General features: G+C 62.3%; 109 protein-coding genes and 1 tRNA gene (2 of these 110 cut by a window edge). 43 read left to right on the top strand and 67 right to left on the bottom strand.

The genetic code is table 11. From position 1 onward, the window contains the following. Positions 1–628: the 3' portion of a calcium/sodium antiporter gene (locus J3B00_RS07285; RefSeq protein ID WP_209874668.1), read on the top strand. Its footprint begins 416 nt before the window's first position; the window shows 628 of its 1,044 coding nt (coding positions 417–1,044); its start codon lies beyond the left edge, outside the window; it ends in the stop codon at positions 626–628. A gap of 160 nt (positions 629–788) precedes the next feature. Here J3B00_RS07285 and J3B00_RS07280 read toward each other — a convergent pair whose 3' ends face one another. From J3B00_RS07280 to J3B00_RS07245, 8 genes are all read right to left on the bottom strand, one after another. Next, entirely contained in the window at positions 789–2,150 is a 1,362-nt protein-coding gene (locus J3B00_RS07280; RefSeq protein ID WP_209866108.1) for an amino acid permease, read from the bottom strand. Between the two features lie 51 nt (positions 2,151–2,201). Continuing rightward, positions 2,202–3,143: an AEC family transporter gene (locus J3B00_RS07275; protein ID WP_209866105.1), complete on the bottom strand. Its 942-nt coding sequence runs from the start codon at positions 3,141–3,143 to the stop codon at positions 2,202–2,204. A 264-nt stretch (positions 3,144–3,407) separates the two neighbouring features. After that, the gene (locus tag J3B00_RS07270) at positions 3,408–3,986 is read right to left on the bottom strand and encodes a DJ-1/PfpI family protein (RefSeq protein ID WP_209866102.1); all 579 of its coding nucleotides are present in this window, start codon (positions 3,984–3,986) and stop codon (positions 3,408–3,410) included. Positions 3,987–4,066: 80 nt separating this feature from the next. Continuing rightward, positions 4,067–5,224 carry a phosphatidylserine/phosphatidylglycerophosphate/cardiolipin synthase family protein gene (locus tag J3B00_RS07265; protein ID WP_209866099.1) on the bottom strand — a complete coding sequence of 386 codons (1,158 nt, stop codon included), beginning with the start codon at positions 5,222–5,224 and terminating at the stop codon, positions 4,067–4,069. Position 5,225: 1 nt separating this feature from the next. After that, complete coding sequence (locus tag J3B00_RS07260; protein ID WP_209866096.1) at positions 5,226–5,807, bottom strand: YceI family protein; 582 nt, start codon at positions 5,805–5,807, stop codon at positions 5,226–5,228. Between the two features lie 44 nt (positions 5,808–5,851). Then, complete coding sequence (locus tag J3B00_RS07255) at positions 5,852–6,148, bottom strand: amidase (RefSeq protein WP_209866093.1); 297 nt, start codon at positions 6,146–6,148, stop codon at positions 5,852–5,854. Further along, on the bottom strand, positions 6,145–7,230 hold the full coding sequence (locus J3B00_RS07250; RefSeq protein WP_209866091.1) for a serine hydrolase: 1,086 nt from the start codon (positions 7,228–7,230) through the stop codon (positions 6,145–6,147). The genes J3B00_RS07255 and J3B00_RS07250 overlap by 4 nt, the downstream gene beginning before the upstream one ends. A 42-nt stretch (positions 7,231–7,272) precedes the next feature. Continuing rightward, positions 7,273–8,160 carry an acyl-CoA dehydrogenase gene (locus J3B00_RS07245; RefSeq protein ID WP_209866089.1) on the bottom strand — a complete coding sequence of 296 codons (888 nt, stop codon included), beginning with the start codon at positions 8,158–8,160 and terminating at the stop codon, positions 7,273–7,275. 135 nt (positions 8,161–8,295) lie between these two features. Between J3B00_RS07245 and olsB the strand changes: the two genes are divergently transcribed. Both olsB and J3B00_RS07235 read left to right on the top strand, forming a co-directional pair. After that, the gene (olsB, locus tag J3B00_RS07240) at positions 8,296–9,051 is read left to right on the top strand and encodes an L-ornithine N(alpha)-acyltransferase (RefSeq protein WP_209866087.1); all 756 of its coding nucleotides are present in this window, start codon (positions 8,296–8,298) and stop codon (positions 9,049–9,051) included. After that, on the top strand, positions 9,051–9,839 hold the full coding sequence (locus tag J3B00_RS07235) for a lysophospholipid acyltransferase family protein (protein WP_209866085.1): 789 nt from the start codon (positions 9,051–9,053) through the stop codon (positions 9,837–9,839). The genes olsB and J3B00_RS07235 overlap by 1 nt, the downstream gene beginning before the upstream one ends. 131 nt (positions 9,840–9,970) lie before the next feature. Here the strand turns inward: J3B00_RS07235 and J3B00_RS07230 are convergent, their stop codons facing one another. Then, positions 9,971–10,540, bottom strand: a complete 570-nt coding sequence (locus J3B00_RS07230) for an ACP phosphodiesterase (RefSeq protein WP_209866083.1) — start codon at positions 10,538–10,540, stop codon at positions 9,971–9,973. Between the two features lie 152 nt (positions 10,541–10,692). Here J3B00_RS07230 and J3B00_RS07225 point away from each other — a divergent pair, with 152 nt between their 5' ends. Together J3B00_RS07225 and J3B00_RS07220 are read left to right on the top strand one after the other, a co-directional pair. After that, positions 10,693–10,995 (top strand): helix-turn-helix transcriptional regulator, encoded by a 303-nt coding sequence (locus J3B00_RS07225; protein ID WP_209866080.1) that lies wholly within the window; start codon positions 10,693–10,695, stop codon positions 10,993–10,995. Positions 10,996–11,044: 49 nt separating this feature from the next. Continuing rightward, positions 11,045–12,094: an alkene reductase gene (locus tag J3B00_RS07220; protein WP_209866077.1), complete on the top strand. Its 1,050-nt coding sequence runs from the start codon at positions 11,045–11,047 to the stop codon at positions 12,092–12,094. Positions 12,095–12,128: 34 nt separating this feature from the next. Here J3B00_RS07220 and J3B00_RS07215 read toward each other — a convergent pair whose 3' ends face one another. The 3 genes from J3B00_RS07215 to J3B00_RS07205 all read right to left on the bottom strand — a co-directional run bounded on the left by J3B00_RS07215 (position 12,129) and on the right by J3B00_RS07205 (position 14,979). Further along, entirely contained in the window at positions 12,129–12,956 is an 828-nt protein-coding gene (locus J3B00_RS07215; RefSeq protein ID WP_209866074.1) for an ATPase, read from the bottom strand. 87 nt (positions 12,957–13,043) lie between these two features. Next, positions 13,044–14,039 (bottom strand): NAD-dependent epimerase/dehydratase family protein, encoded by a 996-nt coding sequence (locus tag J3B00_RS07210; RefSeq protein ID WP_209866071.1) that lies wholly within the window; start codon positions 14,037–14,039, stop codon positions 13,044–13,046. 49 nt (positions 14,040–14,088) lie between these two features. Continuing rightward, entirely contained in the window at positions 14,089–14,979 is an 891-nt protein-coding gene (locus tag J3B00_RS07205) for a LysR family transcriptional regulator ArgP (RefSeq protein WP_209866068.1), read from the bottom strand. Between the two features lie 126 nt (positions 14,980–15,105). Between J3B00_RS07205 and J3B00_RS07200 the strand changes: the two genes are divergently transcribed. The 9 genes from J3B00_RS07200 to J3B00_RS07160 all read left to right on the top strand — a co-directional run bounded on the left by J3B00_RS07200 (position 15,106) and on the right by J3B00_RS07160 (position 29,857). Next, positions 15,106–15,705, top strand: coding sequence for a LysE/ArgO family amino acid transporter (locus tag J3B00_RS07200; RefSeq protein WP_209866065.1), 600 nt, complete (start codon positions 15,106–15,108; stop codon positions 15,703–15,705). A gap of 192 nt (positions 15,706–15,897) precedes the next feature. Then, positions 15,898–16,494 carry a Fe-Mn family superoxide dismutase gene (locus J3B00_RS07195; RefSeq protein ID WP_209866062.1) on the top strand — a complete coding sequence of 199 codons (597 nt, stop codon included), beginning with the start codon at positions 15,898–15,900 and terminating at the stop codon, positions 16,492–16,494. A 1,349-nt stretch (positions 16,495–17,843) separates the two neighbouring features. Beyond that, positions 17,844–19,895: a bifunctional diguanylate cyclase/phosphodiesterase gene (locus tag J3B00_RS07190; RefSeq protein WP_209866059.1), complete on the top strand. Its 2,052-nt coding sequence runs from the start codon at positions 17,844–17,846 to the stop codon at positions 19,893–19,895. A 162-nt stretch (positions 19,896–20,057) separates the two neighbouring features. Continuing rightward, on the top strand, positions 20,058–21,395 hold the full coding sequence (locus tag J3B00_RS07185) for an imelysin family protein (RefSeq protein WP_209866056.1): 1,338 nt from the start codon (positions 20,058–20,060) through the stop codon (positions 21,393–21,395). A 363-nt stretch (positions 21,396–21,758) separates the two neighbouring features. Next, positions 21,759–23,186, top strand: coding sequence for a di-heme oxidoredictase family protein (locus tag J3B00_RS07180; protein WP_209866054.1), 1,428 nt, complete (start codon positions 21,759–21,761; stop codon positions 23,184–23,186). 18 nt (positions 23,187–23,204) lie between these two features. Then, positions 23,205–24,269, top strand: coding sequence for an imelysin family protein (locus tag J3B00_RS07175; protein WP_209866052.1), 1,065 nt, complete (start codon positions 23,205–23,207; stop codon positions 24,267–24,269). A 2-nt stretch (positions 24,270–24,271) separates the two neighbouring features. Beyond that, positions 24,272–25,369 carry a DUF1513 domain-containing protein gene (locus tag J3B00_RS07170; protein ID WP_209866050.1) on the top strand — a complete coding sequence of 366 codons (1,098 nt, stop codon included), beginning with the start codon at positions 24,272–24,274 and terminating at the stop codon, positions 25,367–25,369. A 269-nt stretch (positions 25,370–25,638) separates the two neighbouring features. Next, on the top strand, positions 25,639–26,793 hold the full coding sequence (locus tag J3B00_RS07165) for an efflux RND transporter periplasmic adaptor subunit (protein ID WP_209866048.1): 1,155 nt from the start codon (positions 25,639–25,641) through the stop codon (positions 26,791–26,793). Positions 26,794–26,806: 13 nt separating this feature from the next. Continuing rightward, positions 26,807–29,857 carry a multidrug efflux RND transporter permease subunit gene (locus J3B00_RS07160; RefSeq protein ID WP_209866046.1) on the top strand — a complete coding sequence of 1,017 codons (3,051 nt, stop codon included), beginning with the start codon at positions 26,807–26,809 and terminating at the stop codon, positions 29,855–29,857. Positions 29,858–29,955: 98 nt separating this feature from the next. Here the strand turns inward: J3B00_RS07160 and J3B00_RS07155 are convergent, their stop codons facing one another. Both J3B00_RS07155 and J3B00_RS07150 read right to left on the bottom strand, forming a co-directional pair. After that, entirely contained in the window at positions 29,956–30,516 is a 561-nt protein-coding gene (locus J3B00_RS07155) for a response regulator transcription factor (RefSeq protein WP_119145556.1), read from the bottom strand. After that, positions 30,513–31,772 carry an ATP-binding protein gene (locus J3B00_RS07150; protein WP_209866044.1) on the bottom strand — a complete coding sequence of 420 codons (1,260 nt, stop codon included), beginning with the start codon at positions 31,770–31,772 and terminating at the stop codon, positions 30,513–30,515. The genes J3B00_RS07155 and J3B00_RS07150 overlap by 4 nt, the downstream gene beginning before the upstream one ends. 203 nt (positions 31,773–31,975) lie before the next feature. On the opposite strand from J3B00_RS07150, the gene J3B00_RS07145 reads away from it, so the two are divergent. The 8 genes from J3B00_RS07145 (at position 31,976) to J3B00_RS07110 (ending at position 42,080) form a co-directional block, all read left to right on the top strand. Continuing rightward, the gene (locus tag J3B00_RS07145) at positions 31,976–32,692 is read left to right on the top strand and encodes an SIMPL domain-containing protein (protein ID WP_209866040.1); all 717 of its coding nucleotides are present in this window, start codon (positions 31,976–31,978) and stop codon (positions 32,690–32,692) included. 315 nt (positions 32,693–33,007) lie between these two features. Further along, the gene (locus J3B00_RS07140; RefSeq protein WP_209866037.1) at positions 33,008–34,633 is read left to right on the top strand and encodes an ABC transporter substrate-binding protein; all 1,626 of its coding nucleotides are present in this window, start codon (positions 33,008–33,010) and stop codon (positions 34,631–34,633) included. 406 nt (positions 34,634–35,039) lie between these two features. Then, positions 35,040–36,419, top strand: a complete 1,380-nt coding sequence (locus tag J3B00_RS07135) for an OprD family porin (protein WP_209866034.1) — start codon at positions 35,040–35,042, stop codon at positions 36,417–36,419. A gap of 71 nt (positions 36,420–36,490) precedes the next feature. Then, complete coding sequence (locus tag J3B00_RS07130) at positions 36,491–38,086, top strand: ABC transporter substrate-binding protein (protein WP_209866031.1); 1,596 nt, start codon at positions 36,491–36,493, stop codon at positions 38,084–38,086. Positions 38,087–38,186: 100 nt separating this feature from the next. Continuing rightward, a complete protein-coding gene (locus J3B00_RS07125; RefSeq protein ID WP_209866028.1) occupies positions 38,187–39,197 on the top strand; it encodes an ABC transporter permease subunit in 1,011 nt (336 codons plus the stop codon). Positions 39,198–39,206: 9 nt separating this feature from the next. Beyond that, positions 39,207–40,133, top strand: coding sequence for an ABC transporter permease subunit (locus J3B00_RS07120; RefSeq protein WP_209866025.1), 927 nt, complete (start codon positions 39,207–39,209; stop codon positions 40,131–40,133). Between the two features lie 10 nt (positions 40,134–40,143). After that, positions 40,144–41,112: an ABC transporter ATP-binding protein gene (locus J3B00_RS07115; protein WP_209866022.1), complete on the top strand. Its 969-nt coding sequence runs from the start codon at positions 40,144–40,146 to the stop codon at positions 41,110–41,112. Further along, positions 41,112–42,080, top strand: a complete 969-nt coding sequence (locus J3B00_RS07110) for a peptide ABC transporter ATP-binding protein (protein WP_209866019.1) — start codon at positions 41,112–41,114, stop codon at positions 42,078–42,080. The genes J3B00_RS07115 and J3B00_RS07110 overlap by 1 nt, the downstream gene beginning before the upstream one ends. Before the next feature lie 142 nt (positions 42,081–42,222). On the opposite strand, the gene J3B00_RS07105 is transcribed toward J3B00_RS07110, so the two are convergent. Next, positions 42,223–43,179 carry a hypothetical protein gene (locus J3B00_RS07105; RefSeq protein WP_209866016.1) on the bottom strand — a complete coding sequence of 319 codons (957 nt, stop codon included), beginning with the start codon at positions 43,177–43,179 and terminating at the stop codon, positions 42,223–42,225. Positions 43,180–43,456: 277 nt separating this feature from the next. On the opposite strand from J3B00_RS07105, the gene J3B00_RS07100 reads away from it, so the two are divergent. The 4 genes from J3B00_RS07100 to J3B00_RS07085 all read left to right on the top strand — a co-directional run bounded on the left by J3B00_RS07100 (position 43,457) and on the right by J3B00_RS07085 (position 47,251). Then, complete coding sequence (locus J3B00_RS07100) at positions 43,457–44,266, top strand: nuclear transport factor 2 family protein (RefSeq protein ID WP_209866014.1); 810 nt, start codon at positions 43,457–43,459, stop codon at positions 44,264–44,266. Positions 44,267–44,330: 64 nt separating this feature from the next. Then, positions 44,331–45,737, top strand: coding sequence for an FAD-dependent oxidoreductase (locus tag J3B00_RS07095; RefSeq protein ID WP_209866011.1), 1,407 nt, complete (start codon positions 44,331–44,333; stop codon positions 45,735–45,737). 33 nt (positions 45,738–45,770) lie between these two features. Next, positions 45,771–46,112 carry a cupin domain-containing protein gene (locus tag J3B00_RS07090; protein ID WP_209866009.1) on the top strand — a complete coding sequence of 114 codons (342 nt, stop codon included), beginning with the start codon at positions 45,771–45,773 and terminating at the stop codon, positions 46,110–46,112. Between the two features lie 59 nt (positions 46,113–46,171). Then, positions 46,172–47,251 carry a polyamine ABC transporter substrate-binding protein gene (locus tag J3B00_RS07085; RefSeq protein ID WP_209866006.1) on the top strand — a complete coding sequence of 360 codons (1,080 nt, stop codon included), beginning with the start codon at positions 46,172–46,174 and terminating at the stop codon, positions 47,249–47,251. Between the two features lie 115 nt (positions 47,252–47,366). Here J3B00_RS07085 and J3B00_RS07080 read toward each other — a convergent pair whose 3' ends face one another. From J3B00_RS07080 to J3B00_RS07070, 3 genes are all read right to left on the bottom strand, one after another. Next, the gene (locus J3B00_RS07080) at positions 47,367–48,950 is read right to left on the bottom strand and encodes a peptide chain release factor 3 (protein ID WP_209866003.1); all 1,584 of its coding nucleotides are present in this window, start codon (positions 48,948–48,950) and stop codon (positions 47,367–47,369) included. 113 nt (positions 48,951–49,063) lie between these two features. Then, positions 49,064–49,378: an XRE family transcriptional regulator gene (locus J3B00_RS07075; protein WP_209866000.1), complete on the bottom strand. Its 315-nt coding sequence runs from the start codon at positions 49,376–49,378 to the stop codon at positions 49,064–49,066. After that, on the bottom strand, positions 49,362–49,760 hold the full coding sequence (locus J3B00_RS07070) for a type II toxin-antitoxin system RelE/ParE family toxin (protein ID WP_245362506.1): 399 nt from the start codon (positions 49,758–49,760) through the stop codon (positions 49,362–49,364). Before J3B00_RS07070 ends, J3B00_RS07075 begins: the two co-directional genes overlap by 17 nt. 370 nt (positions 49,761–50,130) lie before the next feature. Between J3B00_RS07070 and J3B00_RS07065 the strand changes: the two genes are divergently transcribed. From J3B00_RS07065 to J3B00_RS07045, 5 genes are all read left to right on the top strand, one after another. After that, a complete protein-coding gene (locus J3B00_RS07065; RefSeq protein ID WP_209865997.1) occupies positions 50,131–50,844 on the top strand; it encodes an ABC transporter permease in 714 nt (237 codons plus the stop codon). Between the two features lie 13 nt (positions 50,845–50,857). Continuing rightward, the gene (locus J3B00_RS07060) at positions 50,858–51,769 is read left to right on the top strand and encodes a glycine betaine ABC transporter substrate-binding protein (RefSeq protein ID WP_209865994.1); all 912 of its coding nucleotides are present in this window, start codon (positions 50,858–50,860) and stop codon (positions 51,767–51,769) included. After that, on the top strand, positions 51,766–52,419 hold the full coding sequence (locus J3B00_RS07055) for an ABC transporter permease (protein WP_209865990.1): 654 nt from the start codon (positions 51,766–51,768) through the stop codon (positions 52,417–52,419). The genes J3B00_RS07060 and J3B00_RS07055 overlap by 4 nt, the downstream gene beginning before the upstream one ends. Next, entirely contained in the window at positions 52,416–53,573 is a 1,158-nt protein-coding gene (locus J3B00_RS07050; RefSeq protein ID WP_209865987.1) for an ABC transporter ATP-binding protein, read from the top strand. The genes J3B00_RS07055 and J3B00_RS07050 overlap by 4 nt, the downstream gene beginning before the upstream one ends. Positions 53,574–54,182: 609 nt before the next feature. Further along, positions 54,183–55,346, top strand: a complete 1,164-nt coding sequence (locus J3B00_RS07045) for a type III PLP-dependent enzyme (RefSeq protein ID WP_119145605.1) — start codon at positions 54,183–54,185, stop codon at positions 55,344–55,346. Positions 55,347–55,389: 43 nt separating this feature from the next. Here the strand turns inward: J3B00_RS07045 and J3B00_RS07040 are convergent, their stop codons facing one another. The 3 genes from J3B00_RS07040 to J3B00_RS07030 all read right to left on the bottom strand — a co-directional run bounded on the left by J3B00_RS07040 (position 55,390) and on the right by J3B00_RS07030 (position 57,441). Further along, positions 55,390–55,917 (bottom strand): hypothetical protein, encoded by a 528-nt coding sequence (locus J3B00_RS07040; RefSeq protein ID WP_209865984.1) that lies wholly within the window; start codon positions 55,915–55,917, stop codon positions 55,390–55,392. Positions 55,918–56,011: 94 nt separating this feature from the next. After that, entirely contained in the window at positions 56,012–56,758 is a 747-nt protein-coding gene (locus J3B00_RS07035; protein WP_209865981.1) for a tetratricopeptide repeat protein, read from the bottom strand. Positions 56,759–56,760: 2 nt separating this feature from the next. Beyond that, the gene (locus J3B00_RS07030; RefSeq protein ID WP_209865978.1) at positions 56,761–57,441 is read right to left on the bottom strand and encodes a Fe2+-dependent dioxygenase; all 681 of its coding nucleotides are present in this window, start codon (positions 57,439–57,441) and stop codon (positions 56,761–56,763) included. Positions 57,442–57,659: 218 nt separating this feature from the next. Here J3B00_RS07030 and J3B00_RS07025 point away from each other — a divergent pair, with 218 nt between their 5' ends. Together J3B00_RS07025 and J3B00_RS07020 are read left to right on the top strand one after the other, a co-directional pair. After that, positions 57,660–59,933: a TonB-dependent siderophore receptor gene (locus tag J3B00_RS07025; RefSeq protein WP_209874659.1), complete on the top strand. Its 2,274-nt coding sequence runs from the start codon at positions 57,660–57,662 to the stop codon at positions 59,931–59,933. Between the two features lie 101 nt (positions 59,934–60,034). Continuing rightward, positions 60,035–62,590: a sulfite reductase flavoprotein subunit alpha gene (locus J3B00_RS07020; protein ID WP_209874656.1), complete on the top strand. Its 2,556-nt coding sequence runs from the start codon at positions 60,035–60,037 to the stop codon at positions 62,588–62,590. A gap of 110 nt (positions 62,591–62,700) precedes the next feature. On the opposite strand, the gene J3B00_RS07015 is transcribed toward J3B00_RS07020, so the two are convergent. The 21 genes from J3B00_RS07015 to trmJ all read right to left on the bottom strand — a co-directional run bounded on the left by J3B00_RS07015 (position 62,701) and on the right by trmJ (position 81,403). Continuing rightward, positions 62,701–63,492 (bottom strand): amidohydrolase, encoded by a 792-nt coding sequence (locus J3B00_RS07015; RefSeq protein WP_209865975.1) that lies wholly within the window; start codon positions 63,490–63,492, stop codon positions 62,701–62,703. Beyond that, a complete protein-coding gene (locus tag J3B00_RS07010; RefSeq protein ID WP_209865972.1) occupies positions 63,480–64,628 on the bottom strand; it encodes a pyridoxal phosphate-dependent aminotransferase in 1,149 nt (382 codons plus the stop codon). The genes J3B00_RS07015 and J3B00_RS07010 overlap by 13 nt, the downstream gene beginning before the upstream one ends. A 219-nt stretch (positions 64,629–64,847) precedes the next feature. Further along, a complete protein-coding gene (der, locus tag J3B00_RS07005) occupies positions 64,848–66,311 on the bottom strand; it encodes a ribosome biogenesis GTPase Der (protein WP_209865970.1) in 1,464 nt (487 codons plus the stop codon). 115 nt (positions 66,312–66,426) lie between these two features. Beyond that, a complete protein-coding gene (gene bamB, locus J3B00_RS07000; RefSeq protein ID WP_209874653.1) occupies positions 66,427–67,569 on the bottom strand; it encodes an outer membrane protein assembly factor BamB in 1,143 nt (380 codons plus the stop codon). 1 nt (position 67,570) lies between these two features. Next, a complete protein-coding gene (locus J3B00_RS06995; protein ID WP_209865968.1) occupies positions 67,571–68,212 on the bottom strand; it encodes a tetratricopeptide repeat protein in 642 nt (213 codons plus the stop codon). 39 nt (positions 68,213–68,251) lie between these two features. Beyond that, a complete protein-coding gene (gene hisS, locus J3B00_RS06990; RefSeq protein WP_209865966.1) occupies positions 68,252–69,541 on the bottom strand; it encodes a histidine--tRNA ligase in 1,290 nt (429 codons plus the stop codon). Between the two features lie 24 nt (positions 69,542–69,565). Next, positions 69,566–70,675, bottom strand: coding sequence for a flavodoxin-dependent (E)-4-hydroxy-3-methylbut-2-enyl-diphosphate synthase (gene ispG / locus J3B00_RS06985; protein WP_209865964.1), 1,110 nt, complete (start codon positions 70,673–70,675; stop codon positions 69,566–69,568). Between the two features lie 3 nt (positions 70,676–70,678). After that, complete coding sequence (locus J3B00_RS06980) at positions 70,679–71,710, bottom strand: RodZ family helix-turn-helix domain-containing protein (protein WP_209865962.1); 1,032 nt, start codon at positions 71,708–71,710, stop codon at positions 70,679–70,681. After that, positions 71,710–72,468: a type IV pilus biogenesis/stability protein PilW gene (gene pilW, locus J3B00_RS06975; protein ID WP_209865960.1), complete on the bottom strand. Its 759-nt coding sequence runs from the start codon at positions 72,466–72,468 to the stop codon at positions 71,710–71,712. Before pilW ends, J3B00_RS06980 begins: the two co-directional genes overlap by 1 nt. A 13-nt stretch (positions 72,469–72,481) precedes the next feature. Next, positions 72,482–73,627, bottom strand: a complete 1,146-nt coding sequence (gene rlmN / locus J3B00_RS06970) for a 23S rRNA (adenine(2503)-C(2))-methyltransferase RlmN (RefSeq protein ID WP_209865957.1) — start codon at positions 73,625–73,627, stop codon at positions 72,482–72,484. Between the two features lie 28 nt (positions 73,628–73,655). Then, complete coding sequence (ndk, locus tag J3B00_RS06965) at positions 73,656–74,081, bottom strand: nucleoside-diphosphate kinase (protein ID WP_012316140.1); 426 nt, start codon at positions 74,079–74,081, stop codon at positions 73,656–73,658. 87 nt (positions 74,082–74,168) lie between these two features. Continuing rightward, positions 74,169–74,369: a Fe-S cluster assembly protein IscX gene (gene iscX / locus J3B00_RS06960; protein WP_209865954.1), complete on the bottom strand. Its 201-nt coding sequence runs from the start codon at positions 74,367–74,369 to the stop codon at positions 74,169–74,171. 14 nt (positions 74,370–74,383) lie between these two features. Further along, positions 74,384–74,725 (bottom strand): ISC system 2Fe-2S type ferredoxin, encoded by a 342-nt coding sequence (gene fdx, locus J3B00_RS06955; protein ID WP_209865951.1) that lies wholly within the window; start codon positions 74,723–74,725, stop codon positions 74,384–74,386. A 3-nt stretch (positions 74,726–74,728) separates the two neighbouring features. Then, positions 74,729–76,591, bottom strand: coding sequence for a Fe-S protein assembly chaperone HscA (gene hscA, locus J3B00_RS06950; RefSeq protein ID WP_209865949.1), 1,863 nt, complete (start codon positions 76,589–76,591; stop codon positions 74,729–74,731). Positions 76,592–76,633: 42 nt separating this feature from the next. Then, on the bottom strand, positions 76,634–77,146 hold the full coding sequence (hscB, locus tag J3B00_RS06945) for a co-chaperone HscB (RefSeq protein ID WP_209865947.1): 513 nt from the start codon (positions 77,144–77,146) through the stop codon (positions 76,634–76,636). 8 nt (positions 77,147–77,154) lie between these two features. Further along, positions 77,155–77,478, bottom strand: a complete 324-nt coding sequence (iscA, locus tag J3B00_RS06940) for an iron-sulfur cluster assembly protein IscA (RefSeq protein ID WP_119145642.1) — start codon at positions 77,476–77,478, stop codon at positions 77,155–77,157. A 29-nt stretch (positions 77,479–77,507) separates the two neighbouring features. Next, positions 77,508–77,894, bottom strand: a complete 387-nt coding sequence (gene iscU, locus J3B00_RS06935) for a Fe-S cluster assembly scaffold IscU (protein WP_023630637.1) — start codon at positions 77,892–77,894, stop codon at positions 77,508–77,510. Positions 77,895–77,940: 46 nt separating this feature from the next. Further along, positions 77,941–79,155 carry an IscS subfamily cysteine desulfurase gene (locus tag J3B00_RS06930; RefSeq protein WP_119145644.1) on the bottom strand — a complete coding sequence of 405 codons (1,215 nt, stop codon included), beginning with the start codon at positions 79,153–79,155 and terminating at the stop codon, positions 77,941–77,943. A 43-nt stretch (positions 79,156–79,198) separates the two neighbouring features. After that, a complete protein-coding gene (gene iscR, locus J3B00_RS06925) occupies positions 79,199–79,690 on the bottom strand; it encodes a Fe-S cluster assembly transcriptional regulator IscR (protein ID WP_119145646.1) in 492 nt (163 codons plus the stop codon). Positions 79,691–79,855: 165 nt separating this feature from the next. Beyond that, positions 79,856–80,641, bottom strand: a complete 786-nt coding sequence (gene cysE, locus J3B00_RS06920) for a serine O-acetyltransferase (protein WP_209865944.1) — start codon at positions 80,639–80,641, stop codon at positions 79,856–79,858. A gap of 3 nt (positions 80,642–80,644) precedes the next feature. Beyond that, entirely contained in the window at positions 80,645–81,403 is a 759-nt protein-coding gene (gene trmJ, locus J3B00_RS06915) for a tRNA (cytosine(32)/uridine(32)-2'-O)-methyltransferase TrmJ (protein ID WP_209865941.1), read from the bottom strand. A 151-nt stretch (positions 81,404–81,554) separates the two neighbouring features. Here trmJ and suhB point away from each other — a divergent pair, with 151 nt between their 5' ends. Next, a complete protein-coding gene (gene suhB, locus J3B00_RS06910; RefSeq protein WP_209865938.1) occupies positions 81,555–82,373 on the top strand; it encodes an inositol-phosphate phosphatase in 819 nt (272 codons plus the stop codon). An 816-nt stretch (positions 82,374–83,189) separates the two neighbouring features. Here suhB and J3B00_RS06905 read toward each other — a convergent pair. The 6 genes from J3B00_RS06905 to queA all read right to left on the bottom strand — a co-directional run bounded on the left by J3B00_RS06905 (position 83,190) and on the right by queA (position 89,267). Further along, positions 83,190–83,729, bottom strand: coding sequence for a glycine zipper 2TM domain-containing protein (locus tag J3B00_RS06905; protein WP_209865935.1), 540 nt, complete (start codon positions 83,727–83,729; stop codon positions 83,190–83,192). 121 nt (positions 83,730–83,850) lie between these two features. Further along, complete coding sequence (gene secF, locus J3B00_RS06900; RefSeq protein ID WP_209865932.1) at positions 83,851–84,759, bottom strand: protein translocase subunit SecF; 909 nt, start codon at positions 84,757–84,759, stop codon at positions 83,851–83,853. Between the two features lie 10 nt (positions 84,760–84,769). Next, positions 84,770–86,632, bottom strand: a complete 1,863-nt coding sequence (gene secD, locus J3B00_RS06895; protein WP_209865929.1) for a protein translocase subunit SecD — start codon at positions 86,630–86,632, stop codon at positions 84,770–84,772. Positions 86,633–86,695: 63 nt separating this feature from the next. Then, a complete protein-coding gene (gene yajC, locus J3B00_RS06890) occupies positions 86,696–87,031 on the bottom strand; it encodes a preprotein translocase subunit YajC (protein ID WP_209865926.1) in 336 nt (111 codons plus the stop codon). Between the two features lie 56 nt (positions 87,032–87,087). Further along, positions 87,088–88,203, bottom strand: coding sequence for a tRNA guanosine(34) transglycosylase Tgt (gene tgt / locus J3B00_RS06885; RefSeq protein WP_209874642.1), 1,116 nt, complete (start codon positions 88,201–88,203; stop codon positions 87,088–87,090). Between the two features lie 14 nt (positions 88,204–88,217). Continuing rightward, entirely contained in the window at positions 88,218–89,267 is a 1,050-nt protein-coding gene (queA, locus tag J3B00_RS06880) for a tRNA preQ1(34) S-adenosylmethionine ribosyltransferase-isomerase QueA (RefSeq protein ID WP_209865924.1), read from the bottom strand. Positions 89,268–89,374: 107 nt separating this feature from the next. On the opposite strand from queA, the gene J3B00_RS06875 reads away from it, so the two are divergent. The 3 genes from J3B00_RS06875 to J3B00_RS06865 all read left to right on the top strand — a co-directional run bounded on the left by J3B00_RS06875 (position 89,375) and on the right by J3B00_RS06865 (position 91,054). Then, positions 89,375–89,459 (top strand) — tRNA-Leu (locus tag J3B00_RS06875). A 300-nt stretch (positions 89,460–89,759) separates the two neighbouring features. Further along, positions 89,760–89,978 carry a hypothetical protein gene (locus J3B00_RS06870; protein WP_209865922.1) on the top strand — a complete coding sequence of 73 codons (219 nt, stop codon included), beginning with the start codon at positions 89,760–89,762 and terminating at the stop codon, positions 89,976–89,978. 425 nt (positions 89,979–90,403) lie between these two features. Beyond that, a complete protein-coding gene (locus J3B00_RS06865; protein WP_209874639.1) occupies positions 90,404–91,054 on the top strand; it encodes a trypsin-like peptidase domain-containing protein in 651 nt (216 codons plus the stop codon). Positions 91,055–91,197: 143 nt separating this feature from the next. Here J3B00_RS06865 and J3B00_RS06860 read toward each other — a convergent pair whose 3' ends face one another. Both J3B00_RS06860 and J3B00_RS06855 read right to left on the bottom strand, forming a co-directional pair. Further along, positions 91,198–91,503, bottom strand: a complete 306-nt coding sequence (locus J3B00_RS06860; RefSeq protein ID WP_209865920.1) for an addiction module antidote protein — start codon at positions 91,501–91,503, stop codon at positions 91,198–91,200. Further along, positions 91,500–91,799: a type II toxin-antitoxin system RelE/ParE family toxin gene (locus J3B00_RS06855; protein ID WP_209865918.1), complete on the bottom strand. Its 300-nt coding sequence runs from the start codon at positions 91,797–91,799 to the stop codon at positions 91,500–91,502. Before J3B00_RS06855 ends, J3B00_RS06860 begins: the two co-directional genes overlap by 4 nt. A gap of 254 nt (positions 91,800–92,053) precedes the next feature. Between J3B00_RS06855 and J3B00_RS06850 the strand changes: the two genes are divergently transcribed. Continuing rightward, positions 92,054–92,944 carry a bestrophin family ion channel gene (locus J3B00_RS06850; protein ID WP_209865915.1) on the top strand — a complete coding sequence of 297 codons (891 nt, stop codon included), beginning with the start codon at positions 92,054–92,056 and terminating at the stop codon, positions 92,942–92,944. Positions 92,945–92,958: 14 nt separating this feature from the next. Here J3B00_RS06850 and phnE read toward each other — a convergent pair whose 3' ends face one another. Genes phnE through J3B00_RS06830 form a run of 4 tightly spaced genes read right to left on the bottom strand, consistent with a single transcriptional unit; the run spans position 92,959 to position 96,189 of the window. Then, positions 92,959–93,726 (bottom strand): phosphonate ABC transporter, permease protein PhnE, encoded by a 768-nt coding sequence (gene phnE / locus J3B00_RS06845; RefSeq protein ID WP_209865912.1) that lies wholly within the window; start codon positions 93,724–93,726, stop codon positions 92,959–92,961. Further along, positions 93,723–94,550, bottom strand: coding sequence for an ABC transporter permease subunit (locus tag J3B00_RS06840; RefSeq protein ID WP_209865908.1), 828 nt, complete (start codon positions 94,548–94,550; stop codon positions 93,723–93,725). Before J3B00_RS06840 ends, phnE begins: the two co-directional genes overlap by 4 nt. Continuing rightward, on the bottom strand, positions 94,544–95,338 hold the full coding sequence (locus J3B00_RS06835) for an ATP-binding cassette domain-containing protein (RefSeq protein WP_209865905.1): 795 nt from the start codon (positions 95,336–95,338) through the stop codon (positions 94,544–94,546). Before J3B00_RS06835 ends, J3B00_RS06840 begins: the two co-directional genes overlap by 7 nt. Then, positions 95,335–96,189, bottom strand: coding sequence for a putative selenate ABC transporter substrate-binding protein (locus J3B00_RS06830; protein WP_209865902.1), 855 nt, complete (start codon positions 96,187–96,189; stop codon positions 95,335–95,337). The genes J3B00_RS06835 and J3B00_RS06830 overlap by 4 nt, the downstream gene beginning before the upstream one ends. A gap of 123 nt (positions 96,190–96,312) precedes the next feature. On the opposite strand from J3B00_RS06830, the gene selD reads away from it, so the two are divergent. Together selD and mnmH are read left to right on the top strand one after the other, a co-directional pair. Next, positions 96,313–97,347 (top strand): selenide, water dikinase SelD, encoded by a 1,035-nt coding sequence (selD, locus tag J3B00_RS06825; protein ID WP_209865900.1) that lies wholly within the window; start codon positions 96,313–96,315, stop codon positions 97,345–97,347. Continuing rightward, entirely contained in the window at positions 97,347–98,468 is a 1,122-nt protein-coding gene (gene mnmH, locus J3B00_RS06820; protein ID WP_209865897.1) for a tRNA 2-selenouridine(34) synthase MnmH, read from the top strand. Before selD ends, mnmH begins: the two co-directional genes overlap by 1 nt. 2 nt (positions 98,469–98,470) lie before the next feature. On the opposite strand, the gene J3B00_RS06815 is transcribed toward mnmH, so the two are convergent. After that, complete coding sequence (locus tag J3B00_RS06815) at positions 98,471–98,863, bottom strand: lysozyme inhibitor LprI family protein (protein ID WP_209865894.1); 393 nt, start codon at positions 98,861–98,863, stop codon at positions 98,471–98,473. A 46-nt stretch (positions 98,864–98,909) separates the two neighbouring features. Beyond that, positions 98,910–99,815, bottom strand: coding sequence for a LysR family transcriptional regulator (locus tag J3B00_RS06810; RefSeq protein WP_209865891.1), 906 nt, complete (start codon positions 99,813–99,815; stop codon positions 98,910–98,912). An 89-nt stretch (positions 99,816–99,904) separates the two neighbouring features. Here J3B00_RS06810 and J3B00_RS06805 point away from each other — a divergent pair, with 89 nt between their 5' ends. Continuing rightward, complete coding sequence (locus J3B00_RS06805) at positions 99,905–100,378, top strand: DMT family transporter (RefSeq protein ID WP_209865888.1); 474 nt, start codon at positions 99,905–99,907, stop codon at positions 100,376–100,378. Between the two features lie 29 nt (positions 100,379–100,407). Here J3B00_RS06805 and J3B00_RS06800 read toward each other — a convergent pair whose 3' ends face one another. The 11 genes from J3B00_RS06800 to hmpA all read right to left on the bottom strand — a co-directional run bounded on the left by J3B00_RS06800 (position 100,408) and on the right by hmpA (position 111,146). Next, complete coding sequence (locus J3B00_RS06800) at positions 100,408–100,947, bottom strand: hypothetical protein (RefSeq protein ID WP_209865886.1); 540 nt, start codon at positions 100,945–100,947, stop codon at positions 100,408–100,410. 51 nt (positions 100,948–100,998) lie between these two features. After that, positions 100,999–101,562, bottom strand: a complete 564-nt coding sequence (locus J3B00_RS06795; RefSeq protein ID WP_209865883.1) for a GNAT family protein — start codon at positions 101,560–101,562, stop codon at positions 100,999–101,001. 131 nt (positions 101,563–101,693) lie between these two features. Further along, entirely contained in the window at positions 101,694–102,068 is a 375-nt protein-coding gene (locus J3B00_RS06790; RefSeq protein ID WP_209865881.1) for a YkgJ family cysteine cluster protein, read from the bottom strand. 216 nt (positions 102,069–102,284) lie between these two features. Continuing rightward, positions 102,285–103,493, bottom strand: coding sequence for an alanine transaminase (gene alaC / locus J3B00_RS06785; RefSeq protein ID WP_209865879.1), 1,209 nt, complete (start codon positions 103,491–103,493; stop codon positions 102,285–102,287). A gap of 316 nt (positions 103,494–103,809) precedes the next feature. Next, complete coding sequence (gene cyoE, locus J3B00_RS06780; protein ID WP_209865876.1) at positions 103,810–104,697, bottom strand: heme o synthase; 888 nt, start codon at positions 104,695–104,697, stop codon at positions 103,810–103,812. A gap of 11 nt (positions 104,698–104,708) precedes the next feature. Then, positions 104,709–105,041 (bottom strand): cytochrome o ubiquinol oxidase subunit IV, encoded by a 333-nt coding sequence (gene cyoD, locus J3B00_RS06775; RefSeq protein ID WP_209865873.1) that lies wholly within the window; start codon positions 105,039–105,041, stop codon positions 104,709–104,711. After that, positions 105,041–105,664 (bottom strand): cytochrome o ubiquinol oxidase subunit III, encoded by a 624-nt coding sequence (locus J3B00_RS06770; RefSeq protein ID WP_103436096.1) that lies wholly within the window; start codon positions 105,662–105,664, stop codon positions 105,041–105,043. The genes cyoD and J3B00_RS06770 overlap by 1 nt, the downstream gene beginning before the upstream one ends. Positions 105,665–105,667: 3 nt before the next feature. Next, positions 105,668–107,686 carry a cytochrome o ubiquinol oxidase subunit I gene (cyoB, locus tag J3B00_RS06765; protein ID WP_209865870.1) on the bottom strand — a complete coding sequence of 673 codons (2,019 nt, stop codon included), beginning with the start codon at positions 107,684–107,686 and terminating at the stop codon, positions 105,668–105,670. 3 nt (positions 107,687–107,689) lie between these two features. Further along, positions 107,690–108,634, bottom strand: a complete 945-nt coding sequence (cyoA, locus tag J3B00_RS06760; protein ID WP_209865867.1) for a ubiquinol oxidase subunit II — start codon at positions 108,632–108,634, stop codon at positions 107,690–107,692. A 562-nt stretch (positions 108,635–109,196) separates the two neighbouring features. After that, positions 109,197–109,703: a disulfide bond formation protein B gene (locus tag J3B00_RS06755; RefSeq protein ID WP_209865864.1), complete on the bottom strand. Its 507-nt coding sequence runs from the start codon at positions 109,701–109,703 to the stop codon at positions 109,197–109,199. Positions 109,704–109,973: 270 nt separating this feature from the next. Then, complete coding sequence (hmpA, locus tag J3B00_RS06750; RefSeq protein WP_209865861.1) at positions 109,974–111,146, bottom strand: NO-inducible flavohemoprotein; 1,173 nt, start codon at positions 111,144–111,146, stop codon at positions 109,974–109,976. A 154-nt stretch (positions 111,147–111,300) separates the two neighbouring features. Here hmpA and norR point away from each other — a divergent pair, with 154 nt between their 5' ends. Further along, positions 111,301–112,854, top strand: coding sequence for a nitric oxide reductase transcriptional regulator NorR (norR, locus tag J3B00_RS06745; protein WP_209865858.1), 1,554 nt, complete (start codon positions 111,301–111,303; stop codon positions 112,852–112,854). A 373-nt stretch (positions 112,855–113,227) separates the two neighbouring features. Next, positions 113,228–114,852, top strand: partial view of a BapA/Bap/LapF family large adhesin gene (locus tag J3B00_RS06740; RefSeq protein ID WP_209865855.1) — the start only. 20,188 nt of this gene lie beyond the right edge of the window; the window shows 1,625 of its 21,813 coding nt (coding positions 1–1,625); its start codon is at positions 113,228–113,230; its stop codon lies off the right edge, out of view.

Here is a 114,852-nt window from a genome sequence, read left to right as displayed (position 1 = left end):
GTCACGGCATTACGCCCGTACCTACCCGGCACCCAGCCCGCTGCCAATCCGCAGCGGGCGCTTCTGGAGCGGTGCAGTGCTGCAGATTGCTCTCGGTCTGAGCCTGCTGAGCCTGGCCGGGCACCTCTTGCTCGAGGCCGCGGTGGAGGTCGCAACCGACCTAGGTTTGTCTGAGCGGGTGATTGGCCTGACGGTGGTTGCCGTGTGCACCTCGTTGCCGGAACTGGCCGCCGCGCTGGTGGCAGCACTGCGCGGTGAGCGTGAGGTGGCGGTGGGCACGGTGATCGGCAGCAACCTGTTCAACCTGCTGGCCGTGCTGGGGGTGACCGCGCTGGTCACGCCCACGCCGCTGTCGATCTCGCCCAATGCGCTGGGCTTTGACTTGCCGGTGATGCTTGGCGTCGCCTGCCTGAGCCTGCCGGTGTTCTACTCCGGGTACCGGGTAACGCGGGCCGAGGGGTTGGTCTTTCTCTGTCTGTACCTGGCGTACGGCCTGCACGTGGTGACCTTCACCACCGGTATGCCGCTGGCCGGGCGCCTGGAAAAGCTGATGCTGTTCTATGTGCTGCCGGTGCTTGGGGTGATCCTGCTCTACACCACGGTACGCGCTTGGCGTCGGCAGCACTGACCGAGGGCACCAGTGCCGGCCCCTTCGCGGGACAAGCCCGCTCCTACAGGATCTGCGCAAATTTTGAATTCGGCGTATACCTGCAGGAGCGGGCTTGTCCCGCGAAGAGGCCGGGATTAACAACACCCCAGCCCCCGCCAAGCACCACCCGAAAGAACTATCAGCCCCTGGCCTGACGCTTCTTCTTCAGCCGGAACGCCACACCCAGCACGGCAATCCACACCGGAATCAACATCACCGAGATGCGAATCGGCGGCGTCAGGTACATCACCACCAGAATCAGTACGATAAACGCCAGGCACAAGTAGTTGCTCACCGGATGCCCCCAGCTGCGGTAGAACGGCGTCTCCCCCGCTGCGATCTTGGCCTTGCGGAATTTCAGGTGGGTAATGCTGATGCTCGCCCAGTTGATCACCAGTGCCGACACCGCCAACGCCATCAGCAGGCCAAACGCCTCCCCCGGCATCAGGTAGTTGATCAGCACGCACAGCCCAGTGGCCGCTGCCGACACGCCGAGCGCCGTTAACGGTACACCGCGACGACTGACCTTGAGCAACTGACGCGGTGCATCACCCTGGCTGGCCAGGCCGAACAGCATGCGGCTGTTGGCATACACGCAGCTGTTGTAGACCGACAGCGCCGCGGTCAGTACCACGACATTGAGAATGGTCGCCACCAGGTCGCTGTCCAGTTCGTGGAAAATCATCACGAACGGGCTGCCGCCCTGCACCACTTTCTGCCACGGGTACAGCGACAGCAGGATCGCCAGCGCACCGATGTAGAAGATCAGGATCCGGTAGACAACCTGATTGGTCGCCTTGGGAATGCTCACCCGTGGGTTGTCCGCCTCGGCCGCAGTGATGCCGACCAGCTCCAGGCCACCGAAGGAGAACATGATGACCGCCAGGGCCATGATCAGCCCACCGACACCATTAGGGAAGAAACCGCCGTACTGCCACAGGTTGGCCACACTGGCATCGGGGCCGCCATGGCCACTGGTCAGCAGCCAGGCGCCGAAACCGATCATGCTGACGATGGCAACGACCTTGACCAGGGCAAACCAGAACTCGAGCTCGCCGTAGACCTTCACCTGGGTCAGGTTGATGAGGTTGATGGCGACAAAGAAGATCGCTGCCGTCGCCCAGGTGGGGAAGTCTGGCCACCAGTACTGCACGTAAATGCCCACGGCGGTCAGTTCGGCCATGCCCACCAGGACGTACACCACCCAGTAGTTCCAGCCCGAAACAAACCCGGAGAATTCGCTCCAGTATTTGTGCGCGAAGTGGCTGAAGCTGCCCGCCACCGGCTCCTCGACGACCATTTCGCCGAGCTGGCGCATGATCAGGAAGGCCATCAGGCCAGCGATGGCATAGCCCAGCAATACCGAAGGGCCTGCCATCTGGATGGTCTGGGCGATCCCCAGGAACAGCCCTGTACCAATGGCCCCGCCCAGGGCGATCAGCTGGATATGCCGATTTTTCAGCCCGCGCTGTAACTGCTCGGGCGAATTCTGGTCTTGCATGAAGTGTCCTTTGTCAGGAGGCAGTGTTGTTTGAGTTAGTGCAGTCAGGATCTAGATCCATCCGCCCCACTGCAAGATGAAGATACCGATATTGGTGGTGATCGCCGCCATTAGCGTAGTGATGACGATGATCGACGCGGCCAGTTGGTGGTTGCCGTTGGCGGCACGCGCCATGACGTAGCTGGCCGCAGCAGTCGGGCTGCCGATGTAGAGAAAGAGGATGCCCAGTTCGGCACCGCGAAAGCCACACAGCCAGGCACCGAGGGTGCCGACCAGCGGCAACCAGACCATTTTCACCAGGCTCGCATCCACCGCCAGCCTGCCGCTGTCACGCAAGGCGGTCAGCGACAATGTGCCACCGATACAGATCAGCGCCAGCGGCAAGGTCATCTGCGCCAGGTAATCGCCTGAGGTCAGCAGCCAGTTGGGCAGCGGCACCTGAGCGTAGGCCATCGGCGTTGCCAGCAGCACGCTGATGATCAGCGGGTTGCTGAAGATGCTCTTGCAGATGCTCCACGGGTCGGACTTGAGGTCTGGGCTGTAGACCGCCAGCACCACCGCCGAGAGCGAGTTGTACATGAGGATCACCAGGCCGGCGAGCACCGCGCCGAGCGAGATGCCATAGTCGCCATAGAGGCTGGCAGCCAGGGCCAGGCCGATCACCCCGTTGTTGCCGCGAAACGCGCCCTGGGTATAGATACCGCGTTCGGCCAATGGCGCTCGCCAGATGGCCAGCCCCCAGGCCAGGGCGAAGCCGACCAGGGTGATGGCGATGAAATAGAAGATCACCCCGGGCTTGATCGCTGCATCCAGGTCGGCGTGGTAAATGCCGAGGAACAGCAAGGCGGGCATGCAAACGTTGAACACCAGCGCCGAGGCGACCTTGCTGAAGTTGTCGTCGATCAGGCGTACACGTTTGAGGAAAACGCCCATGAACAGCATGGCGAACACCGGCGCGGTGATGTTCAGCGTCTGGATAAGGAGGGCGAGCATGCGCGAGCGGTCCTGAAAGGGGTTGCCGTTAGGGCGCTAATGATACGCCAGCGGTCGCAAGTTGCGGGGAATCGACGGCGATAAAAGGAAATTTCCTTCAGAACTGTCTTACAGATTGCCTGAACTACCTTGGGGTGCCTTGCAGCCCTTTCGCGACATAAGGCCGAGGCGAAGGCCTGCGCAACACGGTCCATTGTGGGAGCGGCCTTGCGTCGCGAAAGGGCCGCAAAGCGGCCCCAGAATTCCCGGACTAGCACTCCCCTCTCAGGAAATCCGCGTACCCAGCACCTTCAGGAAGGCCGCCAACCAGGCGGGATGCGCAGGCCACGCGGGCGCTGTCACCAGGTTGCCATCGACATGCGCCTGATCCACGGCGATGTCGATAAACGTGCCGCCCGCCAGCCGCACCTCAGGCGCACAAGCCGGATAGGCACTGCATTCACGCCCTTCCAGCACACCCGCAGCCGCCAGCAGTTGCGCACCATGGCACACCGCCGCAATCGGCTTGCCGGCCTGATCGAAGGCCTTGACCAACGCCAGCACCTGCTGATTCAAGCGCAGATACTCCGGCGCCCGCCCGCCAGGGATCAACAGGGCATCGTAGCTTTCGGGCCTCACCTGGACGAAATCGAAGTTCAGGGCAAAGTTGTGCCCTGGCTTCTCGCTGTAGGTCTGCTCGCCCTCGAAGTCATGAATCGCCGTGCGCACGGTCTGCCCGGCAATTTTCTCCGGGCACACCGCATGCACGGTATGGCCCACCATGCTCAGCGCCTGGAACGGCACCATCGCCTCGTAATCCTCGACGTAATCACCGACCAGCATGAGAATCTTCTTCGCCGTCATCGCATCCACTCCTGAGCAAGCATCGGAACAATCACAGCACGATAGTCTGCTTCTGCGCTGAGCGATATCCAGCGCAGGCTTCAGCCACGTCGATCAAGCAGATTCACCACCAGCCGATCCAGCCAGCCCCACACCCGCTGCTTGAGCCGAGACCATAGCGGCCGCGCATTCCAGTGCTCGAGGTCGACCTCCTTGCTGAGGCCGAAGTCTCGTTCGAAGCTGGCCGCCACCGCGGCAGTCAACGGCGGGTCGAGCGCCTCGATATTGGCCTCGAGGTTAAAGCGCAGGTTCCAGTGATCGAAGTTGCACGAACCAACACTGACCCAGTCGTCCACCAAAACCATCTTCAGGTGCAGAAAGCACGGCTGAAACTCGAAGATCCTTACCCCGGCGCGCAACAACCGTGGGTAGTAGCGATGGCCGGCATAGCGTACCGACGGGTGGTCGGTGCGTGGGCCGGTCAGCAACAGGCGCACGTCGATGCCCTGGGCTGCGGCGCGGCGCAGTGAGCGGCGCACGCTCCAGGTCGGCAGGAAGTACGGCGTCGCCAGCCAGATCCGGCGCTGGCCGCTGTTCAGCGCGCGCACCAGCGAATGGAGAATATCGCGATGTTGGCGCGCGTCGGCGTAAGCCACCCGGCCCATGCCCTGGCCTTGCACCGGTACCTTCGGCAGGCGCGGCAGGCCAAAGCCCTCTGGCGGTCGCCAGGCCGTGCGGCGGTTGTTGGCGTGCCATTGGCGATCAAACAACAACTGCCAGTCGCTGACGATCGGCCCTTGCATCTGGACCATGACTTCATGCCATTCACTGGCCTCGGCGTGCGGTGTCCAGAACTCATCGGTGACACCCGTACCACCGACCGCTGCCCAGTGCTCATCAACCAGCAACAGCTTGCGGTGGTCACGATAGAGATTACGCAGGCCGCGCCGCCAACTCAGACGGTTGTACCAGCGCAGGTACACCCCAGCATCCTGCAGCCGCTGACGCAACGCCGCCGTAAAGGCCAGCGAGCCGTAGTCATCGAACAGGCAGCGCACTCTCACTCCGCGTCGTGCGGCCAGCTCCAGCGCTTCGACCACCGCCTCGGCGCAACCCCCGGCCTCGACCAGGTACAGCTCCAGATCGACCTGACGCTCGGCACGCATGATCGCCAGGAGCATCCGCGGAAAAAACTCGGGGCCGTCGATCAGCAGCTCGAACTGGTTGCCATCCCGCCAGGGGAAAACCGGCCCCGGCATGTCAGCGGGCGGTGAAGATCAGTACCGCGTTGACCGGTACTGAAGGGTTGATCGACTTGAGCTTGGCGAACGTACGCAGGCTTTCCAGGCCAGGCAGCAGGCCGTAGTCACTGGCGCGCAGAATCAGCGGCTCAAGGGTTACTACCTGGAAACGTCGCTCATCCAGCCGGGTCGCCATCAACAGGGCGTTATAGCTGTGCGACTGGCCGTGCAGGGTGACGGTAAGCGGCATGCGCAATTCGATCTGCGCGCCGTTGGCCAGGTTGTTGATCGGCTGCAGGTCGAGCTTGGCCTTGACCGTCGCATCGGGAAACTTGCCAACTTCAAACAGTGCGTCACGCATACGCTCGTCGCGCAGGGGGATACCGCTGCTGACCGAGTCCATCTCGATGCTCAGCCCGGCCACACCCTTGCGATCGACGCTACCGTGCAACACCAGGAAGCGATGGACCTCGATGGTGTCGCCGTTCTTGCCCGTGACAAACGACAAGCGCGAGGACTCACCATCGAGATGCCAGTTGGCATGAGCGGGCAGGCAAAGAGCCAGCAGCAAGGCTGGCAGCAGACGGGCGAAATTGAGCATGAGAAGTTCCGTGAAACAAAGCCATCAACCTTACCCGCCCGCCCTCACGGCAGCAAGCGGCAGCCCACACGCGGCCCCTGCCACACGGCCAGGCTGGTGCGCCCGAGGCCTTCGGCAAGTACCTGGTGCTGGCGGCTGTCTTCTTCCAGGCGGCTCAATGGCAGGTACTGTTTAACGTAGCCACGGCAGTAAGCCTGGTCAAAGCCCATGACGAACCGGCACGAGCAGTACTCCTTGGCCGAGTAGGCCGAGAGAATCCCGGGAAAGTCCGCCAATGCCTGACGCTCGTGCCATACCCAGGCCAGTAGCGCCGCAGCCAGTACCAGCAAGAGGCGTTTCATGATCCGCCTCCGACTGCCGCCAGTATCCGCTTGAGCAACTGGTTGTGGCTGTAGCTGGCGTCACGGTCATCGGCATAACGCACCACCACCAGCTTTTGCCCTGGCAACACATACAACGCCTGACCCCAATGGCCCAAGGCTGCATAGGTATCGGCCGGGGCGTCCGGCCATGGCAGCGAGTGCCCCGGCAGCGCGCGGTTGAGCCACCAGTGGCCACCAGGGGTCGCCTCACCCGGGATGGCCTCGGCGGACGTGAACGGCGCGCGATTGAAGGCCACCCACTGCGCCGGGAGCAGCTGCCGATCCTGCCAGCGGCCGTGCCGTAGCATCAGCAGGCCGATACGCGCGAGGTCGCGTGCGCTCAGGTAGAGGTAGGACGAAGCAACATAGGTACCGGCGCCGTCCCGTTCCCACACTGCGCTGTCGATGCCCAACGGCGTAAACAGCGCCTGCCACGGGTAACTGGCGTACTGCGCCGGCTCGAGCATTCCACGCAAGGCGCCGGCAAGCAGGTTGCTGTCACCGCTGGAATAGACAAAGTGGCGGCCCGGCGGCTGCTCGGCTTTCATCGCCGCGGCGAAGCCTGCCATGTCGTCGCGGCCGCGCGCGTAGAGCATGGCGATCACGGACGACTTCAATGGCGCGTACTCGTAATCCTCCTGCCAGGCCAGGCCACTGGCCCAGTGCAGCAGGTCGCGCAGGCGCAGCTCTGGATGCTGACTCAGGGCTGGATAGAAGCGTACTGCCGGGTCAGCCAGGGCAAAGCGCTGTTCGCCATAAGCTACGCCGAGCACGGTGGCCAGCACGCTCTTGCTGACCGACCAGGTCAGGTGCGGGGTATCGGCATCAGTCGGCGCGCTATAACGCTCATGCAGGATGCGGCCATCGCGGATGATCAGCAGTGCATCGCTGCGCACGCCACTGCGCTCGGCGTCATCGCGCACGGGGAAGGCATAGTCATCGACAGCCTGCCAGTCGATTGCCGCAGGCTCGGTTTGCCAGTCCGGCTCAGGCCAATGCTCGGCCGCGGCCGGCAAGACCAACGCCCCTATCAGGCAGAGCCACCCTCTCGACACGCCCATGCCCAGCCCTCTGCTCAGCGACCGGGCGAGCGTGCCACAGCTTCATGACAGTCCGGCGGCGCTCCAGGCCTTGGCCAGGCGCTTGTCTCTGGCGGCACTGGCCAAGGCCAGCACGCCTTGGTCACGCTGCCAAAGCTGCGCCCACTGTTCAGGCCCTGCCGCAAGTGCCGCATCGAGCTCGCCGCGCAACGCCTGAAACTGGGCATAGATCCCGCCTAGCAGGAGATGGCCAGCGACGCTGTCAGCGCACTGGCGACTGCCCTCGGCGCATGCACCGAGCAGCCCGAGCAGGCGCAATTGCAACGCCTGAGGCCAAGCGCACTCCTGGCCGACGCCATATAGCCAGGCCAGCATCGCAGCGAGCACATACAGGTCTTCGAGTGAGCGGAACGGCTTGACGTAGGCATCCCAGCCATCACCGGCCAGCAGCTCGCAGGCGGCGTGCTGCAACTGCACACGGGCATGCCCGACCTCGGGCATCAGCGGCAGGGTCGGCAGCGCCTCGAGGGTAACCCCCGGCTCGCCAGGATAGACCACCGCCAGGCTCAGCCGCGGCGGCTCGCCCGGGGCCTCGCAGCGGGCGGCCACCAACAGCCATTCGGCATCAAGACCTGCGGTAACGAAGTCCTTGCTGCCGGTCAGGCGCAGGCCGTCGAGGCGGGTGTGCATGTCTGCCGGGCGCACGCTGCGCCGCTCCGTGGCACACAGCGCGCCAAGCGATGCCGGGGCACTCGGCCAGAGTACGCGCAACGCGGCCTGGTAACCGATCAGAAAGGCCAGCCCCGGGGTGGCCATGGCACGCCCGCCGAGCACCGCCAACTCGAAGGGCGCCAGCGTGCCGAGGCGCTCGGTCTGCGCACCATAGATGTCGCCCAGGCCGCCGGCCAGCGGGTATCTAAGCGGGTCATTGAGTCGTTGCAACCAAGCCATCAGACGCTCCTTCCAGGGGTGTCATGCAAGCATCACCAAAGATTCACCGAGGTGACACCGGGCATACCTAGGCTGACTTTGCACAACAAGGCCGACCGGCTGCAACCCCCAATGGCTGGCTTATGGAGACTCGGAATGACTCGGATCGCTCGCTCTGGCGACAACAGCACTGAACGCCGTCTGCACGCCGAACGCCTGGTCGGCGCCGCGGCCCTGCAGGAAGCCCAAGCCCTGCGCTTCGCGGTGTTCAGCGGCGAATTCAAGGCCAAGCTCAAAGGCGCCGAACACGGCCTGGACATGGACGACTACGATATCCACTGCCGGCACATTGGCGTCCGCGACCTGAGCACTGGCCGCCTGGTTGCCACCACGCGGCTGCTCGACCATCAGGCTGCGAGCAGCCTGGGCCGCTTCTACAGCGAAGAGGAATTCCGCCTGCACGGCCTGTTGCAGTTGCAGGGGCCGATCCTCGAGCTGGGCCGCACCTGCGTCGACCCGGCCTACCGCAACGGTGGCACCATCGCCGTGCTCTGGGGCGAACTGGCCGAAGTGCTCAACGAAGGCGGCTACAGCTACCTGATGGGCTGCGCCAGCATCCCCATGCAGGACGGCGGGGTGCAGGCCCATGCCATCATGCAACGCCTGCGCGAACGCTACCTGTGCACCGAGCACCTGCGCGCCGAGCCGAAGAACCCCCTGCCCAGCCTGGCCCTGCCTGGCAATGTCATTGCCGAGATGCCACCGCTGCTCAAGGCCTACATGCGCCTGGGCGCGAAGATTTGCGGCGAGCCGTGCTGGGACGAGGATTTCCAGGTGGCTGATGTGTTCATCCTGCTCAAGCGCGACGATCTCTGCCCGCGCTACGCTCGCCACTTCAAGGCAGCGGTCTGATGGCGCGGCTGCGGGTTCTCGCCCGTCTGTCACGCTTGCTGCTGGTGCTGCTGCTTGGGGCCAGCATGGCGGGCGTGATCGCGGTTGGCGAGCGGCTGGGGCTGAAGCCGTCAATGGCCCTGCGTCAACGCTGGAGCTGTTGGTTCATGCAGCGTCTGGTCGCTGCCTTGCCGTTCAATGTGCAGGTGATCGGCGCGCCGCCGCAGGAGCCGATGCTGTGGGTCGGCAACCACGTGTCATGGACCGACATCCCCTTGCTGGGCATGCTCACGCCGCTGTCGTTCCTGTCCAAGGCCGAGGTGCGTCATTGGCCGCTGGCGGGCTGGCTGGCGGAAAAGGCCGGGACGGTGTTCATTCGTCGCGGCGGTGGCGATGCACAGCGTTTGCGTGAGCAGATCAGTCAGCAGTTGGCTGACGAGCAACCGTTACTGATCTTTCCGGAGGGCACCACCACTGATGGGCGCAGCCTGCGCACCTTTCATGGGCGCCTGCTGGCCGGCGCGATCGACCAGGGCACGCCGCTGCAGCCGGTGGCGATCGAGTATCGGCGTGGCGGCGAAGCTGATCGGGTGGCGCCGTTCGTAGGCGATGATGATCTGGTGTCGCACCTGCTGCGTTTGTTTGGCCAGGCGCGGGGGGAGGTGCGGATTCATTTGCTGGCACCGATCAGCAGCCTGGGTAAAGAGCGGGCGGCGCTGGCATTTCAGGCGCAGCAGGCGATTCAGGTGGCGTTGTTTGGCGATGATGAGGTGGAGCAGGCGCCGCGTCGGCAGGCGCGGGCGGCCTGATATTTGATGATGGCAGTGCCGGCCTCTTCGCGGGTCAAGCCCGCTCCTACAGGATTCGGGAATGACCAGGATCTTGTGATCGACTCCAATCCTGTAGGAGCGGGCTTGCCCTGCGAAGAGGCCGGCCCTGACTAACGACTGGCCGCAAACACCTGCAACTGCGGATAAAACACCCTGAAATCCTCCAGCAACGGCTCATACAGCGCCTCGAGCTCACCCATCACCCCCGCCATTCCTTCCGGCCGCGACAAGCGCCGGGCGATCCCCCTGAATACCTGCTCCAAGGTGGCGAAATCGCCATACGCCCCCAGCCAGTCATCGGCAGCCATGAACGGCGCGATATGTGCCAGCCGCCCCGGTAACTCGGGCTCAGCCAGCAACACCCGGTAGAACTCGCCGGTGAACTCGGCCAACGGCTGTTCGGCGTAGTCCTGCCAATGCCGCGCCAGGCAATGATCGAAAAACACATCCAGAACAATCCCGGCATAGCGCCGCCGTTCGCGCGGAAACCGCCCCAGCGCAGCCAGCACCTGCGGATGGCTGTCGGTAAAACTGTCGATCTGCCGGTGCAGCCGGATAGCCGCCTCCAAGGTCGGCGGGAAGCGCCCCTCAAGCGAGCCTTTGACGAAATCGCCATACAGGCTGCCGAGCAATTGCTGCGGCTGCTGGCCGCCAAGATGCAGATGTGCGAGATAGTTCATGACGCCAGTCTAGCACTGCCAGCACCAATATCGTTATAACGCGATATAGCGATTTGCACTCAGCTCAGAACCTCTTCGTCTTTGTATATCGGGAAATACCGATTTATATTTCGCCCCATCGCGATATAGCGCAACACATCACGAGCCTACTCATGCCTATCGACCTCGACGACATAATAAAAGCCCTTTCCCACCCGGTACGGCGCGAAATCCTCACCTGGCTGAAAGACCCGGCGGCGCAGTTTCCCGACCAGCACCACAGCACCGAGCACGGTGTCTGTGCCGGGCAGATCGATCAGCGTTGCGGCCTTTCCCAGTCGACTGTCTCGGCCCATCTGGCGACCTTGCAGCGCGCAGGCCTGATCAGCAGCCAGAAGATTGGCCAGTGGCACTTCTTCAAACGCAACGAGGACACCATTCAGGCGTTTCTCAAACAACTGAGCCAAGCGCTCTGAACAGGGCTTTGTCATTTCCCTTCCCAACGATTCTCGCGAGGCTTACTCGATGACCACGCTTTTCGATCCGATCAACCTGGGCGACCTGCAACTGCCCAACCGCATCATCATGGCGCCACTGACCCGTTGCCGCGCCGATGAAGGCCGGGTGCCCAACGCGTTGATGGCCGAATACTACGTACAGCGCGCCAGTGCCGGGCTGATCCTCAGCGAGGCGACCTCGGTAACGCCGATGGGCGTCGGCTATCCGGACACCCCAGGGATCTGGTCGAACGACCAGGTGCGCGGCTGGACCAACCTGACCAAGGCCGTCCATGCCGCCGGCGGGCGAATCTTCCTGCAACTGTGGCACGTCGGCCGGATTTCCCACCCCAGCTACCTCAATGGCGAGTCGCCGGTGGCGCCAAGCGCAATTGCCGCCAAGGGCCATGTCAGCCTGGTTCGCCCACTGGCCGACTACCCGACCCCGCGCGCACTGGAGAGCGAAGAGATCGCCGACATCGTCGACGCCTACCGGGTGGGTGCCGAGAACGCCAAGGCGGCCGGCTTTGATGGCGTGGAGATCCACGGGGCGAATGGTTACCTGCTTGACCAGTTCCTGCAGAGCAGCACCAACCAGCGTAACGACCGCTACGGCGGATCGCTGGAGAACCGCGCACGCTTGTTGCTGGAAGTGACCGACGCGGTGATCGAGGTGTGGGGCGCGGGCCGCGTCGGCATGCACCTGGCACCGCGTGCCGATGCCCATGACATGGGCGATGCGGATCGGCTCGAGACCTTTACGTATGTTGCCCGGGAGCTGGGCAAGCGCGGCATCGCGTTTATCTGCTCGCGTGAGAAGCAGGCCGATGACAGCATTGGTCCGATGATCAAGGAAGCGTTTGGCGGGCCATACATCGTCAACGAGCGGTTCGACAAAGCCGGTGCCAATGCGGCGTTGGCCAGCGGCACGGCCGATGCGGTCGCGTTTGGCGTGCCGTTCATTGCCAACCCGGACCTGCCGGCGCGGCTGGCAGCTGATGCGCCATTGAACGAGGCGCGGCCGGAGACCTTTTATGGCAAGGGACCGGTGGGCTACATCGACTATCCGCGCCTGTAACTGAAAAGAGGGGCCGCTTTGCGGCCCCTTGCGGCTACTGCTGAGGCCGGGCGTTGATCTGCTGCTGCAGGTTCTGCACCTGGTTCTGCAAGGTGTTCAGGTTACGCGTGGTCTGCCCACGGAACGCATCGAACTCCTGCACCGAGGCGCCGCTCGCCGCTGCAGGACGGTTGTCGGCCTGGCTCTTGAGCACCAGCACGTCCTGCTCCAGGCTCTCGATCGCCGCGCTCGGATTGCCCTGTTTCTTCAGCGCGGCAATTTCGTTGCTCAGGGTCTTCAACTCGGTGTCCAGCTTGCCGCCATCCAGCTGCCCCGACTTGAGCGCTGCCAATTCGGCATTGACCGCCTTCAGCTGCGCCTGCAACTGGCCCTGCAGCTCAGTCACCGTCTTCTGCTGCTCACGGGTGTCAGCCAGGACCTGCTCCAGGCGCTTGCCCAGATCCCCGGCCTGGCCCGCGACGCCCTGCTGCTGCTTGCCCTGCTCCGCCAGGCTCGCCTGCAACTGGCGGATCTGCAGCTTCAGCGCCTCACTGCCCGTATTGACGCTGGCATCACTGGCCTCGACCTTGCCACTGATCGCCTGCAAGCGTCCGGCGGCCTCTTCGCTGATACGAGCAAAGCTCTCCTGAGTGGCCACCAACTGCTGCTCCATCAGCGAGATCTGCTGGAAACTCCACCAGCCCAAGCCCGCCAGGGCAATGAACGAAGCGCACAGCAAGGCCCAGAGCGGCGCGGTGTTGGCTGGACGGGCGGCCTTCTGGCGGCTGCGCGCCACGTGCTCAGGGAGCAGTTCATGGTCATCACGGGTGCCGGCACGCAAAGGGGGCACGTCGTCGATATCGTCGCGAAGATCGTTACGCATGGGTGCTTTCAACCACAGTAATAGCAAAGAGGCATGAGTATAAACCGCTTGCGCGGCGCACTGATGACCATCATCCGCAGGACAGGTTCACTGATGGCCCGGGAGGTTTTTCCACCAGCCGCAGAATTCATCCAGCGCGGTCCACAGGCTGACCTGCGGGCGGTAGTCCAGGTACTGTCGGGCGCGGCTGATGTCGAGGGTAAAGTCCTTGCTCATGACCTGCACGCCGAGCCGCGACAGGGTCGGTTGCGGCCGCCCCGGCCACAGCATGCAGGCCGCTTCGTTGAGCGCCGCCATGCTGTAGGCAAGGCCTGGCGAACGGTACCGGGTGACCTGCGGCAGTTGCATCTGGCGCATGACATAGTTGACCACGTCCCACAGCGGCAGCGGCTGGCCATTGCTGATGTTGTAGGCCTGGCCCAGCGCCTGCTCATCGGCGAACAGCGCGCTGAGCAACGCCTCGTTGAGGTTGTGCACGCTGGTGAAGTCGACCTTGTTCAGGCCGTTGCCAATGATTGCCAGGCGGCGCTTGCGCTGCATCTGCATCAGCCGGGGAAAAATACTCGCATCACCCGCACCCGTGACGAAGCGCGGGCGCAGGGCGAGCACCTCGAGGCCGAATTCCTGGGCGCCGAAAACCTTCTGCTCGGCGAGGTATTTGGTGCTCGCGTAATGGTCATGGAAGCGCCGCGGCAGCGGCTCTTCGCGGATGTCCAGGCGCGAGCGGCCATTGAAGTACAGCGAAGGCGATGAAAGGTGTACGAGCCTGCGCACATGCTCCTTGAGGCAGCCCTCGACGACATTCTCGGTGACCACCACATTGCCCTGGTGGAAATCCTGATAGCGGCCCCAGCTACCCACTGCACCCGCGCAATGCACCACGGCGTCGATGCCTTGGCACAGGCGCCGGGCCAGCTCGGCATCGCCCAGATCGCCAGGAATGAACTGCGCGCCGCGCCTGACCAGATGCTCCACGCCTTCGGCACGCCGGCCGTTGACCCGAACGTCAAGACCTTGCTCCAAGGCAAAACGCGCAAAGCGTCCGCCGATGAAGCCGCTCGCGCCGGTGACCAGAATTCGCATGTGACACTCCGCCTTGCCAGATTTCAGATGCAGTTGACGTCGCTCGCGCCTACAACGGCACCAGCCAGCCCGGCGCCATCTGGCGCAGGTGCTCGGTCAACTGAGCGAGCAATTGCCCGCCATTGCGCCAATGATGCCAGTACAGCGGCACATCGATAGGCGTATCGGCACAGATTTCCACCAATTCGCCACGCTGCATCTGCGCCGCGGCCTGCCGCTCCGGGACCAGTCCCCAGCCTACCCCAGCTTCGGCCATGCGCAGGAACCCTTCTGAAGACGGGCACAGGTGATGCAGAAAACCGTCTTCGATACCCAGTGAAGCCAGGTAGCGATGCTGCAGGAAATCATCCGGGCCGAACACGATCGCCGGGGTGCGCGCCAGTCGCTCAGGCGCGAAACCCTGCGGAAAATAGCGCGCCATGAAGCGCGGGCTGGCCAGCGCCCGGTAGCGCATCGCGCCCAGGGGCAGGCTGCGTGCGCCGGCCACCGGCCGCTCGCTGCCACACAGGCAGGCCGCCACTTCGCCGGCACGCATGCGCTTGAGGCCAACCTCCTGGTCCTCGACCACCAGATCGAGCAACACCTGCTGCTCGGCGCAAAACTGGCTCACCGCCCCCGCCCACCAGGTCGCCAGGCTGTCGGCATTGAGTGCGATGCGCAGACGCTCCGGCATGCCCCCCTCGTCAAGCGCAGGCACCTGAGCCTGCAGATCGCGCTCAAGCAAACGCACCTGCTGCACATGGTTGAGCAACTGCCGGCCGACTTCGGTCGGGCTTGGCGGCGTGGCGCGTACCAGCACCGGCTGACCCACCCGCGCTTCAAGCAGCTTGATGCGCTGGGAGATAGCCGATTGCGACAGGCCCAGAACCTGCGCCGCGCGCTCGAAGCCGCCTTGTTCGATCACCGCGGCGAGGGCGGCGAGCAGCTTGTAGTCGAACATCTATTTCTCTAATGCCTGATCAGCTTTATTTGTTTTTCTTATACAGCGGCGTTACCCACAATGACCAGCATTCAATCAGGCAATACGCGTCGGCGAGTGGGTCGGCGCCAGTGGAGTGTTCCCGCTATGTGGCAGAGTTACATGAACGGCATGCTGGTCGCCTTTGGCCTGATCATGGCCATTGGTACGCAGAACGCCTTTGTCCTGGCCCAGAGCCTGCGCCGCGAGCATCACTTGCCGGTGGCCATCCTCTGCGTGGTGTGTGACGCGCTGCTGGTGGCGGCTGGGGTGTTCGGCCTGGCGACGGTGCTGGCGCACAACCCGATGCTGCTTGCCGCTGCCCGCTGGGGGGGTGCGGCATTTCTCATCTGGTATGGCGCCAAAGCGCTGCAACGGGCGTGTTCCCGGCAGAGCCTGGCGCAACAGCAGGGCCAGGGCGCACGTTCGCGCCGGGCGGTACTGCTCAGCGCCCTCGCGGTGACCTTGCTCAACCCGCACGTGTATCTCGATACGGTACTGCTGATCGGCTCGCTGGGCGCCCAGCAGAGTGTTCCCGGTGCCTACGTGGCGGGCGCAGCCAGTGCCTCGCTGGTGTGGTTCTTCACCCTTGCCCTGGGCGCTGCGTGGCTGGCGCCATGGCTGGCGCGGCCAACTACATGGCGCCTGCTCGACCTGATGGTGGCGGTGATGATGTTTGCCGTTGCCGCGCAGTTGATCCTCGACTGAAGGCCATTGGTCTAGCCTGGGCAACCGCTCTGGAACCTCTAATCCCTATAGTTGTTGCGTGGTTATGCGCGGGGGCTGGTGATATAGTCCAGAGCTTGCGTCGCAAAGAGTACAAACTCGCCGACGTGTACCGGGCCGCCCGTGATCGGCCTTGCGCAAACCGCGAAGTAGACCTGAATCAGGAGAGTTACCATGGCTTTTGAATTGCCGCCGCTGCCGTACGCCCACGATGCCCTGCAGCCGCACATCTCCAAGGAAACCCTGGAGTACCACCACGACAAGCACCACAACACCTATGTCGTGAACCTGAACAACCTGGTCCCAGGCACCGAATTCGAAGGCAAGACCCTGGAAGAGATCGTCAAGACCTCTTCGGGTGGCATCTTCAACAACGCCGCTCAAGTCTGGAACCACACGTTCTACTGGAACTGCCTGGCGCCAAACGCTGGCGGCCAACCGACTGGCGCTCTGGCTGAAGCGATCAACGCTGCGTTCGGTTCCTTCGACAAGTTCAAGGAAGAGTTCAGCAAGACTTCGATCGGCACCTTCGGTTCCGGCTGGGGCTGGCTGGTGAAGAAGGCTGACGGTTCCCTGGCCCTGGCCAGCACCATCGGCGCCGGCTGCCCGCTGACCAGCGGCGACACCCCGCTGCTGACCTGCGATGTCTGGGAACACGCCTACTACATCGACTACCGTAACGTGCGTCCCAAGTATGTCGAGGCGTTCTGGAACCTGGTCAACTGGAAGTTCGTTGCCGAGCAGTTCGAAGGCAATACCTTCAAGGCCTGATTCGTTTCAGATTGCCTTGTAAAGAACCCGGTCTCGGCCGGGTTTTTTTGTGGTTCTTGATGGATTGTTAGGGGGAGATGAGCTGTTGGCTTGGCTGGCTGGCTGGCTTAGGCATTGTGGGCTTATCCATTTGATGTGGTGGTGCCACTGGCCCCTTCCGCCCTTACGGCGGGTCACTTTTTTTCTTGGAAAAAAGTAACCAAAAACCGCTTGCTCCTGCATCCGGCCCTCCGCTGCGCTGCGGGTCCCCTCGCTCCGGTCTTGCTCCGGGAGGACCGCGCTGTACGGCCCATCCTGGGCCTCAGCGCTTTCCGGCCATCCATGGCCTCCACCTCCCTGCGCAAGACCTCCACTCGGCCTCCTGAAGTCGCGAAGTTACGGGTGGCGTCTGGGCTGGCGTTGTCTTTGATAGTGGCAGGTGTGGTGGATATTCGGGCCTCTTCGCGGGACAAGCCCGCTCCTACAGGTTTTTGCGCCGGGTTCAAAATCTGCGCCAATCCTGTTGGTGCGGCGGTGCGGCGATCCGACATGCCCCGCGAAAAGGCCCGTACAGCGCCGAATTCAAAATTTGCGCAATCCCTGTAGGAGCGGGCTTGTCCCGCGAAGAGGCCGGTACTGCCAATGCAAGTCGCAGGGCGGAGCCCTGCCAGCCACCCCACAAATCCGCTGGTAAATAAACAAAGCGAGAGCGCAGCGATTCGCCTGCCGTTGCCCTGGCTGTTGATCTTGATCTTGCTCTGATCTACCAGCGACTTCAGGAGGCCGAGCGCAGGTCTTGCGTAGGGAGGTGGAGGCCATGGATGGCCGGAAAGCGCTGAGGCCCAGGATGGGCCGTACAGCGCGGTCCTCCCGGAGCAAGACCGGAGCGAGGGAACCCCGAAGCGCAGCGTAGGGGCCGGATGCAGGAGCAAGCGGTTTTTGGTTACTTTTTTCCAAGAAAAAAAGTGACCCGCCGTAAGGGCAGAAGGGGCCCGAAAAGCCACCACATCAAATGGATAAGCCCACGACCTCAAGCCCAGCCCCCCCCAACAGACAGGAGACTCGCGCCCCGTTTGTCAGCACACTCACCCTCAAAAACCTACACCAATCAGCCCTGATCAATAGTAAAACTAATGCTTTCCCCAGCCTGACTAACCCCCACCAAATCGCGGCATTTTTTCACGCCCAGCTAGCCCTCCAGCTCTTGCTCCGCACGCATAGCGCGCTAACATCAAACCTCGGGAAAGTTGCCGTATCGCACTCAAGTCGCAGGCCAGCTCAACCGATACAGTACCCAGGCAATGGGTCGATAGTGTATTGCCAAGTCTGATGGCAAAATAATGGCGTGCGCGTGGATTAAGGAAACCCCATTGAAGCTGGAATTTCGGAACAGCTTGTCGGTCAAGTTGCTCAGGGTAGTGCTCCTCTCGGCGCTGGCAGTTGGCGTCGTGCTCAGCTGTGCGCAGATCGTCTACGACACCTACAAGACCCGCCAAGCCGTCAACAATGATGCCCAGCGCATCCTCGACATGTTCCGAGACCCGTCGACCCAAGCGGTGTACAGCCTCGACCGAGAGATGGGCATGCAGGTGATTGAAGGCCTGTTCCAGGACGAATCCGTGCGCATGGCCTCGATCGGCCACCCCAACGAAACCATGCTGGCAGAAAAGTCCCGCCCCCTGCAGGACATGTCCATGCGCTGGCTGACCGACCTGCTCCTCGGCCAGGAACGCACCTACACCACGCAACTGGTCGGCCGCGGCCCCTACAGCGAATACTACGGCGACCTGAGCATCACCCTCGACACCGCCGCCTATGGCGAAGGCTTCCTGATCAACGCGGTGATCATCTTCATTTCCGGGGTGCTGCGCGCACTGGCCATGGGCCTGGTGCTGTACCTGATCTATCACTGGATGCTGACCAAACCCCTGTCAAAGATCATCGAGCATCTCACCCAGATCAACCCCGATCGCCCCAGCCAGCACCAGATCCCCCTGATCAAGGGCCATGAGCGCAACGAGCTGGGGCTATGGGTCAACACGGCCAACCAGCTGCTGGCTTCGATTGAGCGCAATACCCACCTGCGCCACGAAGCCGAGAACAGCCTGCAGCGCATGGCCCAGTATGACTTCCTGACCGGCCTGCCGAACCGCCAGCAGTTGCAACAGCAACTGGACAAGATCCTCGTCGACGGCGGTCGCCTGCAACGCAGGGTGGCCGTGCTGTGCGTCGGCCTGGACGACTTCAAGAGCATCAACGAACAGTTCAGCTACCAGGTCGGCGACCAGCTGCTGCTGGCCCTGGCCGACCGCCTGCGCGCCCACAGCGGCCGTCTCGGCGCCCTGGCGCGGCTGGGCGGCGATCAATTCGCTCTGGTCCAGGCCGATATCGAACAGCCCTACGAGGCCGCCGAACTGGCGCAAAGCATCCTCGACGACCTCGAAGCGCCATTCGCCGTCGACCTGAAGGAAATTCGCCTGCGCGCGACCATCGGCATCACCTTGTTCCCGGAAGACGGCGACAGTACCGAGAAGCTGCTGCAAAAAGCCGAACAGACCATGACCCTGGCCAAGGCCCGTTCGCGCAATCGCTACCAGTTCTACATCGCCAGCGTCGACAGCGAGATGCGCCGCCGCCGCGAGCTGGAAAAAGACCTGCGTGAAGCCCTGCCACGCAACCAGCTGTACCTGGTCTACCAGCCGCAGATCAGCTACCGCGATCACCGCGTGGTGGGCGTCGAAGCCCTGCTGCGCTGGCAACATCCAGAGCTGGGCATGGTGCCGCCGGACCAGTTCATTCCGCTGGCCGAACAAAACGGCAACATCATTGCCATCGGCGAATGGGTGCTCGACCAGGCCTGCCGACAACTGCGCGAGTGGCACGATCAAGGCTTCAGCGAACTGCGCATGGCGGTCAACCTGTCGACCGTACAACTGCACCACAACGAGCTGCCGCGGGTGGTCAACAACCTGCTCCAGGCCTACCGCCTGCCGCCGCGCAGCCTTGAGCTGGAGGTCACCGAAACCGGCCTGATGGAAGACATCAGTACCGCCGCCCAGCACCTGCTCAGCCTGCGCCGCTCCGGTGCGCTGATCGCCATCGACGACTTCGGCACCGGTTACTCCTCGCTCAGCTACCTGAAATCGCTGCCGCTGGACAAGATCAAGATCGACAAAAGCTTCGTCCAGGACCTGCTTGACGACGATGACGACGCGACCATCGTTCGCGCCATCATTCAGCTCGGCAAAAGCCTTGGCATGCAGGTTATTGCCGAGGGCGTGGAAACCGCCGAGCAAGAGACCTACATCATCGCCCAAGGCTGCCACGAGGGTCAGGGCTATCACTACAGCAAGCCGCTCTCAGCGCGCGAGCTGACTGCATTCCTCAAGCAGGCCCAGCGCAACCAGGCGTCAGTGCTGTAAGCGCTGCCAGCCCCGAGAACGCACCGCGAGCGGGCATTTTGATGAATTCAATGCCCAACCCTTTACAGCAAATGCAAATCTTTCGCATGATGTTGCGGTTTCGCGTGCCACGGCGCACCGTCCTACCCAATGGTCCAACCACACGACGCAGGAAAACCAACAATGATTCGTATGCCCCTGGCTTCCGCCAGTCTGCTGGCCATCGCCATCGCTCTCGCCGGTTGCGGCGAAGGCAAGAACGACAAGGCTGCCGCACCGCAAGCCCAGGCACCTGCTGCCGCCAGCACCGCCGCCGCAGCGCCCGGGGCGATCGACGAAGCCGCTGGCAAAGCTGTAGTCAAGCACTATGCCGAACTGGTCTCGGCCGTCTACAGCGACTCGCTGAGCACCGCCAAGACCCTGCAGAGCGCCGTCGACGCGTTTCTCGCCAAGCCCAACGACGAAACCCTGAAGGCTGCCAAGGACGCTTGGGCCGCCTCGCGCGTTCCTTACCTGCAGAGCGAGGCGTTCCGCTTCGGCAACACCATCATCGACGACTGGGAAGGCCAAGTTAACGCCTGGCCCCTGGACGAAGGCCTGATCGACTACGTCGACAAGAGCTACGAGCACGCCCTGGGTAACCCTGCGGCCAGCGCCAACATCATCGCCAACACCGAGATCCAGGTCGGCGAAGACAAGATCGACGTCAAGGACATCACTCCCGAGAAGCTGGCCAGCCTGAACGAGCTGGGCGGTTCGGAAGCCAACGTCGCCACCGGCTACCACGCCATCGAATTCCTCCTTTGGGGCCAGGACCTGAACGGCACTGGCCCCGGTGCTGGCAACCGTCCGGCGTCCGATTACCTTGAAGGTACCGGCGCCACCGGCGGTCACAACGACCGTCGCCGTGCCTACCTGAAAGCAGCCACCGACCTGCTGGTCAAGGACCTCGAAGAGATGGTCGGCAACTGGGCGCCGAACGTCGCCGACAACTACCGCGCCACCCTCGAGGCCGAGCCGGTCACCGATGGCGTGCGCAAGATGCTGTTCGGCATGGGTAGCCTGTCGCTGGGTGAACTGGCGGGCGAGCGCATGAAGGTTTCCCTGGAAGCCAACTCGCCGGAAGACGAGCACGACTGCTTCAGCGACAACACCCACTACTCGCACTTCTACGACGCCAAGGGTATCCGCAACGTCTACCTGGGCGAGTACACCCGTGCCGATGGCAGCAAGCTGACTGGCCCGAGCCTGTCGTCGCTGGTGGCCAAGGTCGACCCGGCCGCCGACGCCACCTTGAAGGCTGACCTGGAAGCCACCGAGGCGAAGATCCAGGTGATCGTTGATCATGCGCTCAAAGGCGAGCACTACGACCAACTGATCGCTGCCGATAACACTGCCGGCAACCAGATCGTGCGTGACGCCATCGCTTCGCTGGTCAAGCAGACCGGTGCGATCGAGCAGGCTGCAGGCAAGCTGGGGATTGCCAACCTGAATCCGGATACGGCTGATCACGAGTTCTGATCGGTTCGTAGCGATTTGAAAAAGGCGGCCTTCGGGTCAATGCCGGTCAGTTAAGACGCCGGGGGCTGCTTTGCAGCCCTTTCGCGACACAAGGCCGCTCCCACACGGATCGTGCATGCCGCTATTTACAGGGCAGGCGCGGACATTGTGGAAGCGGCCCCAAAACAGGCGACCTCGTCTTAACTGACCGGCATTGGCCTTCGGGTCGCCTTTTTTTTGTTGCAGGCACGCGGGAAGGACAAACTTTTCCAGGACCAAGTGCCGCCACCTGACACCGATTTCATCCAGTAATTGCAAATTGCTCTTATTCAACAAACCTCATCCTGCTAAGCTTGCACGCCGGTTTTTCGCCCATGCCCAGGATTGTTGATGTCCTTGCTCCGCCTAAGCCCCCTGCTGCTGGCTACTGCTCTTGCCGCCTGTGACGACGCGCCGCGTTTCACCCAGGCCGAGCCGGGCGAGGCCCTGTCCGGTGGCAAGGCGACTGTCCTGCGCGCAGACCGCAATGCCTATTCGCTGCCCTCAGCCAACCTCTCGGCAGAGCGCCGGCTGGATTTTGCCGTCGGCAACAGCTTCTTTCGCAACCCTTGGGTGATCGCCCCCGCGACCACCACCGCCCGTGATGGCCTTGGCCCACTGTTCAATACCAACGCCTGCCAGAACTGCCACGTGCGTGACGGCCGCGGCCACCCGCCCGAGCCCGATGCGAGCAATGCGGTATCAATGCTGGTACGCCTGTCGATCCCCGATCAACCGGCCTACGCCAAGGAAATCGAACGCCTGGGCGTCGTCCCCGAGCCGGTCTACGGCACCCAGCTGCAGGACATGGCCATCCCCGGTGTCGCCCCTGAGGGCAAGGTGCGCGTGACGTATCAGCCCGAGACAGTCACCTTCGCCGACGGCCACAGTGTCGAACTGCGTCGACCCACCCTGCAGATCACCCGACTTGGCTATGGCGCCATGCACCCCGACACCCGGTTCTCGGCCCGGGTAGCCCCGCCGATGATAGGCCTGGGCCTGCTCGAAGCGATCCCCGATGCAGCCATCCTGGCCAATGCCGACCCCGACGATCGCAACGGCGATGGCATCAGGGGCCGCGCCAATCAGGTCTGGGATGACGCCCAAGGCAAGACCGTGCTTGGCCGCTTCGGCTGGAAGGCCGGCCAGCCCAACGTCAATCAGCAGAACGTGCATGCCTTCGCCGGCGACATGGGCCTGACCAGCACCTTGCAACCCAAGGATGACTGCACCCAGGCGCAGACCGATTGCCTGGCCGCGCCCAACGGCGACGGTGCCAACGGCGAAAAGGAAGTCAGCGACAATATCTTGCGCCTGGTCACGTTCTACACCCGCAACCTGGCCGTGCCGGCCCGACGCGATGTAAATGCGCCACAGGTGCTGGCCGGCAAGAACCTGTTCTTCGAGGCCGGCTGCCAAGCCTGCCATACCCCCCAGTTCACCACCACCGCCGATGCCGCAGAGCCGGAGCTGGCCAATCAGCTCATCCGCCCCTACAGCGACCTGCTGCTGCACGACATGGGCCCGGGCCTGGCCGACAACCGCAGCGAGTTTGCTGCCAGCGGCCAGGACTGGCGCACCCCGCCCCTGTGGGGCGTCGGTCTCAGCGAGGCGGTCAGTGGCCATAGCCAATTGCTTCATGATGGCCGCGCGCGCAACCTGCTCGAGGCCGTGCTCTGGCACGGCGGCGAAGCGCAGCGGGCACGCGACCAGGTCTTGACCTTCAATGCCGAGCAACGCACTGCGTTGCTGGCTTTCCTGAATTCACTTTAAACGCGCAAGGAGCCGGGCATGTTCCGACCCAAACTGTTGTTCACCAGCCTCGCCGCACTCGCTCTGGGCGCCTGCTCGCCGCAGGACCCGCAAGCGGTGACCTCCGCCGCCATCGCCAAGCAGGTGATCCTGCCGACCTACAGCCGTTGGGTCGAAGCCGACCGCCAACTGGCCACCAGCGCCCTGTCGTACTGCGAAGGCAAGACCACGCTGGATGCCGCCCGCGCCGACTTCCTCAATGCGCAGAAGGCCTGGGCCGAGCTGCAACCGCTGCTGGTCGGCCCGCTGGCCGAAGGTAACCGCCCATGGCAGGTGCAGTTCTGGCCTGACAAGAAAAACCTGGTTGGCCGTCAGGTCGAGCAACTGGTCAACGGCGACAAGCCAATCGACAGCGAGAGCCTGGGCAAGTCCAGCGTCGTTGTGCGCGGTCTGTCGGCCTACGAGTACATCCTCTTCGACAGCAAGCCAGACATCGCCACTGCCGAGCAGAAGGCCCGCTACTGCCCGCTGCTAGTCGCCATCGGCGAGCATCAGAAGGCCCTCGCCGAAGAGATCCTCAAGGGCTGGAACAGCACCGACGGCATGCTCTCGCAAATGACCAAGTTCCCTAACCAGCGCTACGCCGACTCGCACGAGGCAATCGCCGACCTGCTCCGTGCCCAGGTCACCGCGCTGGACACCCTGAAGAAAAAACTCGGCGCGCCGATGGGCCGTCAGAGCAAGGGCATCGCCCAGCCGTTGCAGGCTGAAGCCTGGCGCAGCCACTCGTCGATGAAGAGCCTGGAGGCCAGTCTGAAGGCTGCCCAGGCAGTCTGGGTCGGGGTCGACAACCAAGGCTTGCGTGGCTTGCTCGGCAAAGACCAGAGCGCGCTGGCGGAAAAGATCGACGACGCCTACGCCACCTCGATCAAACTGCTGGCTGACAACCAGAAGACCCTGGGCGAGCTGCTCGCCGACGACGCCGGCAAACAGTCGCTCAACCAGATCTACGACAGCCTCAACGTCGTCCACCGCCTGCACGAAGGTGAACTGGCCAAGGCGTTGAACATCCAGCTGGGCTTCAATGCCAACGACGGTGACTGATCATGTTGCGACGCCAGGCAATCAAACTCGGTAGCGTATTGCTCAGCGCCCTGACTCTGGGCGGCTGGAGCCTGTTCCGTAACAAAGGCAGCGAACCTTTGCTGCTTTCGGCGCGCGATGACGGCGACGGCAAGCACTACGCGGTGGGCTACCGCCTGGACGGTAGCCAGGTGTTCGCCACCGAGGTGGCCCAGCGTTGCCACGACATCATCAACCACCCCGAGCTGCCGATCGCGCTGTTCGTCGCCCGCCGCCCGGGTACCGAAAGCTACCTGGTCGACTTGCGTGACGGGCGCCTGCTGCAGACGCTGCGTTCGCAACCGAACAGGCACTTCTATGGCCACGCGGTGATCCACAGCAGCGGCGAATGGCTGTATGCCACCGAGAACGACACCAGCGACCCCGGGCGTGGCGTACTCGGTGTCTACCGCTTCGAGGGTGAGCGCTTGGTCCACAGCGGCGAGATCCCGACCCACGGCATCGGTCCGCATCAGGTGTCGTGGCTGCCGGACGGTGAAACCCTGGTGGTGGCCAACGGCGGCATCCGCACCGAGGCCGAGAGCCGGGTCGAGATGAACCTCAATGCCATGGAGCCGAGTCTGGTACTGATGCAGCGCGATGGCACCCTGTTGTCCAAGGAAACCCTCGCCCAGCAGATGAACAGCGTGCGTCACCTGGGCATCGGCAGCGACGGTACCGTCGTCGCTTGCCAGCAGTTCATGGGCGATGCCGACGAGACCGCCGAGTTGCTGGCGATCAAGCGTCCGGGCGAGCCGTTCCAGGCGTTTCCGGTGGCCGAGCGGCAACTGCAGTCGATGGCCCAGTACACGGCCAGCGTCGCCATTCACAGCGACCTGCGCCTGGTGGCATTGACGGCACCGCGGGCCAACCGGCTGTTTATCTGGGACCTCGACAGCGCTGCGGTGAAGCTCGATGCACCGATGCCGGACTGTGCCGGGGTCGGGGCGGTGCAAGATGGCTTTGTCGTCACGTCCGGGCAAGGCCGCTGCCGGTTCTATGACTGCCGCAAGGCAGAGCTGGTCGGCCAGCCGATGGAATTGCCGTCCGGGTTCTGGGATAACCACCTGCATCTGGCTTGACTGGCGGGCCTCTTCGCGGGACAAGCCCGCTCCTACAGGGGTAGCGCCGTTCCAAGGATCAGCGCTGTACCTGTACACCACAGTGCCTGCGCCGGACGCTGTACCTGTAGGAGCGGGCTTGCCCCGCGAAGAGGCCAGCCCAGCCACACATCCCCTCTTTCTTAGCCACTTTCCTGAAAACAGGCAATACTCTTCCCATCCGCACGTGGGCAGGATCGCCCGTGGTCGTGCCAGACCTATAACAATCACGTTTCCAAGGAAGTGGACCTATGCTGCGCCGCCGCATGCTGATCATGTTGGCCGTCGTGCTGCTGATCGTCTTGATGCTCGGGGGCTACAAGGCCTTCTCGATCTACCAGCAGATCCAGGTATTCAGCGCGCCCAAGCCGCCGATCAGCGTCACTGCCGTGACCGCCGAACAGCGCCAGTGGCAACAACGCCTGCCCGCCGTTGGCAGCTTGAAAGCGCTGCAGGGCGTCGAGCTGAGCCTGGAAGTGGCCGGCACGGTCAAATCACTGCACTTCGAGTCCGGCCAGCAAGTAAAGGCTGGCGAGCTGTTGCTGCAACTCGACAGCGGCGAAGAAACCGCCCTGCTCGGCACCGCCCAGGCTGACCTTGGCCTGGCCAAGGTCGACTTCGGCCGCGGCCGCCAACTGGTCGGCGACCAGGCGATTTCCCGCGGAGAATACGATCGACTCAATGCCCAGTACCTGCGCAACCAGGCGGTGGTCGAACAACTTCGCGCATCCCTGCAAAAAAAGAGCATCAAGGCACCCTTCGACGGCACCATCGGCATTCGTCAGGTGGATGTAGGGGCATTCGTCGCCAGCGGGACGGTGATCGCCACCCTGCAGGACCTCTCTAGCCTCTACGTCGACTTCAACGTTCCCGAGCAGGCACTGACACAGCTCGCCCTCGGCCAGCAGGTACTGCTGCAGGTCGCGGCCTTCCCAGGGCAGACTTTCACCGCCAGCCTCAGCGCAATCAACCCCAAGGTCGAGGAAAGCACGCGCAACCTGCTGGTACGCGCCACCCTGGCCAACCCGCAGCGCAAGCTGCTGCCAGGCATGTTCGCCAACCTGCTGGTACTGCTGCCCAACCCGCAACCAGCGGTGGTAGTGGCGGAAAGCGCCATCACCTACACCCTGTATGGCAACTCGGTGTATGTGGTCAGCCCGAAAAAAGATAAAGACGGCCAGCCGGAAAACACTGCCGACGGCCAGCCGCAACTGATCGCCGAACAGCGCACGGTACGCACCGGCGAACGCCGCGATGGCCTGGTAGTGGTCAGCGAAGGCCTCAAGGCGGGCGATCGGGTGGTCAGCGCCGGGCAGCTGAAGCTGACCCCAGGTGCGGCGATCCGCATTACCCAGGCCCCGGCCTTGCCCACCGACAACCCGCAAAGCGCCGCCGGCGCCCACTGATCAGGAGGCTGGCATGGCGTTCACCGACCCGTTCATCCGCCGCCCGGTGCTGGCCAGCGTGGTCAGCCTGCTGATCCTGCTGCTTGGCTTCCAGGCGTGGAGCAAGCTGCAGATCCGCCAATACCCGCAGATGGAAAACGCCCTGATCACGGTGACCACCGCCTACCCCGGGGCCAATGCCGAGACCATCCAGGGCTACATTACCCAGCCGCTGCAACAGAGCCTGGCCAGCGCCGAAGGCATCGACTACATGACCTCGGTAAGCCGGCAGAACTTCTCGATCATTTCGATCTACGCGCGCATCGGCGCCAACAGCGACCGCTTGTTCACCGAACTGCTGGCCAAGGCCAACGAAGTGCGCAACAAGCTGCCGCAAGAGTCCGAAGCGCCGGTGCTGAGCAAGGAAGCGGCGGATGCCTCGGCACTGATGTACATCAGCTTCTACAGCGAACAGATGAGCAACCCGCAGATCACCGACTACCTGTCGCGGGTGATTCAGCCCAAGCTGGCCACCCTGCCCGGCATGGCCGAAGCAGAAATCCTCGGCAACCAGGTGTTCGCCATGCGCATCTGGCTCGACCCGGTGAAGCTGGCCGGTTTCGGCCTCTCGGCCAACGACGTCACGGCGGCGGTACGCCGCTACAACTTCCTCTCTGCCGCCGGTGAGGTGAAGGGCGAGTACGTGGTCACCAGCATCAACGCCACCACCGAGTTAAAGTCGCCAGAGGCATTTGCCGCCCTGCCGCTGAAGACCGACGGCGATACCCGGGTGCTGCTCGGCGACGTGGCGCGGGTCGAGATGGGCGCGGAAAACTACGACACGGTCAGCTCGTTCGACGGCACGCCGTCGGTGTATATCGGCATCAAGGCGACCCCGGCGGCCAACCCGCTGGAAGTGATCAAGGAAGTGCGGCGGATCATGCCCGAGCTGGAAAGCCAACTGCCGGCCGCGCTCAAGGTGTCCATCGCCTATGACGCCACGCTGTTCATCCAGGCCTCGATCGACGAGGTGATCAAGACCCTCGGCGAAGCGGTGCTGATCGTGATCGTCGTGGTGTTCCTGTTCCTCGGCGCGCTGCGTTCGGTGCTGATTCCGGTGATCACCATTCCCCTGTCGATGATCGGCGTGCTGTTCTTCATGCAGATGATGGGTTACTCGCTGAACCTGCTGACCCTACTGGCGATGGTCCTGGCCATCGGCCTGGTGGTCGACGACGCCATCGTCGTGGTGGAAAACATCCACCGCCATATCGAAGAAGGCAAGACGCCGTTCGATGCCGCCCTTGAAGGCGCACGGGAGATCGCCATGCCGGTGGTGTCGATGACCATCACCCTGGCCGCCGTGTATGCACCGATCGGCTTCCTGCAAGGGCTGACCGGGGCCTTGTTCAAGGAGTTCGCGCTGACCCTGGCCGGCGCGGTGGTCATCTCGGGCATCGTTGCCCTGACCCTGTCACCGATGATGTGCGCCCTGCTCCTGCGCAGCGAGCAGAACCCGACGGGATTGGCGCATCGCCTCGACGTCATTTTCGAAGGGCTCAAGGTTCGCTACCAGCGCCTGCTGCATGGCACGCTCAACAGCCGGCCGGTGGTGCTGGTGTTCGCCGTGATCATCCTGTGCCTGATCCCGGTGCTGCTCAAGTTCACTCAGAGCGAGTTGGCCCCCAACGAAGACCAAGGTGTGATCTTCATGATCAGCAGTGCGCCGCAGCCGACCAACCTCGATTACCTGAACAGCTACACCGATCAGTTCACGCCCCTCTTCAAGGGCTTCCCGGAGTACTACTCGTCGTTCCAGATCAACGGCTTCAACGGCGTGCAAAGTGGGATCGGCGGCTTTCTGCTCAAGCCCTGGAACGAGCGCGAACGCAGCCAGATGGAGTTGTTGCCACTGGTCCAGGCCAAGCTCGAGGAGATCGGCGGGCTGCAGATCTTCGGCTTCAACCTGCCGTCGCTGCCCGGCACCGGCGAAGGCCTGCCGTTCCAGTTCGTGATCAATACCGCTGGCGACTACCCGGCCTTGCTCGAGGTCGCCCAACGGGTCAAGGAGCGCGCCCAGGCCTCGGGCAAGTTCGCCTTTCTCGACATCGACCTGGCCTTCGACAAACCGGAAGTGGTGGTCGATATCGACCGCGCCAAGGCAGCGCAGATGGGCGTGTCGATGGATGTCCTGGGCGGTACCCTGGCGACGCTGCTGGGCGAAGCGGAGATCAACCGTTTTACCCTCGAGGGGCGCAGTTACAAGGTGATTGCCCAGGTTGAACGGGCCTACCGGGACAACCCGGGCTGGCTGAACAACTATTACGTGAAGAACGATCAAGGCCAGTTGCTCGCGCTGTCGACCCTGATCACCCTCAGCGATCGCGCTCGCCCGCGCCAGCTCAACCAGTTTCAGCAACTCAACTCGGCGATCATCCAGGGCGTGCCGATCGTGAGCATGAGCGAGGCGCTCGACACCGTTCGGCAGATCGCCCGCGAAGAAGCACCGGAGGGGTTCTCGGTGGACTACGCCGGGGTAGCACGGCAGTTCGTCCAGGAGGGCAGCGCGCTGTGGGTTACGTTTGGCCTGGCATTGGCGATCATCTTCCTGGTACTGGCGGCGCAGTTCGAAAGTTTCCGTGACCCACTGGTGATCCTGGTGACGGTGCCCTTGTCGATTTGCGGCGCGTTGCTGCCGTTGTTTCTCGGCGTGTCGAGCATGAACATCTATACCCAGGTCGGGCTGGTGACGTTGATCGGCCTGATCACCAAGCATGGCATCCTGATCGTCGAGTTTGCCAACCAGTTGCGCGCAGACAAGGGCCTGGGGGTTCGTGAGGCGATCGAGGAAGCGGCGGCGATTCGCTTGCGGCCGGTGCTGATGACCACGGCGGCGATGGTGTTTGGCATGGTGCCGTTGATTCTGGCCACGGGCGCCGGGGCGGTGAGCCGGTTCGATATCGGTATGGTGATTGCCACCGGGATGTCGATCGGAACCTTGTTTACCCTGTTCGTCTTGCCCTGTATTTACACGCTGCTGGCGCACAAGACGGCGGCGCGGGAAACACAAGCAGTGGGGTCATGACATTTGCCTCGCCTGTACGGGCCACTTCGCGGGGCAAGCCCGCTCCTACAGGAGGGGGGTGCCCCGCGAAGTGGCCCGCACAGGCGACACCTACCTGACTAGCGGCGTACCGGACGCTTCTGCAACTTGCGCTGCAACGTGCGCCGGTGCATGCCCAGTGCCCGCGCGGTCGCGGAGATATTGCCTTCATGCTCGCCGAGCACGCGCTGGATATGCTCCCACTGCAGGCGGTCCACCGACATCGGGTTTTCCGGCACCAGCGAATCCAGGTCGGCATGCTCGGACAACAACGCCGCCAGCACATCATCGGCATCGGCCGGCTTGCACAGGTAGTTGCAGGCACCGCGCTTGATCGCCTCGACCGCGGTGGCGATGCTCGAGTAACCGGTGAGGATCACCACGCGCATCTCCGGGTCCATCTCCAGCAGCTTGGGCAGCAGCACCAGGCCGGAGTCGCCCTCCATCTTGAGGTCCAGCGCGGCGTAGTCCGGCAGGTCGTTCTGGGCCAGGATCAAGCCTTCTTCGGCCGACGAGGCAGTGCTCACGCGAAAGCCGCGACGGCTCATGGCACGGGACATGACCCGGGTGAAAGTGGCGTCGTCGTCCACCAGCAACAAATGCGGCAGCTCTTCGCCTTCGACCTGAATTTCATCGCTCATTGTTCATCTCCTCGCTTGCCATGGGGCAGGCGCAGCTCGGTCAGCGTGCCGCCCTGCTCATGACTATAGAGTTTCACCGAGCCGCCCGCACGCGTGACGCTGGCTTTGCTCAGGAACAGGCCCAGGCCGAAGCCCTTGCCCTTGGTGGTAAAGAAAGGTTTGCCGATGGCCTCGGCGATGGCCGGTGGGATACCCGGGCCATGGTCGCGGATACTGATGATGATGTCCTGGGCGTCCCAGTCCAGGCGTACTTCCAGATCATCCGGGCAGGCATCGGCAGCATTGTTCAACAGGTTTAGCAGGGCCTGGGTGAGGTCCGGCGGCGGCGACAGCTGAGGCACCTGGCCATCGCGCAGGCGCTGGAAGCGATAGCTGGCCTCCGGGCGCATCAAATGCCAGCGGTTGAGCGCTTCGTCCAGCCAGGCGGTGACGTCCTGTTCGACGATCGCCATGCGCCGGTTGGCTTCGGCGGCGCGCACCAGTTGCTGCAAGGTCTGTTTGCACAGTTTGACCTGGTCCTGAAGGATTGCCAGGTCTTCCTGCAGTTGTGCGTCGTGGTGATCCTGGCGCATCTCGTTGAGCAGCACGCTCATGGTCGACAAGGGCGTACCCAGCTCGTGGGCGGCCCCTGCGGCCTGGGTCGCAACCGCCAGCAACTGCTCGTCGCGCAGGCTTTCTTCGCGCCGCTCGCCGCGCAGCTGCTCCTGACGGCGCAGCTCCTCGGCCATGCGTGCGGCAAAGAAGGTAATCACCGCTGCTGCCAGGGCGATACTCAGCCACATGCCATAGACCTGCATCTTGTCGCGGGCCAGCGGCAGTGTTTCGAGCGGGTAGAACTGCACCAGCAGCAAGCTATAGGCCGCCAGGGCGAGGCCCGAGAGCACCAGCGAATAGAGCCACGGCAAGGTCACCGCGGCAATCGCCAGCGGCACCAGGTAATACGACACGAACGGGTTGGTCGAGCCGCCCGAGTAATACAGCAAGGCACTGTGAATCAGCAGGTCGCAGGCCAGCTGGAAAGCGTACTCGAGCTCGGTGACCGGCAGCGACAAGCGCAAGCGCAGGGCGGTGAAGGCACACAGAAATGACGACAGCACCAGCGTCGCGACCAGCGACAACCAGGGCAGCGGTAGCAGTTCGGTCCAGTAGGCAACGCCCACCGAGCCTGCCTGGGCAGCCAGGACCAGGACGCGAATGACGGTCAGGCGCCAGAGGTTCTGGCGTGTAGCGGACAGCGGATGGGCGGCAGCGAGCATGAGCTCTCCTGATGAGTGCTCCAGGAAAATCGGCTGGAGTATACCGAAGCCGGGCCCCTCGCTGCAGCGATGCGGCAAAGCGCCACACTTTGTCACAGCTTGCTGATGGCAGGCGTGAACCCACTACACTGTTGCCGGTCTGATCGGCCATGCGTGGAAAGGATACAACGCCTCCGCGCCTCTATTTTGCCAAGGAGTCACACATGCAAATTCCTCGTCGCGGCACTGCCTTCATTCTCTCTTGCGGCTTGTTGGCCAGCCTGCCGGCGCTGGCTGCCGATGAGCCGCGCTACAACCAGGTCTCGCTGCGCGCCGAAGTCAGCAAGGAAGTGCCGCGCGATCTGATGGTCGTGACACTGTACAGCGAAGCCCAGAACAGCGATCCGGGCAAGCTCGCCAAGGACATCACCGAGACCATGAACAAGGCCGTGCAACAGGCCCGCCAGGTCAAGGAAGTGAAAATCAGCCAGGGCAGCCGCAACAGCTACCCGGTGTACGACGCCAAGGGCCAGAAGATCACCGGCTGGCGCGAGCGCGCCGAGTTGCGCCTGGAGAGCGCCGACTTCCCGGCCTTGTCCAAGCTTACCGGCGATCTGCTGCAGGATCTGAAGATGGGCGGCATGGACTTCTCGATCGCCCCCGCTACCCGCAAGACCAGCGAAGATGAGCTGCTCAAGGATGCGGTCAACGCGTTCAAGGCCCGCGCCCAGCTGGCGACCGAAGCACTGGGTGGCAAGGGCTACAAGGTGGTCAACCTGAACCTCAATAGCAGCGGCTACCCGCGCCCTTACCTGCGCAGCGCACCGATGGCGATGAAAGCCATGGGCGCGGCTGACGAAGCGGCGACGCCGGACATTGAAGCCGGCACCAGCGAGGTCAGCATGAATGCCGATGGGCTGATCGAAGTACAGATGCCTTAACGGCTAAACCTTTCGCACTGCTTGGGGCCGCTTTGCGGCCCCACTTACACACATTTCAGAACTTTCCTACGCGCCTATCAGGCGCATCTTGCTTGACACCCCACCTTGAAATATTCGGCAAAAAGCCATCATTTACCCCGCGCAAACGATCAACTTCGCCGAAACTTACATCGATGCGACATTGATGTACGCTCGTGCCACATTCTAGCCACTGGCTATCCTTGAGACTGTTGCATTGGCGATCCGCCCGGCATAAGTATCCAAGGGTCGGCTCACGAGGCCGCCTCACACCAAAATGACAACAATGAGGCCACCATGCTCAAACACGCAGTCATTCCGTTCCTGCTCGGCACAGGTTTGCTCGCCGGCACCCCGTCCGCCCTTGCCGCGAGCAATCTGGTGTTTTGCTCCGAAGGCAGCCCGGCGGGATTCGATCCCGGGCAGTACACGACCGGAACCGACTTCGATGCTTCGGCTGAGACCGTGTTCAACCGCCTGACCCAGTTCGAACGCGGCGGCACCACGGTGATCCCGGGCCTGGCGACAAAATGGGAGGTAGCCGAAGACGGCAAGACCTACACCTTCCACCTGCGCGAAGGGGTCAAGTTCCACAGCACCAGTTACTTCAAGCCGAGCCGTGAATTCAACGCCGACGACGTGCTGTTCACCTTCAACCGTATGCTCGACAAGAATCACCCCTTTCGTAAGGCCTACCCCACCGAGTTCCCCTACTTCACCGACATGGGCATGGACAGCAACATCGCTCAGGTCGAAAAGGTCGACGAGCACACTGTGCGTTTCAGCCTCAACCAGGTCGACGCCGCTTTTATCCAGAACCTGGCCATGAGCTTCGCCTCGATCCAGTCTGCCGAATACGCCGAACAGCTGCTCAAGCAAGGCAAGCCTGCCGATCTCAACCAGAAGCCGATCGGTACCGGCCCGTTTGTTTTTAGCAAGTACCAGAAAGACGCGCAGATCCGCTTCAAGGGCAACAAGGATTACTGGCAACCCGAGGACGTCAAGATCGACAACCTGATCTTCGCCATCACCACCGATGCGTCGGTGCGCATGCAGAAGCTCAAGAAGAACGAATGCCAGGTCACCCTGTTCCCGCGCCCGGCCGACATCAAGCCGCTCAGTGAAGACAGCAAGCTACAGATGCCCCATCAGGCCGGCTTCAACCTCGGCTACATCGCCTACAACGTGATGGATAAGCTCAAGGGCAGCACCACCCCTAACCCGCTGGCCCAGCTCAAGGTCCGCGAAGCGCTGGACATGGCGGTCAACAAGCAGCAGATCATCGAATCGGTCTACCAGGGCGCTGGCGAGCTCGCGTCCAATGCCATCCCGCCGACTCAGTGGTCCTACGACACCAGCATCAAGGACGCACCGTACGACCCAGAAAAAGCCAGGCAATTGCTCAAGGAAGCCGGCATCAAGGAAGGCACCGAGATCAGTCTCTGGGCCATGCCGGTGCAACGACCGTACAACCCCAATGCCAAGCTGATGGCCGAGATGCTTCAGGCCGACTGGGCCAAGGTCGGCATCAAGGCGAAAATCGTCAGCTATGAATGGGGCGAGTACATCAAGCGCTCCAAGGGCGGTGAGCAAGGCGCCATGCTGATCGGCTGGAGCGGTGACAACGGTGACCCGGATAACTGGCTGGGCACCCTGTACGGCTGCGATGCAGTCGACGGCAACAACTTCTCCAAGTGGTGCTACAAGCCCTACGACGACCTGATCAAGCAGGCCAAGGCCACCTCCGACCAAGCCAAGCGGGTTGAGCTGTACCAACAGGCTCAGCACATCCTCAAGCAGCAAGTGCCGATCACCCCGATCGCCCACTCCACCGTCTACCAGCCAATGAGCGCCAAGGTGAAGGACTTCAAGATCAGTCCGTTCGGCTTGAACTCCTTCTATGGCGTAAGCGTGGACAAATAGCGCCCGCGATACCCTCCGATAGCTCATCAGACGTTTCGTCGCGAGCTATCGGAAACTTCCCACAGCACTAAGCGAATTCACAACCTGCCGCCCTTTTTCTGACGCCAGTAAGGTCAGGAACGGGATTCTGTTGCCGAAATTTCGCCTTGACCACGAGGTAAAGGACTGTCGATTGAAACCCTGTAGGAGCGGGCTTGCCCCGCGAACACCGGCAACGCCGGTGCCATGCACCACGCAGGCCGGTCGGGCCTCTTCGCGGGGCAAGCCCGCTCCTACAGGGTATGTGCGCGGCAGCGCAGCTGCATGGTTTCTGCCCGGCGATCCCGTGGCAACCCCTGGCAACACCGCAACAAACGCCCCGCTCACGAGGCAGGACGATAACTAAAAAAGAAAGGGAGCTTCAATCTTGAGACTACTCCAGAAAACCACACTGGCCATTACCGTCGGCGCATTCTGCGCCCTGACCCAGGCCGAACCCGCGAGCCAGGAATTCTTCCCGCTCAACCTCAAATCCACCAGCGAGCAAGACCAGGCCACCGGCTTCTTCGACGGCCAAAGCCTGTCCGGCACCACCCGCAACTGGTACGCCCGCGAACGCGCAGCCCGCGGGGCCCTATGGAAGTACAGCAAAAGCGATGGCAGCCGCCAGCAAACCCACAGCCGCGAGAACTGGCTGCAGGGCAACATCCTCAACTACAGCTCGGGCTTCACCCAGGGCACCGTCGGCTTCGCCGCCGAGGTCGCCGCCTACAACGCTATCGCCCTGCTACGGGACCGAGCCAGCATTGCCGGGCCGAACAACCGCACCCTGACCCACAGCGATGGCGAGCCCCTCGACCAGTGGAGCAAGGCGGGCCTGGCCAACCTCAAGGCACGCATCTCCAACACCACCCTGACCGCCGGCCGCCAGTCACTGGATACGCCGATGATCGCCACCATCGGCAACCGCGCCCTGCCCTCGAGCTTTCAGGGCATCAGCCTGCACAGCGCCGAGTTCGACAATCTGTCGTTCGATGCGGGCAGTTTCGACCGGGTCTCGCCACGCACCGAACAAAGCCTGAGCAAGTTTCGCAGTGAGTACGGCGCCGCGGGGCTCGAAACCGACCGCGCCAGCACGGTCGGCATCAACTACCAGCCGTTCAAGAGCCTGACCACCAGCCTGTATGCGGCCAAGGTCGACGACTTCTGGAACCAGTACTACTTCGGCGCCAACCACGTGATCGGCGACAGCGCGGTGCTGAGCCTGAGCACCGGCCTGAACTACTACAAGACCGTCGACGAAGGCCGCAAGAAGCTGGGCGAGATCGACAATGACACCTACAGCCTGTCGTTCGGCCTGACCCATCAGGCGCACACCTTCAGCGCTGCCTGGCAACAGGTCATGGGCAATGAATACTTCGACTACCTGCACGAAACCAACGGCATCTTCCTGGCCAACTCGCTGCTGTCGGACTTCAACGGCCCCAACGAGAAATCCCTGCAGCTGTCGTACGTCCTGAACATGGCGCCCTATGGCATGCCGGGCCTCAAGTTCAACCTGTACAACGCCCGTGGCTGGGGCATCGACGGCACCCATTATCGCGGTAACGCCTACGACGTGCGCGGGATGGACGGCGAGACTCACTACGAGTGGGGTATCGGCACCAGCTACGCGGTGCAGAGCGGGGCACTGAAAGACACCAGCATTCGCGCCACCTACACCGCCCACCGGGCCAGCAAGGCGCAAGCCGACGGTAGCCTCGACGAGTTTCGCGTGGTAACTACCATTCCTTTCAACATCCTCTGACCGTTGCCGCCACGGCGCGCGTCAGATGTGCCGTGGCGGCTACGCTGAATACTTCATTGCAGGGAGGTTTCATGACATCTCTAGCGCTACGCACTGCCCTGGCCGCGGTCATCTTCAGCGCCGCCACAAGCCTGTCGGCCAAGCCGCTGGTGGTCTGCACAGAAGCCAGCCCGGAGGGCTTCGACATCGTCCAGTACACCACAGCGGTCACTGCCGATGCCGCCGCCGAAACCCTGTTCAATCGCCTGGTCGACTTCAAACCCCGCACCACCGAAATCCAGCCAGCGCTGGCCGAACGCTGGGAGACCAGCGCGGATGGCCTGACCTACACCTTCCACCTGCGCCGCGGGGTGAAGTTTCACCGTACTGGCTACTTCACCCCGAGCCGCGAGTTCGATGCCGATGACGTGCTGTGGAGCTTACGCCGCCAGCTCGACCCCAATCACCCGTGGCACGCCAAGACCAGCGTCGGTTACCCGTACTTCGAGAGCATGTCGTTCAGCACCCTCATCAAGTCAGTGGAAAAGACCGACCAGCACACCGTGGTGATTACCCTGACCCGCCCGGAAGCGCCGTTCCTGCGTGACCTGGCCATGGCCTTCACCTCGATCTACTCCGCCGAGTATGGCGATCAATTGCTCAAGGCCGGCAAGACCGCCGAGCTCAACAGCAAGCCGATCGGCACCGGGCCGTTCATCTTCCAGCGTTACAACAAGGATGCCCAGGTGCGTTTCAAGGCCAACCCGGACTACTTCCGTGGCGTGCCGCCCGCCGAAACGCTGGTGTTCGCCATCGCCAGTGATAACAACGTGCGCCTGCAGAAGCTGCGCGCCAACGAATGCCAGATCGCGCTGCACCCCAAGCCCGACGACGTGCCATCGATCAGGCAGGACCCCACGCTCAAGGTCGTCGGTATGGAAGCCTTGGTCACCGGCTACATCGCCATGAACACCGAGCGCCGGTACCTCAGCGACGTGCGCGTACGCAAGGCGATCAACATGGCCTTCGACCGCCAGACCCACGTCGACCAGTTGTTCGGCAAAGGCAACGCTCTAGTCGGGGTCAATCCGTACCCGCCGAGCTTGATCGGCTACAACACCGACAACCGGAATCCGCCGCGTGATCTCGACAAGGCCCGCGCCCTGCTCAAAGAGGCCGGCGTGCCCGAAGGCGCTGTACTGACCTTGTTCACCCGCAACGGTGGCGGCCCGACCAACCCCAATCCGCGCCTCTCGGCAGAAATGCTGCAGGCCGACCTCGCCAAGATCGGTATCAAGCTCGACATCCGCGTCATGGAATGGGCCGAGATGCTCCGTCGCGCGAAGAACGGCGAAGCTGACCTGGTTTCCACCGGCTGGGGCAGCGACAACGGCGACCCGGACAACTTCCTCGGCCCGCTGCTCAGTTGCGAAGCCGCGAGAAACGGTGAGAACTATGCGCGCTGGTGCAACCCTAAGTTTCAGGCGCTGATCACCCGAGCCCGTGAACTCGTCGACGAGGATCAACGCGCCAGCCTCTATTTCAAGGCCTTGGCGGTGTACGATGAAGACCAGCCCTGGATCAGCATGGCCCATCCGAAAATGTTCACGGCCATGCGTGAGAACGTGGAGGGTTACCACGTGAACCCTCTGACCAATAACAACTTCGCCACTACCCGGGTGAAGTAGCACAAAAACAATGACCGCCGGCAGCCTGCACGGGAGCCGGCGGCGCAATCCGGCAGGCGCCCGACTGGCGGCCTGACCGGCTGATGAGGTACACCCGACCATGTTGAGTTTTATCGCACGGCGCCTAGGCCTGCTGATCCCGACCTTTTTCGGTATCACCCTGCTGACCTTTGCGCTTATCCGGCTGATCCCCGGCGACCCGGTGGAAGTAATGATGGGTGAGCGCCGGGTCGATCCGGAAATGCATGCCCAGGCCATGGAGCGACTGGGCCTGAACAAGCCGCTGCCGGCGCAGTACCTGGACTACATCGGCAAGCTCGCCCAGGGCGACCTGGGCGAATCGCTGCGCACCCGCGAGAGTGTCTGGAACGAGTTCACCACGTTGTTCCCGGCAACCCTCGAGCTGGCCTTCGCCGCACTGCTGTTCGCTGGCATTGTCGGGCTGCTGGCCGGGGTGATCGCCGCGCTCAAGCGCGGCTCGCTGTTCGACCACGGGGTAATGGGTATTTCCCTTGCCGGCTACTCGATGCCGATCTTCTGGTGGGGGCTGATCCTGATCATGTTCTTCTCCGTGAGCCTGGGCTGGACGCCGGTATCCGGGCGCATCGACCTGCTCTACGACATTGAGCCGAAGACCGGTTTCATGCTCATCGACACCCTGCTCAGCGATGAACAAGGCGCCTTCAAGGATGCCGTCATGCACCTGATCCTGCCGGCCATTGTCCTCGGCACGATTCCCCTGGCAGTGATCGCCCGCATGACCCGCTCATCGATGCTCGAAGTGCTGCGCGAAGACTACATCCGCACCGCCCGCGCCAAGGGCCTGTCACCGGCCCGGGTGGTATTCGTGCACGGCTTGCGCAATGCGCTGATCCCAGTGCTGACGGTGTTCGGCCTGCAGGTTGGGGCGTTGCTCGCCGGCGCCGTGCTGACCGAGACCATCTTCTCCTGGCCGGGCATCGGCAAATGGCTGATCGAAGCCATCGGCGCCCGTGACTACCCCGTGGTTCAGAACGGCATCCTGTTGATTGCCTGCCTGGTCATCCTGGTCAACTTCGTCGTGGATATCCTCTACGGCCTGGCCAACCCACGCATCCGTCATCAGCGCTGAGGCCCCGTCATGACCCGTCCAATTGCAAACCCCGTGACCGCGCCCAGCCCGGTCGACCAGAGCCTGCTCTACCCCTCGCCGTATAAAGAATTCTGGCAGGCTTTCTCGCGTAACAAAGGCGCTGTGGCAGGCCTGGCGTTCATGTGCCTGGTGGTATTCAGCGCGCTGTTCGCACCCTGGGTCGCCCCGCACAACCCGAGCGAGCAATACCGTGATTTCCTGCTGACCCCGCCGGTGTGGCTTGAGGGCGGCAGCTGGCAGTTCATCCTCGGCACCGACGAGGTGGGCCGCGACCTGCTCTCGCGACTGATCCAGGGCGCCCGGCTGTCGCTGCTGATCGGCCTGTCGTCGGTGGTCATCTCGCTGATTCCGGGCATCTTCTGCGGCCTGCTCGCGGGCTTTTTCCCACGCATTCTCGGGCCGTCGATCATGCGCCTGATGGACGTCATGCTGGCCCTGCCGTCGCTGCTGCTGGCGGTGGCGATCGTCGCCATCCTCGGCCCTGGCCTGCTCAATACGGTGATCGCCATCGCCATCGTCTCGCTGCCCTCTTACGTGCGCCTGACCCGCGCTGCAGTGATGGGCGAGCTCAACCGCGACTACGTCACCGCCGCCCGCCTGGCCGGCGCCAGCCTGCCACGACTGATGTTCGTCACCGTGCTGCCCAATTGCATGGCACCGCTGATCGTCCAGGCCACGTTAAGCTTCTCTTCGGCGATCCTCGACGCCGCCGCACTGGGCTTTCTCGGCCTCGGCGTGCAACCACCGACGCCGGAGTGGGGCACCATGCTCGCCTCGGCCCGCGACTACATCGAACGCGCCTGGTGGGTGGTGAGCCTGCCCGGGCTGACCATCCTGCTGACGGTGCTGGCAATCAACCTGATGGGCGACGGGCTGCGCGATGCGCTCGACCCGAAACTGAAGAATGCCGTCTGAGGAGAACGCCATGTCACTGTTACAGATCCACAATCTGAATGTGCGCTTCGGCGACGTCGATGCGGTGCCGGTGGTCGATGGCCTGGACCTGACGGTGGACGCTGGCGAGATCGTCGCCATCGTCGGCGAGTCGGGCTCAGGCAAGTCGGTCACCATGATGGCCCTGATGGGCCTGATCGACGCCCCCGGACGGATCACTGCCGACGCGATGAGCTTCGCCGGCACCGACATGCTCACCCTCAGCGGGCGCCAGCGGCGCAAAGTGGTCGGCAAGGACATCGCGATGGTCTTCCAGGACCCGATGACCGCGCTCAACCCCAGCTATACCGTCGGCTTTCAAATCGAGGAAGTGCTGCGCCAGCACCTCGGCCTGAAGGGCAAGGCGGCTCGGCAACGGGCCCTCGAACTGCTCAAGAAAGTCGAGATTCCCGCTGCCGAAAGCCGTCTGGACGCCTACCCGCACCAGCTCTCCGGCGGCATGAGCCAGCGCGTGGCCATTGCCATGGCGATTGCCGGCGAACCGCGCCTGCTGATCGCCGATGAACCGACCACCGCCCTCGATGTGACCATCCAGGCGCAGATCATGGAACTGCTGGTCAACCTGCAAAAAGAACGCAACATGGCCCTGATCCTCATCACCCATGACCTGGCCGTGGTCGCCGAGACCGCCAAGCGGATGTGCGTGATGTACGCCGGCCAGGCCGTGGAAGTCGGCCAGGTGCCCGAGCTGTTCGACATCCCCGCCCACCCCTACAGCGAGGCCTTGCTCGCGGCCATCCCCGAGCACAGCATCGGCGCCGAGCGCCTGGCAACCCTGCCCGGTATCGTCCCCGGCCGCTACGACCGGCCGCAGGGCTGCCTGCTGTCGCCGCGCTGTCCCTATGTGCAGGACAACTGCCGTAACCAGCGACCGCTGCTCGCTGCCCAGGCGCATAGCCTGGCGCGCTGCTTCTACCCGCTGAACCAGGAGGTGGCGTGATGACTGCCGTACTGACTGCACGTGACCTGACCCGTCATTACCAGGTATCCCGCGGCCTGTTCAAAGGCAACGCCCTGGTACGCGCATTGAATGGCGTATCGTTCGAGCTGGAGGCCGGCAAGACGCTGGCTGTGGTCGGTGAATCCGGCTGCGGCAAGTCGACCTTGGCGCGCGCGCTGACCCTGATCGAAGAACCCACCGCCGGCTCACTGCAGATCGCCGGTACCGAAGTCACTGGCGCCAGCAAGGCTGAACGCAAGCAACTGCGCCGCGACGTGCAGATGGTTTTCCAGAGCCCGTACGCCTCGCTCAACCCACGGCAGAAGATCGGTGATCAATTGGCCGAGCCACTGTTGATCAACACCTCGCTGAGCAAGGCCGAGCGCCGCGAGCGGGTTCAGGCGATGATGCAGCAGGTCGGCCTGCGCCCGGAGCATTACCAGCGTTATCCACACATGTTTTCTGGTGGTCAGCGTCAGCGTATTGCCCTGGCCCGGGCAATGATGCTGCAGCCCAAGGTGCTGGTCGCGGACGAGCCGACCTCGGCGCTGGACGTGTCGATTCAGGCCCAGGTGCTGAACCTGTTCATGGACCTGCAGAAGGAGTTCAACACCGCCTACGTGTTCATCTCGCACAACCTCGCGGTGGTGCGCCATGTGGCGGATCAGGTGCTGGTGATGTACCTCGGTCGGCCGGCGGAGATGGGCCCGAAGCAGGATATCTACGACAAACCGTTGCACCCTTATACCCAGGCCTTGCTGTCAGCGACGCCGGCGATTCATCCCGATCCGTTGAAGCCGAAGATTCGCATCAGCGGAGAGTTGCCAAACCCGTTGAACCCGCCGGATGGCTGTGCGTTTCACAAACGCTGTCCGTATGCCACCGAGCGCTGTGGCAAGGAAGTGCCGGCGTTTCGCCAGGTGGGCTCACGCCAGGTGGCTTGTCATTATGCGGAGCAGTTTTTGTAGCTTTAACTGACGTTGGGGCCGCAAAGCGGCCCCAACAATGATCAGTGCATGAAGATCGCGATCAGGATGATGATCGGGATCGGTACGCCAAGCATCCACAGCAAAATAGAGCGCATGTTGTTTCTCCTAGTCGATTAACCCGTTAGCGAAGCGGTGTGGTGCTGGTGGGCACCGGCCGACGTTCGCCATAAACCACTCCCTCTTCCTCGATCCAGCGTGCCTGGTCGCGTTGACGACCACCAAACAGCGCCATGAAGCTTGCGAAGAATGCACCGCACAGCAGGGCAACAAAGGTCCACAGCGCAGTCCATGCAGCCACCTTGGCGGCAGTGTCCGCAGCTTGTTGAGCGGCCAGCTTGACCTTCTCGGCGTCGGCTTGAACTTGGGCATACACCTGATCGACCCGCGCTTCGGCTTCGGCCTGGGTCAGGCGAGTGCGTTGCGCGACCAGTTGGGCGAGGTAGGTGCGGTCAGCCGGATCCATCGGGCCACCGTTGGCCAGGGCGCGAGTGATGATGCGAGCCGCAACGGTGTTGGCCGCGTCCTCACTGACTGCGGCCGGGCCTTCACTGCGGAACAGGCCATCGACGAAATAACCCATCGGGTCAGAATTGCCTTTATCGCTTTGGGTGTCCACAGTGGCTGCAGCCGCCGTGGTCATGCCCGCTACAGCTGTAGCGCCCGCCTGAGCTCCGGCACTGGCAATATTGCCTGCGGTCGAGACGATCAATACAGCCGTCACCAGGGTGGCGATAGCCCAGGACAGGAAGCCGTGGGCGGTATCGCGGAAGTACACTTCATCCCCGTGCAGGTTGGCCCACTTCACCCGCAGGCGACCAGCAACGTAACCGCCAAGCCCCGACGCGATGATCTGGGTCAGCAGCAGCCAGACAATCGTGGAAATACCCAACGCCTTGGCGCTGACGCCCTCATGCGCCCATGGCGAAGATGCTGCAAACCCCAGGCCCGCGCCGAGGATCATCAGGATCAATGACAAGGCAGCCGCGGTAGCGGCACCGGCGAATATCGCCGCCCAGGACACACCCGAACGATTCGGGGCCTCGGCGACGGTGGATGACAGATCGGCAGTGGTTATCATGATTCATCGCCTTTTATTGTGAGCAACAGGTCCTTTTGCCTTGCAGTGAGGTAGTTGCAGGCGATGTGCCAACTGTGTCAAAAAATGACACACATACAAATCAATGGGTTAGGCGATGGTCACGTCCTAGGATCGTGCAAAATACGGCTTATTGGTTATTGCTCAGGGCGTTATGCAATGCGTAGCCGGCTGTTGGCGCATCGCGCCGGCGAGGCGCACGCCACTGACTGCACACAGACAGTTGCCCCAGCCCTAGCCCCCCGGCACTATTCCATACATGACCCAGAGCCCAATCCCCGACGGCCCCGAACAGACCTCGATCACCGCCGCCACGGTCCTGCGCTACCACCTGTGCTGGAAGCGTCGTGACCTTGACGGAGTCATGGCCCTGTTCCACCCCGACGTCGAATACCACGACTTCTTCCAGAACCGCGTGCTCGGCTACCTTGAGTTGCGCGACTACGTCCGTGCCTGCCTGCCCCACGAAGCTGGCGAAGACATCGTCCACAGTGACCGCATTCGCGTCGACGGCTGCACGGCATTCATCCAGTACCAAGTCACGGTGCAAGGCGGCGATGGTCTGGCTGCGTTCCAGTCGAGCGAAGCGATCACCGTCAACCACGGGCTGATCTGGCGGGTCAACGAATACGCCACGCTGGTCCGGCAGAGCCGCCCGGCGTCCACCGGCAACCGCGCGCGCCCGGCCACCAGCCGCCTTGGCCTGTCGCCGCGGCAACTGAGCACCATGGCCCAGGACCTCGAGCATTACTTCCAGCGCCAGCGCCCGTATCTCGATCCGGAGCTCGACTTGCAGCAGGTGGCCAAGGACAGCGGCTACAGTCGCAACCAGATCTCCTACCTGCTCAACCAGGTGCTTGGCCAGAGCTTCTACCGCTACGTCAACCAGGCCCGCCTGCAGCACCTGCTGGCCGGGCTGGATGACGACAGTGTTGCTTCGACCATGGACGAACTGGCCTTCGGTGCCGGTTTCAATTCGTTGTCGGCCTTCTACAAGGCGTTCCGCGAGCACACCGGGCTATCGCCCAAGGCCTACGTGAAGCAAATTTCCCTGCGTGCACGCACGTAAGACAGCCACCCCGCCAGGACCCTAGGATCGGCCACAGACCTTTACCGATGTGGAGCCGCACCTGATGCAAGCCTGGCGCACGATCAGCCTCTGGATGGACCAGCTCGACGAGCCCCTCAGCGCGCGCCCTGCCCTGCGCGAGGACCTCGACCTCGACGTGTGCATCATCGGCGCCGGCTACACCGGCCTGTGGACCGCCTACTACCTCAAGCGCCAGGCCCCGCACCTGAACATCGCCATCGTCGAAGCCAACATCGCGGGTTTTGGCGCGTCGGGTCGCAACGGCGGCTGGCTGATGGGCAACATGCTCGGCGAAGACCGTATGCTCGCCACGCTGTCTCCCCAACAACGGCGGGCCAGCATCGACCTGCTGCATGGCATCCCCGATGAAGTCCAGCAGGTGCTGCAACGCGAAGGCATCGATTGCGACTACCGCAAGGGCGGCGTGCTGTACTGCGCAGCGCGCTACCCGGAGCAGGAGCGCAGCCTGCGCGCCTATCTCGACGACCTCTACCGCCAGGGCATGAACGAGGACGACTACCGCTGGTTGCGGCCTGAGCAACTGGATGCGCAACTGCGCATCAGCAACGCCTATGGCGCGATCTTCAGCCCGCACACGGCGACCATCCAGCCGGCCAAACTGGTACGCGGCCTGGCCCGCGTGGTCGAGCGCCTTGGCGTGCCGATCTACGAGAACAGCCCCGCCATCGACCTGCAGTCTGGCGCGGTGCGCACACTGCACGGCAAGGTTCGCGCGCACTGGATCGTGCCGGCGGTGGAGGGCTATGCCGCCAGCCTGCCGCCGCTCGGGCGCCATCAACTGCCGGTGCAAAGTCTTTTGATCGCCACCGAGTCGCTGCCCGAATCGACCTGGGAGCAGATCGGTCTGTCGCACGGCCAGGCCTTCAGCGAAAGCAGCCGCCAGGTCACCTACGGCCAACGCACTGCCGATAACCGCCTGGTGTTCGGTGCACGCGGCGGTTACCGCTTTGGCGGCCGCCTGCGGGAGAACTTCAACCTCGACGACAACGAAATCGAACTGCGCCGCTACCTGTTCGGCGAGCTGTTCCCGCAGCTCAAGCACGTACGCATCAGCCATTCATGGGGCGGCAACCTCGGCATGGCCCGGCGCTTCCGCCCGCACATGCTCTGCGACCGGCAACGCGGCATCGCCGTGGCCGGCGGCTATGGCGGCGAAGGCGTCGGCGCAACCAACCTGGCCGGGCGCACGCTCGCCGCACTGATGCTCGACCAGCACAACGCATTGACTGCCCAGCCTTGGGTACATGACAACCGGCCGCTGTCGAGCCTGGCCAGCTGGCCACCCGAGCCCTGCCGCTGGCTGGGCTACAACGCAATCATCAAGAGCTTCGTCCACGAGGACAGAACCCTCGCCAACCCCACCAGCGCGCCGTGGCGGCGACGTCTGGCCAGCAGCATGGCGGACTTCATGGAAGGCTTCATGCACTGACTTGCCCTTAACACCAGAGAGGATCCACCGGTCATGAGCATCACCCAGTTCAAACACACCGACAGCGCCGTGCTGGCCGAGTCCAACCCGGTCGCGGTCCCCCTCGGCGACCCCATCGCGGTGACCTCGGTCACCAGCGTCGAGCGCAGCGACGGCGTTGAAACCGGCATCTGGGAGTGCACTCCCGGGCGCTGGCGGCGGCAGATCGTGCAACAGGAGTTCTGCCACTTCATCAAGGGCCGCTGCACGTTCACCCCCGACGGTGGCGAGCCCCTGCTCATAGAAGCCGGAGACGCATTGATGCTACCGGCCAACAGCACCGGCATCTGGGACATCCAGGAGACCGTGCGCAAGACTTACGTGTTGATTTTCTGATCCGCTGATCGCCTCTGCCGCCCCTTCAAGAACAACAGACCAAGCAAGGTATACCGGACATGCGCACGCTCATTATCGCTCCACTGATGCTGGCCGCCTGTGTGGCCAACGCCGCCGACTCGGTGAAGATCTACAACTGGTCCAGCTATATTGCCCCGGACACCCTCAAACAGTTCCAGCAAGCCTCGGGCATCGTCCCGACCTACGACGTGTTCGACAGCAACGAGACCCTCGACGGCAAGCTGATGACCGGCAACTCCGGCTATGACGTGGTATTCCCCTCCAACCACTTCATGGCGCGGCAGATCCAGGGCAAGGCGCTGAAGAAACTCGACAAGACTCAGCTGCCCAACTGGCAAAACCTCAACCCGGTGCTGCTCAAGGCACTGGAGGTAAACGACCCTGGCAACCAGTACGGTTTCCCCTACCTGTGGGGCAGTACTGGCATCGGCTACAACATCGACAAGGTCAAGGCGGTGCTCGGCGACGACGCGCCGGTCGACTCGTGGGACCTGATCTTCAAGCCCGAGTACATGGCCAAGCTCAAGAGCTGCGGCGTGGCGGTGCTCGACAACGGCCCCGAGCTGCTGCCAATCGCCCTGCACTACCTGGGCCTGCCGCACCACAGCAAGGACCCGAAGGACTATGACAAGGCCAAGCAATTGCTGATGAACGTACGCCCGTACATCAGCTACTTCCACTCGTCGAAGTACACCGGCGACCTGGCCAACGGCGATGTGTGCGTAGTCGTCGGTTTCTCAGGGGATGTCCTGCAGGCGAAGAACCGCGCCGAGGAGGCCAACAATGGCGTCAAGGTGGGCTACTCGATCCCCAAGGAAGGCGCGCCGATGTGGTTCGACATGGTCGCCATGCCAGCCGATGCGCCTGACGAGAAGGCCGGCTACGCGTACATGAACTACCTGCTGCAGCCGCAGGTGATGGCCAACATCAGCAACCACGTGCAGTACGCCAACGGCAACCTCAAGGCGGACGCGCTGGTCGACCCGGCCCTGAAAGGCAACACGATGATTTATCCGAGCGAGGACATGATGGGCAAGCTGTATGCGCTTGAGGCGATGCCGGCGAAGATCGACCGGATCAGGACACGGCTCTGGACCAGCATCAAAGCCGGCAATTGATGACCTGGGGCCGCTGCGCGGCCCATTCGCGGGACAAGCCCGCTCCTACAGGATCTGCGCGGTCCTTGCAGGAGCGGGCTTGACCCGCCAATGGAGGGCAAAGCCCTCCCGACGATCAGTGGTGTTCGCGGGTCGCGCGGAATTTCACGTCCGGCCAGCGCTCTTCCATCAACGCCAGGTTGACCCGGGTTGGTGCCAGGTAGGTCAGGTGACCACCGCCATCGACCGCCAGGTTTTCCACCGCCTTGTTCTCGAATTCCTCGAACTTCTTCTTGTCGTCGCAGCTGATCCAGCGCGCCGACCAGACGGTGATCGGCTCATAGCCGCACTCGACCTTGTACTCTTCCTTCAACCGGCTGGCGACCACATCGAACTGCAGCACACCAACGGCGCCGAGGATGATGTCGTTGCTGCGCAGCGGGAAGAACACCTGGGTCGCGCCCTCTTCGGCGAGCTGCTGCAGGCCCTGACGCAGCTGCTTGGACTTGAGCGGGTCTTTCAGGCGCACGCGGCGGAACAATTCCGGGGCAAAGTGCGGGATACCGGTAAAGCCCAGGCTCTCGCCTTCGGTGAAGGTGTCACCGATCTGGATCGTGCCGTGGTTGTGCAAGCCGATGATGTCGCCGGCAAAGGCTTCTTCCAGCTGCTCACGCTCGGACGAGAAGAAGGTCAGCGCGTCGCCGATGCGCACGTCCTTGCCCGTACGCACATGGCGCATCTTCATGCCCTTCTCGTACTTGCCCGAACAGATGCGCATGAAGGCGATACGGTCGCGGTGCTTGGGGTCCATGTTCGCCTGGATCTTGAACACGAAGCCGCTGAACTTCTCTTCCACCGGCTCCACGGTACGCTCGTGAGCGACCCGCGCCAGCGGGCGCGGCGCCCAGTCGACGACGGCATCAAGCACGTGATCGACACCGAAGTTGCCCAGTGCAGTACCGAAGAACACCGGGGTCAGCTGACCATTGATGAATTCTTCCTGGTTGAATTCATGGCACGCGCCCTGAACCAGCTCGAGCTGTTCGATGAAGCGCTCGTATTCGTCACCCAAATGCGCGCGGGCTTCGTCGGAGTCGAGCTTCTCGATGATCTTCACCTCGGTACGCTCGTGGCCGTGGCCGGGGGTGTAGACGATGATGTAGTCGCCCGCGAGGTGATAGACGCCCTTGAAGTCGCGGTAGCAGCCAATCGGCCAGGTGATCGGCGCAGCCTTGATCTTGAGTACCGCTTCGATTTCGTCGAGCAGTTCGATCGGGTCGCGAATGTCACGGTCGAGTTTGTTGATGAAGCTGACGATCGGCGTGTCACGCAGACGGCAAACGTCCATCAGGGCGATGGTCCGTGGCTCAACGCCCTTACCGCCGTCGAGCACCATCAGCGCCGAGTCGACCGCAGTCAGGGTGCGATAGGTGTCTTCCGAGAAGTCTTCGTGGCCAGGGGTGTCGAGCAGGTTGATCATGTGCTCGCGGTACGGGAACTGCATCACCGAAGTAGTGATGGAGATGCCGCGTTGCTTCTCCATTTCCATCCAGTCGGAGGTGGCGTGGCGGTCGGACTTGCGCGACTTCACGGTACCGGCGACGGCAATGGCCTTGCCCATCAGCAGGAGCTTCTCGGTGATGGTGGTCTTACCGGCGTCGGGGTGGGAAATGATTGCGAAAGTGCGGCGCTTCGCGACTTCGGCGGCCTGGTTGGTCATGGGAAATCGCCTGACTGGGGATTGAAAAAAGGGGCAGTATCATACCTGAAGTCGGCCGAGGACCAAAGTTTGATCTCGGCCGACTCATCTGAAAATTGACTGTTTGCACCCATCTAAACGTCAGAGAAACCTTCGAGCGTAACTGGCGCTCTACCGGGCATGTGCGCAACGAGTTCGAGCGTTCCACCCATCGCCTCAACGTAGCTGCGCAGGGTAGAAATCAGCATATCGCTACGCTTCTCCACCTTGGACACATTGGCTTGGCGAACCTCCAACCGTTCAGCAAGGCCCTCTTGCGTCAGTTCAAGCTGTTTGCGAAGGGCTTGCAGGGTCATTTCTTCGCGTATCAATTCTCGACCAAGCGCCTCCACTCGGGCTCTGCGCTCAGGCGGCAGGCCGTTGATAACTTCATCAAGTGTCTTGGACATCATGCTCTCCTTTCGCCAGATGCCGTTCAAAGCGCTCGTCGGCACGCTTGATCAGTCCCTGGTAGAACCTTCGTTGATTCACGCTACATTTGTCGCCCCCGACGAGGATCACTGCCCGCCGGGCAGGATCGAAAGCAAAGGCAACCCGCCAGACAGCGCTTCCCGCTGTAAATCTCAACTCCTTCATATTCAAATACCGCGAGCCGCCAAGTGTGTCCACGCGGGGTCGACCGAGGGACGGCCCCTCGGCCTGCAGCAGACGCAAGTGGCCAAGCAGACGCACTTGAACCAGAGGGTCAAAGCCTTCGAACTCTTCGAGAAACTCCGCACAGAATGTGATTGACCACACCAACAAAATACCTCCGAAGGAATATTCCTTCAAGTGACTATCGTTGTTTTTGCGCAGTCAATCCTGAGCTTCACCCAACCTCTCTAGATAGCAGGTAATTCAACGCCTCAATGTAAGAATTACGCTGCTTTTACGCGCGTAAATTCACCTTGACCAGTGATTAACGCTGGCCAAATGCCGCTTCAGATGGGAACCTTTACGACCCTGGAGACGTCCATCCCCTGCAACCCGCTGCGGTTCAGGGCTGGTAACACCTGCATCACGAGCCCGACGGGGCTTGGCTCATGGCGTGAATGCGCAGCCCTGCTGCGCCACGCTGCTACTCGCGATCACACTGCCTGCCGCCAGGAATGGCCGGTCGCCACGGGAGTGTGTTCGCCGACGACAAAAAAGGAGTCCAACTGTGGCCGAACGCTACGGAAAAGGGCTGATGGGATGGGCCGCCGCGCTTGTCATCCTGGCCCTGCTGATCCACTGGATCGGCATCGATACAATCGCGCGCTATCGCGACGATCTGTGGTTCTACCTGCAAGCGCACCTGGTTCTGGTGCTGGCTTCGATGGCGGCGGCGTTGGCCGTGGGCATCCCGGCTGGCATTGCCTTGAGTCGACCGCACCGGGTCGACAAAGCCGAACGCTTCATGCAGTTTTTCAATGTTGGCAACACCATCCCTCCCCTGGCCGTACTGGCCATCGCCCTGAGCATTCTGGGCATTGGCGCAGGCCCCGCGATCTTCGCGCTGTTCCTCGCCTCCCTCCTGCCGATCGTGCGCAACACCTACGAAGGCCTGAAAAACGTCCCCGTTTCGCTCAAGGAGGCCGCCACCGGCATCGGCATGACTGCGCGCCAGCAACTCTGGCAGGTCGAGTTGCCCAACGCCGTGCCGATCATCGTCGGCGGTGTGCGCGTTGCCCTGGCATTGAACGTGGGCACTGCGCCCCTGGCGTTCCTGATCGGCGCCAATAGCCTGGGCAGCCTGATCTTCCCCGGCATTGCCCTGAACAACCAGCCACAGCTGATCCTCGGCGCGGCCTGCACGGCGCTGTTGGCGCTGTTGCTCGATGTCCTGGTGAGCTTCTCCAGCAAGCGCTGGCTGGAACGTGGCCTGGCCCAATAAGAAGAGGGAACCCATGAAAAGACCTATCGCCTTGCTCCTGGGCGCGGCCCTGCTGTTCGCAGGTTTCGCCCAGGCAGCGGAAAAACCACTGATTCGGATCGGCGCGCGTGTGTTCACCGAACAGACCGTGCTCGCCGAAATCACCGCGCAATACCTGCGCGCCCATGGCTTCGATGTCCGGGTAACCACCGGCCTTGGCAGCAGCATCGCGCGCCAGGCACAGGAGACCGGCCAACTCGACCTGATGTGGGAGTACACCGGCGTCTCGCTGGTGTCCTACAACCATATCGACGAGCGCATGCCCAGCGCTGAAGCAACTTACGCCAGGGTCAAGGAACTGGACGCGAAAAAGGACCTGATCTGGCTGACCCCGTCGAAGTTCAGCAACACCTACGCCTTGGGCTTGCCCGCCAAGGTCGCCGAGCAATACCCGCAGATGCGCAGCATCAGCCAGCTCAACCGGGTTTTGCGCGACGAACACGAACGCAATCACCTGGTCGCGCTCGACACCGAGTTTGCCAACCGTCCCGACGGCCTCGGTGGCCTCAAGGAACTGTATGACCTGCCGCTCGATCGGGGCAACATCCGCCAGATGGACGCCGGCCTGGTGTACACCGCGATGCGCAACAACCAGGTATTCGCCGGGCTGGTGTACACCACCGACGGGCGCCTGAACGCCTTCAACCTGACCCTGCTGGAAGACGACCTGCATTACTTCCCCGACTACACGGCCGCGCCGGTGGTGCGCAAGTCGGTACTCGACGCCAATCCCAAGCTGGCCGCACTGCTCAAACCACTGGCGCAAACGCTGGATGACGAAACCATGCGCCAGCTCAACGCCAAGGTCGATGTCGACCACCAGAACCCGACCGCTGTCGCAGCCGCGTTCCTGCGTGAGCATCCGCTTGACGAGGTACAGCCATGAGCCTGCTCGACACCTTTGCCCACCTCGACTGGGCGCAAGTGCTGCAACTGACCTGGCAGCACATCACCCTGGTCGGAATCGCCGTCAGCCTGGCGATTCTGTTCGGCGTGCCGCTGGGCATCCTGATGACCCGCTTCCCCGCCCTGGCCGGCCCGCTGCAGGCCAGCGCGACGGTGCTGCTGACGATCCCGTCGATTGCCCTGTTCGGCCTGCTGCTGCCGTTCTACTCCAAGTTCGGCCAAGGCCTCGGCCCGCTGCCGGCGATCACCGCGGTGTTCCTTTATTCGCTGCTGCCGATCCTGCGCAACACCTACCTGGCCCTGACCAATGTCGAACCAGGTATCCGTGAAGCGGCGCGCGGCATCGGTATGACGTTCGGCCAGCGCCTGCGCATGGTCGAGCTGCCGATCGCGGTACCGGTGATTCTCGCCGGGGTACGCACTGCCGTGGTGATGAACATCGGCGTCATGACCATCGCCGCAACCATCGGCGCCGGTGGCCTGGGCGTACTCATCCTGACTTCCATCAGCCGCAGCGACATGTCGATGCTGCTGGTCGGCGCCGTGCTGGTCAGCCTGCTGGCGATCATTGCCGACCTGCTCCTGCAAAAACTGCAACGTGCCCTGACTCCAGAAGGACTGCGCTCATGATCGAATTGAAGAACCTCAGCAAGACCTTCGACGTCAACGGCAAGGCCGTCAAAGCCGTCGACTCGGTAAGCCTGACCGTCAACGAAGGCGAAATCTGCGTGTTCCTCGGCCCTTCGGGCTGCGGCAAGAGCACCACCCTGAAAATGATCAACCGCCTGATCACGCCGACCTCCGGCCAGGTGTACATCAACGGCGAAGACACCTCTGGTCTGGACGAAGTGACCCTGCGCCGGCGCATCGGTTACGTGATCCAGCAGATCGGCCTGTTCCCCAACATGACCATCGAGGAGAACATCACCGTGGTCCCTCGCCTGCTCGGCTGGGACAAACAGAAGTGCCATGACCGCGCCCGCGAGCTGATGAGCATGATCAAGCTCGAGCCCAAGCAGTACCTGCAGCGCTATCCGCGCGAGCTCTCCGGTGGCCAGCAGCAACGGATCGGTGTGATTCGTGCGTTGGCCGCCGACGCGCCGGTGTTGCTCATGGACGAGCCGTTCGGTGCGGTCGACCCGATCAACCGCGAGATGATCCAGAACGAGTTCTTCGAGATGCAGCGGGCACTGAACAAGACCGTGATCATGGTCAGCCACGATATCGACGAAGCGATAAAGCTGGGCGACAAGATCGCCATCTTCCGCGCGGGCAAGCTGCTGCAGCTGGATCACCCGGATACCCTGCTGGCGCACCCGGTGGATGATTTCGTGAGCAACTTCGTCGGCCAGGACAGCACGCTCAAGCGCCTGCTGCTGGTACGCGCCGAAGATGCTGCGGACAACGCCCCGTCGGTCAGCCCGGAAACGCCAGTCAGCGATGCGCTGGAACTGCTCGACGAGCATGACCGGCGCTATGTGGTGGTTACCGATGCCGCGAACAAGGCACTGGGCTATGTGCGCCGACGCGACATGCATCGCCAGCAAGGCACCTGTGGTGACTTCCTGCGCCAGTTCAATGCCACCGCCTCGCACGATGAGCACCTGCGCATCCTGTTGTCGCGGATGTACGAGTTCAACCGGGCGTGGTTGCCGGTGCTGGATGCCGAGCAGGTATTCCTTGGCGAGGTGACCCAGGAGTCGATTGCGGCTTACCTGAGCTCGGGACGTTCGCGCGGGGCCAAGACCAGTATCGTCTCGCCGGCTGAGGCAGTCGCCTCCTGATCCCTGGGGGCGCTGCGCGCCCCTTTCCCGCCGAGGGGGGACAATTCGAGCTTCGGTAACAAAAAATTTATGACGAATTTCAGCGCTTTTTCAGCACTGCTGATGTGGCCATAAATATGAACACCCGGCGCCGATTTGCCCTCTGCTGCCCATGACCGACCAACGGTTCATCTGACCATCTACGGGCCGTTCTCATGGGAAATTCGCCCTTCATGCAAAGAACGCAGCTCTCAGCGGATCGCAGCCTGATCCCTGCCTATTCCACAATTTTTTACGTTAGCGGCCTGCGCAGGAACATCTGCCAGTCATATGAGTCGGTTATTCAAGAGACTGCTCGTCGATCCACGACGATCGTGTCGGGATTGCCTGTTGATCTTGCTTTGTTCACACCCTAAAGTGCGCGCCGAACGTCCATGCTGGAAACGATCCATCCGGCTCAAGTACTGACGACGAGACAGCAAGGTCACCCGCCGCTCCGCTTCACGGGCACGGTTGACCTTTTTGCTTTCGGCGACATGCCTTGGGAAGTAGGCGAACCAAAGTGGGGATACAGAGGGCGTTCAGTTTGCAGCCACTTTCTTTTTCAGTTTGCCCATGGAGTCCCTGAGCATGTCGATCCAGGTCGAAGACTATTTCGCACGTGACACCTTCCAGAAGATGAAGGCGTTCGCCGACAAGCAAGAAACCCCGTTCGTACTGATCGATACCCAGATGATCAGCCAGGCCTATGACGACCTGCGCGCCGGTTTCGAATTCGCCAAGGTCTACTACGCGGTCAAGGCCAATCCTGCCGTCGAGATCATCAACCTGCTCAAGGACAAAGGCTCGAGCTTCGACATCGCCTCGATCTACGAGCTGGACAAGGTGATGAACGAGGGCGTCAGCGCCGACCGCATCAGCTACGGCAACACCATCAAGAAGTCCAAGGACATCCGCTACTTCTTCGAGAAGGGCGTGCGCCTGTTCGCCACCGACTCCGAAGCCGACCTGCGCAACATCGCCAAGGCCGCGCCGGGTTCCAAGGTCTACGTACGGATCCTCACCGAAGGCTCGACCACGGCTGACTGGCCACTGTCACGCAAGTTCGGCTGCCAGACCGACATGGCCATGGACCTGCTGATCCTTGCCCGTGACCTGGGCCTGGTGCCTTACGGCATCTCCTTCCACGTTGGCTCGCAGCAGCGCGACATCAGCGTCTGGGACGCCGCCATCGCCAAGGTCAAGGTGATCTTCGAGCGCCTCAAGGAAGAAGACGGCATCGTCCTCAAGCTGATCAACATGGGTGGCGGCTTCCCGGCCAACTACATCACCCGTACCAACAGCCTGGAAACCTACGCCGAAGAGATCATCCGCTTCCTCAAGGAAGACTTCGGTGACGACCTGCCGGAAATCATCCTCGAGCCGGGCCGTTCGCTGATCGCCAACGCCGGCATCCTGGTCAGCGAAGTGGTGCTGGTAGCACGCAAGTCGCGCACCGCCGTCGAGCGTTGGGTATACACCGACGTGGGCAAGTTCTCCGGCCTGATCGAAACCATGGACGAGTCGATCAAGTTCCCGATCTGGACCGAGAAGAAAGGCGAGATGGAAGAGGTGGTGATTGCCGGGCCGACCTGCGACAGCGCCGACATCATGTACGAGCACTACAAGTACGGCCTGCCGCTGAACCTGGCGATCGGTGACCGTATGTACTGGTTGTCTACCGGTGCCTACACCACCAGCTACAGCGCAGTGGAGTTCAACGGTTTCCCGCCGCTGAAGGCTTACTACCTGTAATCGAGAACGGGGCCGCGAGGCCCCGTTTTGTTAACGCTGCCAATCAGCGACGGTACTGGGCAAAGTTCTCGAACCGAGGCACATCAACCTCAGTGACATTCATCGTGAACTCCAGCTTGATCGGGGCGTTTACCGCGACCCAATGATCTTCCCAACGAGGTCGCTCGCGCGCACTCAGCAGCGCCTGCCCACGCGCACCCAAGGTGACGCCCTCGCATTCACCGCACTCTGGCTGGACAATCTTGCTCCCGTCGACGCGAACTCGCCACAGCACCGGTTTTTTGCTGGTGACGTAATAGCCGACATGGCTGTTACTACTCAGGTCCCAATAATCTTTATGCGAAGCGCCTGCCTCGGAGGCAATGGTAAGGACCTGATAACCACTGTCTTCACCCTCGAAGTAACCAAACCAGAACTGTTGGGGAGCGACCGTCAGCCCCGACTCGACGACGGTGAGCCAGTTGTTCTGACGCGTGCGCGGGGTACCCTCAAACGAATCCAGTATGCCGGTGAAGCCCAGCGTTTCAGTGCTGAACGTGGCAATGAACGAACGCTCTTGAACGTAGTGCATGGTGTCGTACTCGGTGACAGGGGGAGCGCCAAAGTATTGCGCCGACGCTATCGAGGGTGCAGGCGTAACCTTTTCCCCGCACCTGTGTGCTGCTTCAACCCCGTCGCTTAAGTTCTTCGGCATACGCCGCAGCCTCAACGGCCAGGTCCGTGCCAGCGCCTTGCAGTGTCAGCAACGCACTGCGCAGAAAATTCACATTGCCCTCACGCCGTGCCCGTTCAAGCCATGGCCCGGCTTCACCCAGGTCGCCTCGCTCGGCCAGCACCATCGCCAGGCTGAACATCCCGCGAAAGTCCCCTGCCTCGGCCGAGCGCCGATACCAGCGCACCCCGCGTGCGGGGCTGGCCGGGGTGGCGATACCCTGCTCCTGATAACGGCCAAACAGGTTCATCGCCTTGGCATGCCCCAAGTGCGCCGCCTTTTCGTAGCAGGCCAAGGCAAACGCCTGATTGAGCTCGACACCACGCCCGGTCGCCAGCAGGTTGCCCAAATTGTACAACCCCCAATCCAGCCCCAAGCGCGCGGCGGCCTGGTAATGCAGGGCAGCACGCGGCAAGTCCTGCTCACCGCCCCAGGCATGCTCATGACAACGCCCGAGCATGTTGTGCGCCATCGCACTGCCGCCCTCGGCGGCAATCGCAAACCACTGCCGGGCAACCTGTGCATCGCGCTCGATGCCGCGCCCATCAAGCAAGATCTGGCCGAGCAGTGCCTGCGCTTCAACCACGCCCTGCCCCGCCGCGGTCAGAATCGCCTGGGCGGCCTTGCCGGGGCTGGCGGCAAGCATGGCCTTGAGGTCAGCGACATCCACCACCTCTTCACGACGCAGTTGATACGACATGCTCAGACCTCAGCCCAACGGCGCAGCAGGTTGTGATAAGTGCCAGTCAGTTGCAGCAGCGACGGGTGCTCAGGCACATCGGCGGTGAGCTGGCGGATGGCATTGTCCATTTCGAACAGCAGGGTCCGCTGGCCGTCATCGCGTACCAGGCTCTGGGTCCAGAAGAACACCGCCAGGCGCTCGCCGCGGGTGACCGGGTTGACCTTGTGCAGGCTGGTGCCCGGATACAACACCATGTCGCCCGCAGCCAGCTTGACCTGCTGCATGCCATAGGTGTCCTGGACTACCAGTTCACCGCCGTCGTAGCTGTCCGGGTCGCTGAGAAACAGCGTCGAGGACAGGTCGGTGCGCACGCGCTCAGGGCTGCCCTGCGGTTGACGCAGGGCGTTGTCGATGTGGAAACCGAAGTTGTCACCCTGCCGGTAGCAGTTAACCAGCGGCGGGAAGACCTTGTGCGGCAGTGCCGCCGACATGAACAGCGGATTGCGCCACAGCCGCTCGATCAGGGCGTTGCCGATCTCCTTGGCCAACGGGTGCGCCTCAGGCAACTGCAGATTGTGCTTGGCCTTGGCCGACTGGTGGCCCGCAGTGATCTTGCCGTCAGCCCAGTCAGCCTGCGCCAAGGCCTCGCGAATGCGGGAGAGCTCTTCTGCGTCAAAGAGGCCGGGAATGTGAAGCAGCATGCTGGCGGCACCGAGTGGGATCAAAGGGCAGCAATGATATTGATTCCCTTTTACGTTCCACAAGCCCCGTTTGCCGGATGCAACGCACGAGCCCGGAAAAACCGTAAGGATAAATTGTAAAGATTGTAAATAACACACGAATGGTAACGCTTCTCAATTGTTCCTTACATTTCCTTACATTACTATCCGCGGCCTTCATACCTTGGGGAAGGCTAATAATAATGCGCCACGTGCCATCTGCTGTGAGTTCACCACGTCTGCTCGCTTCCGCCATCGGCGTTGCCATCAGCGCCACTTCGGTGTATGCGGCCGAGCCTGTCGTCAACCTCGATGCCACCAGCATCGACGGCAAGGCCGAGAAAGCCAGCACCGAGTACAAAGTCGAGAAAGCGGCTTCGCAGAAGTACACCGCGCCGCTGGTGGACACACCGCGCTCGGTCACCGTGATCCCGCAGCAGGTGATCAAGGACACCAATGCCCTGAGCCTGCAGGAGGCCCTGCGCACTGTGCCGGGCATTACCTTTGGTGCCGGTGAAGGTGGCAACCCCCAAGGTGATCGTCCGTTCATTCGTGGCTTCGACGCACAGGGCGATACCTACCTCGATGGCGTACGCGACACCGGCGCACAGACCCGCGAGATCTTCGCCGTGGAATCGGTCGAGGTCGCCAAAGGCCCGAACTCGGCAATCGGTGGCCGCGGCGCTGCCGGCGGCACGATCAACCTGGTGAGCAAGCGCGCCCACCTCGGCAACTCGCTGGATGGCGCCTGGACCTGGGGCAGCGACCAGACTCAACGCTACACCTTCGACGGTAACTACCAGTTCAGCGACAGCGTCGCCGGCCGTCTCAACCTGATGACCCACGAAAGCAACGTCGCCGGCCGCGACAAGGTCAACTACGACCGCTGGGGCATCGCCCCATCGCTGGCCTTTGGTCTCGGCACGCCGACCCGGGTCAACCTCGACTACTACCACCTGGAAAGCGACGACCTGCCAGATTCGGGCATCCCCTACACCGTGCCCACCGGCGGCACCGGCAACCGTACTTCTGCTGATCCAAGCAAGCCGTACGCCGGTGGTGACAGCGACAACTTCTATGGCCTGACCGGGCGCGACTTCCGCAAGAGCCGGGTGGACATCGCAACCTTCGCCATCGAGCACGACCTGAGCGACACGCTGACCGTGAAGAACACCCTGCGCCACGGCAACAGCATGCAGGACTACATCCTCACCCAGCCCGACGACAGCAAGGCCAACGTCAACAATGGCAGCGTCTGGCGCCGTGCCAACACCCGTGTCGGCAACACCGCGACCACTACCAACCAGACTGACCTGTTTGGCGAGTTCTACCTGGGCGGCTTGAAGAACAGCTTCTCCACAGGTATCGAACTGAGCCGCGAAGAGAGCGAGCGCTCCTCTTACAACGTCAACACCAACACTGGCGGGGCTACGACATCCAGCTGTAACCCGAGCCTGATCGGCGCCAGCAGCGGCTACAACTGCACCTCGCTGAGCAACCCGAACGCTGACGATCCGTGGGATGGGGCAATCTCGCGCAACTATGCCGGTACCGACACCAACAGCAAGACCCGCGCCCTCTACGTCTTCGATACCCTCGAATTGACGCCGCAGTGGCTGTTGAACATGGGCCTGCGCTACGACCACTTCGACACCGACTACAAGACCTACTCCGCTGACGGAGCCACCACTGCCAAGGGCAGCGATACCAGCGAGTTCATCACCGGCCAATTGGGCCTGGTCTGGAAGCCGGCTGAAAACGGCAGTATCTATGTGTCCTACGCCACCTCGGCGACCCCACCAGGGGCAATGCTCGGCGAAGGCATGGAAGGCAACACCCTGCCGGGCAGCACCGATCGTCAGGGCCGTCTGCTGACCAGCGACCTGGAACCGGAAGAAACCACCAACTATGAGATCGGCACCAAGTGGGACCTGCTCGACCAGCGCCTGTCGCTGACCGCTGCGCTGTTCCGCACCGAGAAGGAAAACGCCCGCGTCCAGGTCGATACCACCACCTACGAAAACGTCGGCGAAACCCGCGTGCAGGGCATCGAGCTGTCGGCCAGCGGCAAGCTGACCGACAAGTGGCAAGTGTTCGCCGGCTACACCTACATGCAGGCTCGCCAGATCGACGGCGGTGCATTGGGCAAGGCCAACGACGGCAACCAGCTGCCAAACACGCCGAACAACAGCGCCAGCCTGTGGACCACCTACGCCATCACACCGAAGCTGACCGTTGGTGGCGGGGCGTTCTACGTGGATGACGTGTACGGCAGCGTAGCCAACACCACCATGGTCGACAGCTACGTGCGCTACGACGCCATGGCGTCCTACAAGTTGACGAAGCACGTCGACCTGCAACTGAACGTGCAAAACCTCACCAACGAGGTGTACTACGACAAGGCCTTCTCCACCCACTTCGCCAACCAGGCAGCGGGACGTACGGCCTTGCTGACCACCAGCGTCCACTTCTAAAGGCACCAGCCCAAGCCCCGTTCATACAGTGAGCGGGGCTTTTGCGTACCAAGGCATAATGCACACTGCCGGGCTTAGAGCGGCAAGACAAGGTGATCGATGTGGTGAAGAAGTCGCTGTTTCAATTGCACTGGTTGTTTGGCATCACCGCTGGCCTGGTGCTGGCCCTGATGGGTACCACCGGGGCGATCTGGTCGTTCCAGGAAGAACTCCTGCGCCTGTTCAACGCCGATGTGCTCAAGGTCCAGGTACGCACTGAAGGTGTGCTGGCGCCGGCCGAGCTGGTACGCCGGGTCGAGACCGCGCAAGGCGACAAAGTGGCGATGCTCTGGGTCGATATGCGCGAGGGCAACGCCGCACGGGTCTTCTTCACCCCAGCGCCAGGCCAGCGTCGTGGCGAGCTGCGCTATGCCGATCCGTACACCGGTGAGCTCAAGGGTGAAGTCGCCGGACAAGGCTTCTTCGACCTGATGCTGCAATTGCACCGGTTCCTTGCCAGCGGCGACACCGGCCGGCAGATCACCGGCGCCTGCACCCTGATGCTGATCTTCTTCTGCCTCTCGGGGCTGTACCTGCGTTGGCCGCGCAAAGCACTCGACTGGCGGGTCTGGCTGACCTTCGACTGGGCCAAGAAAGGCCGTGCGTTCAATTGGGACCTGCATGCCGTGGCCGGTACCTGGTGTCTGCTGTTCTACCTGTTGTTTGCGCTGACGGGGCTGTTCTGGTCCTACGAATGGTACCGCGAAGGCCTCAACAAACTGCTGGCCGACGCCCCAGCTGCCGGCCAGCAGCAAAAACGCGGTGAAGGCCGCGGCCGCCATGGGCCGCCCAAGGTCGACAAGAACGCGCCACCACTGGTGGTCGATTACGATGCCATCTGGGCCAACCTCAAAGACACGGCCGGACCGGGTCTGGCCGCCTACAACCTGCGCCTGCCGCCGGCGGGTGGTCAGCCGGCAACGCTGTTCTATCTGCTTGACGATGCCGCCCACGAGCGCGCCTTCAATACTGTCACCCTCGATCCAGCCAGTGGTCAGTTCAAGCGCGTGGAGCGCTATGCCGACAAGTCGTTCAAGGCGCAACTGCTGCAGAGCGTGTATGCCTTGCACGTGGGCAGCTACTTCGGCCTGCCGGGGCGGATCATCGTCACCGTGGCCAGCCTGACCATGCCGCTGTTCTTCGTCACCGGCTGGCTGCTGTATCTCGACCGCCGCCGCAAGAAGCGCCAGGTGCGCGTAGCGCGTGGCGCAGTCGACCGCGACTCGACCTCCGGCGATAGCTGGCTGATTGGCTTTGCCAGCCAGAGCGGCTTTGCCGAGCAACTGGCCTGGCAGAGTGCCGGGCAGTTGCAGGCGGCCGGGCTGCCGGTACAGGTGCGTGCACTCGGTGAGCTGAGCGAGGACGACCTGCGTCAGGCACGCCGCGCCCTGTTCGTGGTGAGCACCTTTGGTGACGGCGAAGCGCCGGACAGCGCGCGTGCATTCGAGCGCAAAGTGCTCGGTCAGGCCTGGCCGCTGGACCACCTGGATTACGCCCTGCTCGCCCTTGGCGATCGTCGGTATCCGCACTTCTGCGGCTTTGCCCGACGCGTGCAGGCGTGGCTGGGCGAGCGTGGCGCGAGCAGCGCGTTCAGCCCGGTGGAAGTGGACAATGCCGATCCGGCTGCACTGCAGCAATGGCAACAAGAACTGGCCCGGCTGACCGGTGTTCAGCCTGTCGCCGCCTGGCAGCCGCCAAGCTTCGGCAACTGGACGCTGATCCGCCGGCAGTTGCTCAACCCCGCCAGCCAGGGTCTACCGGTGTACCTGATCGGCCTGCAAGCCGAGGCGCCCGCCAGCTGGGCGGCAGGTGACCTGGTGGAAATCCTGCCATGCAATGGGCAACCACGCGTGGATGCCTGGCTCAGTGGCCTTGGCCTTGACCGCAACACCCGAGTACAACTCGACGGCCTCGACGAAACCCTCGGCCAGGCGCTGGCCAGCCGTCAGCTGCCGACCAGCCGCGAACACCTGGTAGGCGTGCATGCGCAGGCCCTGGTGGATTCGCTGGTGCCGATCGGCAGTCGGGAATACTCGATCGCTTCGATTGCCAGCGACGGCGTGCTGGAACTGATCGTCCGCCAAGAGCGTCACCCTGACGGTAACCTGGGCCTGGGCTCGGGTTGGTTGACCGAGTACCTGCCGCTACAGGGCAGCGCCAGCCTGCGCCTGCGGCGTAACAGTGGCTTCCAGCTGCCGGAGGCGCCAGCGCCGGTCATCCTGATTGGCAACGGCACCGGCCTGGCCGGCCTGCGCAGTTTGCTCAAGGCGCGTATCAACGAGGGTGAGCAGCGCAACTGGTTGCTGTTCGGCGAACGCAACCGCGCGCATGACCTGCTTTGCGCCGATGAGCTGCACGGTTGGCTGGACAGTGGCGACCTGCAACGGCTGGACCTCGCGTTTTCGCGGGATCAGGCCGAAAAGGTGTATGTGCAGGATGTGCTGCTCGAGCAGGGCGAAGAGGTGCGTCGCTGGGTCGCTGATGGCGCCTGTGTGTATGTTTGCGGCAGCCTGCAGGGCATGGCCGCGGGGGTGGATGCCGCGCTCAAGGGGATTCTCGGCGATGAGGCTGTGCAACAGCTGGTCGAGGACGGGCGCTATCGGCGGGACGTGTACTGATCAGCCATCGAAGTAGCCAGTGTTGGCCTCTTCGCGGGGCAAGCCCGCTCCTACCGGGTTAGCGCTGAACCTGTAGGAGCGGGCTTGTCACGCGAAGAAGCCAATACTGATCAGTGCAGCTCGAAGGTATCCGCATCCAGGTTCGCCGGGAAGCGCGTGCGGTACGCCGCCAGCTCCGCCGCGCGCAGCACCACGGTAAACACGCCGTCCGCTTCGCCCGCGCTCAACAGGCTCTCGCCCTGGAAATCCAGCACCTGGCTGTCCCCCGAATAAGCGAAGCCCTTGCCATCGGTACCGACCCGATTCACCGCCGCCACAAAGCACAGGTTCTCGATCGCCCGCGCGGGCAGCAGTCGGTTCCAGTGCATCCGTCGCGCCGCCGGCCAGTTCGCCGTGTACAGCAGCAGATCGGTGTCCTGGGCATCGCGGCTCCACACCGGGAAGCGCAGGTCGTAGCAGATCAACGGACGGATCCGCCACCCCTTGAGCTCGAACTGTACTTGCCGCTCGCCCGGCGTGTAATGGTTGTGCTCACCGGCCATGCGGAACAGATGGCGCTTGTCGTAATGCAGCACCTCGCCATCCGGGCGCGCCCACAACAGGCGGTTGCGGTGGCTGCCATCCGCCGCCTGGACGATCACACTGCCGGTAACCACTGCAGCGAGCTTCTTCGCCTGAGCCTTGAGCCATTTGTAGGTCGGGCCATTCTCAGGCTCGGCCAGGGCCTCGGACTCCATCGAGAAACCGGTAGTGAACATTTCCGGGAGAATCACCAGGTCGACCTCGCCAAGCGCCTTGAGCAACTCTTCGAAGTGCGCATAGTTGGCCTCACGGTCGTGCCAGGCCAGAGTGGTCTGGACCAGGGCAACCCTCAGGTTGGGCAGTTCGCTCAGATCGCGCATAGTTTCTCCGCTGCCTGACGCAGCGTCTCCTCACGTTTGGCAAAGCACAGGCGCACCAGGCGTTGCTCGGGGATGGGCCGCTGGTAGAACACCGACACCGGAATACTCGCCACACCGTGCTCACGGGTCAGCCACAGGGCCATGTCGACGTCGTTCAGGTCGGGGCGGATCTGGGCGTAGTCCACCAGCTGGAAGTAGGTACCGGGCGTAGGCGTGAAGCTGAAACGCGACCCCTGCAGCAGGCCACAGAACAGGTCACGCTTGGCCTGGTAGAAGCTCGGCAACTGCTCGGTATGCTCGGGGTGTTCGGCCATGAAGTCGGCCAGCGCACACTGCAAAGGCGTCACACCGCAAAAGTTGACGTACTGATGGACCTTGCGCAGCTCGGCGCTGAGCGCTGGCGGGGCGATCACGTAGCCGGTTTTCCAACCGGTGACGTGGTAGGTCTTGCCAAACGAGCTGATGACGAACGCGCGCGCATAGAGCTGTTCGTGGGCAAGCACGCTGGCATGGCGCACGCCATCGTAGATCAGGTGCTCATAAACTTCGTCGCTGACCAGGTAGATATCGCGTTCGGCGATCAACCGCGCCAGTTGGTCAAGGTCGTCGCGGCTGATCAAGGCACCGCTGGGGTTGTGCGGCGAATTGAGGATGACCATGCGCGTGCGCGGGCTGAGGGCGTCGCTGAACTTCTGCCAGTCGATGGCAAAGTCGCCGTCGCTCAACTGGACATGCACGCAGCGGCCACCGGCCAGCTCAACCGAAGGCTCGTAGCTGTCGTAGCAGGGGTCGAAGACGATCACTTCATCGCCCGCCTGGACCACTGCCTGAATCGCGCAGAAGATCGCCTCGGTGGCACCCGGGGTGATGGTCACTTCCTGATCGGCATCCACCTCAACCCCATACTGGCGGGCGACCTTTGCCGCCACCTGCTGGCGCAGAGCCGGCAGGCCGGTCATTGGCGCGTACTGGTTATGCCCGGCGGCCACATGCCGGCCAACCGCATCGAGCAGTGCCTGCGGGCCGTTGAAGTCAGGGAAGCCTTGGGACAGGTTCAGCGCGCCGGTTTGCACCGCCAGCTGCGACATGGTGGTAAAGATGGTCGTGCCGACATTCGGCAGTTTGCTGCGAATCATGGAGCCCTCTTTCCTGGGGTGTATCCGGCACGGGATGGAGTCCGAGCATAGCGGATCGAGCAGTCAGGAAAAAGGTTGAAACAATAGGGGCATTTGCGCAGGGTCAATGTGACCGCTGCCAGAAGAGGCCGCATCAGACTCAGGGCATGCGCTGTGTCTGTGGGAGAGGCCTCGTGTCGCGAAAGGGCCGCAGCGCGGCCCCATTTACCCGGTCGAAGCCTAGCGCTTGTCTTTGCGCTTCTTCTCGGCCTTCTTGTGGTGCGACATCAAGCGGCGCTTCTTGTTGACCTGGCGGTCGGTGAGGGTGTTCTTGTTACCCTCGTAAGGGTTTTCGCCACCCTTGTACTCGATGCGGATCGGCGTACCGACCAGCTTCAATACCCGGCGATAGGTGTTTTCCAGGTAGCGCGAGTAAGACCGCGGGATCTTGTCGGTCTGGTTGCCGTGAATGACGATCAGCGGCGGGTTGGCGCCACCCAGGTGAGCGTAACGCAGCTTGATCCGACGACCGTTGACCAACGGCGGCTGGTGCTCGCTGATGGCATCTTCGAGGATCTGCGTCAGGCGGCTGGTCGGCCAGCGGGTGACCGCCGACTTGAACGCAGCCTGTACCGACTTGTACAGGTTGCCCACGCCCGTGCCATGCAGCGCGGAAATGAAGTGGATGTCGGCGAAGTCGACGAAGAACAGCCGGCGCTCCAGCTCGGTCTTGACGTAGTCACGCTCGCCAGGCTCCATGCCATCCCACTTGTTCAGGGCAATGACGATGGCGCGGCCGGCTTCGAGGGCGAAGCCGAGCAGGTTCAGGTCATGGTCGACCACACCTTCGCGGGCGTCCATGACAAAGATCACCACGTTGGCGTCCTTGATCGCCTGCAGCGTCTTGACCACCGAGAACTTTTCGACTTCCTCGTGGATCTTGCCGCGCTTGCGCACCCCGGCGGTGTCGATGAAGGTGTACTTGTCACCATCACGCTCGAACGGGATGTAGATACTGTCACGGGTGGTGCCCGGCTCGTCGTAGACCACCACACGCTCTTCGCCGAGCATGCGGTTGACCAGGGTCGACTTGCCGACGTTGGGGCGACCGATGATGGCGATCTTGATGCCATCTTTCTCGCTCGGACCCGGAATCCGTACGGCTTCCTGGCCTTCGGCAACTTCCTGGTCGAGGGCTTCTTCTTCCTGGTCGCGCGGGATGTGCCCGAGCACTTCTTCCATCAGCGCGTTGATGCCACGGCCCTGGGAGCCTGCCACCGGAATCGCGTTACCCATGCCCAGCGGCGAGAACTCGGCGCGGGCCAGGTCTGGGTCGATGTGGTCGATCTTGTTGGCGACGAGGATCGCCGACTTGTTTCGCTTGCGCAGGTGATCGGCGATCATCTGGTCAGCGGCGGTCATGCCGGCGCGGGCGTCGACCAGGAACAGCACGTAGTCGGCTTCCTCGATGGCCATCAGCGACTGCTCGGCCATCTTCTCGTCCATGCCGACTTCGTCACCGGTGATACCGCCGGTGTCGACCAGGATGAACGAACGACCCTGCCAGGTGGCATCGCCGTACTGGCGGTCACGGGTCAGGCCCGACAAGTCGCCAACAATGGCGTCACGGGTTTTGGTCAAGCGGTTGAACATGGTGGACTTGCCGACATTCGGCCGCCCCACCAGGGCGATTACGGGAACCATACGGCTCTCCACTCTTGAATTCTCGAAAATGCAAAGGCCGCTGCAGAGCAGCGGCCGGAGTTCGCGCGGCGCATCGTGCGCCGCAACTCGAGGCCCGCAGGCCTCAAGCATAGCTTCAGCGGATAGTCAGTGCCTCGAGCTTGCCGCTGTTGCCGAAGACATAAATGGTGTCGCCGACCACCAGAGGGCGGGCGCGCAGGCCATCACTGTCGATACGCTCACGGCCGACAAAGCGACCATCGACCTGGCTCAGCAGGTGCAGGTAACCTTCGAAGTCACCGACAGCCACGTAGCTGGAGAACACTTCCGGGGCCGACAGCTGACGGCGAGCCATGGAATCATTGCTCCACAGGGCGCTGGACGAACGCTCGTCGACGCCTTCGACTGTACCCGAAGCCTCGCTGACGTAGACGTTGCCGAAGCCCTGGGCGACACCCACGTAGCTGGAAGCATCACGCTGCCACAGCACGCGGCCGCTTTCCAGGTCCAGGCCCGCGACGCGGCCCTGGTAGGTGCTGACGTACAGGGTACCACCAGACAGCAGCAAGCCGCCGTCGATATCCACTACACGGTCCAATTCCGAACGGCCCTGTGGGATGGCCACACGGCTTTCCCACACCGGGATGCCGCTCTGGGTGTCAACGGCGATGACCTTGCCAGTCGACAGGCCGGCGATGGCCAGGCGATTGGTCACGATCGGCGCACCGGTGCCACGCAGGGTCAGTACAGCCGGGGTGTTTTCGTAGATCCAGCGGCGATCACCGGTCGCGGCATCGAGGCCGATCACGCGGTCGTCCTGGGTCTGCACCACCACCACGTCACCGTTGGTGGCAGGCGGCGCCAGCACTTCACTGGTAACGCGGGAGCGCCAGCGCTCCTCACCGGTGCTGCTGTCCAAGGCAATCACTTCACCCTTGAGGGTGCCGAGCATGACCAGGCCATAGCCCACACCGACCGCGCCGGAAACCGGCAGGTCGAGGTCCTTCTTCCACACCACGTCGCCGTTGATGCGGTCCAGGGCGAAGACTTCACCAGTGACGTCGGCGGCATAGATGCGGTCGTTCTCGATCGCCGGTACCAGGGTATTGTACGAATCACCCTGGCCGTCACCGATCGAACGGCTCCACTGCTTCTTCAGCACCACTTCTTCGGTGAACTTGGTCAGCTCGGCCGGAGGCAGTTCCTTCTTGCTGTTGCTGCTGCAACCCGCGGCCAGTACGGCCAGGGTCAGCACTGCTGCTTGTTTCCAACCGATCACGTCAAGCGTCCCCTTTGGCCAGGTCATCCAGCTTCAGTTGCAGGCCACCGACCGCTGCTTCATCCGACAGCGCGGCCTTGGCTTTTTCGTATGCACTATGCGCATCACCGGCGCGACCCAACTGAACCAGCAGATCGCCCTTGAGTTCTTCACGGCTGGCCTGGAACGACTTGTCGGCATCGCCATCGAGCAGCTTGAGCGCCTCGTCGGCCTTGTCCTGGGCAGCCAGGACACGGGCCAGACGCTGGCGCGCGATCTCACCGAGGGTGACATCGGCCGGTTTGTCCATCACGCTCTTGAGCTCGTTGGCGGCGTCGTCCAGCTTGCCGCTGTCGACCGCAACCTTGGCCACGAACAGGCTGCCGTACTGGGCGTAGGCGGTGCCTGCAAACTCGCTCTTGAGCTTGCCGGACAACTCCGCAACCTTGGCCGCATCAGGCTCGCCGGTCGGCGTCAGGGTAGTTTCCAGCAGGTTCTGGTACAGCACAGAAGCGCCTTGCGACTGGTTGCTCTGGTACTTGTGCCAAGCCTGCCAGCCCATTACCAGGGCAGCAGCCAGCAGGGCGCCGGTCAGCAGCGGCTTGCCGTTGCGGTCCCACCAGTCCTTGGCCGCACTCAGGCCATCATCATCAGTACTCGACACCCCAATACTCCTATTCAGCAATTCGGCTGGTTGACCGCTTCACGCGTGTGCGAGAGCAGTTTGCAGATGCTCGGCCAGAGCATCCCAGGCAATGTTCTGTTGTTCGCCCTGGCCACGCAGGGGCTTGAAACCTACCACTTGTTGCGCCAACTCGTCGTCCCCCATGATCAGGGCGAACAGCGCCCCGCTCTTGTCGGCCTTCTTGAATTGGCTCTTGAAGCTGCCGCCACCGGCGTTGACCGCCAGGCGCAGGCCCGGCACGTGATCGCGCAGGCTTTCGGACAGTTTCAGTGCGGCCAGTTCGGCCTGCTCGCCGAAGGCGCACAGGTAGACGTCGATCTGCCGGCTGATCGACTCAGGCACCTTGTCCAGGGTCTCCAGCAGCAGGATCAGGCGTTCGATGCCCATGGCAAAACCGACGCCCGGGGTCGGCTTACCGCCCATCTGTTCAACCAGGCCGTCGTAACGACCACCCGCGCAGACAGTACCCTGGGCACCGAGCTTGTCGGTGACCCACTCGAATACGGTCTTGCTGTAGTAGTCCAGGCCGCGCACCAGCTTGGTGTTGAGCACGAACGGAATGCCCGCGGCGTCCAGACGGGCCTTGAGCCCCTCGAAGTGCACGCGCGATTCTTCGTCCAGGTAGTCTTCCAGCTTCGGCGCACCGACCAACACCGCCTGGGTGTTCGGGTCCTTGCTGTCGAGGATGCGCAGCGGGTTGCTCTTGAGGCGGCGCTGGCTGTCTTCGTCAAGTTGCTCGAGGCGCGCCGAGAGAAACTCGACCAGCGCGTCACGGTAACGGGCACGAGCTTCACTGGTGCCCAGGCTGTTGAGTTCGAGCTTGACCGCGTCCTGGATGCCCAACTGGCCCCACAGGCGCCAGGTGAGCATGATCAGCTCGGCGTCGATGTCCGGACCATCGAGGTTGAACACCTCTACGCCGATCTGGTGGAACTGGCGGTAACGGCCTTTCTGCGGGCGTTCGTGGCGGAACATCTGGCCGGTGTACCAGAGCTTCTGCACCTGGCCATTGCCGGTGATGCCATGCTCGAGCACGGCCCGCACGCAGGCAGCAGTGCCCTCGGGACGCAAGGTCAGCGAATCACCGTTGCGGTCGTCGAAGGTGTACATCTCTTTCTCGACGATGTCGGTGACTTCACCAATCGAGCGCTTGAACAGCTCGGTGAACTCGACGATCGGCGTACGGATCTGGCTATAGCCGTAGCCGTCCAGCAGGCTGGCCACGGTGCCTTCGAAGTACCGCCACAGCGGCGATTGCTCCGGCAGGATGTCGTTCATGCCACGAATGGCTTGCAGCGATTTGCTCACGAAAAGTCCTTACCAATCTGTGTTTCAGCTACGGGCGATCAGCGCCGCGTCAGCCTCGACCTTTTCGGCCGCTTTCTGACGGATGAGCCGTTCCAGCTCATCGACCAGGTTGTCATTGTTCAGCTTCTGCGCCGGCTTGCCGTCGATGTAGATCAGGTTCGGCGTACCGCCGGTGAGGCCGACATGGGCCTCCTTGGCTTCACCCGGGCCGTTGACCACGCAACCGATCACGGCCACATCCAACGGTACCAGCAGGTCTTCCAGGCGCCCTTCCAGCTCGTTCATGGTCTTGACCACATCGAAGTTCTGCCGCGAGCAGCTCGGGCAGGCGATGAAGTTGATCCCACGCGAGCGCAGACGCAGCGACTTGAGGATGTCGTAACCAACCCGCACTTCTTCGACCGGGTCAGCCGCCAGCGAAATACGAATCGTATCGCCAATGCCTTCGGCCAGCAGCATACCGATGCCGACGGCGGATTTCACTGTCCCTGAACGCAGGCCACCGGCTTCGGTGATACCCAGGTGCAGCGGCTGCACGATCTGCTTGGCGAGCAAGCGGTAGGCTTCGACGGCCATGAACACGTCAGAGGCCTTGACGCTGACCTTGAAGTCCTGGAAATCCAGGCGATCGAGGTGCTCGACATGGCGCATCGCCGACTCGACCAGCGCTGCCGGGGTCGGTTCGCCGTACTTCTTCTGCAGGTCTTTTTCCAGGGAACCGGCGTTGACCCCGATACGGATCGGGATGCCACGATCGCGGGCGGCATCGACCACCGCACGCACGCGGTCTTCGCGGCCGATATTGCCCGGGTTGATGCGCAGGCAGTCGACGCCCAGTTCGGCCACGCGCAAAGCAATCTTGTAGTCGAAATGAATGTCGGCGACCAGCGGTACGCTGACCTGCTGCTTGATCCGCCCGAACGCTTCGGCGGCGTCCATGTCTGGTACCGAGACGCGAACGATGTCGACGCCGGCGTCGACCAGGCGCTGGATCTGCCCGACCGTGGCGGCGACGTCATTGGTGTCGGTGTTGGTCATGCTCTGCACCGCGATGGGCGCATCGCCACCCACCGGCACATTGCCGACCCAGATCTTGCGGGATTCGCGACGTTTGATCGGAGATTCGCCGTGCATGAGTTACTGCCCCAACTTCAGGCGAGCGGTTTCGCCACTAGTGAACGGTGCAACGTCGACGGCCTGGCCGTTGTAGCTGACCTGGGCGCCACGGGCGAAGCCCAGGCGCACCGCGAACGGCGGCTTGCCAGTCAGTTCCAGGCTGTCACCCTTGCGTTTGACGGCGCTGAACAGCACCTTGCCGCTGCCATCGGAGACCTGGGTCCAGCAATCGGCGGTAAATTGGATCGCGATCTTGGCGCTGCCGGCTGCAACCGTTTCGCTGGCGGCCGGTGGGGCGGTTGCACTGGCAGGCACGCTGGCGGCTGCGGCTGGCGCAACGGGTGCGGCAGGCACGGCGGCAGTCGGCGCCGGTATGGCAGCGGCAGTGGCAGGCGCAGTCGGCGCCGGGGCAGTGTTGGTGGCGGCTGGCGCGGTGGCGGCTGGCGCCTCTTCATTGGCCGAACCGCTGGTCTCGCCAGTCGGCGCCTGGTCGAGCGGCAGCGGCGCCGATTCAGGCTGTTGTCCTACGCTGACGGCCTGGTCTTCAGGCTCGTCCAGCGGGTGGATCTGGGTCGTGCCGTCGGCGCTTTCGACTTCGACATGTTCCAGAGCCATCTTCGCCAGGTCAGCGCCAGGCAGGTTGCTTTGGTCTTTCCACCAGAAGAAGCCCCCGCCAATCACGGCCACCAGCAATACCAGGCTCACCACCCGCATCACATTGTGCGAGAGGCGCACCGGTTCTTCGATCCGCCCCAGCGAATGCACCTCGCTGCCCTGCGCATGGGTGCCGGTGAACTGGTCGAAGGCTGCCACCAGTGGCGCCTGGTCCATGTCCATCAGCTTGGCGTAGGCACGGATGTAACCACGGGCGAAGGTGTGCCCTGGCAGCTTGTCGAAGGCGCCGGATTCGAGGTTGTTCAGCGAACTCAGGGTAAGGTTGAGCTTGCGGGCGACCTCGGCTTGCGACCAGTCGCGGTTTTCACGGGCCTGGCGCAAGACCTCACCGGGGTGCTGGTGAGTCGCTGCTGCTACTTCGGGATGCGCGGCTTTCATCATTGCTCCGACAGGTATTGCTGATATTCCGGCGTACCGGGATAAAGTCGTTGTAGTTGCTGGCCCAGCTCGGCCACCGTCGCCGGCTCGTCGAACACCCGCGCCAGGCGGCTGCCCATCAGCAGGCTGCGGGCATCGTGGTCGCTCAGTTGGCTGAAACGATCGTAGTAATCCCGGGCCGGCACATAATGCCTGTTTTCGTAGGACAACTCAGCCATTTCCAGCAACGCTCTGGGTTGCCGCTGGTTGAGCTGCAAGGCCTTTTCCAGATGTTCACGGGCTTCTGCGCGGCGGCCCTGCTTGAGGGCAGTCAGACCGAGGTTCTCGAACACCCGCGAGCGCTCAGGATACAGGGTATCGCCGGCTGCAAGGCGAAACACCGCTTCGGCCTGGCGAAAACGCCCCTGAGCATATAGGAAACTGCCGTAGTTGTTGCGAATCCGCGTGTCATTGGGCCGCTGAGCGAGTGCTTTGCGAAAGTGCTCATCAGCCAATGCGGGCTCGCTCTGGGCTTGAAACACCAGGGCCAGGGCAGCGTGGGCGTCGGCATCACGGCTGTTCAAGGCCAACGCCTTGACCAGTGGCGCCTTGGCCTGCTCGGTCAAACCTTGTTGCAAATAGCCCAAGCCCAACTGCACGTATGCCCGCCCGGCTTCCACCCTGCCCTGCTGGCTGGCCAGCGGATCACCCGCGCCGCCAGATACGCAGCCGGCCAGCAGCAACAGCGACAGGATCGACAGCGCGGCGCGCAGGGTCATGGCAGGTTCTCGGTCAGTGGCGCGCAGCGCTGTCTTGCTGTTGGACGTCGTCGTTGAGCTGACGCACGGCAATGTAGCGCTCGCTGCGACGGGTGCGGTCCATGACCTGGCCGACCAGCTGACCACACGCAGCGTCGATGTCTTCGCCACGGGTAGTACGGGTGGTAACGTTGAAACCACCGTGGTGGAGCAGGTCCTGGAAGCGGCGAATCGCGTTGTTGCTCGGCCGCTCGTAACCGGAATGCGGGAACGGGTTGAACGGGATCAGGTTGATCTTGCACGGTACGTCGCGCAGCAGTTCGATCATCTGCTCGGCGTGTTCCGGCTGGTCGTTGACGTCCTTGAGCAGGGTGTACTCAATGGTCAACACGCGCTTGCCGCCCAGCGTGGACATGTAGCCCATGCACGACTCGAGCAAGACTTTGAGCGGGTACTTCTTGTTGATCGGCACCAGTTTGTTGCGCAGTTCGTCATTCGGCGCGTGCAGCGACAGCGCCAGGGAAACGTCGATGTGCTTGGCCAGTTCGTCGATCATCGGCACCACGCCCGAGGTGGACAGGGTGACGCGACGCTTGGAAATGCCATAGCCCAGATCATCCATCATGATCTTCATGGCGGCGATGACATTGTCGAAATTGAGCAACGGTTCGCCCATGCCCATCATCACCACGTTGGTAATGGCGCGGTCGACTTTGGCCGGGACGGTTCCGAAGGATTTGTTCGCAAGCCACACCTGGCCAATGACTTCGGCGGCGGTGAGGTTGCTATTGAAGCCTTGCTTGCCGGTGGAGCAGAAACTGCAGTCCAGGGCGCAGCCGGCCTGCGACGAAACGCAGAGGGTACCGCGGTCGTCGGTTGGGATGTAGACGGTCTCGACGCAGCTGCCGGAGGCAACGCGGATCACCCATTTACGGGTGCCGTCGGCGGAAATGTCTTCACTGACCACTTCCGGTGGCCGAATCTCGGCAACAGCCTCGAGCTTTTCGCGCAAGACCTTGCCGACATTAGTCATGGCGGCGAAATCATCGACACCAAAATGGTGAATCCATTTCATTACCTGACCGGCACGGAAGCGCTTCTCCCCGATAGAGTCGAAGAACTGTTCCATTTCCGGCTGGGTCAGACCCAACAGGTTGATTTTGCCAGTAGATGTCGTCATGGATTCACCCTCACCCGTAAGCTTTCGCTTAGCGAGTGGTTACCTCGGTAGCAGCGAAGAAGTAAGCGATTTCGCGAGCGGCAGCAGCTTCGGAGTCCGAACCGTGGACGGCGTTGGCGTCGATCGATTCAGCGAAGTCAGCACGGATGGTGCCGGCAGCAGCTTCTTTAGGGTTGGTAGCGCCCATCAGCTCACGGTTCAGAGCGATGGCGTTTTCGCCTTCCAGAACCTGGACAACAACTGGGCCGGAGGTCATGAAGGCAACCAGGTCACCGAAGAAACCGCGCTCGCTGTGCTCAGCGTAGAAGCCTTCGGCTTCGGCTTTGGACAGTTGCTTGATTTTCGAAGCAACGATTTTCAGGCCGGCTTCTTCGAAGCGAGTGGTGATCTTGCCGATGACGTTTTTGGCTACTGCGTCAGGCTTGATGATCGAGAAAGTGCGTTGAACAGCCATGGTAACTCCAGAAAATTGAGTGTTGCGAAAAATTAAACCCGCGAATTATACGCGGGTTCTAGGTGATTGCCTAACCTGCAGTAACGCTCAGTCGGCTTCGTCGATCCAGGCCGCCTGGATGGCTTCCAGCACTTTCTCACCGCCGCGTGACGGATCGTCGCTGAATTCTGGCAGAGCCAGCACCCAACGGTGCAGATCGACGAAATTTACATAACGAGGATCAACGTCCGGCTTGCTTTCTGCAAGCTGGATGGCGATCTCAAGTACATCAACCCATTTCAGATCCATGCCAGCCTCCAGGCTCAGTGCGGCGCTTCGGCGGCGTGGTTGAGGGAATACTTGGGAATTTCGATGGTCAGGTCTTCGTCACCGACTACCACCTGACAGCCCAGGCGCGACTGCGCTTCCAGGCCCCAGGCCTTGTCCAGCATGTCCTCTTCGAGCTCGTCGGCTTCTTCCAGCGAGTCGAAACCTTTGCGAACGACGCAGTGGCAGGTGGTGCAGGCCTTGACGCCACCGCAGGCGCTTTCCATCTCGATGTGATGGTCGTGGGCCAGCTCCAGGATGTTGGTGCCTTTGGGCACGTCCACCTCAAGCCCTTCAGGGCAGAATTTCTCGTGCGGCAGGAATGTCACCAGCGGCATCGGTTACTCCTCGATCTCATTCAGATTGCGCCCGGCCAGTGCGGCTTTGACCGTCGAATCAAGGCGACGGGCGGCAAATGCATCGGTCACCTGCGACAGACGCTTGGTCTGTTGCTCGATGGCGGGGCCATCGGTGCCGGCCAGCAAATCACGTAGTTGTTGCATCTGGAAGGCAATCGCCTCGCGCTCTTCGGCGCTCAGCAGACGTTCGCCATCGGCATCCAGTGCGCCCTGCACCGCTTCGAGCAGGCGTTCGCCGTCGACCTGGTGCTCACGCAGCTGGCGTGCCCGTTTATCGGTACCAGCATGCTCGAAGGAGTCCTTGAGCATGCGCGCAATCTCACCGTCGGTCAGACCGTACGACGGCTTGACCTGAATGCTCGATTCCACGCCCGAACCCAGCTCGCGGGCAGCGACACTGAGCAGGCCATCGGCGTCAACCTGGAAGGTCACGCGGATTTTCGCTGCACCGGCGACCATCGCCGGGATGCCGCGCAGTTCGAAGCGTGCCAACGAGCGGCAGTCGCTGATCAGCTCGCGCTCACCCTGCAGGACATGGATCATCATGGCCGACTGGCCATCTTTGTAGGTGGTGAACTCCTGGGCACGGGCCACCGGAATGGTGGTGTTGCGCGGGATCACCTTTTCCATCAGGCCGCCCATGGTCTCAAGACCGAGCGACAGTGGAATGACGTCCAGCAGCAGCAGTTCGCCGCCTTCACGACGGTTGCCGGCCAGAGTATCGGCCTGGATCGCGGCGCCAATGGCCACTACCTGATCCGGATCGATCGAGGTCAGCGGCGCACGCCCAAACAGCGTGCCGACTGCTTCGCGAACACGCGGCACACGGGTCGAGCCACCGACCATGACCACCGCCGCCACCTCTTCCAGCTCGACGCCGCTGTCACGCACGGCGCGACGGCAGGCCTTGAGGCTACGGGCAATCATCGGTTCGATCATGGCTTCGAACGCTGCGCGGCTCAGCTCGCCCCGCCAGTCACCATGCTGCACGCTGACTGCATCGGCGTCAGTCAGGGCTTCCTTGGCGGCGCAGGCGGTTTGCAGCAGCAAGCGCTGGGTGGCCGGGTCGAGATCGGCAGACAAGCCCGCCTGCTCGATGATCCAGCTGGCGATGGCGTGATCGAAATCATCGCCACCCAGCGCAGTGTCACCACCGGTGGCCAGCACTTCGAACACGCCTGCGGTCAGGCGCAGGATGGAGATATCGAAGGTACCGCCACCCAGGTCGAAGATCGCCACCACGCCTTCGGCGTTCTGGTCCAGGCCGTAGGCAACGGCAGCTGCGGTCGGCTCGTTGAGCAGACGCAGGACGTTGAGACCGGCCAGTTTGGCGGCATCTTTAGTGGCTTGGCGTTGGGCATCATCGAAGTAGGCCGGGACGGTGATCACCGCACCGACCAACTCACCACCGAGGGTCTCCTCGGCGCGCTGACGCAGCACCTTGAGGATGTCGGCAGAGACTTCCACCGGGCTTTTCGGGCCCTGGACAGTCTCGATGAACGGCATGTGCGACTCGCCGCCGACAAAGCGGTACGGCAGTTGCTCGCCCAGCTGTTTGACGTCAGCCAGGCCACGCCCCATCAGGCGCTTGACCGAAAGAATGGTGTTCAGTGGATCACTGGACGCCGCTTCGCGGGCCACTTGGCCGACTTCGATGGTGCCATCGAGGTAGCGCACCGCGGACGGCAGGATGACATTGCCCTGAACATCGGGCAGCGGCTCGCTGCGGCCGCTGCGCAAGGCGGCAACCAGAGAATTGGTGGTGCCCAGGTCGATCCCCACGGCCAGGCGGCGCTGGTGCGGCTGGGGGCTCTGACCGGGTTCGGCGATCTGCAGTAGGGCCATGCTTATCTAGATACCTTAGGCGTCATCACGGGCAACGCCGGGTTAATCGTCGAGGCGCTCTTCCAACTGGCGCACTTCTTGGGCGAGCTTGTCGAGGAACTGCATGCGGCGCATCAGGCGTTCAGCCTGTTCACGCTGGGCAGGGTCGTTCCAGCAGGCGGCGAAATCCTCGTTCAGCGTGTCCTGGGCGACCTTGAGGCGCTTCTTGAACACGCCGACCGCATCGATATCGGCCAACTCTTCAAGCTCTTCGCGCAGCTCCATCTGCTGCAACAGGAAGTCCGGGTCATGCACGGTGACTTCCTGCGGCACTTCGTGGCCACTGATGGCCAGCAGGTAACGGGCGCGCCGCGGGGCGCTGCGCAAGGTCTGGTAGGCGTCGTTCAGCGCTGCCGAGTTTTCCAGGGCAATACGCTGCTCGCGCTCGGAGGCATCGGCGAAACGGTCGGGATGGACCTCGCGGGCCAGTTCGCGGTAGCGAACGGCCAGCTTGTCGAGGTCCAGGCGAAAGCCCGGCTGGAGGTCAAACAGAGCGAAATGGCAAGGAGTACCCACGTCAAGCCTCAGACATTGAAGCTTTCGCCGCAGCCACATTCACCGCGCACGTTGGGGTTGTTGAACTTGAAGCCTTCGTTCAACCCTTCCTTGACGAAGTCCAGTTCGGTGCCGTCGAGGTAGACCAGGCTTTTCGGGTCAATGATGACCTTCACGCCGTGATTCTCGAACACCTGGTCTTCGCCTGCCACTTCGTCGACGAACTCCAGCACGTAGGCCAGACCCGAGCAGCCAGTGGTGCGCACGGCCAGGCGGATGCCTTCACCCTTGCCACGCCCGTCGAGGGAACGCCGCACGTGGTTGGCGGCGGCTTCTGTCATGCTGATAGCCATCTGAACTCCTTACCTTTGCGTCAAGCGACTCAGACCAAGCCCTTTTTCTGCTTGTAGTCGCGCACGGCCGCCTTGATGGCGTCCTCGGCGAGTACCGAGCAGTGGATCTTGACCGGTGGCAGCGCGAGCTCTTCAGCCAGCTGGGTGTTCTTGATGGTTTCGGCTTCGTCCAGGGTCTTGCCCTTCATCCACTCGGTGGCGAGGGAGCTGGAAGCGATGGCCGAACCGCAGCCGTAGGTCTTGAACTTGGCGTCTTCGATAACGCCCTGCTCGTTGACCTTGATCTGCAGACGCATCACGTCACCGCAGGCCGGGGCGCCAACCATGCCGGTGCCGACATCCGGATCGTCAGCATTCATCTTGCCGACGTTGCGCGGGTTTTCGTAGTGGTCGATGACCTTTTCACTGTATGCCATGGTGCAATTCCTTCCTCATCAGGGAGCCGCTCTTGCCGGCGACTGCTTAGTGGGCGGCCCACTCGATCTTGGAGATATCGACGCCGTCTTTGTACATGTCCCACAGCGGCGAGAGCTCACGCAGCTTGTTAACCGCCTCGCAGACTTTCTGCGCGGCGTAGTCGACTTCTTCTTCGCTGGTAAACCGACCGAAGGAGAAGCGGATCGAACTGTGTGCCAGCTCGTCGTTACGGCCCAGAGCGCGCAGTACATACGACGGCTCGAGCGAAGCGGAGGTGCAGGCCGAACCGGACGATACCGCGATGTCTTTGAGCGACATCAGCAGCGACTCGCCTTCAACGTAGTTGAAGCTCAGGTTCAGGTTGTGCGGAACGCGGGCGGTCTGGCTGCCGTTGACGTACAGCTCTTCGAGGTCCGAGACCTGCTTGAAGAAGCGGTCGCTGAGGGCCTTGATGCGCACGTTTTCGCTGGCCATCTCTTGCTTGGCGATGGCGAACGCCTCGCCCATGCCGACGATCTGGTGGGTCGGCAGGGTGCCCGAACGCATGCCGCGCTCATGACCACCGCCGTGAATGATTGCCTCGAGGCGGACCCGCGGCTTGCGGCTGACGTACAGCGCGCCGATGCCTTTGGGGCCGTAGACCTTGTGCGCCGAGAACGACATCAGGTCGACCTTCAGCTTCTGCACATCGATCTCGACCTTGCCGGCCGATTGAGCGGCGTCGACATGGAACAGCACGCCGCGCGAGCGGGTCAGTTCACCGATCGCGGCGATGTCGTTGATCGAGCCGACTTCGTTGTTGACGTGCATCAGCGAGACCAGAATGGTGTCGTCGCGCAGCACCGCCTCGACCATGGCCGGGGTGACGATGCCGTCATCGCCTGGCTCGAGGTAGGTGACTTCGAAACCTTCACGCTCGAGCTGGCGAGCGGTGTCGAGGACCGCCTTGTGCTCGATCTTGGAGGTGATGATGTGCTTGCCCTTGGTCTGATAGAAGTGTGCAACACCCTTCAGCGCCAGGTTGTCGGACTCGGTAGCACCGCTGGTCCAGACGATCTCGCGCGGGTCGGCGTTGATCAGCTCGGCTACCTGGCGACGGCCATTTTCGACCGCTTCTTCGGCGCGCCAGCCGAACACGTGGGAGCGCGACGCCGGGTTACCAAAGTTTCCGTCGACCAGCAGGCAGTCGGCCATTTTCTGGGCAACGCGTGGGTCGACCGGGGTGGTCGCGGAGTAATCGAGGTAGATCGGCAACTTCATTGAGTATCTCCTATCAGGCGGTGGCGTCGCTCGTCGCTACGGTTCAGTCGACGGCGGACGTCTCAATCTTGTCCAACTGGGCGGATCGGCCCGCGACACGGCGCAGGTCCTGACGCTGGGCGACTTCTTGCACCTCACGGCGCATGACCAGGTCGGACAGGCTGATGCCACTGAGGAATTCGTGGATCTGCTGGCTGAGGTCACACCACAAGTGGTGGGTCAGGCAGGTGTCACCGGCATGACAATCTCCCAGGCCCTGGCAGCGGGTAGCATCGACCGATTCATTGACCGCATCGATGACCTGGGCCACCTGGATGGTTTCCATGCTCCGTGACAGCTGATAGCCGCCACCTGGACCGCGCACACTGGAAACCAGGCTGCTGCGGCGCAGCTTGGCGAACAGCTGCTCCAGATAAGAGAGGGAAATGCCCTGGCGCTCGGAAATGTCGGCCAAAGACACCGGCCCATGCTGCGCGTGCAGTGCCAGGTCGAGCATGGCGGTCACGGCGTATCGGCCTTTGGTAGTCAGTCGCATGGCGTATGGGTACCACGGGAGTTACAGGATGTGTGCGAGTATGCAATTCCCGAGCATTTAAGTCAACTATAAGACCTAGTGCTTTAGTCGGGATTGTACTCGGAGGGCGGGCGCGAGTTTAGCAGACCAGGGGCGTGAGCACACGCCCCAGATGACCAAGTGATGTCAATGCGGCTGCGTGTCGCTCTGAGCCGCCTGTTTGACCTCGACGAAATCCTCTTCAGGCAAGGCTGGCAGCGCCTTGCCACAATAGTCGCTACCAAGGTTGGTCAGCGCCCCGCACATGCCTTCCAGACGCTCGTCGACCGCCTGCAGGTGGTCGAGCATCTGGCCGATGGCACGAGCCACCGGATCGGGCATGTCGCCGCTGACACCGTAGGCATCAAAGCCGATCTTCTCGGCCATGGCCTTGCGCTTGGCCTCGACCTCGCTGTCTTCGCTCTTGACGATGATCCGCCCCGGGATGCCGACGGCGGTGGCGCCAGCCGGCACCGCCTTGGTGACCACGGCATTGGAGCCGATCTTGGCCCCGGCACCAACGGTGAACGGCCCCAGCACCTTGGCCCCGGCACCCACCACGACACCATTCTCCAGGGTCGGGTGACGCTTGCCTTTATTCCAGCTGGTACCACCCAGGGTCACCCCCTGATAGAGGGTGACGTCATCTCCGATCTCGGCAGTCTCGCCAATGACGATACCCATGCCGTGGTCGATAAAAAACCGCCGACCGATGGTGGCTCCCGGGTGAATCTCGATACCGGTCATCCAGCGGCCGAAGTTCGACACCAGCCGCGCCAGCCATTTGAAGTCGCGCCTCCACAGGGCATTGCCGAGGCGGTGCAACCAGATGGCATGCATGCCCGGATAGCAGGTGAGCACCTCGAAGGCGTTACGCGCCGCCGGGTCGCGATGAAACACGCTTTGGATATCTTCACGCAGACGTTCGAACATCGATCAATCCTTCCGCTTATGCGACTCACCCCGGGCAACCTTCTGGGTCTCGGTGAGAATGCCGCGCAATATGCTCATTTCTGTACGTTCGACCGAGCTGCGCCCATACAGACGACGCAGGCGCGCCATCAGGTGCTTGGGCTTGTCGGGGTCGAGGAACGCGATGTCCACCAGGGTCTTTTCCAGGTGGTCATAGAAGCGTTCCATTTCGTCCAGGGTCGCCAGCTCACTGGCATCTACCACTTTCTCGACTTTCGACGGCGCACCCTCGGCAGCCAGCCAGGCCATGCGCACCTCGTAGGCGAGCACCTGGACCGCGGCAGCAAGGTTCAGCGAGCTGAAGTCGGGATTGGAGGGAATGTGCACATGGAAGTGACATCGCTGCAGTTCGTCGTTGGTCAGGCCGGCGTGTTCGCGACCGAACACGAGGGCGACTTCTTCACCCATGCCAGCGCGCTCGACGGCCTTGGCCCCGCATTCGCGCGGATCAAGCATCGGCCACGGCAGGCTGCGATCTCGGGCACTGGTGCCGATCGCCAGACTGCAACCGACCAAGGCTTCTTCGAGCGAAGCGACGACTTCAGCGCCTTCCAGCACGTCATCGGCACCGGAGGCGCGGGCGCTCGCATCGGCGGCAGGGAAGTCCAACGGCTGGACCAGCACCAGGCGCGCCAAGCCCATGTTTTTCAGGGCACGCGCAGCGCCGCCGATGTTGCCGGGGTGGCTGGTATTGACCAGAACAACACGAATATTCTGCAGCAAGGTGTTGTGCTCATAGAGGCGGCTAAAGGGGGGACCGATCTTACAGAACCGACCAGCGTAACGCCACGAATGCGAATGTCACCCTTCTGCTGAGACAGTTTTCTGATAGAATGTGCGGCTTTCTTCTTTAACATCTCCAGGTGAAACGCCCATGCAGCCTATGCTGAATATCGCCCTGCGCGCTGCTCGCAGCGCCAGTGAACTGATTTTCCGCTCCATCGAACGCCTGGATAGCATCAAGGTCGACGAAAAGGACGCCAAGGACTACGTCTCCGAGGTTGACCGCGCTGCCGAGCAGAAAATCGTCGATGCTCTGCGCAAGGCCTATCCAAACCACTCCATCCAGGGTGAAGAGACCGGCCTGCATGCCGGCTCCGGCGAAGAAGGTAAAGACTACCTGTGGATCATCGATCCGCTGGACGGCACTACCAACTTCCTGCGTGGCGTTCCTCACTTCGCGGTCAGCATTGCCTGCAAATACCGTGGTCGCCTGGAACACGCCGTTGTTCTCGACCCAGTCCGCCAGGAAGAATTCACCGCCAGCCGTGGCCGTGGCGCCCAAGTCAACGGCCGCCGCCTGCGCGTCAGCTCGCGCACCAGCCTGGAAGGCGCCCTGCTGGGCACCGGCTTCCCGTTCCGCGACAACCAGATGGCCGACCTGGACAACTACCTGGGTATGTTCCGCGCCCTGACTGGCCAGACCGCCGGCATCCGCCGCGCAGGTTCCGCCAGCCTGGACCTGGCCTATGTTGCCGCTGGCCGCTTCGACGCCTTCTGGGAGTCGGGCCTGTCCGAATGGGACATGGCTGCAGGCGTGCTGCTGGTACAGGAAGCCGGTGGCTTGGTGAGCGACTTCAACGGTGGCCATGACTTCCTCGAGAAGGGTCATATCGTTGCTGGCAACATCAAGTGCTTCAAGGCTGTGCTGACTGCTATTCAGCCGCACGTGCCGCACTCGCTGAAGCGCTAAGGCGTATTTCAGCCACAAAAAAGCACCCTTCGGGGTGCTTTTTTATGGGCGTGGGTTTTGGGTTGTGGGTGGGTTGTGGGGGCTTATCCGTTTGCGGTGGAGACGCTGCCGGCCCCTTCCGCCCTTACGGCGGGTCACTTTTTTTCTTGGAAAAAAGTAACCAAAAACCGCTTGCTCCATCATACGGCCCTTCGCTGCGCTACGGGTTCCCTCGCTCCGGTCTTGCTCCGGGAGGACCGCGCTGTACGGCCCATCCTGGGCCTCAGCGCTTTCCGGCCATCCATGGCCTCCACCTCCCTGCGCAAGACCTCCACTCGGCCTCCTGAAGTCGCTGGCAGATCAAGAGCAAGATCAAGATCAACAGCCAGGGCAACGGCAGGCGAATCGCTGCGCTGTCGCTTTGTTTATTTACCAGCGGATTTGTGGGGTGGCTGGCAGGGCTGCTCCCTGCGATTTGCATTGGCAGTACCGGCCTCTTCGCGGGACAAGCCCGCTCCTACAGGGATTACGCCGAATTCAAAATTTGCGTAATCCCTGTAGGAGCGGGCTTGTCCCGCGAAGAGGCCCGAATATCCACCACACCTGCCACTATCGAAGACAACGCCAGCCCAGACGCCACCCGTAACATCGCGACTTCAGGAGGCCAAGTGGAGATCTTGCGCAGGCAGGTGGAGGCCAAGGATGGCCGGATGCAGGAGCAGGCGGTTTTTGGTTACTCTTTTCCAAGAAAAAAAGTGACCCCCCGTAAGGACGGAAGGGGCCCGAAAAGCCATCACATCAAATGGATAAGCCCACAACAAGACCCGCAAGAAATCCTTACTGCGCCCGACTCAACACCAATTTGCCATTCTCATCCAGCGGAATGGTCGAGCCCGGCTCGTGATCCATCTTCACCTTGCCGACCTTGTCGCCAATCGAATAGGTCACGTTGTAGCCCACAACCTTCTCGCTGAGGTCATGGACTGTATTACAGCGGGTTTGCGTGGTGGTGTAGGTATCACGCTCCTGCATGCCCTCCTGCACCTTGTTACCGGCATAGCCACCACCGACCGCACCAGCCACGGTAGCGATCTTCTTGCCGGTACCACCGCCAACCTGGTTACCCAGCAAACCACCCGCCAAGGCACCGACAACGGTACCGGCGATCTGGTGTTGATCCTTGACCGGCGCCTGGCGCGTCACGGTCACATCCTTGCACACTTCACGCGGGGTCTTCACCTGCTGCTTGATCGGCTGCACATCAGTCACTTCAGCGACATCAGGGCCTTTGTTGACCAAGCTGTAGGTCGCCACAGCACCTCCGGCAGTGACACCGATAGCGCCCAGCACCGCACCCACCAGCATTGATTTATTCACGTGAACCTCCTGATCGTACCGGCGGGTCAGAGCCCGCGCTTCTCCCAGCCTTGGAGCAAAAAAAAAGCCGCGAGTTCAACACTCGCGGCTCTCTTTGCGCCAAACGGCGTAGGACAAGTCCTTACGGACGCTCGTCCACACCCTCAGCCTTGACCGGTGGAATCAGGTCTTCGCTGTTCAGGTTCAGCCAGATCAGCACCACGTTGGCGATGTAGATCGACGAGTAGGTACCGGCCATGACCCCGATGAACAGCGCCAGGGAGAAGCCGAACAGGTTGTCACCGCCAAAGATCAGCAGCGCGGCAATGGCCAGCAAGGTCGATACCGACGTGGCAATGGTCCGCAGCAGCGTCTGGGTGGTCGAGACGTTGATGTTCTCGATCAGCGAAGCCTTGCGCATGACGCGGAAGTTTTCCCGCACCCGGTCAAACACAACGATGGTGTCGTTGAGCGAGTAACCGATGATCGCCAGCACCGCCGCCAGCACCGTCAGGTCGAAGGTGATCTGGAAGAACGACAGGATACCCACGGTCACGACCACGTCGTGGATCAGCGAGATGATCGCACCCACGGCGAACTTCCACTGGAAGCGGAACGCCAGGTAGATCAACACGCCGCCCAGCGCCAGCAGCATGCCCAAGCCACCCTGGTCACGCAGCTCCTCGCCCACCTGCGGGCCGACAAACTCGACGCGCTTGAGGGTTGCCGGGTTGTCGCCGCCAGCCTTCTGCAAGGCTTCAGCGACCTTCGAACCCAGTTGTGGGTCATCACCCGGCATCCGCACGAGCAAGTCGGTGGTAGCACCAAAGCTCTGCACGATGGCCTCGTGGAAGCCGGAGTCGGCCAGCTCGGCACGGACTGACTTGAGATCGGCCGGACGCTCGTAGGTCAGCTCGATGAGCGTACCACCGGTGAAGTCCAGACCAAAGTTCAGGCCCTTCTGCCACCAGCTGAACAACGCCAGGATGGTCAGCAGGACAGTGATGGCGAACGCGACATTGCGCACGCCCATGAAGTTGATGGTTTTCATGGTTATTCCCTCAAACCCACAGCTTCTTGATGTCACGCCCGCCGCAGGTCAGGTTGACCATTGCGCGGGTCACCATGACGGCGGTGAACATCGAGGTGAAAATCCCGAGGGACATGGTAACCGCGAAGCCCTTGACCGGGCCGGTACCCATGGCGAACAGGATACCGCCGACCAGCAGGCTGGTCAGGTTGGCGTCGATGATCGCGGTGTAGGCACGGCTGAAGCCTTCGTGGATGGCGCGCTGTACCGACATGCCGTTTTTCAGTTCCTCGCGAATCCGCGAGAAGATCAGCACGTTGGCGTCGACCGCCATACCCATGGTCAGCACGATACCGGCGATCCCCGGCAAGGTCAGGGTGGCGCCGAGCAGCGACATCAAGGCCAGCAGCAGGATCATGTTGCCGGTCAGGGCGATCGTGGCGATCACGCCGAAGCCACGGTAGATGGCAATGATGAACAGCGAGACAAACAGCATGCCCCACAGGGACGCATCGACACCCTTGGTGATGTTGTCGGCACCCAGGCTTGGACCAATGGTGCGTTCTTCAGCAAAGTACATCGGTGCAGCCAGGCCACCAGCACGCAGCAGCAGGGCCAACTCGGACGACTCGCCCTGGCCATTGAGGCCAGTGATGCGGAACTGGCTGCCCAGCGGCGACTGGATGGTCGCCAGGCTGATGATCTTCTTCTCTTCCTGGAAGCTCTGTACCGCCACTTCCTTCTCGACGCCGTTGACCATCTGCTTGACGTAACGGGTGGTCGGCTTCTGTTCGATGAAGATCACCGCCATGCTGCGCCCGACATTGCTGCGGGTAGCGCGGCTCATCAACTCGCCGCCATGACCATCGAGACGGATATTCACCTGCGGACGGCCATGCTCGTCGAAGCTCGCCTGGGCATCGGTAACCTGGTCACCCGTGATGATCAGGCCACGCTCGACCGGCGCGGAACGGCCGCCGTCACGGAACTCGAAGATCTCGGTGGTCGCGCGCGAGGCACCCGGCTCGGCACCGAAGCGGAACTCAAGGTTGGCAGTCTTGCCGAGAATACGCTTGGCTTCGGCAGTGTCCTGTACGCCTGGCAGCTCGACCACGATGCGGTTGGCACCCTGGCGCTGAACCAGCGGCTCGGCCACACCCAGCTCGTTGACCCGGTTACGCACGGTGGTCAAGTTCTGCTTGATCGAGTATTCGCGGATCTCGGCGACTTTGGCCGGGGTCAGCGCCAGACGCAGCACGGCGAGCTCGTTGCGCTCGGTGGTGGTCAGGTCGAAATCGGAGAAATTCTTGCGGATCAGGCTCTGTGCCTGGTCGCGGGTTGCATCGTCGGAGAAGCCCAGCATGATGCCGCCGTCCTGCTGAGGCAGGCTGCGGTAGCGGATGCGCTCTTTGCGCAGCAGGGTCTTCACTTCACCTTCATAGACCTTCATCCGGGCGCTCATGGCCTTGTCCATGTCCACTTCGAGCAGGAAGTGCACACCACCGGACAGGTCGAGACCCAGTTTCATCGGGCTTGCACCCAGGTTGCGCAGCCATTGCGGGGTGGTCTGGGCCAGGTTCAGGGCCACGACGTAATCATCGCCCAGTGCCTTGCGCACCACATCCTTGGCTGGCAGTTGGTCTTCCTGGTTGGTCAGGCGGATCAGCGCACTGCCCTTTTCGCCCAGGCTACCGCCCTTGACGGTGATACCGGCCTCGGCCAGCGCCTTGCTGACGCGATCGAGATCGGCCTGGTTGACCTGCAGCGCGGAGCTCGCACCGCTGATCTGTACCGCCGGATCATCCGGGTAGAGGTTGGGAGCGGAATAAATGAAACCGATCGCCAGTACCAGCACGATCAGTGCGTATTTCCACAGAGGGTATTTGTTCAGCATCACGCCGCCCGTTCAAGACGCGGGGCGCGTTGCGCGCCCCGACTGGAAAAGAAAACCGGTAACTCAGATAGCCTTGAGCGTACCTTTTGGCAGGGTCGCGGCAATGGCGCCCTTCTGGAACTTCAGCTCGACGGTGTCGGACACTTCGAGTACTACGAAATCATCGGAAACCTTGACGATTTTGCCAGCGATACCGCCGTTGGTGACAACTTCGTCACCTTTCTGCAAGTTGCCCAGCAGGTTCTTCTGCTCTTTGGCGCGCTTGGCCTGTGGACGCCAGATCATCAGGTAGAAGATGACCAGGAAGCCGACCAGGAAAATCCACTCGAAACCACCACCCATAGGAGCAGCGGCGGGGGCTGCAGCATCCGCGTAGGCGGCGGGGATCAGAAAGCTCATGTGACACTCCAGTTGTTATGTTGCAACGTGTTGGGTTGGCAAACGGTAATAGACAGTCAGTCCAAAGGCGGCACAGGAAGCCCGCGCTTGGCATAGAAGGCGTCGACAAAGGCGGCCAATTTACCTTGTTGAATAGCCTCGCGTAAACCGGCCATCAGGCGCTGGTAATGACGCAAGTTGTGGATCGTATTCAACATGCTGCTCAACATTTCGCCGCACTTGTCCAGGTGATGCAGATAGGCGCGGGAGAAGTTGCTGCAGGTATAGCAATCGCAGGTCGGATCCAGCGGCGAATCATCGTGGCGATGGAACGCATTGCGGATCTTGATCACCCCGGTATCGATGAACAGATGCCCATTGCGCGCATTGCGCGTCGGCATCACGCAGTCGAACATGTCGACGCCGCGGCGCACACCCTCCACAAGATCCTCGGGTTTGCCTACCCCCATAAGGTAACGAGGTTTGTCAGCCGGCATCTGCTCCGGCAGGTAGTCGAGCACCTTGATCATCTCGTGCTTGGGCTCGCCGACCGACAGGCCACCGATGGCCAGGCCATCGAAGTCGATGTTGACCAGGGCTTCCAGCGAGCGCATGCGCAGGTCCTGGTACATGCCCCCCTGAACGATGCCGAACAGCGCGGCGGTGTTGTCGCCGTGGGCGTTCTTCGAGCGCTGGGCCCAGCGCAGCGACAGCTCCATCGAGGTGCGCGCGACGTCATGCTCGGCCGGATACGGCGTGCACTCGTCGAAGATCATCACGATGTCCGAGCCCAGGTCACGCTGGACCTGCATCGACTCTTCCGGGCCCATGAACACCTTCGAGCCGTCGACTGGCGAGGCGAAGGTCACGCCCTCCTCCTTGATCTTGCGCATGGCGCCCAGGCTGAACACCTGGAAACCACCGGAGTCGGTGAGGATCGGGCCTTTCCACTGCATGAAGTCATGCAGGCCGTTGTGCTTCTTGATCACTTCGGTGCCTGGGCGCAGCCACAGGTGGAAGGTGTTGCCGAGAATGATCTCGGCACCGGTGGCCTCGATGTCACGCGGGAGCATGCCCTTGACCGTGCCATAGGTACCGACCGGCATGAACGCCGGGGTCTCGACCGTGCCCCGGGGGAAGGTCAGGCGGCCGCGACGGGCCTTGCCGTCGGTGGCCAGCAGTTCGAAGGACATTCGACAGGTGCGACTCATGCTTGATCCTCGGGGCCGCGTGGCGCCGGATTGCGGGTGATGAACATGGCATCACCGTAACTGAAGAAGCGGTACCCCTGCTCGACCGCCGCCGCATAGGCGGCCATGGTCTCGGGATAACCAGCGAAGGCCGAGACCAGCATCAGCAGCGTGGACTCCGGCAGGTGGAAATTGGTCACCAGGGCGTCGACCACATGGAACGGCCGGCCCGGGAAGATAAAGATGTCGGTATCGCCACTGAAGGCCTTGAGCTGGCCATCACGCGCCGCGCTTTCCAGCGAGCGCACGCTGGTGGTGCCTACCGCGACCACACGACCACCCCGCGCACGGCACGCCTCGACGGCGTCGACCACGTCCTGGCTGACTTCGAGCCATTCCTTGTGCATGTGATGGTCTTCGATCTTGTCGACCCGTACCGGCTGGAAAGTACCCGCGCCGACATGCAAGGTGACGAAGGCGCGTTCGACGCCCTTGGCGGCGATCTGCTCGAGCAGTGCCTGGTCAAAGTGCAGTCCGGCGGTGGGCGCTGCGACCGCACCGGCGCGCTCGGCATAGACCGTCTGATAGCGCTCGCGGTCGGCGCCCTCGTCCGGACGGTCTATATAAGGCGGCAGCGGCATATGGCCGACCCGGTCGAGCAGCGGCAGCACCTCTTCGGTGAAGCGCAGCTCGAACAGCGTGTCGTGGCGCGCGACCATCTCGGCCTCGCCACCGCCATCGATCAGGATCTGCGCACCGACCTTGGGCGCCTTGCTGGCGCGCACATGGGCCAGCACCCGATGGCTGTCGAGCACGCGCTCGACCAGCACCTCGAGCTTGCCGCCCGAAGCCTTCTGGCCAAACAACCGCGCCGGAATCACCCGGGTGTTGTTGAACACCATCAGGTCGCCGGGGCGCAGGTACTCGAGCAGATCGGTGAATTGTTGATGTGCCAGCGCGCCGCTCGGTCCGTCTAGAACCAGCAGTCGGCTGCCATGGCGCTCGGCCAGCGGGTGGCGAGCGATCAGGGAATCGGGGAGTTCGAAGGAAAAATCGGCGACGCGCATGATTGTGTTCGGTTCGACAGGGCCGCAAAGTTTAGCCCAACGCGTGAAAATTCTCCATGAAAGCCGATTGACCGAGTGCGGGAGCCTCTCTATACTGCGCGCCACAAGCCCTGATGGCGGAATTGGTAGACGCGGCGGATTCAAAATCCGTTTTCGAAAGGAGTGGGAGTTCGAGTCTCCCTCGGGGCACCATTTGCAGCACATAGACGACTACCAGCGTCTACAGCAACCCCCTAAAGCCCGCTAAAGCGGGCTTTTTAGTTTCTACGGATCGCCCCCATCTCTGCCTGCTAGAGGCTGCGTGCAGTCGCTCACTTAGCGGCCGACTTTAAGATCTCCCCCTTCCCTGTAGTCCATTTCCCAAACTGCCTTCTACCCCCCTTCAAGCCATTGCGGCGGTCCAAATCGCACTCTAGTCTCGCCCGGTCGCTGCAACGTGACCTGCGAGCCCTGAGGGGCATCGCTAATTACCCTTCAGCAGGGAGTACGCCCGTGAAAGATTTCGTCATCAGCGTCAACAACATCGTTCTCTACTTATCCCTCGCAATGATCTGGCTGGCTGCACTTGTCGTCATGTTTATCAGTGGCTTGTTGCCAGGGCTGGGTATTCTCGTGGGCGGTAGCCTCATGTGGTGCATCGTTTCCGGCTTCTGGTTCGTCCATTCAGCCACCTACGAAGAACTGCGCAAGCTCAACGCAGACAAAAGCTGAGTGGCCAGACGCACGCTCTGTTCATGAGGTGCTTGCCTACGCAGGCTAACCGTTCCGGCACCTCGAGGACGGTCAGGTATGGGGGGCTCAGCTGGCAGGGGCCTGCAATGAACTGCGCCCACACTCGCCCCTGCCCCAATTCCGCCGACACTTCCAGAATCATTCTTATGTACAGGCTGCCTTGCCAGCCACCGTGTTGTGCCACATCTGGATCAGCAGAACCCTGACGCCTGAAGTTCGGCGAATACCCCAGCAGAGATACTGCAAATCAATTGGGAAAGGCCCCAGGCAAGACCTACTCTGTCATTCGTCGGATATATAACAAAAGTATTGCTCCGATGATGGCCAGTAGCCATTCTGGCGCCCTTTAATTGACGCGCATCTACCGAACCATGATCAAAACCGTGCCCTGTCTGGCAGCAATGATGCTGCTGAGTGGGTGCAATGGAGTGCCAACTACTTACGTCTTGGACCCGGTCTATGACCAGGCCTTCGTAGTCACCTCGCGCGGCCCGCTGCCGCTGCTGCTGATGGCCTCGGCCATCCAGTGGAACGAGGAGTATGCAGTGACCGCAAAACACACCCCGTTCCTGCCCGATGTGGTCCATGAGGGCTTGGGTGACGTGGTGTTCTTCAAGCACAAGGCGGCGCAGGTGCCGCTATGGCGCGATTACGTGCCGGGCGAAGCCGTGACTGCGGTCGGCTTCAACAGCCTGATGCTACCGGTACAAGGCAAAGGCCACGCCCTCGCGCCCCTGGTTCGCCTGGAGGGCACCAAGGGCAGCGTGTTCTACTCGGTGCATGACGGCCCGATTGTCAAAGGCATGTCCGGCGGCCCGGTGTTTGCCGAAGACGGCAAGGTGCTGGGGATAAACATCGCGTTCGTCTCCAAGGACGAGCTCCAGGCGCGCAACCGCATGGACCTGGTCAACAGCAAGCGCATCAGCGTGTTCATGTCGTTCAATGAAATCGACAAGGAATGGCGGCGCTTTCAGTACCTGACCGCGCAAAAATCAAAACCTCAGACGCCTGCCGGGTCGGCACCAAAAGTGGTGGTGGTTGCTGCGGGGCATTAAGGCGAGGCCTTTCAAGGTCTCGGAGACTCAGTCTGGCTTGAGTAAGCCGGGGCTGCTTTGCAGCCCCTTCCGACCAGTCCGGCGCACCGGCAAGACCTCTCCCACATCAGAGATGTGATGCTGCTTTGTGCACAGGTCGCAGATTAATTTGAGCGAGAAGGGGTCGCGTGGGGCTGGGCAAGTAGATCAATTCCCAGCGCGCGAATGACCTTGATGACCGTCTCGAATCGAGGCTTGGCGCCTGGGCCAAATGTCTTGTAAAGACTTTCCCGGCCCAAACCAGTTTCCTGGGCAATGTTTGCCATTCCACGAGCCCTCGCAATATGACCAATGGCTCGCAAAATCTCATCCGAGTCGCCATCGGCGAACACTTGAGTCAGGTACTCGCTGATAGCCTCATCACTATCCAGGAGGTCTGACATGTCAAACGGAATCAATTCGTGGTTCATTTGGCAACCTCCTTCGCGAGAAGCCTCGCCCTTTGAATATCACTGGACTGGGAGGACTTATCTCCACCCGCCAGAAGAATGATCACTCTCAAGTGTCTCTTGATGAAATACACCCGGTATCCGCTTGAGACATCAATGCGCAACTCACTCAGACCGCCACCAATCGATTTAAAATCTCCAAGGTTCCCCAGAGAAACTCTTTCGATTCGACGACCAATCGCCAATTTGGCGGGTAGGTCGCTCAAGCTTTGGTGCCAGCGTCTGAATTCAGCTGACTGTAAAACGTCATAATTCACTCACACCCCATCGTATCCTTATGGATACAGAAATCAATCCTTGATCGGTCGTAGTGAAGGCTGACCGACATCAGCCAGTACGATGCAAGGTCGAGGCGTTGAGGGGTATTGGAAGGATTCCCACGTCGGGGTCAGTCTTGTCCCGGCAGGCAGTAGTCAAAAACGTCTGGACACACTCCCTCGACGAACAGCACCGAACCTTACCTGCAGCCAGGCGTCGGAAGCTGCATCCGCTTCGTTTCGAGGTTCACCCTGTGAAAGAAATCATCGCGCGCAAGCTGCGCCTGGTGGTGAAGACCTTCGGCTATATCGGCTGGTCGCTGTTCTGGCTGCTGATCTGGGATGTGTTGGTCACCATCGACTTCATGCTGTTCTTCAACAGCAAGTTCACCTTGCCCTTGATGCCACTGACCCTGCTCGGTTCGGCACTGGTGGTGCTGGTGAGCTTTCGCAACAGCAGTGCCTACAACCGCTGGTGGGAGGCGCGCACGCTGTGGGGGGCGCTGGTCAACAGTTCGCGCAGTTATGCTCGCCAGGTACTGACCCTGATCGATGATGGCGACGAGGGCCTGAACCCGGTCAAGGCAACCTTGCTGCGCCGGCATGTGGCGTATGTGAACTGCCTGGCGGCGCACCTGAAGGGCGACAAGTGCCCGGACGAACTGATGGCGTTCATCCCGCCCCAGGAGTTCGAGCGGCGCAATCGCTCCAACAACTTCGCCAACGACATCCTCAGTGGCTCGGCGGCACTGCTGTCCCGCGAGTACAAGGCTGGTCGGCTAGACAGTATTCGTTTGGCCCGGCTGGAGTCGACGCTGGTAGACCTGTCCAATGCCCAGGGTGGCATGGAGCGAATCGCCAACACCCCGCTGCCCTACCCTTATGTGTATTTCCCGCGGCTGTTCATTTCGCTGTTCTGCCTGATCGTGCCGATCGGCCTGGTCGAGTCGCTGGGCTGGTTCACGCCGCTGGCGTCGACGGTGGTCGGTTTCATGCTGCTGGCGATAGAACGGATTGGCACAGACCTGCAGAGCCCGTTTCGCTTCAGCGAGCACCAGATCCAGATGGACACCATCTGCGAGACCATCGAGCGCAACCTCGAGTCGATGCAGCGAGAGGCGCAGTGTGGCGAGCTGGTGCGCTGAGAAGCAATGCCCGCTCAGGCCCGTACAAAGCGCTGGCGCAGCACATCACTCAACAGGTCCACCAGCAACACCAGTATCAGCATGCCGATGATCACTGTGCTGGCTTGAGCCTCCTGGAACAGGCTCAGGGTGGTGTAGAGCATCTGTCCCAGCCCACCGGCGCCGACGAAGCCCAGCACGCTGGCCATGCGGATGTTGTTTTCCCAGCGATACAGGCCGTAGGCCAACAGTTGCGGCCAGAGATTGGGCAAGGTCCCGAAGCAGAACGCCGCCACTTGGCTACCCCCCTGCAAGCGAATGGCTGCCGCTGGCTCGGTTGGGGCGTTTTCCAGCGCTTCAGCGAACAAGCGGCCGAGCACGCCAGTGGTGTGCAACGCCAGGGCCAAGGTGCCCGCGTTCGGCCCAAGCCCCGCCGCCAACACAGTCAATGCCGCCCAGACCAGTTCGGGAATCGCCCGCAAGGCATTCAGAAGCAATCGCGCCGCCACCTGCAGCGGCCAGCCGAAGCGCCCGGCGGCGGGCAGCGCCAAGAGCAGGCCAAGAACCATCGCCAGCAACGTGCCAAGCCCGGACATGGCCAGCGTTTCCAACGCCCCCTGCAACACTGCGCGCAGATGCTCGGCAGACAGATCGGGGCTCATGAAGCGCAGTGCGTACTCACCCATCTGCGCCAGCCCGCCATTACCGACCACGGCGGCCAGGTCCAGCTCCAGGTAGCTGAATGACGCCAGCACCGCCGCCAGGATGGCGACAATCAACAGCAGGTTGATCGCCCGGCTCACGTCAACCTCCCACGCAGCACCCGGCTCAGCCCATCGGCAAGCATCACCAGCAACAGGAAAGTCAGCAGCATGCTCGCCACCTCAGCGCCGGCGAACATGCGCATCGACAGGTCGATCTGCTGCCCGAGGCCACCGGCGCCGACAAACCCCATCACCACCGAGGCGCGTATCGCGCACTCCCAGCGGTAGACGGTATAAGACAGCAACTCGCTCGCCGCCGTCGGCAGGATGCCGTAGAAGAACGCCATCAGCCGCCCGCTACCCGCTTGCAACAGCGCATGAGCAGGGCGTTGGTCGACCGATTCGTAGACCTCCGCATAGACCTTGCCGAGCATGCCGCTGTAGGTAATGGCGATGGCCAACACCCCGGCAGTGGGCCCCAGGCCCACTGCCCGCACGAACAACAACGCCCAGACGATCTCAGGCACGCTGCGCAGGAAAATCAGCACAGCGCGCACCGGCAGTCGCAACAGGCGTGACACCACACCGGCCCGGCCAGCTCTGGACGCGGCACGCAATGACAGCGCCCTGCTCGCCGCCAGGCTCGCCGGAATCGCCAGCAGCAGCGCCAGGGCCATGCCGGCAGTGGCCACGGCCAAGGTCTGCACGGTGGCTTCGAACAGCAGGGCGAGAAAATCTCGGTCGTGCGCAGGCGGCCAGAAGGCACTGACAAAGTTGGCCATCTGCTGACGATTGTCCGCCTGCAGCAACACTGAAGGATCAAGCTCACTCAAGCCGAGGCCCGGCCAGAGCAGCGCCAGGCACAATAGCGTGATCAGCAGCCGGGGCAGCGCAGCAGGATCGCGCCGATCAGCACTCAGCATCGGGGGATCTGTACCGTCGGGCTAACAATGGGCGTGAGCGGCGCAACCAGGTGTTCATTGGCATACAGCGCATCCAGCATGGCCGTACTCACCTGCCCGGCGGCGCAGTCGAACACCACTTGGCCGTCACGGATACCCACCACCCGCGGGAAGTGCGCCAGCGCCAGCTCCACCGCGTGCAGGCTAGCGACCAGGGTGACCCGGTGCTGCTGAGCATGCCGATTGAGCAACCCCAGGCTGTGCTCGGCCAGCACCGGGTCCATCGCCGACACCGGCTCATCGGCCAGCAGTACTTCAGGCTGCTGATAGAGCACCCGGGCGATGCCTACCCGCTGCAACTGGCCGCCCGACAGCTGGCCGCACTGGACGAACAGTTTGTCGGCCATGCCCAGCTCGGCCAACGCCTGGCGCGCGCCCGGCACATCGGTGGGGTAGACCAGGTTGAGCAAGCCCCTGGCCATCCCCCAGCGCCCGAGCCGGCCGGCCAGCACCGCCGTGATCACCCGCTGGCGTGGCGGCAGGGGCGGAGCCTGGTGGATCAGGCCGATGCGCGCACGCAATCGCTGGCGAGCCCGCGCCGACAGCGCCCAGGGCTGCTCGCCGAGCACCTCCAGGCGACCGCTGCTCGGCTGCACGGCAGTTGCAATCAGATTGAGCAAGCTGGACTTACCCGCGCCCGACGGGCCGATGATCGCCACCCGTTCACCGGCCTCGATGCGCAACTCCACTGCCTCCAGGGCACGGACCAGGCCGTGACGCAGACCGGCCCCTTGCAGGCAGATACTCACTTGAGCAACCCGGCCTCGCGCGCAGCTTGCTCGGTACCCTGGTAGTTTTCCGGGCTGGTCTCGATGAAGCGGCTGGCCGCCTGCAGGTCAAGAATCGCCTTGTCCTCAGGCTTGGCCGGATCGAGGTCGAGGAAGGCTTGCTTGATCTTGGTTTTCAAGGCCGGATCAAGGCTACCGCGCACGGTCCAGTTGTAGTCGTAGTAGGTTGGCGTGGTGGCGAACACCCGGACCTTGCGGGTGTCGACCTTGCCGGCCTTGACCAGTTTGTCCCAGACGCTGCTGTTGAGCACCCCGGCATCTGCCTTGCCGGCCTGGACCCACGCTGCGGTGGCATCATGGGCTCCGGAGTAGGCCACCCGGCTGAAGTACGCCTCAGGCTTGATCTGGTCATTCTTGAGCATGAAGTAACGCGGCATCAGGCTGCCGGAAGTGGATGAGATCGAACCGAAGGCAAAGGTCTTGCCCTTGAGGTCAGAGAGGCTCTTTACCGCCGGGTCGGCAGTGATGAACGTACTGGTGAACTGGGCATCCTGCTCGCGCTGTACCAACGGCGTGGCGGTTGGGTCCTTGAGGTGCACCTGAACGAACGTGAAGCCGCCCAGCCAGGCCATGTCCAGGCGATCGCTCGCCAGCGCCTCGACCACGGCCGGATAATCCGCCACTGGCACGAACTGCACCTTCATGCCCAGCTTGCCTTCCAGGTATTCACCCAGCGGCTTGAACTTGCGCAGCAGTTCAGTGGGCGCTTCATCGGGAATGGCGCTGACACGCAGGATTTCAGCAGCCTGAGCGATGACCGCGGAGCAGGAAAGTACCAGTCCGGCAGCGAGCGCCAGAGGACGTTTGAGCATGGGATTCTCCGGTTCAATAGCGGGGAAATTGCCGGCGAATGCGCCGACCGTGGGAATTATAAGAGCACCGAGCGCAAAGGCCAGCTTTGCTACAATCGCCCATCACGAATATCTGAGGTACGTATGAGCGAACCGATCCGTCTGACCCAATACAGCCACGGCGCCGGCTGTGGCTGCAAGATCTCGCCGAAGGTGCTGGACGTGATCCTCGCCGAGAGCGGCACGCAGGTCCTCGACCCCAAGCTGTGGGTCGGCAACGCCTCGCGCGACGACGCCGCCGTGTATGCCCTGGATGACGAACGCGGGGTAGTGTCGACCACCGACTTCTTCATGCCCATCGTCGACGACCCCTACGATTTCGGCCGCATCGCCGCCACCAATGCCATCAGCGACATCTACGCCATGGGCGGCGACCCATTGATGGCCATCGCCATTCTCGGCTGGCCAGTCAACGTGCTGCCTCCCGAGGTTGCCCGTGAAGTGATCCGCGGCGGTCGCGCGGTGTGCGCCGAGGCCGGTATTCCGTTGGCAGGCGGGCATTCCATCGACGCCCCCGAGCCAATCTTCGGCCTGGCCGTTACCGGCGTGGTCAACAAGCGTCACCTCAAGCGCAACGACACCGCCACCGTCGGCTGCCGCCTGTACCTGAGCAAACCGCTGGGCATCGGCATCCTCACCACGGCCGAGAAAAAAGCCAAGCTGCGCGAGCAGGACAAGGGCCTCGCCCGCGACTGGATGTGCACCCTCAATACCCCCGGCAGCCGCTTCGGCAAGCTTGCTGGGGTAATGGCCATGACCGACGTCACCGGCTTTGGCCTGCTCGGCCATCTGGTGGAGCTGGCCGAGGGCAGCGGCCTGACTGCGCAATTGGACTACGCCGCCGTGCCGCGCCTGCCAGGCGTTGACTACTATCTGGCTGAAGGCTGCGTGCCAGGCGGCACCTTGCGCAATTACGACAGCTACGGGCACAAGATCGGCGCGCTCAACGACGAACAGAAGCACCTGCTGTGCGACCCGCAGACCAGTGGCGGCCTGCTGGTGGCGGTCGCACCGGAGGGCGAAGGCGAGTTTCTCGCGGTTGCCGCCGAGCTTGGCCTGAATCTGGCGCCCATCGGTGTGCTGGTCGAACGACAGGGCTACGCGGTCGAGGTGCACTGATGCGCCACGACTGCACCGATTTTCATCAGTTGTTTCTCAGCGACACGCCGCTGATGGACATGCGCGCGCCGGTCGAATTCGCCAAGGGCGCGTTCCCGCATACGGTCAACCTGCCGCTGATGACTGACCAGGAGCGGCAGAAGGTCGGTACTTGCTACAAGCAGCACGGCCAGGCCGCAGCGATCACCCTCGGCCATCAGTTGGTCAGCGGCGCCGTGAAACGTGAGCGCCTGCATGCCTGGGCAACCTTCGCCAAGACCCACCCCGACGGTTATCTGTATTGCTTCAGGGGCGGCTTGCGCTCGCTGATCGTCCAGCAGTGGCTGCGCGATGAAGCCGGCATTGCCTACCCGCGGATCAAGGGTGGCTACAAGGCCATGCGCACCTTTTTGCTCGAGACGACCCAGCACGCCGTGGCCGAGTGCGACTTCGTCCTGCTGGGCGGCCTGACCGGCACCGGCAAGACCGATGTGCTGCATCAACTGAGCAACGTGCTGGACCTCGAAGGGCACGCCAATCATCGCGGCTCGAGCTTCGGCAAACGCGCGAGTGGCCAGCCGGCGCAGATCGACTTCGAGAACCGCTTGGCCATTGATGTCCTGAAAAAGCGTGATCGCGGTATCGAGCAGTTCGTGCTCGAAGATGAAGGTCGGATCGTCGGCAGCTGCACCCTGCCGCTGGAGCTGTACCAGGGCATGCAGCAGTATCCGATGGTGTGGCTGGAAGACAGTTGTGCCAACCGCGTCGAGCGCATCCTGCGCGACTACGTGGTCAACCTGTGTGCCGAGTTCGTCGATCTGCATGGCGAGGAACAGGGGCGCGTGTTGTATGCAGAGCGCATGCGTACGAGCCTGGCCAATATCCGCAAGCGCCTGGGTGGGGAACGTTTCCAGCGCTTGTCCGAGTTGTTGCAGCAGGCACTGCAGGAGCAACTGCGCAGTGGTGCGGTGGACCTGCACCGGGGCTGGATCGAAGGTTTGCTCAAGGAGTACTACGACCCGATGTATGCCTATCAGCGCGACGCCAAGGCCGAGCGCATCGAGTTTGCCGGAGATGCGCGGGAGGTGCGCGAGTACCTCAAGGCGCGGAGCCTGCACGGTCGATCGAAACAGGCCCGGTGACCTCACTGCCCCGGACTGAGCACCCGCTCCAACTCCGCCGCGCGGTCGCGGGTCATGCCCATCACGCACATGCCGCCTTCGATCTGACGCAGGGTGCCGCCGCTGGCCTGCGCCTGAAACGCACCGTTGCCATCACGGTAGGCGATCCACTTGCGCTGCACATCACGCAGGCTTTTCTTCGGCTCGGCATCGAGCTTGGCCATCAGTTGCTTGTACACGCGGTTCAAGCGCTGGTCCTGCAAGGCAGTCTCCGCCTGGATGCAGCCAGTCATCGCCGCGGTACTGGCGGCGGTGTCCATGCACTGGCTGTAGCGCGATGAATAGTCCTCGGCCTGGGCCAAGCCGGCGAAGCAGGCCAGCGCGGCGGCACTGGCAATCATGTGGCAGCGAAACATGACGACTCCTTGCGTAAGTATCAGTTGCCCAGCCTAGCACCGTCGCTCAACCCGCCTGGCAAATAATCCGCAGCCGCTCCCGCAACCAGGCATGCCCGGCGTCGCCTTCACGGCGCGAATGCCAGGCTTGGGCGAAGGCGAAGGGGGCAATCGGCAATGGCGGGGCGAAGCTGCGCAAGGCAGGGTCCAGGCGCGCACCGACAAGGCTGCGGCGGGCCACCGTGAGGATCAGGTCGGTGCCGGCGATCAGCGTCTGCGCCACGCCCCAGTGCGGCAGCGTCAAGGCGATGCGCCGGTGCTCGCCAAGCGCCTCGAGGGCGAGGTCGATTTCATTGTCGATCCCTGGCCGCACCGCCACCAGCACATGCGCCCGCGCCAACCACTGCGCCAACGCCAAACCGCCACGTGCAGGCAGGCTGCGCCGATCGGCCAGGCAGATGAACGACTCCTCGAACAGCACCTGATGCTGCACCTCCGCGGGCAATTCGGGAAAGACTCCAAGGGCGAGGTCCACTTCGCCATCAATCAACTGCCCTTGCATCGCTTCGCGGCTGCCTTGCGACACCACCAGATCGACACCTGGCGCCTCTTCGCGCAAGTGACGCATCAGCGCTGGCAGGACCACCCGCGCGCCGTAGTCCGACATGGCCAGGCGAAACGTGCGCCGCGCCCTGCCCGGCTCGAAGCCAGGGCTACCGAGCAGGCCATCGAGTTGCTGCAGGGCCTGCTGCAGTGGCTCGCGCAAGGCCTGGGCGCGGGCGCTCAAATGCAGCCGACCGGCGCGGCGGACCAACAGCGGGTCGGCGAAGATTTCGCGCAACTGAGCCAGCGCATGGCTTACCGCCGGCTGGCTGCGGTGCAGGCGTACCGCCGCGCGCGAGACATGCTGTTCGCTGAGCAGGGCGTTGAGGGTCAACAGCAGGTTGAGGTCGATGCGGCGCAAATCATCCATCGGGCGAATACAGCCTGTGCAGACTTCGAATTTCCATCATTGAAATGGATAACCGAGACTGGAGCCAGTCTTTTTTCTGGAGCAGAACCATGCCGAATGCGCTCGCCCTGTCCGCCATCATCCCGTTGATCATCGCCCTCCTGGCAGGTGCCGCCGTGCCCTTCCAGGCGGGGAGCAATGCCGCCCTGGGGCGCTTGCTGGGCCATCCGCTATGGGCAGCGGGGGTATCGTTGCTGATCAGCCTGATGCTGCTGATCCCGGCGTTACTGGTGATGCGCGCGCCACTGCCGCAGCTGCACAACCTCGCCCAGGCGCCTTGGTGGGCGTGGCTTGGCGGGGTCGCCGGGGTGCTTTACATCACGGCAGCACTGGTACTGACGCCACGTTTGGGGGCTGCCGGGTTTATCGTCTGCGTGATTGCCGGGCAGGTGCTGTCCTCACTGCTGATCGACCAGTGGGGGCTGATGGGATTGGCCAAGCAACCGGTGAATGGGCTGCGCTTGGCCGGGGTGGGGATGATCATCGCAGGGATGCTGGTGGTGCAGTGGGGCACGGCGCGCTAGGGAGCTGGATTTTGTGGCGTCCTGGTTGATCAAAATGCCTGCGGCTGCTCCGGCGGCATCAGCACCTTGTCCACCTGAAAGCGCAACGAAGGCATCTGCGTCGCTGCATATACCGCCACCCCCAGCGCCGCGATCAATGCCACATCCAGCCAGCGCCACCCCGGCATGTCACTGGCGCTGCGCGCCTTCCAGCACCACCAGCCCTGCCCCACACAGAACACGCCGATCGCCGCCAGCCACAAGTAGAACCCTGCGCCAAACCCGATCAGGTCCTGGAAGGCATAGCTGCGGTTATCCGGCAGACGATCAATAGCAAAGCTGCTGGCGGCCAGATACAAGGCCGCAAGCCCAAGCACCAGCGCCAACCGGCGAAAGCGCCGATGGGCCAGCACGGCCACTGCCAACAGCGGGTTGGCAAACCACTGATACAGCCCGAACGGCACGCCCCATGGCCCGTAGATCAGCATCTGCAACGCCGGCATATGCCGCCCGGCGCTCATCTGCGCGCCATCGAAGGCCAGGCTCAAGAGAAAGATCAGCAGGCTGAGAGAAAGGTAGAAAGCTGGCAACCGTTGGCTCCATCAGGGTCGGCGAAACGCCGACCATAGCGCACCCTCGCCTCAGACGACAGGCGGCTCCAGCAACAAGCCGTAGATCCCCGAGTCAGACAGCTCGCCAGCCACGCACCAGCGGGCGCGCAAGGTGCCTTCGAGAACGAAGCCCTGGCGCTCGAGAGTGCGCGCCGAGCCCTGGTTACGTGGGTCGATCTCGGCTTCCAGGCGACGCATGTGCAGGGTGTGTGCGAGGTAATCGATAAAGCAGGTCAGGGCTTCGTCCATGTAGCCGCGACCCTGCACGCTGCTGGCCAGGCAATAGCCGATCTCGCCACGGCGTGAGATGTCGTCGATGTTGAACAACTGGACCATACCGATCAGCTCGGCGTTGTCGCGCCGATACATGCCGAGCTTGAGCTGCTCACCGTTGGCGTAGGCCTGGCGGTCGGCGGCCAGGGCGCTTTCGGCTTCGGCGAGCTGCTGCCAAGGGGCGTGGTGCCAGTAACGCATGACTTGCGGGTCGGCCATGATCGCCAACCAGCGCGCGGCGTCGGCATGGCGCATGGGGCGTAGCAGCAGGCGGGGGCTTTCGAGGCACAGGTCAGTGGGGAAACTGCGGGGTTGGGTCACGCCGGACCTCCTGTCCATTGCTGGAAAGATGACAGTCTAGCGTCAGTCGAGTCTGCTGGGGAATCAGGGATTTTGGGGCCGTGTAGCGGCCCCCGGAGATCAAAGCAGACATGCCTTACACCCGACAGCCGTCAGGCGACCTCTGCCCCCTCATCCGGCCAGTGCGGCTCGTTGGCCTCCAGCGGTGGCAGGCCGTAGGCAGCCCGGGCAGCATCACAGCTGGGGTTGTGCACCCCGTTGACCCACGACGCATCAAACTCGCGGCACGGCGTCGAGCGGTTGGCGTAGATGGTACAGCCGACCTGCTTGCCGATCTCGCCATCCAGGCTGATGCAGCGGCAGGGTTTGGCGTCGGTGCCGATCATGGCAACCCGGGTCGGGTTGATCTGCACCACCAGATCGTCGGGCACCAGGCCGCCGGATGACTGGCATTCGCCCCAGAAGAAGGACACACGGAAGTACCCGCAGCAGGCGCCGCAGTCAAGGCAAGGGTTATATTCGGACATGATGGCCAGGAGGGAAGGATTGTTGTTATCGGGGCGAAAGCCCGCGGCGCCATTTGTAATCCAAGCAAGGGCGGCTGAGAAGAGGGGAATGAAAAAAAGCTACCAGCGGTAAGCGGCAAGCTGCAAGAAACAGCGCGGTGGCAGCACGTGAGCGCATAAAGAAAAACCGCAAGAGGCTGCTCTAGACAGCCCTGCTTGCGGCTTGAAGCTTGAAGCTTACTTGCTGGTCAGACCGTCCGCCCGGAACATCTGGCGGATGCCACGTATCGCCTGGCGGATGCGGTCCTGGTTTTCGATCAGGGCGAAGCGCACATGGTCGTCGCCGTAATCACCAAAGCCGATTCCCGGCGACACGCAGACCTTGGCTTCGGCCAGCAGCTTCTTGGCGAACTCCAGCGACCCCAGGTGCGCGTAGGCTTCAGGAATCTTCGCCCAGATGTACATCGAGGCCTTGGGGTTCTCGACCATCCAGCCCAGCTCGTGCAAGCCCTTGACCAACAGGTTGCGCCGCTGGCGGTACTGCTCGGCAATGTCGCGTACACATTGCTGGTCGCCTTCAAGCGCAGCGATCGCCGCCACCTGCAGCGGGGTGAAGGTGCCGTAGTCGTGGTAGCTCTTGATCCGCCCCAAGGCACTTACCAGCTCCGGGTTGCCGACCATGAAGCCGATACGCCAGCCAGCCATGTTGTAGCTCTTGGACAGGGTGAAAAATTCCACCGCGATATCCTTGGCGCCCGGTACCTGCATGATCGACGGGGCCTTCCAGCCGTCGTAGACGATGTCGGCATAGGCCAGGTCGTGGATCACCAGGACATCGTACTGTTTGGCCAGGGCCACCACGCGCTCGAAGAAGTCCAGCTCGACGCACTGTGCGGTCGGGTTGGACGGGAAGCCGAGGATCATCATCTTCGGCTTGGGGATCGATTCGCGGATCGCCCGCTCGAGCTCATTGAAGAAGTCGACGCCCGGCACCAGCGGTACTGAACGCACTTGTGCACCGGCGATAACGGCGCCGTAGATGTGGATTGGGTAACTGGGGTTGGGCACCAGCACCGTGTCGCCATGATCGAGGGTGGCAAGCATCAGGTGCGCCAGGCCCTCTTTCGAGCCAATGGTGACGATGGCTTCGCTTTCCGGGTCGATGTCGACTTGGTAGCGGTCCTGGTACCAGCGCGAAATGGCCCGACGCAGGCGCGGGATACCGCGCGAGGTGGAGTAGCCATGGGTGTCGTCACGCTGGGCGACTTGTACCAGCTTCTCGACGATGTGCGGCGGCGTGGCGCCGTCGGGGTTGCCCATGCTCAGGTCGATGATGTCCTCGCCACGGCGGCGAGCGGCCATCTTCAGCTCGGCGGTGATGTTGAAGACGTATGGGGGGAGACGATCAATGCGCGCAAAGCGGCGCGGCGAACCTTGGTCGGCCATGTGAACCTCTGAGGACGTAAGCGCCCGGAACCGTCCGAGCGACGCTGGCCGCTGTGGCGGCCGAATCAGAAGATAATGCTGAAAAGGTGTATGTGTAAAGGTTAATTTCCCGTTTTATTGTTGATTTTTAGGGCGATCAGCAGATCAGTGGTGTGGGCTTGGTTTGGCGTTGGAATTGTGGGCTTATCCATTTGATGGGGTGGCCAGAAGCGCCACCCCATCAAATGGATAAGCCCCCAACCTGCAAGTCCCACCCAATCCGAACCCAAAAAAAACCCCAGCACAAGGCCGGGGCTTTTTTCGCAACAGGCGACTATCAGCGAGCGTACGTCATCAGTACATCCGCTGCAGTCTGGCTATCCACCGACATCATCACGCTCAGCGCGGTAACAGTGAGGATAGAGAAACCAAACACCTTGCGCGCCCACTTGCTGTCGTCTTCAGCCTTGTAGCCACCCCAAGCCATGTACAACCAGTACAGACCCATACCGGCCGCTACAGCCAGGTAACCAAGCCCGGCATAACCGCCAAGCGTCAGCATCAAGGTAGCCAGCACAAACGCCAACACGTACAGCACGATCTGCTTCTTAGCCGCCAGAATACCGCGCGCCACCGGCAGGACCGGGATCTTGGCAGCGCTGTAATCGTTGAAGCGGAAGATCGCGATCGCAAAGCTGTGCGGCATCTGCCACAAGCTGAACATCACCAGCAGGGTCACCGCAGCCAGGTCGAAGCTGTTGCTCACGGCGCAGTAGCCGATCACCGGAGGCATGGCACCAGACAAGCTGCCAACCAAGGTACCGTGCACCGATTTGCGCTTCAGCCAGAGGCTGTAGAAACCGACGTAGATGACGAAGCCGATCAGCGCGCAGAACGCCGCCAGCGGGTTGGCCTGGACATACAGCAAGCTGAAGCCACCCAGCCCGAGCAGGGTGGCGTAGATCAGCGCGAGGGGCAGCGACATGCCGCCCTGAACCATGACGCGGTTCTTGGTACGTTCCATCTTCAGGTCGATGTCACGGTCGATGCAGTTGTTGAACACGCAACCGGACGCAACCACCATCGAAGTACCAACAACCACCGCCAGGAACAGGGCGAAGTCCACATGCCCCTTAGCGGCAAGGAAGAAACCGCCTGCCACGGAAAGCACGTTACCGAAAATGATCCCCGGTTTGGTGATTTGGATAAAGTGCTTCAGTGACATGCAGTCTTACCTCACTTGGCCATCATTTCGAAGTGGATGCTGAACATGATCCACAGCGACAGGCCGACCAGCAGCGCGATTACCAGAATGGTGAACAGGAACGTCGAGACATTGGAACGCTGCTCTTTCGAGCGGTCCATGTGCAGGAAGTACACCAGGTGCACCACGACCTGAATGACGGCCATGGCCACCACGATCAGGACGGTCAGGTTCTTCGGAAAGGTCGGGAACATCACCAGGCCGAACGGGATCGCAGTCAGGATGATCGACAGGACAAAGCCGATCATGTACGACTTCACGCTGCCGTGGCTGCCTTCATGATGAGTGGGATGTGCATTAGCCATTACAGAACCCCCAGCAGGTAGACAACGGTGAACACGCAGATCCAGACCACGTCCAGGAAGTGCCAGAACAGGCTCAGGCAGCTCATGCGGGTCTTGGCGGTCGGCGTGATGCCGTGCTTGTTGATCTGATACATCATGATCGCCATCCAGATCAGACCAGCAGTCACGTGCAGACCGTGGGTACCGACCAGCGCGAAGAACGCCGACAGGAAGCCACTGCGCTGCGGACCGTAGCCCTCGGCGATCAGGTGATGGAACTCGTAGATTTCCATCGCGATGAAGCCAGCACCGAACAGGAAGGTAACAGCCAACCAGCCCAGTACACCTGCTTTATTGCCGTCGAACATCTTCAGCATGGCGAAGCCGAAGGTGATCGAGGACAGCAGCAGGAACGCGGTTTCAACCAGCACGAAGTCGAGCTGGAAGATGTCATGACCCGACGGGCCGCCGGCGAAACCGCCGGACAGCACCGCGTAGGTGGCGAAGAGCGACGCAAACAGGATGCAGTCGGTCATCAGGTACAGCCAGAAACCGAGTACGGTCATCTGGCCCGAGTCGTGGTGGTGATCGTCGTGCCCATGGTCATGACCATGAGCGTCACCGTGGATTACTTGACTGGACATTGATTACACCCGTTCAAACGATTCGACACGTGCGCCGGCAGGCAGAGCACCTGCTTGGGCCAGCGCTTTCATGCGCTCGCCTTCGATGCGCGCCACTTCTTCAGCCGGAACCATGTAGCCCTGGTCGTCACGCGCAGCGTGGCGAACGAAGACAGCGATGGTTGCAACCAGGCTTGCGCCTACCAGCCACCAGATGTGCCAGATGAAGGCGAAGCCGAAGACGGTCAGCAGCATGCCCATGAACAGACCGGTAGCGGTGTTGTTCGGCATGTGGATCGCTTCGTACTTGCCCGGAACCTTGTAGGCAACACCGGCTTCCTTGGCTTCGTGCCAGCAATCCAGGCCAACCTTCTCAGGCATGTGAGCGAAGTTGTAGAACGGAGGTGGCGACGAGGTCGACCATTCCAGAGTACGGCCGCCCCATGGGTCGCCGGTCACGTCCAGGTTCTGCTTGCGATCGCGGATCGAAACGACGATCTGGATCAGCTGGCATGCGATACCGAACAGGATCAGCACGGCGCCGACTACCGCTACCCACAGGTAGGGTTCCCACAGTGGGTTGTCGGAGTGGTTCAGACGACGGGTCATGCCCATGAAGCCCAGGGCGTACAGCGGCATGAACGCAACGTAGAAGCCGGAGATCCAGAACCAGAAGGCAGCCTTGCCCCACTTCTCGTTCAGGGTGAAGCCGAACGCTTTCGGGAACCAGAAGGCGAAGCCGGCAATGTAGCCGAATACCGCACCACCGATGATCACGTTGTGGAAGTGGGCGATAACGAACAGGCTGTTGTGCAGCACGAAGTCAGCACCTGGAACAGCCAGCAGAACGCCGGTCATGCCACCAATGGAGAAGGTGACCATGAAGCCCAGGGTCCACAGCATCGGTGCGGTGAAACGCACACGGCCCTGGTACATGGTGAACAGCCAGTTGAACAGCTTCACACCGGTCGGAATGGAGATCAGCATCGTCGCCAGGCCGAAGAAGGTGTTGACGCTGGCGCCGGCACCCATTGTGAAGAAGTGGTGCAACCAGACCGCAAAGCCGAGGATGGCGATCGCGCCCGATGCATAGATCATCGAGTGGTGGCCAAACAGACGCTTGCCAGAGAACGTCGAAGTCACTTCCGAGAACACGCCGAACGCCGGCAGAATCAGAATGTAGACCTCAGGGTGACCCCACGCCCAGAACAGGTTGACGTACATCATCGGGTTCCCACCAAGCTCGTTGGTGAAAATGTGGAAGTCCAGATAACGGTCAACAGTCAGCAGAGCGAGTGCAGCAGTCAGAATCGGGAACGAAGCAACGATCAGCACGTTGGCCCAGGTGCAGGTCCAGGTGAAGATCGGCATGTCCATCAGCTTCATGCCAGGAGCACGCATTTTCATCACGGTGACCAGGAAGTTAACGCCGGTCAGCGTTGTCCCCAGACCCGATAGCTGTAGCGCCCAGATGTAGTAGTCGACACCTACGCCAGGACTGTACTGAATACCCGCAAGCGGCGGATAGGCAACCCAGCCGGTCTTGGCGAACTCACCAACACCCAGGGAGATGTTGACCAGCAGCACGCCTGCCAGCAGCAGGTAGAAGCTCAGGGAGTTCAGGAACGGGAAGGCAACGTCACGTGCACCGATCTGCAGAGGAACAGCAAGGTTCATCAGGCCGGTGAAGAACGGCATCGCCATGAAGATGATCATGATCACACCGTGAGCGGTGAAGATCTGGTCATAGTGTTCAGGCGGCAGATAGCCTTCGGAACCACCGGTGGCAGCAGCCAGCTGGGTCCGCATCATGATGGCGTCGGCAAAACCACGCAGCAGCATGATCATCGCGACGATGATGTACATCACGCCGATTTTCTTGTGGTCGACAGTCGTCAGCCACTCGGACCACAGGTAGGTCCACTTGCGGAAGTAGGTGATCAGACCTACCACGGCGATACCACCGAGCGCGATCATGGCAAGCGTCACCATGACTATCGGCTCGTGATACGGGATCGCCTCCAGACTTAATTTACCGAACATCTCTTACTCCTCTGCCCCGGCAGCTGGTTGCTTACTCGAGTCCACACCCTGGGTTGTGGCCAGATCCTTGCTGCCTTCTTCTTCGTGGCTCGGACGACCGCGGTTCATACCTTCGTACTTGTCGACGATGATCTGGAACTGGTCAGCCGAAGCCTCGCTGTACAGCGCGACTGGGTTGTACTCGCTTGGTTTGGCCAAGGCTTCGTATTCGGCCTTGTCCAGCTTCTTCGGCGACTGCTTGACTTCTGCAACCCATTTCTCGAAATCGGCTTGGGAAGTGGCAGTGGCCTTGAATTTCATACCGGTGAAACCGGCGCCGCTGTAGTTGGCGCTGATACCGTCAAACTCACCGTTCTCGTTGGCGATCAGGTGCAGTTTGGTGGTCATGCCGGCCATCGCGTAGATCTGGCCGCCCAGGCCCGGGATGAAGAACGAGTTCATCACGGCGTCGGAGGTCACGCGGAAGTTAACCGGGGTATTAGCCGGGAAGACGATCTTGTTGACCGTGGCAATGCCCTGCTCCGGGTAGATGAACAGCCACTTCCAGTCCAGCGCGACCACGTCGATCTGCACCGGCTTCACATCGGAATCCAGTGGACGGTACGGGTCCAGCTTGTGGGTGGACAGGTAGGTGACGTAGCCCAGGGCGACGATGATGATGATCGGGATGATCCAGATGGCCAGCTCGATCTTGGTCGAGTGCGACCAGTCCGGAGTGTAGGTGGCTGCCTTGTTGGAAGCACGATACTTCCAGGCGAATGCCAGGGTCATGATGATGACCGGCACGACCACCAGCAGCATCAGGCCGGTAGCAATCAGGATAAGGTTCTTTTGCTCAATGCCGACCTGACCCTTCGGGTCGAGCAGGGTCCAGTTGCACCCACTGAGTAAAAGCATGCCTAAAAAGGGCAATATGCCAAACAGTCTGGGGTAACGCTTTTTACTCATCTCACGACCTCTAGATCAGCTTGCTTCAATGCAATTTGTGTTTTGGTAGCCAACACTTCGTCCTGCCAAGCGTTAGCATTTTTCGGCTCGAATTCGCTCCTGCCTGGGGTCCGACTGCTGGACTTGGGCGGTTAGCGGGCTTTACGGTGCTTATGGTTTCGTAGGCAAACGGCCTGTTACTGCAGACCAAGTCCATTTGGTGCGGGAAAACGCGGAGGGGTATCCGCCCGGTATCGCCGTTGGGCGAAACTTGACGAAGTCAGCAAAAAGGAGCCGTGGCTTCCTTCAAATCCTGCGACTCGCAAGCAGTGCCGAACGGAAATTGGGGGCGATTGTAGATAGGTCGCCCCCCCTTTACTATGACTTATTGAGCAACAGTCTTTTACAGGATATGTAACAATCCGCCAGCAAAATTCAACTTCGCGACAGTTTGTCGCACCCCGTGCGGCAGGCCTCAAACCCTTGCTCTGCAAGGCTTTGTGTTTGATCTGAATCAACCGGGAAGGCGGATAAGGTGGTTATCTCGCCGTGCAACAGACTTGCATCAACTCGGGACTTTGGTCTAAGCCCGCTGACGGTTGCGATAGATGCCAAACGGCACCAGGATGGCGGTCAGGATGAACGCCACGAGCGCCCACTGCGCCAGGGACAACCCCAGGATCGGCGGATAGGGGGTGCTGCAGAACCCCTCGACCTGGAACGCCAGTGGCCAGACCTTGGCCAGTGGCAGGTCGTCGACGATCGGCTGCAGGGTATCGATACCGCAACTGACCGCGGGGTTGGCGAGTATATACACATGGCGGCCCGCCGCAACGATTCCGCCAATCGCGCTGAGTACCACCAGCCCTTCGAACAGGTTCAGCCCGCGGCGTCCGGGCATTGCCGCAGCGACGAAAGCAAACACGGCAATCAATAGCAGGGCATAACGTTGCAGGATGCACAGCGGGCAAGGCGCTTCGCCGAGCACGATCTGCATATAGAGAGCGCCGCCGATCAGGGCAAGGCAGATCAGCCCCAGCAGCACCAGGAAGCGCCGCTCACGGTTCAGGCGCGATGTTTGTTCGTTCATTGCCGATTCCTTCGATGGAGAGTGGCAGCACGCAGGCCTGCCCGAGGGCCAGTCTACACGCTGAGCATGACCTGTATTGCGTCGAGGAAGCGGCGAGACGGCAGGATTCGCAGACGTCTAGGACCTGCAGGAACGCCATCGGTTCAACGGCGGCCCTGCATTAATGACGGCGCGGATGCCGGACAGGCGCAAGCCCCTCGACACCCGCGAGTGAAGGATACAGTGATTAAAGCGCGATTAAGGATGAAACATCGGCGTCGTCCTAACGGATCACTCCAACGCCGCAGCCGGCCCGAAGAACTCATACCGGCTCTGCCCTTCCGGCACCCCCAAGCCCTTCAACTGGCGCTTGATCGCCGCCATGAAGCCCTTGGGCCCAAGGAAGTAGGCATCCACATCACGCTCACGCGGCAGCCACTCAGCCAGCAGCTCCGCGCTCAACAGGCCAACCGCATCGGCCTCGCCACCCGCTTCGGCATGGCAATAGAAGCGCTTGAGCTGCGGATGCTGCGCAGCCAGGCCATCGACCCAGTCGCGGAACGCATGCACCGCACCGTTACGGGCACAGTGAATGAAATGCACCGGCCGCTGGGTTTGCAGCGCCGCCTGCAGCATCGCCAGCGTCGGCGTGATACCGACGCCACCGCTGATCAACACCAGTGGCTTGTCGCTGGCCGCCAAGGTGAAGTCACCGGCAGGTGGGAACAGCGCCAGGCTGTCGCCGACCATCAACTCATCATGCAGATAGCTGGAAACCTTGCCGCCCGCTTCGCGCTTGACGCTGATCCGGTACTGCTGGCCATCGCACAAGGCCGACAGGGAATAGTTACGGCGCTGCTCGGCGCCCTCGATGAACAACTGCAAGCCGATATATTGGCCAGGTGCTGCCTTGAGTACCGGCTTGCCGTCGACCGGTGCGAAATAGAACGAGACGATCTCGCTGCTCTCGCGCTCCCGGCGCACCAGCTTGAACTCGCGTGCCCCGCGCCAGCCGCCCGCAGCCTCTTCTTTCTGCTTGTAGAGGCCCTCTTCGGCACCTATCAGGATGTCAGCCAACTGCCCGTACGCTGCGGCCCAGGCATCGATGACTGCAGCGGTGGCGATCTCCTTGCCCAACACCTCCTCGATGGCACGCAGCAGGCAACTGCCGACGATCGGGTAGTGCTCAGGCAGGATCTGCAACGCAACATGCTTGTTGATGATCTGCCCAACCAGGCCGCCGAGCTGCTCGAGCTGATCGATGTGGCGGGCATACATCAACACGCCGTTGGCCAGCGCTCTGGGCTGGTCGCCGCTGGCCTGGTGAGTCTGATTGAACAGCGGACGTACCTCGGGGTATTCGCTGAGCATCATCTTGTAGAAGTGCGTAGTCAGTGCCTCACCGCCGCTTTCGAGCAGAGGAACGGTGGCTTTGATAATGGCGCGTTGTTCGGCATTGAGCATGGCAGTAACTCCTGAGCCTGTGGCTGCGAATGGATGCACTGGCTATTTCACCAATCGTGCCAACTCTCAAGGCCAGCAAAACCGGGCCTTCGAAAGCTACCGTGTCAAAACGACTACGGCAGGCGTATAGTCATAACGACCAATTGGAGTCTTTATGACCGCAAAGCCACTGCTCACCGCCCTCCTCCCTCTGGTCAGCGATCTCTCCCGCGACCTGCCCGACAAGGAGCGTTACCGCCGTCTGCTGGAGGCCATGCGCAGCCTGCTGCCGTGCGACGCCGCTGCCCTGCTGCGGCTGGATGGCGAGTGGCTGGTGCCGCTGGCGGTCGACGGTCTGGCGCCAGACACCCTCGGACGGCGCTTCAAAGTCAGCGAGCATCCACGCTTTCAAATCCTGCTCAGTAGCCATGAGCCAACGCGCTTCGCCAGCGACAGCGAGTTGCCCGACCCCTACGACGGCCTGGTCAATGCGCCGCACGCCGACCTCGAAGTGCACGACTGCATGGGCTGCCCGTTGATGGTCGACGAGCAACCCTGGGGCCTGCTGACCCTCGATGCGTTGACCCCGGGGCAATTCCAGAGCCTTGAGCTGGATGCCCTGCAAGCTTTCGCCAGCCTGGCGGCGGCCACCGTTACCGTGGCTGAACGCATCGAGCACCTGGCCCTGCGCGCCGAGGATGAACATCAGCGCGCCGAGGTCTATCGCCAGGCCAGCGGCCAGGACAAGGAACTGATTGGCCAGAGCACCGCGCACAAGCGCCTGGTCGAGGAAATTCGCCTGGTCGGCGGCAGCGACCTGACCGTGCTGATCACCGGCGAGACCGGTGTCGGCAAAGAGCTGGTGGCCTTGGCCTTGCATCAAGCCAGCAGCCGCGCCAAGCAGCCATTGATCAGCCTGAACTGTGCGGCCTTGCCCGAAACGTTGGTCGAGAGCGAGTTGTTCGGCCATGTCCGTGGCGCCTTTACCGGCGCCCATGGCGAGCGCCGCGGCAAGTTTGAGTTGGCCAATGGCGGCACGCTGTTTCTTGACGAGGTTGGTGAACTGTCGCTGACCGTGCAGGCCAAGCTGCTGCGCGTATTGCAGAGCGGCCAATTGCAACGGCTGGGTTCGGACCGCGAACACCGGGTCGATGTGCGCCTGATCGCCGCAACCAACCGTGACCTGGCCGACGAAGTGCGCAACGGCCGTTACCGCGCCGACTTCTACCACCGGCTCAGCGTCTATCCGCTGCACGTCCCGCCGTTGCGCGAACGAGGTCGTGATGTGCTGCTACTGGCAGGCTACTTCCTCGAGCAGAACCGTTCGCGCCTGGGCCTTAACAGCCTGCGCCTGAGCAACGCAGCCCAGGCGGCATTGCTTGCCTACGATTGGCCGGGAAATGTGCGCGAGCTGGAGCACCTGATTGGCCGCTCGGCCCTCAAGGCCCTTGGCCAGCATCGGCAGCGGCCGCGGATTCTTACCCTGGAGGCAGATGATCTCGACCTGCGTGCCATGGCTGAGCTGAACACTGCTGCGCCCTTGCCTGCGTTGGCCGCAGGCCTCGCGCCGGTGACGGGCGACCTGCGCGAGGCGGTCGATGCGTATCAGCAAAAGGTCATTGAGGCCTGTCTGCACCGACACCAGAACAACTGGGCCGCTGCAGCGCGCGAGTTGGGCCTTGATCGCGCCAACCTTGGGCGCCTGGCGCGGCGGTTGGGGATTAAATGACATGACAGGAACAGGCCGCTTCCGGGGCTGTGGTGGATGGCACCAGCTGTGCCGGGTTCGCGGGTCGAGCCCGCTCCTATAGAGGTATATGGCGTAGTCATTAAAGGGCTATTTCTTAGAACATTTTGTCACCCGCTGAAAAACATTTGCCTTATCCCCCCCGCCAATCCCCTGTAAACACTGCCCTCCTTACAAAAGCATTAGTAAGGAAAGCCTCTGGTCGCTTTTTTGCGGGCTGCTATATCTCCCATACCACCGGAAATAGGCCTGTTCAGCTGGCTCGGTGCGCGCTCACTCCATTCGGCAGTCAGACGCACCGGCAAGGATCCAATCGAGTTGATCCGCATGAACAGTCCGCCAGCAGGGAGCATCCATGGACAACATCGTCGTCGCTGACAAACACACTTCCTCCGTCACTCAGAACGCCTGGGGCAACCTCAGCCTCAAAGATCCGAGCCTGGTGCAGATGCCAGTGGCACCCGACAAAGTCGCCACGGTCAGCCGCCAAGGGCAGGACCTGGTAGTCAATCTAAAATCGGGCGAGAAGATTACCGTCGGCAATTTCTTTGCGGTCGATCAGGACGGCCTTCAGAGCGACATTGTGTTTGTAGGCGAGGATGGCACGCTCTGGCATGCCAACTACAACGCCGATGCCTTCGCTGGCTTCACCTTCGAAGAAGTGGCTTCGCTTGATGAGTTGATGGCTGGCATTGGTGTTGCCGGCAGCGGCACGCCAACCTGGGCAATCGCTGGCCTGAGCCTGCTCGGCGTCGGCGGTGCAGCCGCAGCCTCAAACAACGGTGGCGGCGGCAGCAGCGGCGGTGACAGTGACCCCGTGCCTGGCGATACCACCGCCCCGGCCTCCCCCATCGACCTGCTGGTCTCGCCCAACGGCCTGCGCCTGACGGGCTCGGGCGAAGCCGGCAGTACCGTCAACATCCGCGATGCCGCAGGTAACCTGATCGGCACCGGCACCGTGGGTGCCGATGGGCGCTTCGATGTTCAGCTGTCGACCCCGCAGATCAATAGCGAGAACCTCGAGGTCACCCTGACCGATGGCGCCGGCAACACCTCGGCGCCCGGTACCGTGACCGCGCCAGATGCCACCGCGCCGGTAGCCCCGAGCGAACTGGCCATCAATGAACAAGGCAGCGTGCTGACGGGTCGTGCCGAACCCGGTTCGACCGTTCAGGTACGCGCCGCCGACGGCAGCGTGCTGGGCAGCGCCATCGCCGCCGCCGACGGCTCGTTCAGCATCGACCTGCAGCCCGCCCAGACCGACGGCCAGCCGCTGCAAGTCAGCGCTACCGACGCGGCGGGCAATACCTCGCCTGCGGCAAACATCAGCGCCCCCGATGTCGAAACCCCACCGGTGGATACCACTGCCCCCGATGCGCCAACCAACCTGGTCATCGGCGCGGCTGGCAATCAACTGTCTGGGCGCGGCGAGCCCGGCACCACCGTGCAGGTACGTGATGCCGACGGCAACCTGCTGGCCACCGCCACGGTAGGCGCCGATGGCAGCTTCCAGGTAACCCTGGCGCCCGCCGTGATCGACGGCAGCGCGCTCCAGGTGACACTCACCGACGCTGCGGGCAATGTCTCCCAAGCCACCAGCGTCGCCTCGCGCGACCTGACTGCGCCGGCGCAACCTACTGATTTGCAACTGGCCGACGGCGTGACCCTGACCGGCCGTGGCGAGCCCGGCACCACCGTGCAAGTACGTAACGCCGCCGGCACGCTGATCGGCAGCGGCGTGGTCGCCGATGATGGCAGCTTCAGCCTGACCCTGTCGCCAGCCCAAGCCAATGGCGAGGCGTTGGACATTCGCCTGGTCGACGGCGCACAGAACAGCTCGACACCGTTGCAGTTCGATGCCCCTGACATCACCCCACCTGCAGCACTCAGCGACATCGTGATCGGTGCGGGCCGTCAGGTCCTGGCGGGTCGTGGCGAAGCGGGTGCAACCGTTGAAGTACGTGATGCCGACGGCAACCT

It is taken from the genome of Pseudomonas sp. BP8 (assembly GCF_017875955.1).
In the GTDB taxonomy this organism is placed as follows: domain Bacteria; phylum Pseudomonadota; class Gammaproteobacteria; order Pseudomonadales; family Pseudomonadaceae; genus Aquipseudomonas.
Note: the sequence above shows the minus strand (reverse complement) of the source record. Positions and strands in the feature narration are given on the sequence as shown.

Coding starts and splice junctions, on each gene's coding strand:
- der (WP_209865970.1), bottom strand. CDS start 66,311: ATGGTTCCCGTAATCGCCCTGGTGGGGCGGCCGAATGTCGGCAAGTCC.
- J3B00_RS07265 (WP_209866099.1), bottom strand. CDS start 5,224: ATGCCGGGGCCGGTTTTCCCCTGGCGGGATGGCAACCAGTTCGAGCTG.
- J3B00_RS07030 (WP_209865978.1), bottom strand. CDS start 57,441: ATGCTGCTTCACATTCCCGGCCTCTTTGACGCAGAAGAGCTCTCCCGC.
- J3B00_RS07280 (WP_209866108.1), bottom strand. CDS start 2,150: ATGCAAGACCAGAATTCGCCCGAGCAGTTACAGCGCGGGCTGAAAAAT.
- cyoA (WP_209865867.1), bottom strand. CDS start 108,634: ATGAGTAAAAAGCGTTACCCCAGACTGTTTGGCATATTGCCCTTTTTA.
- J3B00_RS07100 (WP_209866014.1), top strand. CDS start 43,457: ATGACCCAGAGCCCAATCCCCGACGGCCCCGAACAGACCTCGATCACC.
- J3B00_RS07015 (WP_209865975.1), bottom strand. CDS start 63,492: ATGCGCGATCTGAGCGAACTGCCCAACCTGAGGGTTGCCCTGGTCCAG.
- hmpA (WP_209865861.1), bottom strand. CDS start 111,146: ATGCTCAATGCCGAACAACGCGCCATTATCAAAGCCACCGTTCCTCTG.
- J3B00_RS07060 (WP_209865994.1), top strand. CDS start 50,858: ATGAAAAGACCTATCGCCTTGCTCCTGGGCGCGGCCCTGCTGTTCGCA.
- yajC (WP_209865926.1), bottom strand. CDS start 87,031: ATGAGCTTTCTGATCCCCGCCGCCTACGCGGATGCTGCAGCCCCCGCC.
- J3B00_RS06755 (WP_209865864.1), bottom strand. CDS start 109,703: ATGAACGAACAAACATCGCGCCTGAACCGTGAGCGGCGCTTCCTGGTG.
- ispG (WP_209865964.1), bottom strand. CDS start 70,675: ATGCACGGCGAATCTCCGATCAAACGTCGCGAATCCCGCAAGATCTGG.
- J3B00_RS07260 (WP_209866096.1), bottom strand. CDS start 5,807: ATGCTCAATTTCGCCCGTCTGCTGCCAGCCTTGCTGCTGGCTCTTTGC.
- J3B00_RS07140 (WP_209866037.1), top strand. CDS start 33,008: ATGCTCAAACACGCAGTCATTCCGTTCCTGCTCGGCACAGGTTTGCTC.
- J3B00_RS06810 (WP_209865891.1), bottom strand. CDS start 99,815: ATGGATGATTTGCGCCGCATCGACCTCAACCTGCTGTTGACCCTCAAC.
- J3B00_RS07110 (WP_209866019.1), top strand. CDS start 41,112: ATGACTGCCGTACTGACTGCACGTGACCTGACCCGTCATTACCAGGTA.
- J3B00_RS07040 (WP_209865984.1), bottom strand. CDS start 55,917: ATGCACTACGTTCAAGAGCGTTCGTTCATTGCCACGTTCAGCACTGAA.
- J3B00_RS07245 (WP_209866089.1), bottom strand. CDS start 8,160: ATGGCTTGGTTGCAACGACTCAATGACCCGCTTAGATACCCGCTGGCC.
- J3B00_RS07115 (WP_209866022.1), top strand. CDS start 40,144: ATGTCACTGTTACAGATCCACAATCTGAATGTGCGCTTCGGCGACGTC.
- cysE (WP_209865944.1), bottom strand. CDS start 80,641: ATGTTCGAACGTCTGCGTGAAGATATCCAAAGCGTGTTTCATCGCGAC.
- J3B00_RS07045 (WP_119145605.1), top strand. CDS start 54,183: ATGTCGATCCAGGTCGAAGACTATTTCGCACGTGACACCTTCCAGAAG.
- J3B00_RS07050 (WP_209865987.1), top strand. CDS start 52,416: ATGATCGAATTGAAGAACCTCAGCAAGACCTTCGACGTCAACGGCAAG.
- J3B00_RS06980 (WP_209865962.1), bottom strand. CDS start 71,710: ATGAAAGCCGCGCATCCCGAAGTAGCAGCAGCGACTCACCAGCACCCC.
- iscA (WP_119145642.1), bottom strand. CDS start 77,478: ATGGCTATCAGCATGACAGAAGCCGCCGCCAACCACGTGCGGCGTTCC.
- J3B00_RS07230 (WP_209866083.1), bottom strand. CDS start 10,540: ATGAACTATCTCGCACATCTGCATCTTGGCGGCCAGCAGCCGCAGCAA.
- J3B00_RS07235 (WP_209866085.1), top strand. CDS start 9,051: ATGGCGCGGCTGCGGGTTCTCGCCCGTCTGTCACGCTTGCTGCTGGTG.
- J3B00_RS07205 (WP_209866068.1), bottom strand. CDS start 14,979: ATGTTCGACTACAAGCTGCTCGCCGCCCTCGCCGCGGTGATCGAACAA.
- J3B00_RS07145 (WP_209866040.1), top strand. CDS start 31,976: ATGCAAATTCCTCGTCGCGGCACTGCCTTCATTCTCTCTTGCGGCTTG.
- J3B00_RS06865 (WP_209874639.1), top strand. CDS start 90,404: ATGCTGCTGAGTGGGTGCAATGGAGTGCCAACTACTTACGTCTTGGAC.
- J3B00_RS07165 (WP_209866048.1), top strand. CDS start 25,639: ATGCTGCGCCGCCGCATGCTGATCATGTTGGCCGTCGTGCTGCTGATC.
- mnmH (WP_209865897.1), top strand. CDS start 97,347: ATGCGCCACGACTGCACCGATTTTCATCAGTTGTTTCTCAGCGACACG.
- secF (WP_209865932.1), bottom strand. CDS start 84,759: ATGAAAACCATCAACTTCATGGGCGTGCGCAATGTCGCGTTCGCCATC.
- J3B00_RS07130 (WP_209866031.1), top strand. CDS start 36,491: ATGACATCTCTAGCGCTACGCACTGCCCTGGCCGCGGTCATCTTCAGC.
- pilW (WP_209865960.1), bottom strand. CDS start 72,468: ATGACCCTGCGCGCCGCGCTGTCGATCCTGTCGCTGTTGCTGCTGGCC.
- J3B00_RS06770 (WP_103436096.1), bottom strand. CDS start 105,664: ATGTCCAGTCAAGTAATCCACGGTGACGCTCATGGTCATGACCATGGG.
- J3B00_RS07090 (WP_209866009.1), top strand. CDS start 45,771: ATGAGCATCACCCAGTTCAAACACACCGACAGCGCCGTGCTGGCCGAG.
- J3B00_RS07080 (WP_209866003.1), bottom strand. CDS start 48,950: ATGACCAACCAGGCCGCCGAAGTCGCGAAGCGCCGCACTTTCGCAATC.
- J3B00_RS07075 (WP_209866000.1), bottom strand. CDS start 49,378: ATGTCCAAGACACTTGATGAAGTTATCAACGGCCTGCCGCCTGAGCGC.
- J3B00_RS07270 (WP_209866102.1), bottom strand. CDS start 3,986: ATGACGGCGAAGAAGATTCTCATGCTGGTCGGTGATTACGTCGAGGAT.
- olsB (WP_209866087.1), top strand. CDS start 8,296: ATGACTCGGATCGCTCGCTCTGGCGACAACAGCACTGAACGCCGTCTG.
- iscR (WP_119145646.1), bottom strand. CDS start 79,690: ATGCGACTGACTACCAAAGGCCGATACGCCGTGACCGCCATGCTCGAC.
- J3B00_RS07105 (WP_209866016.1), bottom strand. CDS start 43,179: ATGATAACCACTGCCGATCTGTCATCCACCGTCGCCGAGGCCCCGAAT.
- J3B00_RS07035 (WP_209865981.1), bottom strand. CDS start 56,758: ATGTCGTATCAACTGCGTCGTGAAGAGGTGGTGGATGTCGCTGACCTC.
- queA (WP_209865924.1), bottom strand. CDS start 89,267: ATGCGCGTCGCCGATTTTTCCTTCGAACTCCCCGATTCCCTGATCGCT.
- rlmN (WP_209865957.1), bottom strand. CDS start 73,627: ATGACGACATCTACTGGCAAAATCAACCTGTTGGGTCTGACCCAGCCG.
- J3B00_RS06840 (WP_209865908.1), bottom strand. CDS start 94,550: ATGCTGAGTGCTGATCGGCGCGATCCTGCTGCGCTGCCCCGGCTGCTG.
- hscA (WP_209865949.1), bottom strand. CDS start 76,591: ATGGCCCTACTGCAGATCGCCGAACCCGGTCAGAGCCCCCAGCCGCAC.
- J3B00_RS07195 (WP_209866062.1), top strand. CDS start 15,898: ATGGCTTTTGAATTGCCGCCGCTGCCGTACGCCCACGATGCCCTGCAG.
- J3B00_RS07275 (WP_209866105.1), bottom strand. CDS start 3,143: ATGCTCGCCCTCCTTATCCAGACGCTGAACATCACCGCGCCGGTGTTC.
- alaC (WP_209865879.1), bottom strand. CDS start 103,493: ATGGCCGACCAAGGTTCGCCGCGCCGCTTTGCGCGCATTGATCGTCTC.
- cyoD (WP_209865873.1), bottom strand. CDS start 105,041: ATGGCTAATGCACATCCCACTCATCATGAAGGCAGCCACGGCAGCGTG.
- iscX (WP_209865954.1), bottom strand. CDS start 74,369: ATGGATCTGAAATGGGTTGATGTACTTGAGATCGCCATCCAGCTTGCA.
- J3B00_RS06790 (WP_209865881.1), bottom strand. CDS start 102,068: ATGTCCGAATATAACCCTTGCCTTGACTGCGGCGCCTGCTGCGGGTAC.
- J3B00_RS06860 (WP_209865920.1), bottom strand. CDS start 91,503: ATGAACCACGAATTGATTCCGTTTGACATGTCAGACCTCCTGGATAGT.
- secD (WP_209865929.1), bottom strand. CDS start 86,632: ATGCTGAACAAATACCCTCTGTGGAAATACGCACTGATCGTGCTGGTA.
- J3B00_RS07095 (WP_209866011.1), top strand. CDS start 44,331: ATGCAAGCCTGGCGCACGATCAGCCTCTGGATGGACCAGCTCGACGAG.
- cyoB (WP_209865870.1), bottom strand. CDS start 107,686: ATGTTCGGTAAATTAAGTCTGGAGGCGATCCCGTATCACGAGCCGATA.
- suhB (WP_209865938.1), top strand. CDS start 81,555: ATGCAGCCTATGCTGAATATCGCCCTGCGCGCTGCTCGCAGCGCCAGT.
- J3B00_RS07170 (WP_209866050.1), top strand. CDS start 24,272: ATGTTGCGACGCCAGGCAATCAAACTCGGTAGCGTATTGCTCAGCGCC.
- J3B00_RS06815 (WP_209865894.1), bottom strand. CDS start 98,863: ATGTTTCGCTGCCACATGATTGCCAGTGCCGCCGCGCTGGCCTGCTTC.
- J3B00_RS07225 (WP_209866080.1), top strand. CDS start 10,693: ATGCCTATCGACCTCGACGACATAATAAAAGCCCTTTCCCACCCGGTA.
- selD (WP_209865900.1), top strand. CDS start 96,313: ATGAGCGAACCGATCCGTCTGACCCAATACAGCCACGGCGCCGGCTGT.
- J3B00_RS07175 (WP_209866052.1), top strand. CDS start 23,205: ATGTTCCGACCCAAACTGTTGTTCACCAGCCTCGCCGCACTCGCTCTG.
- J3B00_RS07250 (WP_209866091.1), bottom strand. CDS start 7,230: ATGGGCGTGTCGAGAGGGTGGCTCTGCCTGATAGGGGCGTTGGTCTTG.
- iscU (WP_023630637.1), bottom strand. CDS start 77,894: ATGGCATACAGTGAAAAGGTCATCGACCACTACGAAAACCCGCGCAAC.
- J3B00_RS07185 (WP_209866056.1), top strand. CDS start 20,058: ATGATTCGTATGCCCCTGGCTTCCGCCAGTCTGCTGGCCATCGCCATC.
- J3B00_RS06830 (WP_209865902.1), bottom strand. CDS start 96,189: ATGCTCAAACGTCCTCTGGCGCTCGCTGCCGGACTGGTACTTTCCTGC.
- tgt (WP_209874642.1), bottom strand. CDS start 88,203: ATGTCCTTCGAACTGCTGGCCACCGACGGCAAGGCCCGTCGCGGCCGC.
- cyoE (WP_209865876.1), bottom strand. CDS start 104,697: ATGTCACTGAAGCACTTTATCCAAATCACCAAACCGGGGATCATTTTC.
- J3B00_RS07200 (WP_209866065.1), top strand. CDS start 15,106: ATGTGGCAGAGTTACATGAACGGCATGCTGGTCGCCTTTGGCCTGATC.
- J3B00_RS07085 (WP_209866006.1), top strand. CDS start 46,172: ATGCGCACGCTCATTATCGCTCCACTGATGCTGGCCGCCTGTGTGGCC.
- J3B00_RS07210 (WP_209866071.1), bottom strand. CDS start 14,039: ATGCGAATTCTGGTCACCGGCGCGAGCGGCTTCATCGGCGGACGCTTT.
- J3B00_RS07215 (WP_209866074.1), bottom strand. CDS start 12,956: ATGCGTAACGATCTTCGCGACGATATCGACGACGTGCCCCCTTTGCGT.
- J3B00_RS07010 (WP_209865972.1), bottom strand. CDS start 64,628: ATGATTCGCAGCAAACTGCCGAATGTCGGCACGACCATCTTTACCACC.
- J3B00_RS07220 (WP_209866077.1), top strand. CDS start 11,045: ATGACCACGCTTTTCGATCCGATCAACCTGGGCGACCTGCAACTGCCC.
- J3B00_RS07120 (WP_209866025.1), top strand. CDS start 39,207: ATGACCCGTCCAATTGCAAACCCCGTGACCGCGCCCAGCCCGGTCGAC.
- J3B00_RS07150 (WP_209866044.1), bottom strand. CDS start 31,772: ATGCTCGCTGCCGCCCATCCGCTGTCCGCTACACGCCAGAACCTCTGG.
- fdx (WP_209865951.1), bottom strand. CDS start 74,725: ATGCCGCTGGTGACATTCCTGCCGCACGAGAAATTCTGCCCTGAAGGG.
- J3B00_RS06930 (WP_119145644.1), bottom strand. CDS start 79,155: ATGAAGTTGCCGATCTACCTCGATTACTCCGCGACCACCCCGGTCGAC.
- J3B00_RS07055 (WP_209865990.1), top strand. CDS start 51,766: ATGAGCCTGCTCGACACCTTTGCCCACCTCGACTGGGCGCAAGTGCTG.
- J3B00_RS07255 (WP_209866093.1), bottom strand. CDS start 6,148: ATGAAACGCCTCTTGCTGGTACTGGCTGCGGCGCTACTGGCCTGGGTA.
- J3B00_RS07160 (WP_209866046.1), top strand. CDS start 26,807: ATGGCGTTCACCGACCCGTTCATCCGCCGCCCGGTGCTGGCCAGCGTG.
- J3B00_RS06805 (WP_209865888.1), top strand. CDS start 99,905: ATGCCGAATGCGCTCGCCCTGTCCGCCATCATCCCGTTGATCATCGCC.
- J3B00_RS07125 (WP_209866028.1), top strand. CDS start 38,187: ATGTTGAGTTTTATCGCACGGCGCCTAGGCCTGCTGATCCCGACCTTT.
- J3B00_RS07155 (WP_119145556.1), bottom strand. CDS start 30,516: ATGAGCGATGAAATTCAGGTCGAAGGCGAAGAGCTGCCGCATTTGTTG.
- norR (WP_209865858.1), top strand. CDS start 111,301: ATGACCGCAAAGCCACTGCTCACCGCCCTCCTCCCTCTGGTCAGCGAT.
- ndk (WP_012316140.1), bottom strand. CDS start 74,081: ATGGCTGTTCAACGCACTTTCTCGATCATCAAGCCTGACGCAGTAGCC.